Origin of the sequence: Streptomyces sp. NPDC094143 (assembly GCF_040303825.1) — a bacterium.
In the GTDB taxonomy this organism is placed as follows: domain Bacteria; phylum Actinomycetota; class Actinomycetes; order Streptomycetales; family Streptomycetaceae; genus Streptomyces.
In genome coordinates, this window is sequence record NZ_JBEOTZ010000015.1 from 1 (window position 1) to 112,459 (window position 112,459).

At 72.6% G+C, this 112,459-nt stretch carries 104 protein-coding genes and 4 pseudogenes (1 of these 108 cut by a window edge); 58 read left to right on the top strand and 50 right to left on the bottom strand.

Annotated elements, in window-relative coordinates:
* Nucleotides 1–134 precede the first annotated feature (134 nt).
* From ABTZ58_RS20000 to ABTZ58_RS20015, 4 genes are all read right to left on the bottom strand, one after another.
* Nucleotides 135–2,279, bottom strand: a complete 2,145-nt coding sequence (locus ABTZ58_RS20000; RefSeq protein WP_351358114.1) for a SpoIIE family protein phosphatase — start codon at nt 2,277–2,279, stop codon at nt 135–137.
* Nucleotides 2,280–2,580: 301 nt separating this feature from the next.
* Nucleotides 2,581–3,273, bottom strand: coding sequence for a cytidylyl-2-hydroxypropylphosphonate hydrolase (fomD, locus tag ABTZ58_RS20005; protein ID WP_351358117.1), 693 nt, complete (start codon nt 3,271–3,273; stop codon nt 2,581–2,583).
* Nucleotides 3,274–3,356: 83 nt separating this feature from the next.
* The gene (locus ABTZ58_RS20010; protein ID WP_351358120.1) at nt 3,357–4,760 is read right to left on the bottom strand and encodes a class II fumarate hydratase; all 1,404 of its coding nucleotides are present in this window, start codon (nt 4,758–4,760) and stop codon (nt 3,357–3,359) included.
* 77 nt (nt 4,761–4,837) lie between these two features.
* Nucleotides 4,838–6,508 (bottom strand): fumarate hydratase, encoded by a 1,671-nt coding sequence (locus ABTZ58_RS20015; RefSeq protein WP_351358123.1) that lies wholly within the window; start codon nt 6,506–6,508, stop codon nt 4,838–4,840.
* Nucleotides 6,509–6,688: 180 nt separating this feature from the next.
* Here ABTZ58_RS20015 and ABTZ58_RS20020 point away from each other — a divergent pair, with 180 nt between their 5' ends.
* A complete protein-coding gene (locus tag ABTZ58_RS20020; RefSeq protein WP_502996107.1) occupies nt 6,689–7,399 on the top strand; it encodes a DUF1707 SHOCT-like domain-containing protein in 711 nt (236 codons plus the stop codon).
* A gap of 114 nt (nt 7,400–7,513) precedes the next feature.
* A complete protein-coding gene (locus ABTZ58_RS20025; protein WP_311679755.1) occupies nt 7,514–7,891 on the top strand; it encodes a WhiB family transcriptional regulator in 378 nt (125 codons plus the stop codon).
* A gap of 166 nt (nt 7,892–8,057) precedes the next feature.
* Here ABTZ58_RS20025 and glpX read toward each other — a convergent pair whose 3' ends face one another.
* A complete protein-coding gene (glpX, locus tag ABTZ58_RS20030) occupies nt 8,058–9,092 on the bottom strand; it encodes a class II fructose-bisphosphatase (RefSeq protein ID WP_351358128.1) in 1,035 nt (344 codons plus the stop codon).
* Between the two features lie 127 nt (nt 9,093–9,219).
* Between glpX and ABTZ58_RS20035 the strand changes: the two genes are divergently transcribed.
* The gene (locus ABTZ58_RS20035; protein ID WP_351358131.1) at nt 9,220–9,744 is read left to right on the top strand and encodes a DUF4245 domain-containing protein; all 525 of its coding nucleotides are present in this window, start codon (nt 9,220–9,222) and stop codon (nt 9,742–9,744) included.
* A gap of 58 nt (nt 9,745–9,802) precedes the next feature.
* Here the strand turns inward: ABTZ58_RS20035 and ABTZ58_RS20040 are convergent, their stop codons facing one another.
* The 4 genes and pseudogenes from ABTZ58_RS20040 to ABTZ58_RS20055 all read right to left on the bottom strand — a co-directional run.
* A complete protein-coding gene (locus tag ABTZ58_RS20040) occupies nt 9,803–10,393 on the bottom strand; it encodes a malonic semialdehyde reductase (RefSeq protein WP_309096191.1) in 591 nt (196 codons plus the stop codon).
* 147 nt (nt 10,394–10,540) lie between these two features.
* Nucleotides 10,541–10,786 (bottom strand): exodeoxyribonuclease VII small subunit, encoded by a 246-nt coding sequence (locus ABTZ58_RS20045; RefSeq protein ID WP_351358134.1) that lies wholly within the window; start codon nt 10,784–10,786, stop codon nt 10,541–10,543.
* Nucleotides 10,787–10,795: 9 nt separating this feature from the next.
* The gene (xseA, locus tag ABTZ58_RS20050; protein WP_351358137.1) at nt 10,796–12,004 is read right to left on the bottom strand and encodes an exodeoxyribonuclease VII large subunit; all 1,209 of its coding nucleotides are present in this window, start codon (nt 12,002–12,004) and stop codon (nt 10,796–10,798) included.
* Nucleotides 12,005–12,449: 445 nt separating this feature from the next.
* Nucleotides 12,450–12,611: pseudogene (locus tag ABTZ58_RS20055) on the bottom strand (amino acid permease); the annotation flags it as partial.
* A gap of 101 nt (nt 12,612–12,712) precedes the next feature.
* Between ABTZ58_RS20055 and ABTZ58_RS20060 the strand changes: the two are divergent.
* Together ABTZ58_RS20060 and ppgK are read left to right on the top strand one after the other, a co-directional pair.
* The gene (locus ABTZ58_RS20060; protein ID WP_309097678.1) at nt 12,713–13,738 is read left to right on the top strand and encodes a 4-hydroxy-3-methylbut-2-enyl diphosphate reductase; all 1,026 of its coding nucleotides are present in this window, start codon (nt 12,713–12,715) and stop codon (nt 13,736–13,738) included.
* Nucleotides 13,739–13,849: 111 nt separating this feature from the next.
* Nucleotides 13,850–14,596 (top strand): polyphosphate--glucose phosphotransferase, encoded by a 747-nt coding sequence (gene ppgK / locus ABTZ58_RS20065; RefSeq protein WP_351358140.1) that lies wholly within the window; start codon nt 13,850–13,852, stop codon nt 14,594–14,596.
* A gap of 57 nt (nt 14,597–14,653) precedes the next feature.
* On the opposite strand, the gene ABTZ58_RS20070 is transcribed toward ppgK, so the two are convergent.
* Nucleotides 14,654–15,259 carry a DUF6542 domain-containing protein gene (locus ABTZ58_RS20070; protein ID WP_351358143.1) on the bottom strand — a complete coding sequence of 202 codons (606 nt, stop codon included), beginning with the start codon at nt 15,257–15,259 and terminating at the stop codon, nt 14,654–14,656.
* Between the two features lie 171 nt (nt 15,260–15,430).
* On the opposite strand from ABTZ58_RS20070, the gene ychF reads away from it, so the two are divergent.
* Nucleotides 15,431–16,519: a redox-regulated ATPase YchF gene (ychF, locus tag ABTZ58_RS20075; RefSeq protein ID WP_351358146.1), complete on the top strand. Its 1,089-nt coding sequence runs from the start codon at nt 15,431–15,433 to the stop codon at nt 16,517–16,519.
* A 263-nt stretch (nt 16,520–16,782) separates the two neighbouring features.
* On the opposite strand, the gene ABTZ58_RS20080 is transcribed toward ychF, so the two are convergent.
* Nucleotides 16,783–16,917: a hypothetical protein gene (locus ABTZ58_RS20080; RefSeq protein ID WP_351358149.1), complete on the bottom strand. Its 135-nt coding sequence runs from the start codon at nt 16,915–16,917 to the stop codon at nt 16,783–16,785.
* Here ABTZ58_RS20080 and ABTZ58_RS20085 point away from each other — a divergent pair.
* Nucleotides 16,904–17,068 (top strand): hypothetical protein, encoded by a 165-nt coding sequence (locus ABTZ58_RS20085; protein WP_351358152.1) that lies wholly within the window; start codon nt 16,904–16,906, stop codon nt 17,066–17,068. The two genes, ABTZ58_RS20080 and ABTZ58_RS20085, sit on opposite strands and share 14 nt — an antisense overlap.
* Nucleotides 17,069–17,244: 176 nt before the next feature.
* Here the strand turns inward: ABTZ58_RS20085 and ABTZ58_RS20090 are convergent, their stop codons facing one another.
* The 4 genes from ABTZ58_RS20090 to ABTZ58_RS20105 form a co-directional block, all read right to left on the bottom strand.
* Nucleotides 17,245–17,643, bottom strand: a complete 399-nt coding sequence (locus tag ABTZ58_RS20090; protein ID WP_351358155.1) for a hypothetical protein — start codon at nt 17,641–17,643, stop codon at nt 17,245–17,247.
* Entirely contained in the window at nt 17,640–18,263 is a 624-nt protein-coding gene (locus tag ABTZ58_RS20095) for a class F sortase (protein WP_351358158.1), read from the bottom strand. Before ABTZ58_RS20095 ends, ABTZ58_RS20090 begins: the two co-directional genes overlap by 4 nt.
* On the bottom strand, nt 18,256–19,083 hold the full coding sequence (locus ABTZ58_RS20100; RefSeq protein WP_351358161.1) for a DUF4397 domain-containing protein: 828 nt from the start codon (nt 19,081–19,083) through the stop codon (nt 18,256–18,258). Before ABTZ58_RS20100 ends, ABTZ58_RS20095 begins: the two co-directional genes overlap by 8 nt.
* Nucleotides 19,084–19,191: 108 nt before the next feature.
* Nucleotides 19,192–19,800, bottom strand: a complete 609-nt coding sequence (locus ABTZ58_RS20105) for an RNA polymerase sigma factor (RefSeq protein ID WP_351358164.1) — start codon at nt 19,798–19,800, stop codon at nt 19,192–19,194.
* A 160-nt stretch (nt 19,801–19,960) separates the two neighbouring features.
* Here ABTZ58_RS20105 and ABTZ58_RS20110 point away from each other — a divergent pair, with 160 nt between their 5' ends.
* The 4 genes from ABTZ58_RS20110 (at nt 19,961) to ABTZ58_RS20125 (ending at nt 24,907) form a co-directional block, all read left to right on the top strand.
* Nucleotides 19,961–21,079, top strand: a complete 1,119-nt coding sequence (locus tag ABTZ58_RS20110; protein ID WP_351358167.1) for a MerR family transcriptional regulator — start codon at nt 19,961–19,963, stop codon at nt 21,077–21,079.
* Between the two features lie 242 nt (nt 21,080–21,321).
* Nucleotides 21,322–22,626 (top strand): lycopene cyclase family protein, encoded by a 1,305-nt coding sequence (locus ABTZ58_RS20115; RefSeq protein ID WP_351358524.1) that lies wholly within the window; start codon nt 21,322–21,324, stop codon nt 22,624–22,626.
* A complete protein-coding gene (locus ABTZ58_RS20120; protein WP_351358170.1) occupies nt 22,623–23,354 on the top strand; it encodes a class I SAM-dependent methyltransferase in 732 nt (243 codons plus the stop codon). The genes ABTZ58_RS20115 and ABTZ58_RS20120 overlap by 4 nt, the downstream gene beginning before the upstream one ends.
* Entirely contained in the window at nt 23,351–24,907 is a 1,557-nt protein-coding gene (locus ABTZ58_RS20125; protein WP_351358173.1) for an FAD-dependent oxidoreductase, read from the top strand. Before ABTZ58_RS20120 ends, ABTZ58_RS20125 begins: the two co-directional genes overlap by 4 nt.
* Before the next feature lie 64 nt (nt 24,908–24,971).
* Here ABTZ58_RS20125 and ABTZ58_RS20130 read toward each other — a convergent pair whose 3' ends face one another.
* From ABTZ58_RS20130 to ABTZ58_RS20160, 7 genes are all read right to left on the bottom strand, one after another.
* The gene (locus ABTZ58_RS20130; protein WP_351358176.1) at nt 24,972–25,979 is read right to left on the bottom strand and encodes a Rieske (2Fe-2S) protein; all 1,008 of its coding nucleotides are present in this window, start codon (nt 25,977–25,979) and stop codon (nt 24,972–24,974) included.
* Nucleotides 25,972–26,970 carry a phytoene/squalene synthase family protein gene (locus tag ABTZ58_RS20135; RefSeq protein ID WP_351358179.1) on the bottom strand — a complete coding sequence of 333 codons (999 nt, stop codon included), beginning with the start codon at nt 26,968–26,970 and terminating at the stop codon, nt 25,972–25,974. The genes ABTZ58_RS20130 and ABTZ58_RS20135 overlap by 8 nt, the downstream gene beginning before the upstream one ends.
* Nucleotides 26,957–28,528 (bottom strand): phytoene desaturase family protein, encoded by a 1,572-nt coding sequence (gene crtI / locus ABTZ58_RS20140; protein WP_351358182.1) that lies wholly within the window; start codon nt 28,526–28,528, stop codon nt 26,957–26,959. Before crtI ends, ABTZ58_RS20135 begins: the two co-directional genes overlap by 14 nt.
* The gene (locus ABTZ58_RS20145) at nt 28,525–29,712 is read right to left on the bottom strand and encodes a polyprenyl synthetase family protein (RefSeq protein WP_351358185.1); all 1,188 of its coding nucleotides are present in this window, start codon (nt 29,710–29,712) and stop codon (nt 28,525–28,527) included. Before ABTZ58_RS20145 ends, crtI begins: the two co-directional genes overlap by 4 nt.
* 78 nt (nt 29,713–29,790) lie before the next feature.
* The gene (locus ABTZ58_RS20150; RefSeq protein WP_351358188.1) at nt 29,791–31,164 is read right to left on the bottom strand and encodes a cryptochrome/photolyase family protein; all 1,374 of its coding nucleotides are present in this window, start codon (nt 31,162–31,164) and stop codon (nt 29,791–29,793) included.
* A gap of 5 nt (nt 31,165–31,169) precedes the next feature.
* Nucleotides 31,170–32,762 (bottom strand): SDR family oxidoreductase, encoded by a 1,593-nt coding sequence (locus tag ABTZ58_RS20155; RefSeq protein WP_351358191.1) that lies wholly within the window; start codon nt 32,760–32,762, stop codon nt 31,170–31,172.
* A 100-nt stretch (nt 32,763–32,862) separates the two neighbouring features.
* Nucleotides 32,863–34,983, bottom strand: a complete 2,121-nt coding sequence (locus ABTZ58_RS20160) for an MMPL family transporter (RefSeq protein ID WP_351358194.1) — start codon at nt 34,981–34,983, stop codon at nt 32,863–32,865.
* Between the two features lie 83 nt (nt 34,984–35,066).
* On the opposite strand from ABTZ58_RS20160, the gene ABTZ58_RS20165 reads away from it, so the two are divergent.
* Nucleotides 35,067–35,576 carry a MarR family winged helix-turn-helix transcriptional regulator gene (locus tag ABTZ58_RS20165; RefSeq protein WP_351358197.1) on the top strand — a complete coding sequence of 170 codons (510 nt, stop codon included), beginning with the start codon at nt 35,067–35,069 and terminating at the stop codon, nt 35,574–35,576.
* A gap of 88 nt (nt 35,577–35,664) precedes the next feature.
* Here the strand turns inward: ABTZ58_RS20165 and ABTZ58_RS20170 are convergent, their stop codons facing one another.
* On the bottom strand, nt 35,665–37,245 hold the full coding sequence (locus ABTZ58_RS20170; RefSeq protein ID WP_351358200.1) for a S8 family peptidase: 1,581 nt from the start codon (nt 37,243–37,245) through the stop codon (nt 35,665–35,667).
* 179 nt (nt 37,246–37,424) lie between these two features.
* Complete coding sequence (locus ABTZ58_RS20175) at nt 37,425–38,255, bottom strand: oxidoreductase (protein WP_351358203.1); 831 nt, start codon at nt 38,253–38,255, stop codon at nt 37,425–37,427.
* Nucleotides 38,256–38,345: 90 nt separating this feature from the next.
* Between ABTZ58_RS20175 and ABTZ58_RS20180 the strand changes: the two genes are divergently transcribed.
* Nucleotides 38,346–39,251, top strand: a complete 906-nt coding sequence (locus ABTZ58_RS20180; RefSeq protein WP_351358206.1) for a LysR family transcriptional regulator — start codon at nt 38,346–38,348, stop codon at nt 39,249–39,251.
* Nucleotides 39,252–39,278: 27 nt separating this feature from the next.
* On the opposite strand, the gene ABTZ58_RS20185 is transcribed toward ABTZ58_RS20180, so the two are convergent.
* Entirely contained in the window at nt 39,279–39,500 is a 222-nt protein-coding gene (locus ABTZ58_RS20185) for a DUF2283 domain-containing protein (protein WP_351358209.1), read from the bottom strand.
* 121 nt (nt 39,501–39,621) lie between these two features.
* Between ABTZ58_RS20185 and ABTZ58_RS20190 the strand changes: the two genes are divergently transcribed.
* From ABTZ58_RS20190 to ABTZ58_RS20220, 7 genes are all read left to right on the top strand, one after another.
* Nucleotides 39,622–40,770, top strand: coding sequence for a DUF4190 domain-containing protein (locus ABTZ58_RS20190; protein ID WP_351358212.1), 1,149 nt, complete (start codon nt 39,622–39,624; stop codon nt 40,768–40,770).
* Between the two features lie 147 nt (nt 40,771–40,917).
* Complete coding sequence (locus ABTZ58_RS20195) at nt 40,918–41,670, top strand: GntR family transcriptional regulator (RefSeq protein ID WP_351358215.1); 753 nt, start codon at nt 40,918–40,920, stop codon at nt 41,668–41,670.
* 341 nt (nt 41,671–42,011) lie between these two features.
* A complete protein-coding gene (locus tag ABTZ58_RS20200) occupies nt 42,012–42,203 on the top strand; it encodes an SPOR domain-containing protein (RefSeq protein WP_309094565.1) in 192 nt (63 codons plus the stop codon).
* A 136-nt stretch (nt 42,204–42,339) separates the two neighbouring features.
* Nucleotides 42,340–42,774 (top strand): (deoxy)nucleoside triphosphate pyrophosphohydrolase, encoded by a 435-nt coding sequence (locus ABTZ58_RS20205; RefSeq protein ID WP_351358218.1) that lies wholly within the window; start codon nt 42,340–42,342, stop codon nt 42,772–42,774.
* Nucleotides 42,775–42,910: 136 nt separating this feature from the next.
* Nucleotides 42,911–43,342, top strand: coding sequence for an ATP-binding protein (locus ABTZ58_RS20210; RefSeq protein WP_351358221.1), 432 nt, complete (start codon nt 42,911–42,913; stop codon nt 43,340–43,342).
* A gap of 252 nt (nt 43,343–43,594) precedes the next feature.
* Nucleotides 43,595–46,231, top strand: coding sequence for a SpoIIE family protein phosphatase (locus ABTZ58_RS20215; RefSeq protein WP_351358224.1), 2,637 nt, complete (start codon nt 43,595–43,597; stop codon nt 46,229–46,231).
* Nucleotides 46,232–46,302: 71 nt separating this feature from the next.
* Nucleotides 46,303–47,400, top strand: coding sequence for a glycoside hydrolase family 18 protein (locus ABTZ58_RS20220; RefSeq protein WP_351358227.1), 1,098 nt, complete (start codon nt 46,303–46,305; stop codon nt 47,398–47,400).
* Nucleotides 47,401–47,495: 95 nt separating this feature from the next.
* Here ABTZ58_RS20220 and ABTZ58_RS20225 read toward each other — a convergent pair whose 3' ends face one another.
* The 4 genes from ABTZ58_RS20225 to ABTZ58_RS20240 are packed head-to-tail and all read right to left on the bottom strand — an operon-like array spanning nt 47,496 to nt 51,408.
* Complete coding sequence (locus tag ABTZ58_RS20225; protein ID WP_351358230.1) at nt 47,496–48,272, bottom strand: succinate dehydrogenase/fumarate reductase iron-sulfur subunit; 777 nt, start codon at nt 48,270–48,272, stop codon at nt 47,496–47,498.
* Nucleotides 48,269–50,209: a fumarate reductase/succinate dehydrogenase flavoprotein subunit gene (locus tag ABTZ58_RS20230; protein WP_351358233.1), complete on the bottom strand. Its 1,941-nt coding sequence runs from the start codon at nt 50,207–50,209 to the stop codon at nt 48,269–48,271. Before ABTZ58_RS20230 ends, ABTZ58_RS20225 begins: the two co-directional genes overlap by 4 nt.
* Nucleotides 50,210–50,225: 16 nt before the next feature.
* Nucleotides 50,226–51,062, bottom strand: coding sequence for a succinate dehydrogenase subunit SdhC (gene sdhC / locus ABTZ58_RS20235; protein WP_351358236.1), 837 nt, complete (start codon nt 51,060–51,062; stop codon nt 50,226–50,228).
* Nucleotides 51,063–51,117: 55 nt separating this feature from the next.
* Nucleotides 51,118–51,408, bottom strand: a complete 291-nt coding sequence (locus ABTZ58_RS20240; protein ID WP_309094558.1) for an Rv0250c family protein — start codon at nt 51,406–51,408, stop codon at nt 51,118–51,120.
* A gap of 288 nt (nt 51,409–51,696) precedes the next feature.
* On the opposite strand from ABTZ58_RS20240, the gene ABTZ58_RS20245 reads away from it, so the two are divergent.
* From ABTZ58_RS20245 to ABTZ58_RS20280, 8 genes are all read left to right on the top strand, one after another.
* The gene (locus tag ABTZ58_RS20245) at nt 51,697–53,856 is read left to right on the top strand and encodes an ABC transporter family substrate-binding protein (protein WP_351358239.1); all 2,160 of its coding nucleotides are present in this window, start codon (nt 51,697–51,699) and stop codon (nt 53,854–53,856) included.
* A gap of 643 nt (nt 53,857–54,499) precedes the next feature.
* Complete coding sequence (gene typA / locus ABTZ58_RS20250; protein ID WP_351358242.1) at nt 54,500–56,407, top strand: translational GTPase TypA; 1,908 nt, start codon at nt 54,500–54,502, stop codon at nt 56,405–56,407.
* Between the two features lie 603 nt (nt 56,408–57,010).
* Entirely contained in the window at nt 57,011–58,624 is a 1,614-nt protein-coding gene (locus ABTZ58_RS20255) for a peptide ABC transporter substrate-binding protein (protein ID WP_309094554.1), read from the top strand.
* Between the two features lie 132 nt (nt 58,625–58,756).
* The gene (locus ABTZ58_RS20260) at nt 58,757–59,686 is read left to right on the top strand and encodes an ABC transporter permease (protein ID WP_351358247.1); all 930 of its coding nucleotides are present in this window, start codon (nt 58,757–58,759) and stop codon (nt 59,684–59,686) included.
* On the top strand, nt 59,679–60,641 hold the full coding sequence (locus ABTZ58_RS20265) for an ABC transporter permease (RefSeq protein ID WP_502996108.1): 963 nt from the start codon (nt 59,679–59,681) through the stop codon (nt 60,639–60,641). The genes ABTZ58_RS20260 and ABTZ58_RS20265 overlap by 8 nt, the downstream gene beginning before the upstream one ends.
* A gap of 11 nt (nt 60,642–60,652) precedes the next feature.
* Entirely contained in the window at nt 60,653–61,711 is a 1,059-nt protein-coding gene (locus tag ABTZ58_RS20270; RefSeq protein WP_502996109.1) for an ABC transporter ATP-binding protein, read from the top strand.
* On the top strand, nt 61,704–62,852 hold the full coding sequence (locus tag ABTZ58_RS20275) for an ABC transporter ATP-binding protein (RefSeq protein WP_351358250.1): 1,149 nt from the start codon (nt 61,704–61,706) through the stop codon (nt 62,850–62,852). Before ABTZ58_RS20270 ends, ABTZ58_RS20275 begins: the two co-directional genes overlap by 8 nt.
* Before the next feature lie 67 nt (nt 62,853–62,919).
* Nucleotides 62,920–63,309 carry a VOC family protein gene (locus ABTZ58_RS20280; RefSeq protein WP_351358253.1) on the top strand — a complete coding sequence of 130 codons (390 nt, stop codon included), beginning with the start codon at nt 62,920–62,922 and terminating at the stop codon, nt 63,307–63,309.
* A gap of 151 nt (nt 63,310–63,460) precedes the next feature.
* Here ABTZ58_RS20280 and ABTZ58_RS20285 read toward each other — a convergent pair whose 3' ends face one another.
* Nucleotides 63,461–65,584 (bottom strand): S9 family peptidase, encoded by a 2,124-nt coding sequence (locus ABTZ58_RS20285; RefSeq protein WP_351358256.1) that lies wholly within the window; start codon nt 65,582–65,584, stop codon nt 63,461–63,463.
* Nucleotides 65,585–65,761: 177 nt separating this feature from the next.
* On the opposite strand from ABTZ58_RS20285, the gene ABTZ58_RS20290 reads away from it, so the two are divergent.
* The 9 genes and pseudogenes from ABTZ58_RS20290 to ABTZ58_RS20330 all read left to right on the top strand — a co-directional run bounded on the left by ABTZ58_RS20290 (nt 65,762) and on the right by ABTZ58_RS20330 (nt 73,284).
* Nucleotides 65,762–65,956, top strand: coding sequence for a hypothetical protein (locus tag ABTZ58_RS20290; protein WP_031103282.1), 195 nt, complete (start codon nt 65,762–65,764; stop codon nt 65,954–65,956).
* Between the two features lie 157 nt (nt 65,957–66,113).
* On the top strand, nt 66,114–66,497 hold the full coding sequence (locus ABTZ58_RS20295) for a hypothetical protein (RefSeq protein WP_351358259.1): 384 nt from the start codon (nt 66,114–66,116) through the stop codon (nt 66,495–66,497).
* A 190-nt stretch (nt 66,498–66,687) separates the two neighbouring features.
* Nucleotides 66,688–67,212 (top strand): annotated as a pseudogene (locus tag ABTZ58_RS20300) (N-6 DNA methylase); the annotation flags it as partial.
* Nucleotides 67,213–67,590: 378 nt separating this feature from the next.
* Nucleotides 67,591–68,029: pseudogene (locus ABTZ58_RS20305) on the top strand (helix-turn-helix domain-containing protein); the annotation flags it as partial.
* 52 nt (nt 68,030–68,081) lie between these two features.
* A complete protein-coding gene (locus ABTZ58_RS20310; protein ID WP_351358262.1) occupies nt 68,082–68,699 on the top strand; it encodes a Uma2 family endonuclease in 618 nt (205 codons plus the stop codon).
* 222 nt (nt 68,700–68,921) lie between these two features.
* Complete coding sequence (locus ABTZ58_RS20315; protein WP_351358265.1) at nt 68,922–69,062, top strand: hypothetical protein; 141 nt, start codon at nt 68,922–68,924, stop codon at nt 69,060–69,062.
* A 50-nt stretch (nt 69,063–69,112) separates the two neighbouring features.
* A complete protein-coding gene (gene mshB, locus ABTZ58_RS20320; RefSeq protein ID WP_351358267.1) occupies nt 69,113–69,973 on the top strand; it encodes an N-acetyl-1-D-myo-inositol-2-amino-2-deoxy-alpha-D-glucopyranoside deacetylase in 861 nt (286 codons plus the stop codon).
* Nucleotides 69,970–70,380, top strand: coding sequence for a DUF6113 family protein (locus ABTZ58_RS20325; protein WP_351358270.1), 411 nt, complete (start codon nt 69,970–69,972; stop codon nt 70,378–70,380). Before mshB ends, ABTZ58_RS20325 begins: the two co-directional genes overlap by 4 nt.
* 156 nt (nt 70,381–70,536) lie before the next feature.
* Complete coding sequence (locus ABTZ58_RS20330; RefSeq protein WP_351358273.1) at nt 70,537–73,284, top strand: hypothetical protein; 2,748 nt, start codon at nt 70,537–70,539, stop codon at nt 73,282–73,284.
* A gap of 299 nt (nt 73,285–73,583) precedes the next feature.
* Here ABTZ58_RS20330 and ABTZ58_RS20335 read toward each other — a convergent pair whose 3' ends face one another.
* Together ABTZ58_RS20335 and ABTZ58_RS20340 are read right to left on the bottom strand one after the other, a co-directional pair.
* Nucleotides 73,584–74,435, bottom strand: a complete 852-nt coding sequence (locus tag ABTZ58_RS20335) for a transglutaminase family protein (RefSeq protein WP_351358276.1) — start codon at nt 74,433–74,435, stop codon at nt 73,584–73,586.
* A 17-nt stretch (nt 74,436–74,452) separates the two neighbouring features.
* Entirely contained in the window at nt 74,453–75,475 is a 1,023-nt protein-coding gene (locus tag ABTZ58_RS20340) for a GNAT family N-acetyltransferase (RefSeq protein WP_351358279.1), read from the bottom strand.
* A gap of 140 nt (nt 75,476–75,615) precedes the next feature.
* Here ABTZ58_RS20340 and fdxA point away from each other — a divergent pair, with 140 nt between their 5' ends.
* Nucleotides 75,616–75,936 (top strand): ferredoxin, encoded by a 321-nt coding sequence (fdxA, locus tag ABTZ58_RS20345; RefSeq protein WP_003973842.1) that lies wholly within the window; start codon nt 75,616–75,618, stop codon nt 75,934–75,936.
* Nucleotides 75,937–76,057: 121 nt separating this feature from the next.
* A complete protein-coding gene (locus tag ABTZ58_RS20350) occupies nt 76,058–77,149 on the top strand; it encodes a bifunctional succinyldiaminopimelate transaminase/glutamate-prephenate aminotransferase (protein WP_351358283.1) in 1,092 nt (363 codons plus the stop codon).
* A gap of 70 nt (nt 77,150–77,219) precedes the next feature.
* Here ABTZ58_RS20350 and ABTZ58_RS20355 read toward each other — a convergent pair whose 3' ends face one another.
* Together ABTZ58_RS20355 and ABTZ58_RS20360 are read right to left on the bottom strand one after the other, a co-directional pair.
* Nucleotides 77,220–77,666, bottom strand: coding sequence for an ATP-binding protein (locus ABTZ58_RS20355; RefSeq protein ID WP_351358286.1), 447 nt, complete (start codon nt 77,664–77,666; stop codon nt 77,220–77,222).
* A 344-nt stretch (nt 77,667–78,010) separates the two neighbouring features.
* The gene (locus tag ABTZ58_RS20360) at nt 78,011–78,991 is read right to left on the bottom strand and encodes a VldE C-terminal domain-containing protein (RefSeq protein ID WP_351358289.1); all 981 of its coding nucleotides are present in this window, start codon (nt 78,989–78,991) and stop codon (nt 78,011–78,013) included.
* A gap of 85 nt (nt 78,992–79,076) precedes the next feature.
* Between ABTZ58_RS20360 and dapE the strand changes: the two genes are divergently transcribed.
* Entirely contained in the window at nt 79,077–80,156 is a 1,080-nt protein-coding gene (gene dapE, locus ABTZ58_RS20365; RefSeq protein WP_351358292.1) for a succinyl-diaminopimelate desuccinylase, read from the top strand.
* A gap of 119 nt (nt 80,157–80,275) precedes the next feature.
* Nucleotides 80,276–81,034 carry an LOG family protein gene (locus ABTZ58_RS20370; RefSeq protein WP_351358295.1) on the top strand — a complete coding sequence of 253 codons (759 nt, stop codon included), beginning with the start codon at nt 80,276–80,278 and terminating at the stop codon, nt 81,032–81,034.
* Between the two features lie 51 nt (nt 81,035–81,085).
* Here ABTZ58_RS20370 and folP read toward each other — a convergent pair whose 3' ends face one another.
* Complete coding sequence (gene folP / locus ABTZ58_RS20375) at nt 81,086–81,946, bottom strand: dihydropteroate synthase (protein ID WP_351358298.1); 861 nt, start codon at nt 81,944–81,946, stop codon at nt 81,086–81,088.
* A 141-nt stretch (nt 81,947–82,087) separates the two neighbouring features.
* Here folP and ABTZ58_RS20380 point away from each other — a divergent pair, with 141 nt between their 5' ends.
* Together ABTZ58_RS20380 and ABTZ58_RS20385 are read left to right on the top strand one after the other, a co-directional pair.
* A complete protein-coding gene (locus ABTZ58_RS20380) occupies nt 82,088–82,477 on the top strand; it encodes a DivIVA domain-containing protein (protein WP_351358301.1) in 390 nt (129 codons plus the stop codon).
* Nucleotides 82,474–83,061, top strand: a complete 588-nt coding sequence (locus tag ABTZ58_RS20385; protein WP_351358304.1) for a DNA-3-methyladenine glycosylase I — start codon at nt 82,474–82,476, stop codon at nt 83,059–83,061. Before ABTZ58_RS20380 ends, ABTZ58_RS20385 begins: the two co-directional genes overlap by 4 nt.
* 68 nt (nt 83,062–83,129) lie before the next feature.
* Here ABTZ58_RS20385 and chcB read toward each other — a convergent pair whose 3' ends face one another.
* Nucleotides 83,130–83,933 (bottom strand): 2-cyclohexenylcarbonyl CoA isomerase, encoded by an 804-nt coding sequence (gene chcB / locus ABTZ58_RS20390; protein WP_351358307.1) that lies wholly within the window; start codon nt 83,931–83,933, stop codon nt 83,130–83,132.
* 379 nt (nt 83,934–84,312) lie between these two features.
* On the opposite strand from chcB, the gene ABTZ58_RS20395 reads away from it, so the two are divergent.
* A complete protein-coding gene (locus ABTZ58_RS20395) occupies nt 84,313–84,480 on the top strand; it encodes a DUF3117 domain-containing protein (RefSeq protein ID WP_003966491.1) in 168 nt (55 codons plus the stop codon).
* 120 nt (nt 84,481–84,600) lie between these two features.
* Here the strand turns inward: ABTZ58_RS20395 and ABTZ58_RS20400 are convergent, their stop codons facing one another.
* Nucleotides 84,601–85,296, bottom strand: coding sequence for an O-methyltransferase (locus ABTZ58_RS20400; protein WP_351358533.1), 696 nt, complete (start codon nt 85,294–85,296; stop codon nt 84,601–84,603).
* 236 nt (nt 85,297–85,532) lie between these two features.
* On the opposite strand from ABTZ58_RS20400, the gene sigE reads away from it, so the two are divergent.
* From sigE to ABTZ58_RS20425, 5 genes are all read left to right on the top strand, one after another.
* Entirely contained in the window at nt 85,533–86,231 is a 699-nt protein-coding gene (gene sigE / locus ABTZ58_RS20405) for an RNA polymerase sigma factor SigE (protein WP_351358536.1), read from the top strand.
* Nucleotides 86,228–87,271, top strand: a complete 1,044-nt coding sequence (locus ABTZ58_RS20410; RefSeq protein ID WP_351358310.1) for an anti-sigma factor family protein — start codon at nt 86,228–86,230, stop codon at nt 87,269–87,271. Before sigE ends, ABTZ58_RS20410 begins: the two co-directional genes overlap by 4 nt.
* A gap of 137 nt (nt 87,272–87,408) precedes the next feature.
* Complete coding sequence (locus tag ABTZ58_RS20415; protein WP_351358313.1) at nt 87,409–89,472, top strand: S1C family serine protease; 2,064 nt, start codon at nt 87,409–87,411, stop codon at nt 89,470–89,472.
* Between the two features lie 220 nt (nt 89,473–89,692).
* On the top strand, nt 89,693–90,139 hold the full coding sequence (locus tag ABTZ58_RS20420; protein WP_351358316.1) for a sec-independent translocase: 447 nt from the start codon (nt 89,693–89,695) through the stop codon (nt 90,137–90,139).
* Nucleotides 90,140–90,363: 224 nt separating this feature from the next.
* The gene (locus tag ABTZ58_RS20425; RefSeq protein ID WP_351358319.1) at nt 90,364–91,035 is read left to right on the top strand and encodes a hypothetical protein; all 672 of its coding nucleotides are present in this window, start codon (nt 90,364–90,366) and stop codon (nt 91,033–91,035) included.
* A 125-nt stretch (nt 91,036–91,160) separates the two neighbouring features.
* Here ABTZ58_RS20425 and ABTZ58_RS20430 read toward each other — a convergent pair whose 3' ends face one another.
* From ABTZ58_RS20430 to ABTZ58_RS20440, 3 genes are read right to left on the bottom strand one after another with little or no spacing between them, the layout of a single operon-like run.
* Nucleotides 91,161–92,294 carry an Mrp/NBP35 family ATP-binding protein gene (locus ABTZ58_RS20430; RefSeq protein ID WP_351358322.1) on the bottom strand — a complete coding sequence of 378 codons (1,134 nt, stop codon included), beginning with the start codon at nt 92,292–92,294 and terminating at the stop codon, nt 91,161–91,163.
* A gap of 43 nt (nt 92,295–92,337) precedes the next feature.
* Nucleotides 92,338–92,937 carry a DUF1003 domain-containing protein gene (locus ABTZ58_RS20435; RefSeq protein ID WP_351358325.1) on the bottom strand — a complete coding sequence of 200 codons (600 nt, stop codon included), beginning with the start codon at nt 92,935–92,937 and terminating at the stop codon, nt 92,338–92,340.
* Nucleotides 92,927–94,213: a magnesium transporter MgtE N-terminal domain-containing protein gene (locus ABTZ58_RS20440; protein WP_351358328.1), complete on the bottom strand. Its 1,287-nt coding sequence runs from the start codon at nt 94,211–94,213 to the stop codon at nt 92,927–92,929. The genes ABTZ58_RS20435 and ABTZ58_RS20440 overlap by 11 nt, the downstream gene beginning before the upstream one ends.
* 237 nt (nt 94,214–94,450) lie before the next feature.
* Here ABTZ58_RS20440 and ABTZ58_RS20445 point away from each other — a divergent pair, with 237 nt between their 5' ends.
* The gene (locus tag ABTZ58_RS20445) at nt 94,451–95,203 is read left to right on the top strand and encodes a hypothetical protein (RefSeq protein WP_351358330.1); all 753 of its coding nucleotides are present in this window, start codon (nt 94,451–94,453) and stop codon (nt 95,201–95,203) included.
* Nucleotides 95,204–95,207: 4 nt separating this feature from the next.
* Here ABTZ58_RS20445 and ABTZ58_RS20450 read toward each other — a convergent pair whose 3' ends face one another.
* Entirely contained in the window at nt 95,208–95,723 is a 516-nt protein-coding gene (locus tag ABTZ58_RS20450) for a hypothetical protein (RefSeq protein WP_351358333.1), read from the bottom strand.
* A 23-nt stretch (nt 95,724–95,746) separates the two neighbouring features.
* A complete protein-coding gene (locus tag ABTZ58_RS20455; protein WP_351358336.1) occupies nt 95,747–96,862 on the bottom strand; it encodes a magnesium and cobalt transport protein CorA in 1,116 nt (371 codons plus the stop codon).
* A 461-nt stretch (nt 96,863–97,323) separates the two neighbouring features.
* On the opposite strand from ABTZ58_RS20455, the gene ABTZ58_RS20460 reads away from it, so the two are divergent.
* Nucleotides 97,324–97,908, top strand: coding sequence for a suppressor of fused domain protein (locus tag ABTZ58_RS20460; RefSeq protein ID WP_351358339.1), 585 nt, complete (start codon nt 97,324–97,326; stop codon nt 97,906–97,908).
* A 30-nt stretch (nt 97,909–97,938) separates the two neighbouring features.
* On the opposite strand, the pseudogene ABTZ58_RS20465 reads toward ABTZ58_RS20460, so the two are convergent.
* Nucleotides 97,939–98,691: pseudogene (locus ABTZ58_RS20465) on the bottom strand (MFS transporter).
* Between the two features lie 160 nt (nt 98,692–98,851).
* Here ABTZ58_RS20465 and ABTZ58_RS20470 point away from each other — a divergent pair.
* The 3 genes from ABTZ58_RS20470 to ABTZ58_RS20480 all read left to right on the top strand — a co-directional run bounded on the left by ABTZ58_RS20470 (nt 98,852) and on the right by ABTZ58_RS20480 (nt 101,209).
* Complete coding sequence (locus tag ABTZ58_RS20470; RefSeq protein ID WP_351358342.1) at nt 98,852–99,493, top strand: DUF6758 family protein; 642 nt, start codon at nt 98,852–98,854, stop codon at nt 99,491–99,493.
* Nucleotides 99,494–99,614: 121 nt separating this feature from the next.
* A complete protein-coding gene (locus ABTZ58_RS20475) occupies nt 99,615–100,475 on the top strand; it encodes a PHP domain-containing protein (protein ID WP_351358345.1) in 861 nt (286 codons plus the stop codon).
* A 128-nt stretch (nt 100,476–100,603) separates the two neighbouring features.
* Nucleotides 100,604–101,209, top strand: a complete 606-nt coding sequence (locus ABTZ58_RS20480) for a MarC family protein (RefSeq protein WP_094057443.1) — start codon at nt 100,604–100,606, stop codon at nt 101,207–101,209.
* Nucleotides 101,210–101,384: 175 nt separating this feature from the next.
* On the opposite strand, the gene ABTZ58_RS20485 is transcribed toward ABTZ58_RS20480, so the two are convergent.
* Entirely contained in the window at nt 101,385–101,537 is a 153-nt protein-coding gene (locus ABTZ58_RS20485; protein WP_309097190.1) for a DUF8834 family protein, read from the bottom strand.
* A gap of 227 nt (nt 101,538–101,764) precedes the next feature.
* Between ABTZ58_RS20485 and ABTZ58_RS20490 the strand changes: the two genes are divergently transcribed.
* Nucleotides 101,765–102,658, top strand: coding sequence for an NYN domain-containing protein (locus tag ABTZ58_RS20490; protein WP_351358350.1), 894 nt, complete (start codon nt 101,765–101,767; stop codon nt 102,656–102,658).
* Here ABTZ58_RS20490 and ABTZ58_RS20495 read toward each other — a convergent pair.
* Entirely contained in the window at nt 102,655–103,536 is an 882-nt protein-coding gene (locus tag ABTZ58_RS20495) for an alpha/beta fold hydrolase (protein WP_351358353.1), read from the bottom strand. The genes ABTZ58_RS20490 and ABTZ58_RS20495 overlap by 4 nt on opposite strands.
* Nucleotides 103,537–103,639: 103 nt before the next feature.
* Nucleotides 103,640–106,201, bottom strand: coding sequence for a DEAD/DEAH box helicase (locus tag ABTZ58_RS20500; protein WP_351358356.1), 2,562 nt, complete (start codon nt 106,199–106,201; stop codon nt 103,640–103,642).
* Nucleotides 106,202–106,678: 477 nt separating this feature from the next.
* Here ABTZ58_RS20500 and ABTZ58_RS20505 point away from each other — a divergent pair, with 477 nt between their 5' ends.
* Nucleotides 106,679–107,428, top strand: coding sequence for a ferritin-like fold-containing protein (locus tag ABTZ58_RS20505; protein WP_351358359.1), 750 nt, complete (start codon nt 106,679–106,681; stop codon nt 107,426–107,428).
* Between the two features lie 124 nt (nt 107,429–107,552).
* On the opposite strand, the gene ABTZ58_RS20510 is transcribed toward ABTZ58_RS20505, so the two are convergent.
* The 4 genes from ABTZ58_RS20510 to ABTZ58_RS20525 form a co-directional block, all read right to left on the bottom strand.
* Nucleotides 107,553–107,822 (bottom strand): hypothetical protein, encoded by a 270-nt coding sequence (locus ABTZ58_RS20510; RefSeq protein WP_351358362.1) that lies wholly within the window; start codon nt 107,820–107,822, stop codon nt 107,553–107,555.
* A gap of 226 nt (nt 107,823–108,048) precedes the next feature.
* Nucleotides 108,049–108,276, bottom strand: a complete 228-nt coding sequence (locus tag ABTZ58_RS20515; protein WP_309096965.1) for a DUF3107 domain-containing protein — start codon at nt 108,274–108,276, stop codon at nt 108,049–108,051.
* 135 nt (nt 108,277–108,411) lie between these two features.
* Nucleotides 108,412–109,059 carry a TetR/AcrR family transcriptional regulator gene (locus ABTZ58_RS20520; RefSeq protein WP_309096964.1) on the bottom strand — a complete coding sequence of 216 codons (648 nt, stop codon included), beginning with the start codon at nt 109,057–109,059 and terminating at the stop codon, nt 108,412–108,414.
* Nucleotides 109,060–109,266: 207 nt separating this feature from the next.
* The gene (locus ABTZ58_RS20525) at nt 109,267–109,491 is read right to left on the bottom strand and encodes an Rv3202a family protein (RefSeq protein ID WP_351358366.1); all 225 of its coding nucleotides are present in this window, start codon (nt 109,489–109,491) and stop codon (nt 109,267–109,269) included.
* Nucleotides 109,492–109,747: 256 nt separating this feature from the next.
* Between ABTZ58_RS20525 and ABTZ58_RS20530 the strand changes: the two genes are divergently transcribed.
* Complete coding sequence (locus tag ABTZ58_RS20530) at nt 109,748–110,815, top strand: alpha/beta fold hydrolase (protein ID WP_351358369.1); 1,068 nt, start codon at nt 109,748–109,750, stop codon at nt 110,813–110,815.
* 347 nt (nt 110,816–111,162) lie between these two features.
* Nucleotides 111,163–112,459, top strand: the 5' portion of a protein-coding gene (locus tag ABTZ58_RS20535) for a DUF3152 domain-containing protein (RefSeq protein ID WP_351358372.1). 65 nt of this gene lie beyond the right edge of the window; 1,297 of the gene's 1,362 nt are visible here — the first part of the coding sequence; the start codon lies at nt 111,163–111,165; its stop codon lies beyond the right edge, outside the window.

Here is a 112,459-nt window from a genome sequence, read left to right on the forward strand (position 1 = left end):
CGCCGAGCTGTGGCTGCGGGACGCGGGCGATCACCGCGAGGACGTGGCGGAGTACCAGGCGCGGTACGACGCGTGGCTCGACGAGTTCGACGCCCGGTGCACACCGGGCGCCCTTCGCGCGTTCCCGCGGCGGCTCAGCCGCGGTTGAGCTCGAACCACACCACCTTGCCCGTGCTGAGCCGGGTCGCACCCCAGCGCCGGGCCAGCCGGTTCACCAGGTACAGGCCCCGCCCGCCCTCGTCGGTGGCCCGGGCCTGCCGCAGCCGCGGCAACTGCGGGACGTCGTCCCCCACTTCACAGCGCAGCACGTCCGTGCGCAGCAGCCGCAGGGTCACCGGCCGGGACGCGTACCGCACGGCGTTGGTCACGACCTCGCTGACCAGCAGCTCCACCGAGTCGCTGAGCTCCTCCAGGCCCCAGCGCTGCAGCGCGCGCCGGGCCAGCCGGCGGGCCCGGCCGGGAGCGGCGTCCTCCGGCTCCAGGAACCAGTAGGCCACGTCGCTGGGCGCGATCCCGTCGAAGCGGGCGGCGAGCAGCGCGATGTCGTCGTCCCGGTCGCCCGGGCCGAGCATGTCGAGCACCTCGTCGCACAGCGCCTCCAGGGGCGGCGGATGGTCGGGACCGGTGAGCTGCGCGGTCGCGGCGAGCTTCTCCCGCAGCTGCTCGATGCCGGTCCACACGTCCCGCAGGCGCGACTCGACCAGGCCGTCGGTGTACAGCAGCAGCGTCGCCCCGGCGGGCGCGTCCAGCTCCACCGCCTCGAAGTCGACACCGCCGACCCCGATGGGGGCGCCGGCCGGCACGCGCAGCACCTCGGCACGGCCGCCCAGGTGGAGCAGGACGGGCGGCGGGTGACCGGCGTTGGCGATGGTGATGCGGTGCGCCACCGGGTCGTAGACCGCGTACAGGCAGGTCGCCATGCGGTCCACGCCGAGGCGCTGGGCCTGTTCGTCGAGGTGGTGCAGCACCTCTTGCGGCGGCAGGTCGAGGCCGGCGAGCGTCTGGGCCGTCGTGCGCAGCTGGCCCATGATGGCGGCCGACGTCATGGAGTGGCCCATGACGTCGCCGACGACCAGGGCGACGCGGCTGCCCGGCAGCGGGATCGCGTCGTACCAGTCGCCGCCGACCCGGGCGGTCTCCGCGGCCGGCAGGTAACGCGAGGCGAGCCGCACGCCCGTCGGGCGGGGCAGCGTCTCGGGCAGCATGGTGCGCTGCAGTTCGTCCGCGATGTAGGCCTCGCGGCCGTACAGCACGGCCTTGTCGATGCCGAGGGCGCTGTGCGTGGCGAGCTGGGCGGCCACCAGCAGGTCGTCCGGCTCGAAGGCGATGCGCTCGGGGCGGCGCAGGAACAGGGCGGCACCGATCACCCGGCGCCGGCCGCGCAGCGGCGCGAGGATCGCGCGCTGCCCGTCCGGCACGGCGAACTCGCCGCCCTCGCCGAGCAGCTCCGGCAGTGCGGCGCGGGCCGCGGGGGCGTCGGTGAACACCGGGCGCACCCCGCGCAGCACCTCGGCGAGCGCGCTGCCGGGCCGGACCTCGCACAGCTCGGCGCCGACCGAGTCCAGCTCGTTCGGCTCGGGCTGTGCGGCCGGCAGGAAGCCGTTGTCGGTGTCGCGCTCCACCGGTATCCGGTCGGTGCGGCGCAGCCGCAGCACCAGCGGGCCGGTGGGCCGCTCGTCGCCGACGGGCAGCGGGTCGCGCAGATAGACCAGGATCGCGTCGGAGAACGTCGGCACGGTGGCCCGGCACAGCCCCATCACGATCTCGTCGAGGTCGATGCCGCGGGCGATCCGCCGCGTGGCGGCCCCGACGAACCGCAGCCGGTCGCCGTCCCGCCGCATGGGCGTGGGCCGGCCGGGCGGCAGGCTCTGACCGGTGCGGCGCTCCTGCCCGTCGGCGCTCGCGCCCTGCCGGTCCTGTTCGTCGGCCGGCTGCAGCGGAATGCCCTCGGGGGCGGGGCGCGGCCGGGGGGTGTCGCGCTCGGCGGTCTGCTCGGCACCCGGCTGGGAGTGCTCGGAGGCGGGGTCGCTCACGGTGTCCTTGCCCTTGCCGAACGGCGTGGAGGTGCCCGGCTGAGACGTGCCCGGCGGAGTGTGGGCCGTCGTGACCGGAACGATGACGTCGCCGCCGGAGCGGCCCTGGACCGGTAAGGCGCCGGCGCCGGGCGCACGGGCCGGTGCCGGGGTGTGCACGAGCGCCCCGCGGGGGTCCGCGGGGTCGACGCCCGGCTGGGGGCGTTCGAAGGAGGTCGGCTGCTCCGTCACGCGTGTCGAATCCATCCGTCCGGGGCTGCACGCCAGGTGTGCAGCTTCTCCCGCCGAAACTCCGATACCCGGAATACGTGCCCCAGGAACGGAATTCCCGCGTGGTCAGAGGTTGTTCCTGTGCCACCGGCGGGCCGTCCGCGGCCCGTGGAGCCCGCGACGCAGGCCCTGCCGGTGTTGCCCTCGTACCCCTCGCTCACGTCCTGCCGCCCCTCGGTGACGATCGGTCAAGCTCAGCGCGTGCTTCGGTAGTTGCCGCCGTGCGCCCTTGCGGAGGACGATCCTACGTTTCTTGCCCGGGGGCGCATCAAGGGTCTCATGAGGACACGTGCGCGGGCGTACGATCCCAGTCCTCCGGCAGTGACGGTACCCCCCAGGACGGATCCGGGCGCCAGTGCTGCCAGCCTTCCGAGAACGGCGGCCCCCAGGCGCGGATCACCTCCACCGCGGCCCGCCCCGCCGCCCGTACCCTTTCCGCCTGCCGGTCGTCCATCAGCCCGTCGCGCAGCGCCTGGGCGAACTCGTCCTCGTCGCGCCAGTGCCAACTGCGGTCGGGGTGGACGGAGATGTCCAGGAAGTGGTCCTCCGAGTCGACGCCGCCCTCCCAACGGGCCAGCGGCTCCTCCAGGTTCACGTACCAGTTCTTGAACTGCCAGCCCGGCTCCCAGAACAGCCACACGGACCAGGGCTGGCCGGGCCGGGCCAGCTTGAGCACGCCCGTGCCCAGCCACCGGCCGCGCCGGACGGTCCGCGGCTTGGTGTAGCGCGACTCCAGCGGCTCCTGGTGCACCGGGGTGCCGTCGGCGAGCACCGGCTTCACGCACTCGGTGCCGGGCGCCAGCCACACGGCGAGCAGTTCCGCGTCGTCCCGGACGACGGTGACCGGACGCGCGATGTGGAGGTGCGGGCCGCCGTTCTCCCGGTACCGCCACAGGATCCGGCTCCCGGGTGCCCAGAAGTCCGTCGCACCGCCCTTTGCCACGCGTCTCACCGCTCCGCCCTCTGCCATGGACAGATATTAGGTGCCATGGGCATACGACGCTGCGGCGCGTGTCACGGTTCACGCGCCGGGCGTACGGTGCCGGAAAAACGTCACGGGTGCGTCATCCGCAGGACATCCAGCGCCTCGTCCAGCTGCTCCAGGGTCAGGTCCCCGCGCTCCACGTACCCGCTGTCCAGGACGACCTGACGGATCGTCCTGCGCTCGGCCAGGGCCTTCTTGGCGACCTTCGCGGCCTCCTCGTAGCCGATGTACTTGTTGAGCGGCGTGACGACCGAGGGGGAGGACTCGGCGTACTCGCGCGCCCGTTCACGGTCCGCGGTGATGCCGTCGACGGTCCGGTCGGCGAGCAGCCGCGTCACGTTGGCGAGCAGCCGGATCGACTCCAGCACGTTCTTCGCGATGACCGGCAGCATCACGTTGAGCTCGAAGTTCCCGGCGGCCCCGGCGGTGGCGACGGTGGCGTCGTTGCCCACGACCTGGGCGGCGACCATGAGCACGGCCTCCGGGATGACTGGGTTCACCTTGCCCGGCATGATCGAGGAGCCGGGCTGGAGGTCGGGCAGGGCGATCTCGGCGAGACCGGTGCGCGGCCCGGAGGCCATCCACCGCAGGTCGTTGGCGATCTTCGTCAGTCCGACCGCGATGGTCCGCAGCTGCCCGCTGGTCTCGACGATGCCGTCCCGGGCGCCCTGCGCCTCGAAGTGGTCCCGGGCCTCGGTCAGGGGCAGCCCGGTGGTGTGGGCGACCTCCTCGATGACGGCGGCGGAGAAGCCGGGCGGGGTGTTGATGCCGGTGCCGACGGCCGTACCGCCGAGAGGCAGTTCGGCGAGCCGGGGCAGGGACGCGTGCAGCCGCTCGACCCCGTAGCGCACCTGGGCGGCGTACCCGCCGAACTCCTGCCCCAGCGTCACGGGCGTGGCGTCCATCAGGTGGGTCCGCCCCGACTTCACGACGTCGGCGAACTCCTCGGCCTTGCGCTCCAGGGAGGCGGCGAGGTGCTCCAGCGCAGGGATCAGGTCGCGCGTCACCGCGGCGGTGGCGGCGATGTGGATGGAGGACGGGAAGACGTCGTTGGACGACTGGGAGGCGTTGACGTGGTCGTTCGGGTGCACGGGGCGCCCGAGCCGCTCACTGGCCAGGGTGGCGATGACCTCGTTGGTGTTCATGTTGGACGAGGTCCCGGACCCGGTCTGGAACACGTCGACGGGGAAGTGCTCGTCCCACCGGCCCTCGGCGACCTCCCCGGCCGCCTCCTGGATCGCCTGGGCGACGTCCTTGTCCAGGACCCCCAGCTCGGCGTTGACCTTGGCCGCGGCGCCCTTGATCCGGGCGAGGGCCTCGATGTGCGCGCGCTCGATGCGCTGCCCGGAGACGGGGAAGTTCTCCACCGCCCGCTGGGTCTGGGCCCGCCACTTGGCATGGGCGGGCACCCGCACCTCGCCCATGGAGTCGTGCTCGGTGCGGTACTCGGTCCTGTCCTGCTCGTCGGTCATCGACGATCACCTCCACGTGTCACAGCGTCAGCGCCGCGACCACTGTTCCCCGTGGAGGCGATTCGTCACCGCGCTTGTCAGGCGAGTCCGGGACCCCGTACCGGAATGGAGGTGAACGTCGGCTGCGGCGCCGGGTCCTGGAAGAAGTCGTTGCCCTTGTCGTCCACGACGACGAACGCGGGGAAGTCCTCGACCTCGATCTTCCAGACCGCCTCCATGCCGAGCTCCTCGTACTCGACGACCTCGACCTTCTTGATGCAGTCCTGGGCGAGGCGGGCGGCCGGGCCGCCGATGGAGCCGAGGTAGAAGCCGCCGTGGGCGTGGCACGCGTCGGTGACCTGCTTGCTGCGGTTGCCCTTGGCCAGCATCACCTTGGACCCGCCCGCGGCCTGGAACTGCTCCACGTAGGAGTCCATGCGGCCGGCCGTGGTCGGGCCGAAGGAGCCCGACGCGTAGCCCTCGGGCGTCTTGGCCGGACCGGCGTAGTACACCGGGTGGTCCTTCAGGTACTGCGGCATCTCCTCGCCCGCGTCCAGCCGCTCCTTGATCTTGGCGTGCGCGATGTCGCGCGCCACGACCAGCGGGCCGGTCAGCGACAGCCGGGTCTTCACCGGGTACTTGGTCAGCTCGGCCAGGATGTCGTCCATCGGCTGGTTGAGGTCGATCCTGACGACGTCACCGTCGGCGTCGAGCTGCTCGTCCGTCGTCTCCGGCAGGAACCGCGCCGGGTCCGTCTCCAGCTGCTCCAGGAAGACGCCCTCGGCGGTGATCTTCGCGACGGCCTGGCGGTCGGCGGAGCAGGACACCGCGATGGCGACCGGGCAGGAGGCGCCGTGCCGGGGCAGGCGCACCACGCGCACGTCGTGGCAGAAGTACTTGCCGCCGAACTGCGCGCCGATGCCGATCTTCTGCGTGAGCTCGAAGACCTTCTGCTCCAGCTCCTTGTCCCGGAAGCCGTGCCCCAGCTCCGAGCCCTCGGCCGGGATCTCGTCCAGGTAGTGCGCGGAGGCGTACTTCGCGGTCTTCAGGGCGTACTCGGCGGACGTGCCGCCGACCACGATCGCCAGGTGGTACGGCGGGCAGGCGGCCGTGCCCAGCGAGCGGATCTTCTCCTCCAGGAACTTCATCATGGAGGCCTCGTTCAGGACGGCCTTCGTCTCCTGGTACAGGAACGACTTGTTGGCCGAGCCGCCGCCCTTCGCCATGAACAGGAACTTGTAGGCGCCGCCGTCGGTCGCGTACAGCTCGATCTGCGCGGGGAGGTTGGAGCCGGTGTTCTTCTCCTCCCACATGGTGAGCGGAGCCATCTGCGAGTAGCGCAGGTTGAGGTTCCGGTACGCGTCGTAGATGCCGCGGCTGAGGGCCTCCTCGTCGCGGCCCCGCGTCAGCACGTGCTGCCCGCGCTTGCCCATCACGATGGCCGTGCCCGTGTCCTGGCACATGGGGAGCACGCCGGCCGCCGCGATGTTCGCGTTCTTCAGCAGGTCCAGCGCCACGAACTTGTCGTTGGCCGACGCCTCGGGGTCGTCGATGATCCGGCGCAGCTGCGCGAGGTGGGCCGGACGCAGGTAGTGCTGGATGTCGTGGATGGCCTCCTCGGCGAGCTTGCGCAGCGCCTCCGGCTCCACCTGGAGGAAGGTGCGCCCGTCCGGTCCCTCGACCGTGGAGACACCCTCGGAGGTCACCAGCCGGTACGGGGTGGTGTCCTCTCCCTGGGGGAGCAGATCGGTGTACGCGAACTCAGGCATCTCAGCCCATTCCTCACTCTGCGGACGGCGGCCCGCCTCCTTTGGCGAGCGCCAACCAGCGTAGAACCTGCCGCCGACGGCGAGCTTGTGAGGTAAGGCTCAGTTCGTCACCTCCGGGCCGGGTCGAACGGGTCCGGCCGGGGGGTGTCGCGATCTATCGTGTGTGGGTACGCTGCTGCCGTGGACCTTCAGAAGCCGGACCCTCACCCGCACAGCGGGACCGCGGCGCCCGGGCTCGACGCCTCCGGGCTGCGCGCCTCCGACGCCGAGCGCGACCGCATCGCCGACATCCTGCACGACGCCCTCGCCGAGGGCCGTCTCACCGCCGACGAGCACGCCGAGCGCGTCGAGGGGGTGCTGCGTGCCAAGACGGTGGGTGAACTGGAGGTCTTCATCCGGGACCTGCCCGCCGCGCACGCCCCACGCCCCGCCCACGCCCCGGCCCCGCACCGCCCCACGGCCGGCGCCATCCCGATCGAGCCGGACGACAACGTGGTCGCGGTCTTCAGCAGCGCCGTCCGCAAGGGCCGCTGGCGCGCCGGCCGCCGGATCCACGCCTACGCGATATTCGGCAGTGTCGAGATCGACCTCAGCGAGGCGCTCTACGACCACCAGCAGGTCGTCGTCAAGTCGTTCGCGATCTTCGGCAGCGTCGACATCCGCGTCCCGGAGAACGTGTCGCTGCGCGGCATGGGCGGCGGCGTCCTCGGCAGCTTCGAGGTGGCCACCCTCGACTCGGGCGACCCGGAGGCCCCCATCGTCTACGTCGACGGCTGGGCCGTCCTCGGCAGTGTCGAGGCGCGGGCCAGGCGCGGCAAGATCGTGGCGGACATCCTGGACCGGGTGCAGCGCAAGGTCGACCGGAGTCTGCGCAAGCACCTGGGTCATTGACAGTCGCGAATCGACCGGAAGCGGCGGTTCGGAACTCAGTGCATAGGCGCGCGCACAGCGGGTAGGCCTTGCTGCATCGTCTCTCGCTCGCGAAGCCGTCGTCAGGAGTAGACCGTGCTGCAACCGCCGCATTCGTCCCTGCAGGTAGCTGCCGTTCCGGCCCCGCGGGTGCCAGCGCGAGACAGGGACCAGGACGCCCCGTGGCACACCGAGGCGGTGTGCCGGCGCGACGAGGCGGGCCTGTTCTTCGCCCCCTCCAAGGAGCCCACCGCCGCCCGGCTCTCCCGTGAGGAGGCGGCCAAGCGGGTCTGCGCCCGCTGTCCGGTCATGGTCGAATGCCGCGAGCACGCCCTGCTCCAGCCAGAGCCCTACGGCGTCTGGGGCGGCCTCACCGCGGCCGAGCGCCGCGTGGTCCTGGCCCGGCGCCGCCGCCGCGACCTGGAGCTGAAGAAGGCGGCCCGCTCCGCGAACCAGATAGCGGCGGCGGGCTAGCGGCCGAGCGGCGCGAGAAAGGGGCGTCCCCACCGGGGGCGCCCTTCCTTTCGGCTCCACGCGGCCGACCCGCGAAGACGCGTCCTGAAGGGGCGCGGGGAACTGCGCGAGCGACCACGGCCGACCCGCACACGCCGGCGCCGCGCAGTCCCCACTCCCTCGCGCGCTACTTCCCCTTGTCGAAGTCGATCGCGCTGTACGCCCGGAGCTTGGACAGTCGGTGCTCCGAATCGATTCTGCGCACCGTGCCCGACCGCGAGCGCATCACGATCGAGTCGGTCGTCGCCGTCTCGGCCCGGTAGCGGACGCCCCGCAGCAGCTCACCGTCCGTGATGCCCGTCGCCACGAAGAACACGTTCTCCCCGGTCACCAGGTCCTCGGTGGTCAGCACCCGGTCGAGGTCGTGCCCCGCGTCGATCGCCCGCTGCCGCTCCTCGTCGTCCTTCGGCCACAGCTTGCCCTGGATGATGCCGCCCAGGCACTTCACCGCGCAGGCCGAGATGATGCCCTCGGGCGTGCCGCCGATGCCGAGCAGCAGATCGACGCCGGTGCCCTCCCGCAGCGCCAGGATCGAGCCGGCCACGTCACCGTCGGAGATCAGCTTGATGCGCGCCCCGGTGTCCCGGATCTCCTTGATGATGCCCTCGTGCCGCGGCCGGTCCAGGATCACCACCGTGACGTCCTCGGGCGCGGACCGCTTGGCCTTGGCGACCCGGCGGATGTTCACCGACACGGGCGCGTTGATGTCGACGAAGTCCGCCGCCTCGGGGCCGGTGACGAGCTTGTCCATGTAGAAGACCGCGGAGGGGTCGAACATCGACCCCCGCTCGGCGGCCGCCAGCACGGCGATCGCGTTCGTCATGCCCTTCGCGGTCAGCGTGGTGCCGTCGATCGGGTCCACGGCGATGTCGCACTCGGGCCCGGTCCCGTCGCCCACGCGCTCCCCGTTGAACAGCATGGGGGCCTCGTCCTTCTCGCCCTCGCCGATCACGACGACACCGTTCATCGAGACGGTGGAGACGAGGGTCCGCATGGCGCGGACCGCGGCACCGTCGGCGCCGTTCTTGTCACCGCGTCCGACCCAGCGGCCCGCGGCCATCGCCGCCGCCTCGGTCACCCGGACCAGTTCCAGGGCGAGGTTGCGGTCGGGGGCCTCGGAGGGCACATCGAGTTCGGACGGCAAGTGATGATGCTCGGTCATCGGAGCGCACCTTTCTGTACGACGACGGCCGGATGAGGGCTTTGTCGCCCGACTCTATCTCCGAGCCCACAGAATGAGCAGGGGCCCCCACGGATGAGCGCCGCGGAGACCTGCGACGATAGGGGGCGTGGCAGGCACGAACGGCAAGCAGAAGACGGCGCGGGACATGATCCTCTCCCTCGGGGTCATCGTCCTCGTGGCGGGCGTCATATACCTCTTCATCCCGCACGACGACAGCGCACCCGACCTCAAGCGCGTCGACTACCGGGTCGAGCTCCTCACGGCACGCCGCGCCGCCCCGTACCCCGTGGCCGCGCCCCAGGGGCTGCCCGACGCCTGGAAGGCCACCTCCGTCCGCTACCAGGCCGAGGACTTCGACACCTGGCACCTCGGGTTCCACGATCCCGAGGGGGAGTACGTGGCGGTCGAGCAGTCCACTCAGCGGCGGCCCGTCTTCCTCGACGAGGCGACACAGGGCGCGCGGGAGACCGGCACGACCGAGCGGATCGACGGCCGGACATGGACCCGCTGGGAGGGCGGCCGGTACGACGCGCTGGTCCTGGAGGGCACCGAGGGCTCGACGACGGTCGTCACGGGCACCGCGTCGTTCGGGCAGCTCACGAAGATGGCGGAGGCGCTGGAGACGAAGTGAGCGCGCACGAGTAAGGCCCCCGGCACGGCTGCCGGGGGCCTTCCTCGTGTTCGTGGGGTCAGACGGTCGTGACGACCTGATCGAACGCCAGGCGCGGGGAGCGCGGGTACCAGGCGTCCGGACCCGGGCGGCCGATGTTGACGACCATCAGCGGGGTGTGGTCGTCGTCCAGGAACTCCTTGCGCACGCCCTCGAAGTCGAAGCCGGTCATCGGGCCGGCGGCCAGACCGGCGGCCCGGACGCCGACGATGAAGTACGCGGCCTGGAGGGCGGCGTTCATCGCGGCGGAACCCTCGCGCACCGGGCGCTCGGCGAAGAAGGCGTCCTTGGCCTGCGGGAAGGCCGGGAACAGGTGCGGCAGCTCCTCGTGGAACTCGTTGTCCGCGGAGAGGATCGCGACCAGCGGGGCGGTCGCTGTCTTGGCCCGGTTGCCCTCGGCCATGTGGGCGACCAGGCGCTCGCGGGCCTCGGGGGAGCGGACCAGGGTGATGCGCAGCGGGGTCTGGTTGAAGGCGGTCGGGCCGTACTTGACCAGGTCGTAGATCGCCTGCACCTGCTCGTCCGTCACCGGCTCGTCGGTGAAGGTGTTGGCGGTGCGGGCCTCGCGGAACAGGAGGTCCTGGGCTGCGGGGTCAAGGACGAGAGACATGAACGAAAACCTTCTCGGGGTGTACGTCGGGTCCGGGGTGCCGGACCGGCTGACGTCTGCGACCGTACGCCAATGAAGTTCAACGTTCAATCAAATCTGGGATGCGGTGATCGACTTCACAGAGATCCCGCACCGGTTCCCGGAGGGCTACTCCGCGTCCTCGCTCTCCGCGGCCTCCTCCGCCAGCGCCGCGTCCAGCCGCGCCCGCGCCCCTTCCAGCCAGCGCCGGCACACCCTGGCCAGCTCCTCGCCCCGCTCCCAGAGCGCCAGGGACTCCTCCAGCGTCGTACCGCCCGCCTCCAGACGGCGGACGACCTCGATCAGCTCGTCCCGCGCCTGCTCGTACCCGAGCGCCTCGGCCGTACCCGGCGCCTGCTCCACCTCGCTGGTCATCCACCCACCCTATGTGTCGACTCGTACGGAGAACTCACCCTCGGAGACCCGCGCGCGCAGGGCCTCGCCGGCCTCCACCTCGCCCGGGTCGCGGACCGCGTGCCCGTCCGCCCTCTGCAGCACGGCGTACCCGCGCTTCAGGGTCGCGGCGGGGGAGAGGGCCACCACGCGCGCGTGCGTGTGCGCCAGCTCGGAGTCGGCGCGGTCCAGCTGGTGCCGCAGGCAGCGCCGGCCGCGGTCGAGCAGGTCCGCCACGTGGTCGGCCCGCTCGTCGATCATCCGGTGCGGGTCCTGTATCGACGGCCGTGCGAGCGCGTGCGCCAGGCCGCGCTCCTCCCGGTCCAGCAGCGCCGCCACACACCGCCGGGCCCGGTCCCGCAGCAGCCGCACGCGCTCGTACTCCTCGCCGACGTCCGGCACTACCTTCTTGGCGGCGTCGGTCGGGGTCGAGGCCCGCAGGTCCGCCACGTGGTCCAGCAGCGGGTTGTCCGGCTCGTGGCCGATGGCCGACACCACGGGCGTACGGCACTGCGCGACCGTGCGGATCAGCTGCTCGTCGGAGAACGGCAGCAGGTCCTCCACGCTGCCGCCACCCCGGGCGACGATGATCACGTCCACGTCGTCGAGCGCGTCGAGCTCCTTGACGGCCTGCACGACCTGCGGCACGGCGTGCACGCCCTGCACCGCGACGTTGCGCACCTCGAAGCGGACGGCGGGCCAGCGGTGCCGGGCGTTCTCCAGCACGTCCCGCTCCGCGGCCGAGGCCCGGCCGCAGACCAGCCCGATCAGCTGCGGCAGGAAGGGCAGCGGCTTCTTGCGCTCCGGCGCGAACAGCCCCTCGCGCGCCAGGGCCTTCTTCAGCTGCTCCAGCCGGGCCAGCAGCTCCCCGACGCCCACGGGCCGTATCTCGGCGGCCCGCAGCGACAGCTGCCCGCGCGGGGCGTACCACTCGGGCTTCGCCAGCACCACGACCCGGGCGCCCTCGCTCACCACGTCCGCGACGGTGTCGAACACCTGCCGGTAGCAGGTCACGCTGACGGAGATGTCGTACGACGGGTCCCGCAGCGTCAGGAACACCACACCGGCACCCGGCCGCCGCGACAACTGCGTGATCTGCCCCTCGACCCACACCGCCCCGAGCCGGTCGATCCACCCCCCGATGAGCCGCGACACCTCACCGACGGGCAGCGGGGATTCCGGAGTCGTGTTCACAGCCATGCCCGCGAGCGTAGTGGGCCCCGCCGACAATCCCGATCAGCCGGCTGGGGGACCGGATCGGCGGGGCTGGTCGACAGCAAGCCCGGGGGGAGGGGCGCGGGTCCGGTCCGTCGGCCACCGAGGGACCGGGGACCGGGGGCCGGGCAGGCCGGGTCCGCTCGGCCGCGCGGGCCTGGCCGGCCGGCCGCGCGGGCCCCGCTGCCCGGCCGAGTTGACACAGCGGCCGCGCAGCCGGCCGCCGCGCGTCAGACGCCCGGGTGCGGGGCCCGGCCGAAGGTATCGGCGTGCACAGTCGCCCGGCGGCGCGAGGCCCGGCCGGTCGGCCGGCCGGGCGCGGGGCGCTGTTGCGTTGCCGCCCGGCGGGCCCGGTCGTTCAGGCCGCCGGGGGCGGGGCCGTGACCCCGCGTCACTCCTGGATCACCAGCACCGGCCCGGCCGCCGGCCGCACCGCCCCGTGTGACCTGGCGTCCAGCGTGCCGAACACGCCGACCGGAGCCATCGGCGCGATGAACAGCAGCCCGTGGACCACCAGGTCCCGGAAGCCCAGACTGCGCCGCAGCGCGTGCTCCCCGTCGGCCGTGATGGCCCCCGTGCCCGTCTCCGCCATCGTGGCCCGCCTCCGCCTTTCGCCACACGCGCCGCGTTCGTTCAGTCTTCCCGGGCACTCCGCACGGACGCGATCTCCGACCCGCCGAACGCGGCCTTACGATGGGACGCATGTCTGCTTCGCCTGGCCGCCGTGTCCTGCTCGCCGCCCCCCGTGGCTACTGCGCGGGCGTGGACCGCGCCGTGATCGCCGTAGAGAAAGCGCTGGAGCAGTACGGCGCCCCGGTCTACGTCCGCCACGAGATCGTCCACAACAAGTACGTCGTGCAGACCCTGGAGAAGAAGGGCGCGATCTTCGTCGAGCAGACGGAAGAGGTGCCGCCGGGCAACATCGTGATGTTCTCGGCCCACGGCGTGGCCCCCGTCGTCCACGAGGAGGCCGAGCGCGGCAAGCTCGCCACCATCGACGCCACCTGCCCGCTGGTCACCAAGGTCCACAAGGAAGCGGTCCGCTTCGCCAAGGAGGACTACGACATCCTCCTGATCGGCCACGAGGGCCACGAGGAGGTCATCGGCACCTCCGGCGAGGCCCCCGACCACATCCAGCTCGTCGACGGCCCGGGCGACGTCGCCAAGGTCGAGGTCCGCGACCCGTCCAAGGTCGTCTGGCTCTCCCAGACCACGCTCTCCGTCGACGAGACCATGGAGACCGTCGACGCCCTGAAGGACAAGTTCCCGCAGCTCATCTCCCCGCCCAGCGACGACATCTGCTACGCCACGCAGAACCGCCAGCTGGCCGTGAAGCAGATGGGCGCCGAGTCGGACCTGGTGATCGTGGTCGGCTCGCGCAACTCCTCCAACTCCAAGCGCCTGGTCGAGGTCGCCAAGATCGCCGGGGCCCGCGCCGCCCACCTCGTGGACTTCGCCGACGAGATCGACGAGGCCTGGCTGGAGGGCGTCTCCACCGTCGGCGTCACCTCGGGCGCGTCCGTGCCGGAGGTCCTGGTCGAGCAGGTCCTGGAGTGGCTCTCCCAGCGCGGCTTCGAGGACGTCGAGATCGTCAAGGCGGCCGAGGAGTCCATCACGTTCTCCCTGCCCAAGGAGCTGCGCCGCGACCTGCGCGAGGAGGCGGCCGCACTGGTCGCCGGGCGGGGCGGCGCCGCTTCGGGTGAACGTTCCGCGGAGTGATCGCGGACGCTTCGCGAAGCAGGTGCGAAGTGATCGGGGAGCTGCCGGGGCGGGCCGGGCGGGATGACCGTCCGGCCTGTGACCGCCAGTCCCACGTCGTAACGTAGGGCCATGCAGATCTTCGGCGTGGACATCGGCGGTTCCGGGATCAAGGGTGCCCCGGTGGACCTGGACAAGGGCGACCTGGCGCAGGAGCGCCACAAGGTCCTCACCCCGCACCCGGCCACGCCCGACGGGGTGGCCGACGGCGTCAAGCAGGTCGTCGACCACTTCGGCTGGACGGGACCCGTCGGGGTCACGTTCCCGGGCGTGGTGACCGACGGGGCCACGATCCGTACGGCGGCCAACGTCGACGCCGGCTGGATCGACACGGACGCGCGTGCGCTGCTCGGCGAGCGGCTGGGCGGGCTGCCGGTGACGGTGGTGAACGACGCGGACGCGGCGGGCGTCGCCGAGATGCACTTCGGAGCCGGCCGCGGCCGGCAGGGCACGGTGATCCTGCTGACGTTCGGCACGGGCATCGGCAGCGCGCTCTTCGTCGACGGCGTCCTCGTCCCGAACACGGAACTGGGCCACCTGGAGCTGGACGGGCACGACGCGGAGAAGCGGGCCTCCAGCAAGGCCCGCGAGGACCACGACCTGTCGTGGGAGCACTGGGCGGAGCACCGGGTGCGCAAGTACCTGGCCCACGTCGAGATGCTGTTCTCGCCGGAGCTGTTCATCATCGGCGGCGGCGTCAGCCGCAAGGCCCACAAGTTCCTGCCCCACATCGAGGGCATCAAGGCGGAGATCGTCCCGGCGCAGCTGCAGAACAACGCGGGCATCGTGGGAGCGGCGATGCGGGCGGCGGGGCATTAGGCCGGACCCGGCCTCAGGGCCTGACGGGGCCCGGGAAGGCGGGCCGCCGGAGGTGGGTCACACCGCCGGACGGCCGCCCGCCGCCGCTGCCGTCCTCCTGCGGTGCACCAGCCGGATCCGCCGGACGATCACGATCAGGCCGGCGACGAGCGTCCCTCCGTACAGCCATCCGGCCTGGGTGGCGAGCGCGGTGACCAGCCCCATCAGCCTGCTCCCGCCGTCGCCCTCGGCCACCGGCAGCAGCCCCACGGCGAACGCGATGGGCACGACGACGGGCGCGGTCATCAGGTCGCCCGGGCGCACCCACACGGCGGTCAGCACGCACACCGGCAGGAACAGCACGCCGTACGCCGTCAGGGACGCCCCGAACAGCGCGGCGCACAGCGCGCCCAGCAGGAACATCACCACCGCGCAGAACAGCCCGCTGCCCAGCCCGGTCAGCCGCGGGTTCGGCAGCCGGCCCACGGCCGCCGGGGCGAGGGCCGGCCGCCGCCCCGGCGCGGGACGGCGCTGGGCCCCCGGCGGCCGCGCCGGGCGTGCGGGCCCGCCGCCCGCTCGCGCGGGAGCGCCACCCGCCCCCCGTTTCACCTGCGGCGGCAGGGGTGGCCTCGGCCGGTCACGTCGCGGTCCGTACTGGGCAGGTCGCGTCCTGTATTGCTCCACCGCACTAACTTAGGTCGTTCAATATGCCGAATAGCCCGAGAGACACGCCGAGGACCGAGGCTTGGCCAAGCGTTCGATACGCCTCCCGGGGCGGTTCCGGGCACGCCGTAGACTGGTGGATCGGCCGGTCTCCTGGCCGCCTGGCCCTCTCCACTCACGGGAAGTCGCAACGTGTCGCTCACGATCGGAATCGTCGGCCTGCCCAACGTCGGCAAGTCGACCCTGTTCAACGCCCTGACCAAGAACGACGTGCTGGCGGCCAACTACCCGTTCGCCACGATCGAGCCCAACGTCGGCGTGGTCGGCGTCCCCGACCCGCGCCTGACGAAACTGGCCGAGATCTTCTCCTCGCAGCGGGTCCTGCCGGCCACGGTCGACTTCGTCGACATCGCGGGCATCGTGCGCGGCGCGTCCGAGGGCGAGGGCCTGGGCAACAAGTTCCTGGCGAACATCCGCGAGTCCGACGCGATCTGCCAGGTCATCCGCGCCTTCAAGGACGAGAACGTCGTCCACGTCGACGGCAAGGTCTCGCCCAAGGACGACATCGAGACGATCAACACCGAGCTGATCCTCGCCGACCTGCAGACCATCGAGAAGGTCCTGCCGCGCCTGCAGAAGGAGTCGCGGATCAAGAAGGACGTCGCGCCGAAGGTCAAGGCCGTCGAGGAGGCCAAGGAGATCCTGGAGAAGGGCGACACCCTCTTCTCCCAGGGCATCGTCCAGGGCACCGAGCGCGCCGAACTCCTGCACGACCTGCACCTGCTCACCACCAAGCCGTTCCTCTACGTCTTCAACGTCGACGAGGACGAGCTGACCGACGAGGACTTCAAGAACGAGCAGCGCGCCCTGGTCGCCCCGGCCGAGGCGATCTTCCTCAACGCCAAGCTGGAGGCGGACCTCGCCGAGCTCGACGAGGACGAGGCCCTGGAACTCCTCCAGTCCGTCGGCCAGGAGGAGCCCGGCCTGGCGACCCTGGCCCACGTCGGCTTCCGCACGCTCGGCCTGCAGACGTACCTCACGGCCGGCCCCAAGGAATCCCGCGCCTGGACGATCAAGAAGGGCGCCACGGCCCCCGAGGCCGCCGGCGTGATCCACACGGACTTCCAGAAGGGCTTCATCAAGGCGGAGGTCATCTCCTTCGACGACCTGGTCGAGGCCGGCTCGGTCGCCGAGGCCCGCGCGAAGGGCAAGGCGCGCATGGAGGGCAAGGACTACGTCATGCAGGACGGGGACGTGGTGGAGTTCCGCTTCAACGTGTGACCGGGTGACCGGCACGCACCAGGATGGTTCATTTCTGCTGTCTGTGACCGGTGGCACCGGGCGGTACTTGCCCGGCGAAAGCGAGGTGGACTGTCGGGGGCAGTCAACAGGCGCCGCCAGTGGTCATTCGGCGCTCGGGACATGGCGTCGACTCTGCGGGCCCTCGCACAGGCCACGCCGTCAATGTGTCGAAACTCTGTCTGATTTCAGATGTGCCGCTCCGGCTTGACGCCATCCCACTGATCCGGCGAACGCGCAGGTCATCAAGGGCTCACCTCTTCGGAGGTGAGCCCTTGCCCGTTCCCCTCCACGAGGCGCAGATCAGCGGCCGTGGCGGTCAGGTGGATGTGCTCGAGCGCCGGATTGGCCGCGGCCATCGCGGACTTGACGACGAGCACCTTGCCAGAACTTGTCGCCCTTCTGAACGAACTCTTCTACGTCGTGGAGGACTTCGTGGCGGATGAGGCCGCGCGGGATCCCGGAGATGTGACGGAAGTCGAACTGCTGGCCGGAGTGAAGGCTTTCCTCGACGGGTGCTGGCGGCGGTGAAAACACTAGGTCGCTCTGAACATGTGGCCCTCTGTCGACGTCTCGCTCGAGTCGTCGGCAGGGGCCACTGCTGATGGGCCGCGTGGTGCCCTTTGTTGGAGACTTCTGCTCTCGATGGGCTGGTGGGCAAGCGGCAGTTCAGCCTTGGAGCGCAGACGTGTCGGGCTCACTCCGAGTTACTGGCCCGGAAGCCAGCGAGGCTCTTGAGAAGCGCCTTGTGTCAAACGTCGATGCCGAGAACAGCGCGCGGCGGTGACGGCGGCGACTGTCGCGAGGGCCGGCAGGGCGAGGAGGGCGTACTTCCGGTGGTCCGGGGTGCGCCGGAGGCGTTCGGGTGCCGTCGGTTCTGCGGACAGGTCCCGGGCGATCCGGCGCCAGACGTGTTCCGGGGGTTGTGCCGGCAGGTCGATCAGTTCCGCCGTGCGGGCCGCCTCGACCACGCGGGTCATCGTGAGGAGGTCGTCGCGGCAGCGGGCGCAGCGGTCGATGTGGTCGAGCGCCTCGGTGTCGGCGGGGGTGCGGGGGGCGCTGCCCAAGGCCAGTTCGACCAGGTGGGAGGGGTCCACGTGGGTCACTGCGGCCTCCCGGATGCGATGGGCTCCGCCGTGACGACGTGGTTGTTGAAGTAGCCGCCGCGCTCGGGGACGTACGGGGGCGCGCAGGTGATGAGGGTGAGGACGGGCGGGCCCGTGCGGCGGAACGCCGAGGGGGGCAGGTCGTCCTTGGGGACCGTGACGCGGGAGGCGATCCGGTAGTGCGCCGGGGCCGCCCCCGTGCGGCGTACCTCCACCCGGTGACCCCGGCGGACGTCGTGCAGCGCGGCGAATTCGCCCAGGTCGCCGGAGTCCGTGTCGACGTGGCCGACCAGCACGGCCGAGCCCTGGGCGCTGCCGGGGGCCGGGCCGTAGCGGTACCAGCCGGCCGTGGCCGGGTCGTCCGGGACGGTCATGTCGCCCTGGGCGGTCACGCCCACCGGTGTCACGCGTGCGTCGAGGTCCACCTCGGCCAGCAGGATCCGCCGGGGCGGGCGTTCGTCCGACGTGGCGGGTGGCCGCGGGGCCGGGGCCGAGGCGGCCGCCGCGAAGTCCCGTGATGGAGCGGGCTGTTCCGGCGGCGGGCCCGGGAGGCCGACGGCGGCTGCCAGTGCGGCAGCCGCCAGGATCGGGGCCGGGCGCCGTCGCCCGCCGTCACCCACGCCGGCCGGCGAAGCGGCGGGCCGTCAGGACGCCCGTCAGCGTCACCACACCGGCCGCGGCGGCCCACGCCGGCCATGTCTCGGAGGAGTTCGGGGTGACGGCGGCGCCGCTGCCGCCCGCGTGCACCGCTCGGGGAGCCGAGGCCATGCCGCTGAACGACTGGGTCGCCAGGGCCAGGTTCTTGTCGTTCGCGCTGCCCCAGGCGTAGACGACGTTGCTGGTGCCCTCCTTCAGGGGCAGGTCGGCCGGGCCTATGGCCACGGTGTTCGTGCCGGCCAGCACCACGTCGGCGTCGACCGTGCCCGCGTCGACCTCGGCGGTGTCCTGCTTCGGGTTGGTCAGGCCGGTGAAGACGGGCTGTCCGCCGGCCCGGACGTCCACGGCGGGCGCGGCCGCGACATGGCGGACCGTCACACGCGACTTGCCAGCGCCGACCTCGGAGACGTCCTCGGTGAAGGCCGTCAGCCGGGGCTTGCCGTCGGCGGTCAGGTGCGCGGCGACCGTGGCGTTGCCGCCCTCGGGCACCTCGACCTTCTTCTGCAGGGCCGGGGTGCCCGAAGGACCCTTGCCCGCTTCGAAGATCTTGATGTCGTAGGTACCGGCGTCGAGGGACTGCGGGTCCGTCACCGTGCCCGGCTTGAAGTCGCTGAGCAGTTCGTCGCCGTTGGCGTACACGTCCACGGTCAGTCCGGGGATGCCGTGGAAGACGGACACCATCGCCTTGTCCTGCTGGTCGGCCAGGGCCGGGGCGGCCGCTCCGAGGGCCAGGGCGCAGGCGCCGGCGGAGGCTGCGAGGGCGAGGGGGAATCGGGAGTTCATGGGGATCGTCCCTTCGAAAGGAGTCTCCGTACGGTGCGGAGTCTCGGTCCCGTTTCGGGGGTGGTGGCCGCCTTGGATGCGCGGCCGGGCGGGCTCGTGTGCCGTTTCTCACGCGCCCGGGCCGGGCGCCGCGGACTGCTCGATCACCACGCGCAGGCGGTGCAGGCCGCGGCGGGCGTGGCTCTTGACCGTGCCCAGGGGCAGGCCGGTCCGGTCCGCGATCTGTGCCTGCGTCAGGTCCTCGTAGAACGCCATGCAGAGCACCTCCCGCTGGGGGCGCGGCAGACGGGACAGGGCGTCGACGAGCAGCACCCGGTCCAGGACGCGGTCCGGTGCGGTGGCGCCGTGCCCCGCGTCGGGGTCGGTCCGGTGGGCCGCCGAGTCGATGAGCGTCAGGCGCCTGGTCCTGGCCGCCAGCGCGTCGACGATCTTGCGGCGGGTGATGCCGACCAGCCAGGCGCCGAGCGGTCCTCGTTCCGGGCGGAAGCCGGCCCGGCCGCGCCAGGCGCCGATGAAGACCTGCTGGGTGACGTCCTCCGCCTCGTGGGTGTCGCCGAGCAGCCGGGTGGCCATGGTGTGGACGAGCGAGCCCCAGCGGCGGTAGATCGCGGCGAACGCCTCCTCGTCGGCGGCGAGGAGGCCCCGGGCCAGTTCCTCCTCGTAGCGGGTCTCCTCGGTGAGCGGTGCCAGGTCCGTCAGTCGTGTGTGGGTGGTCATGGCCTGGTTCCTCCTGCCGGGCGTCGTGCGGACGGGAGGCCGTCCGCCGAACCGCACCGGTCGCGCTGTGGGAAGCGGCGACCCTGCGCTCGACGCCAGTGTTCGGCGCACAAACGACGCAGGACAACGTGCGTCGTTTGTGCGTCGTACAGTGGGTGGTATGGCTGCACAGGGACGGCGTGGAGAGGGCGTGCCGGCGGACGCCGCACAGGTCGGCGGCGGTCTGACCACCGGGGAGGTGGCCAGGCGGCTGGGGGTGGCGCCGACCACAGTCCGCACCTGGGACCGCCGCTACGGGCTCGGCCCCGACGCGCACACCGGCGGGCGGCACCGGCGGTGGACCGCCGGGGACGTGGCACGCCTTGAGCGGATGTGCGCCCTGACGGCTACCGGGATACCGCCCGCCGAAGCGGCGCGCATGGTGCGGGGCGATGTACGGCGGGAGGCGGACCCGGAGGCTCCAGCGGGCCCCGAAGCGGGTGTGGAGGCGGGTCCGGAAGCACCCATGGCAAGGGGCCCGGAAGGGAGCCCGGGCGGACGCCCCGCGAGGGCTTCGGCGCAGGCGGGCCCGCGCGCCACGGCCGCCGGCCGGGGCCGTGGCGGGTCCGGGAGCCGGGCCGGCAGCGGGCTGCGGCTGGGCGACGTGCGCCAGGAGTGCAAGGGCATCGCCCGTGCCGCCCTGCGCCTCGACGCCGCCGCGCTGGATCAACTGCTCCAGGCCGCGATCGACGAGCACGGGCTGGTCACCGCCTGGACGGAGGTGATCATGCCGACGCTCCAGGCCGTCGGCCGCAAGTGGGAGAGCTCCGGCGAGAAGTACGTCGAGGTCGAGCACTTCCTGTCCTGGCACGTCTCCGGCGCCCTGCGGCGCAGCGCCCCCGTCCCGGTCGCCGACCGCCCCGGCGCCCTCACGGTGCTCGCGTGCGTCCCGGGGGAGAGCCACACGCTTCCGCTGGAGGTGCTGGCCGCGGCGCTGGCCGAACGGGGGCTGCCGGTGCGGATGTTCGGCGCGGCCCTGCCCGTGGAGTCGCTCGTCACGGCCGTCCGCAGGACGGGACCGGCCGCGGTGGCGCTGTGGGCGCAGTCACGCGGCACGGCAAGTCGTCCGCTCGCGCAGCATGTCGCCGCGATGGAATGGGGGGTGCGCGGTGCCCGTCGCAAGCCGGTCGTCCTGACGATCGGGCCCGGCTGGTCCGGCGGCCGGGCGGTGCCGGGGCTGCCGCGTCCGACGGGCCTGGCCGAAGCGGTCGCGGTCCTGGAGTCGGTCGTGTCGCGGTAGTGCGGAGGCGGTGGTGCGGAGGTGGTGACGGAGGCGACGGTGCCGAGCCGCGATGCGGAGTGCCGGGCGCGAGCGGCGGCGCGGGCTGCGGCACGGTGCCGGTGCATCCAGCCCCGCCCCCCGGCCCGAAGCGGTGAAGGAGCGAAGCGGAGCGCAGTGGTGTCGTCGGCCCGGTGGTGGGAGCGGAGAGTGGACGTGATCGGCGCGCGGGCCGCGGTCGGCGCACAGCGAGGGGCCCGGTGATCCGCGCCGCCGACGACAGCTCGGACGAGGACCTCACCTCGGACGGGGACCTCACCTCGGACGTGGTGGTCGTCGGGGGCGGCGCCGCCGGTCTCGGTCTCGCGCACCGTTTGACCGGGACCGGCGACACGACCGTCACCGTGGTCGAACCGCCGGACGGCCCCCTCCGGCCGGCGGAACGGACCTGGTGCTACTGGGACGAGGGCCCCGGCGACTTCGAGGAGGCCGTCACCGCCACCTGGCCCCTCCTGCGCGTGCACGGCCCCGACGGCGACGCGCTCACCCTCGACCCGGCCCCGGCGCGCTACCGCATGGTGCGCTCCACGGCGTTCGAACGGCTGGTGCACGCGCGGCTCGCGCAGGCGCCCGGCGGACGGCTGCTGCGGGCGACGGCGGACACCGTGCGCGACGTACCCGGTGGCGCCGAGGTGCGCTGCACGGACCCCGACGGCCGGACCCTGACCCTGCGCGCCCGCCACGTGTTCGACTCGCGGCCCCTGCCCGCCCTCCCCCCGGCCAGGACACAGCTGCTGCAGCACTTCCGCGGCTGGTTCGTCCGTACCGCCGCCGACCGGTTCGAGACCGGGGTCGCCGACCTCATGGACTTCCGCGTGCCCCAGCCCCGGCACGGCCTCGCCTTCGGCTACGTCCTCCCGCTCGCTCCCGACCGGGCGCTCGTGGAGTACACCGAGTTCTCCCGGACACCGCTGACCACCGAGGCGTACGAGGCCGCCCTCGGGCACTACGCCCGCGAGGTGCTCGCTCTCGGCGCGTTCGGCGTGGAGGCGGCGGAACAGGGCGTCATCCCCATGACCGACGCGCGCTTCCCCCGGCGGGCCGGCAAGGCCGTCTTCCGGATCGGGACCGCGGGCGGCGCGACCCGCCCCGCCACCGGCTACACCTTCGCCCCCGCACAGCGGCACAGCCGGGCCATCGCCGCCGCCCTGCGCGACGGCCGCGGCACCGTGCCACCCCCGCACGGACGCCGGGCGCTCGCCATGGACGCGGTGCTGCTGCGGGCCCTGGACACCGGGCGCGTCGACGGCCCCGCGTTCTTCACCGGCCTGTTCCGCCGGACACCGACGCACCGCCTGCTGCGCTTCCTCGACGGCACCACCTCGTTGCGGGAGGAGTGGGGCATCGGACTGCGAACCCCGGTGGGCCCGATGCTCCGCACCGCGGCCGAACTGCCCTTCCTGCCCCGCCGGACCCACCCCGCCCCCGGAAGCCCCGGAAGCCGAACCCACCCCGCCCCCCGAAGCCGACCCCACCCCGCCCCAGGAACCGGAGAGAGCCCCCGATGACCCTGCTGCGCGACCACGACCTGGCACGCGCCTTCGACCACGCGTCCCACACCTACGACCGGCTCACCGCCCTCAGCCCCGGCTACCGCACCGACCTGCTCCGCTCGGCCCGCCGGCTGCGGCTGCCCCGGGACGGGGCCGGGCTGCACGTCCTGGACCTCGGGTGCGGCACCGGCGCCTCCACCCGGGCCCTGCTGCGGGCCGCGCCCCGGGCGCGGATCACCGCCGTCGACGCCTCCGCCGGCATGCTGCGGCGAGCCCTGGCCAAACCGTGGCCCCCTCAGGTGCGCTTCCTGCACCTGAGCGCCGAGGAGCTGACGACGGCGGAGGAAGGCCCGTTCGACGCGGTCTTCGCCGCCTACCTGTTCCGCAACGTCTCCGACCCGGACGTGGTGCTGCGCTCGGTGCGGGGTCTGCTGCGGCCGGGCGGGCGCCTGGCCGTCCACGAGTACAGCCTCGGCGGCTCGCCGGCGCACCGGGCCCTGTGGACGGCCGTGTGCGGGGCGGTGATCGTCCCGGCGGGCACGCTCACCGGCGACCGTGCCCTGTACCGGCACCTGTACCGCAGCGTCCTCGCCTTCGACACCGCGCCCGCCTTCACCGCCCGGCTGACCCGCGCCGGGTTCACCCATGCGCGCGCCCTGCCCCTGGCCGGCTGGCAGACCGGCATCACCCACACCTTCGTCGCCCGCACCGCCCCGGCCGTGGCAGAGGAGGCCGCCCGATGACGCCCGCCGCCGCCCGCCGCGGCCGGGACCGCAAGGCCGAGGTGCTGATGCCCGCGCCCGGGCGCGACCGGTTCGACCCCGCCGACGCGCCGTCGGTCGCCGTGGTCGGCGGCGGGATCGCCGGTCTCGCCGCCGCCACCGGACTGGCCGAACGCGGCGCCCGGGTCACCCTCTACGAACGCGAGGAGTCCCTGGGCGGCCGCCTCGCCGGTCACCGGACCCGGCTGGCCGACGGCTCCGAGGCCACCATGAGCCGCGGCTTCCACGCCTTCTTCCGCCAGTACTACAACCTGCGCGGCCTGCTGCGGCGCACCGACCCCGACCTCGACCGCCTCACCCCGCTGCCCGACTACCCCCTGCGGCACAGCGGCGGACTGACCGACAGCTTCGCCCGCGTCCCGCGCACCCCGCCCCTGAGCGCCCTCGGCTTCGTCGCGCTCAGCCCCACCTTCGGCCTGCGCGACCTGGCCGCGATGGACGCCCGGGCGGCGCTGCCGCTGCTGGACGTGCGCGTGCCGGAGGTGTACGAGCGCTTCGACGGGGTCGGCGCGACCGCCTTCCTCGACCGCGTCCACTTCCCCGAGGCCGCGCACCACCTGGCCTTCGAGGTGTTCTCGCGCAGCTTCTTCGCCGACCCGCGCGAACTGTCCGCCGCCGAGCTGATGCTGATGTTCCACATCTACTTCCTGGGCTCGGCGGAAGGGCTCCTCTTCGACGTGCCGGACGAGCCCTTCCCGCAGGCCCTGTGGGAGCCGCTCGGGGAGTACCTCCGGCGCCTGGGCACCGACCTGCGCACCGGCACCCCCGTCCACGGCGTGGACCCGGCCGGCAGCGGCGGAGCGGAGGTGCGCAGCGGCACCGGCGCCGACCGGTACGACGCGGTGGTGCTCGCCCTCGACACCGTGGGACTGCGGCAGCTCGTCGCCGCCTCGCCGGGCCTGGGCACCGGCCCCTGGCGCGAGGACGTCGCCGCCCTGCGCACCGCCCCGCCGTTCCTCGTCTCCCGGTACTGGCTCGACCGGCCGGTCCACGCCGACCGCCCCGGCTTCCTCGGTACCAGCGGCTACGGCGGCCTGGACAACATCAGCGTCCTGGACCGCTACGAGGGCGAGGCCGCCCGCTGGGCCGAGAAGAACGGTGGTTCGGTCGTGGAACTGCACGCCTACGCCGTCGCCGCCGGCGCGGACCCGCAGACCGTGCAGGACGACCTGCTCGGGCAACTGCGGCGGGTGTACCCGGAGACCCGTCAGGCGCGTGTCGTCGACGCCCGGCACGAGTGGCGCGAGGACTGTCCGCTGTTCCGGGCCGGCACCCACGGGAGCAGGCCCACCGTGCGCTCCCCGCACCCCTGGCTGACACTGGCCGGCGACGGGATCCGCTGCGACCTGCCCGTGGCCCTGATGGAACGTGCCGCCACCACCGGGTTCCTGGCCTCCAACGCCCTGCTCGCCGGGTGGGGCGTGCGCGGCCAGGTGCTGTGGACCGTGCCCCGGGCGGGCCGTTCCCCGGTGCTGCGGGCCCTCAACGCGCTCGCGGGACGCCCGGCCCGCTGACCCGAACCGCCGGACGGGCCCGGGGCGCCCCCCCCGCAGGCCCGTCCGGCCCGGGTACGCCGGATCATCCGGGGAAGCGCCCGGTGCTGCGCAGTGCCCAGCGCCGCTCGGCGTAGGCCAGGTCGTCACGCCACAGGCGCCCGGCGGTGCGCCGCATCAGGGGGCGCAGGACGGGCGCGGCGGCCCGGGCCAGCGCGAAGCCGCGGCGGTCCGAGGCGGCGACCACCGCCTCGATCACCGCCGTGCGCGGGCGCGGGTCGCCCTCGGCGGTCAGCGGCGTGGCATGGGTCTCCACCACGGACGTGGCGCCCTCGCCGTCGACGATGCGCATGACGACCGTGCGCGGCTCCGGCGCGGTGAACTCCGCCCGCACCGGCACGACCAGACGGCCCGCCACGCGGAAGGAGACGTCCACGGCGAAGGCGTCGTCCTCCTCGCCCCGCGGCTCCCGGGCGACCCTCAGGTCGACGAACGAGTACGGGTGGAACCAGGAGCCGTGCCACGGGTCGAGCCGGTTGGCCACCACGTCCTGCGGCTCGCACCGCCCGGACGCGGAGAACACCGCGTCCACCCCGCTGCCCGCCGCGGGCCGCGCCGGAACCACGGGCAGCTCCGTCGGCTCCTCACCGCCGACCGCGTCCAGCCGCACCCACACCAGCACCCCGTCGTCGTGCACCGGGTACGGCTGCCAGCCCGCGAACGGGGAGCCGTCCAGGGCCAGTCCGTGCCAGTGGCACACCAGCGTGCCGCACACCACCCGGCTCTTCCGCAACGGGGCCCCCAGGTGCGGGCAGACACCGGAGCCGCCGCGCAGCTCACCCTCCGGCGAACGCCACAGCACCACCTCCACCCCGCCGACGGTCCTGCCGTACGGGCCGCCTCCCGGGCGCACGTCCCGGGAGGCGCCCACCACGAACCAGTTGCCGGAGGGCCGGGCGGAGGCCCGCTCGAGCGCGCCGGCGATCAGCGCCGGGCGGGCCGCGCGCCAGGTCGGCGCCTGCTCCGCCCAGCCGGGGCCGCGGCGCCGCCGCAGCGGTGAGGTCCAGCGTGTCTTCCCGCGTCGGTCAGCCACGGCCCGTCTCCTTCCCTTCCGGCAGCGTGAAGCCCGGCACGGGCGCCGCGTGCGGCAGCCGGGCGCGCCACCGCGCGCCGGCCACCCGCAGGACACCGGCCGCGGCGGTGGCCGCCCGCCGGCGGCGGGGCACCACCGCGCGGCGGTGCAGCACGGTGTAGTCCTGCCGCGCGATCGCGTCGAGGATGCCGCCGTACAGCGTGAACGCGGCGCGGATACAGGGCCGTACCCGCGGGTCGAGCATGGCGATGCCCGGCTCCGCCGTCCGGTACACGTCCCTGGTCAGGTCCTCGGCCGCGACGAGCGCCGCCCGGATCCGCGGATCGGGGCGCCCGCTGCGCCTGCTCCACTCCAGAAGGGCCCGGTCGACCCCGTGCGCGGCGAGCAGGTCGGCGGGCAGATAGACCCGGCCCCGGTCCAGGTCCTCGCCCACGTCCCGCAGGAAGTTGGTCAGCTGGAACGCCACGCCGAGGGCCGCCGCGTGCGGTGCGGCCTCCTCGCGCGGCACGACCGTGCCGAGGACGGGCAGCATCTGCAGGCCGATCACCGCGGCCGAGCCGTGCATGTAGGCCCGCAGGTCGGCGTAGGTCGGGTAGTCCGTGACGGTCAGGTCGGCCCGCATGGAGGCCAGGAAGTCGGCGAACAGCGCGACGTCGATGCCGTAGCGGTCGGCGGTGTCGGCCACGGCCCGCACGACCGGTTCCGTGCCGCCGCCGGTGCGCAGCGCGTGGGCGAGGTCGCCCTCCAGCCGCTTCAGCAGCAGGTCGCGCTCGTCGGGGGTGCTGTTGTGGTCCAGGTCGTCGACGATGTCGTCGGCCCAGCGGGCGAAGCCGTACAGCGCGTGCACGGCCGAGCGGCGTTCCAGCGGCAGCAACCGCGTGGCCAGGAAGTACGTCCGGCCGTGCCGGGCGTTGAGCCGCCGGCACCGCGTGTAGGCGGCGCGCAGGCGGGGGCCGGTGATCCCGGCGGCGTCCAGTTCACGACGGGTCATGGGCACCTGCGCTGCTCGGGGCGGTCGGGAGGGGGTCCGCGGCACGGGCCGCCCGGGTCGTCCGGGCGGGCCGTCCGGGGACACCGGTGACGCGGGCGGCGGCGAGTTTCCCGCTGATCAGCACGGTCGGTACGCCCACGCCGGGCGTGGTCCCACAACCGGCCAGCACGACGTTGTCCAGCCCGCGCACGAGGTTGCGCGGCCGGAACGGGCCGGTCTGGGCGAAGGTGTGGGAGACGGAGAACGGCGTGCCCGCCGCGTGGCCCTGGGCCGTCCAATCGAGCGGGGTCACCAGGGCCTCCTCCTCGACGCTGTCCCCGAACCCGTCCAGGCCGCGCCGCTCCAGTTCGGCGACCAGGCTGTCGCGGTAGCGCGGGCCCAGCTCCCGCCAGGCGTCGGCGGAGGGGCCGACGGCCGTGTTGGGGCAGGGCGCCAGGACGTAGTGGAGGTGGCGGCCCGGCGGCGCCAGGGAGGCGTCGTGTGCCGTCGGGCGGGTGATCAGCAGCGACGGGTCGCTCATCAGCGTCCCCGAGCGGGTCAGTTCGTCGAAGGTCCGCTCCCAGGCGGCGCCGAACGACAGCGTGTGGTGGGCGAGGTGAGACCAGGTCCGGTCGGTGCCCGCGTGCAGGATCACCGCGGACGGCGAGTGCCGCAGCGGCACCGGGCGCACCGGGGCCCGGCCCACGAGCCGGTGCGCGGTGGACAGTTCACAGGTGAGCACCACCGCGTCGCACGCGATGCGCTCACCCGAGGCCAGGCGCACGGCCCGCACCCGGCCCGCCGAGCGTTCCAGCGCGCTCACCTCGGCCGACCAGCGCAGCTCGGCACCGGCGCCGGCCGCCGCGTCGGCCATCGCGCGCGGCAGCGCGTGCATGCCGCCCTTGGGGAAGAAGACGCCGGCCACGGTGTCCATGTAGGCGATCACCGCGTAGGCCGCCAGCGCCCGGGCCGGGGCGACTCCGGCGTACAGGGCCTGGAAGGAGAAGACCCGGCGCAGACGGTCGTCGGACAGGAAGCGGCCGATGCGGCCGTCCAGCCGCCCGAAGCCGCCGAGCGCCGCGAGCCGGGCCAGGTCCGGGTGCGCGAGCTGGAACGGCGAGTCGAAGTTGGTGTCGATGAACCGGCGCATCTGCGCCCGGTAGAGCCGCTCCAGCCAGTGCCGCAGCCTGCGGTAGCCCGCCGCCTCGGCCGGCCCGGCGAAGCGCCGCACCTCCGACTCCATGGCCTCGCCGTCGGTGTGCACGTCCAGCGCGGTCCCGTCCGCGAAGCCGGCGCGGTAGGCCGGGTGCAGGGGCACCAGCTCGACGCGGCGGGCCAGGCTGTCGCCGACGGCCGCGAACGCCTCGTCGGCCAGGTGCGGCATCGTCAGCACGGTGGGCCCGGTGTCCACCAGGTAGTCGCCGAGCCGCAGCCGGCCGGCCCGGCCGCCGGGACCCGCGTCCCGTTCGACGAGGGTGACCCGGCGCCCGGCGCCCAGCAGATGCAGGGCACACGCCAGTCCGGACAGGCCGGCGCCCACCACCACGACGTGGTCGGTCGGCCCGGTCACCGTCCTCATACGAGCTCCCCGGCGGGGCGCGGGGCGATGCCCGCGGCCCGCTCCACCAGGGCGGCGAACTCCCGGCGGACGCCGGCTTCCGCGCCGGTCGCCTCGAAGTGCCGCAGGGCGGCGGCCGCCAGCTCCGCGGTCCTGGCCTCCACCTCGGCCCGGGCGCCCGTCCGCTCCAGCGCCGTCCGCATCTTCCGCACGATGTGCTCCGGGCGGTCGTGCGCACCCGGGGCGAGCACGCGCTCGGCCTCGCGGTCGCCGGTGGCGCCGGCGAGGCGGACGGCGGCGGCGAGCAGCGGGGTGAGCTTGCGGGAGCGCAGGTCGTCGTCGGCCGGCTTCCCGGTCAGCGCCGGGTCGCCGAAGGCGCCGAGGAGATCGTCGCGCAGCTGGAAGGCCAGCCCCGCGCAGTGGCCGGCGGACCGCAGTGTCTCCGTCGTGCGGGTGTCGGCACCGGCCAGGGCCGCGCCCAGGGCGAGGGGCCGTGCCACCGTGTAGCGGGCGCTCTTGAGGGCGGCGATGGCCAGCGCCTCCTCGTCCCCGGAGGCCCCGCTCGCCTGGGCGCGCAGGTCGCGGTACTGCCCGGCGACCATCTCGGTGCGCATCGCCCGCCACTCCTGGTGCAGCCGGGCGCCGTGCGGCGACCCGAGCGCCGTCTCGGTCAGCAGGTCGTCCGCCCACGCCAGCGCCAGATCGCCCGCGAGCACGGCGGCCGACGCGCCGAACGACCCGGCGGCCGACGCGCCGAACGACCCGGCGGTCACCGTCTCCGGCGCGTCCGGCGTCGTGCCGGGCCCGGCCGGGTGCCGCCCGGCGAACTCCACGTGCAGCGCCGGGCCTCCCCGGCGGACGGGCGATCCGTCCATCACGTCGTCGTGGACGAGGGCGCAGGCCTGGAGCAGTTCGAGGGCCGCTCCCGTGCGCAGCACCGCCGTGGCGTCACCGGAGCCGCCCGCGGCCCGCCAGCCGCACCAGGCGAACGCCGTCCGCAGCCGCTTGCCGCCCCGCAGGGCGAAGGTGGCGACGCGCTCGGCCATGTCGCGGGCGAACACCGTGTCGACGCCACGGGCCTGGCGCAGCCGCGCGTCGAGCACGTGCTCCAGGACGGTCTCCACGGCGCTCGTGGCCCAGGGGGCGGTCAGCGTCGCGTCGTCTCCTTCCGCCGGTCCGGCCACCGTCGGCCGCGGTCCAGGCATGCGCAACCCCTTCTCGTCCGATCATTCGCACAGCAGTGCTTCCGGCGGCGGCCGTGCCGTGGATGCGCCGGCCGGTTCTCATCCGCGCCCGCGGGCGTGCCGGAAACGGGCCAGTCCGTCCCCGAGGCCGACGACCGGCTCCGGGTATCCCAGAACCGCGCGTCGCTCCGCCGGGAGCAGCCAGGGTTCGTGCACCGCGCCGGCGCCGACGTCCGCCAGTTCCGGCACCCAGCGCCGTACGTACGTGCCGTCCGGGTCGTAACGCCTGCCCTGGCGCACCGGGTTGAGGACGCGGTGCGGGCGGGAGTCGGTGCCGGTGCCGGCGACCCACTGCCAGTTCAGCTGGTTGTTGACGATGTCGCCGTCCACCAGCAGGTCCAGGAAGTGCCGGGCGCCGATCCGCCAGTCCACGTACAGCGTCTTGGTCAGGAAGCTCGCCGTCAGCAGCCGGGCGCGGTTGTGCATCCAGCCCTCGGTGCGCAGTTGCCGCATGCCCGCGTCGACCACCGGGTAGCCGGTACGGCCCTCCCGCCACGCGGCGATGTCCCCGGCCGCCTCCTCCTCGCCGCGCCACCGGTCGTGCCGGGTGCGGTAGTCCCGGACCGACGCGTCGGGCCGGGCGGCGAGGACCTGGTGGTGGAAGTCGCGCCAGCACAGCTGGCGTTCGAACGCCTCGGCCCCGGCGCCGCCCAGCGCACGGGCCCGGTGGATCAGCTCCACCGGCGACAGCGCCCCGAAGTGGAGGTAGGGGGACAGGCGCGAGGTCGCGTCCCCGGCCAGGTCGTCGTGCCGTTCCGCGTAGCGGGACAGGTCCGTGCGGGCCCACCGTGCGAACCGGGCCCGCCCCGCCGTCTCCCCGCCCTCGGGAATCTCCGGCGACAGGCCCGCCGTCCCGGCGCGGGACGGCGGCTCCTCACCGCGTACGTCCGCGGGGACGCGCACGGCGCCCGGCGCGGGCAGGGGCCGGCGCAGCGCCTGCCCGGACCAGCGGCGGAAGTAGGGGGTGAAAACGGCGAAGTGGTCGGAGGCCGCCGGGGCCACGGCACCCGGCGCGACGGCGGTCACCACCGCGTCGTGCACGCGCAGCCGCACCCCGTCGGCGCCGAGTGCCCGGCGCAGCCGCTCCTCGCGCCGCTGGGCGTGGCCGGAGACGCCCGCGGCCAGGTGCACCTCCGTGGCGCCGCAGGCGGCGGCGACCGCGCGGACCTCCCGGGCGACCGGGCCCGAGCGCACGACCAGCCGCCCGCCGCGGCGGCGCAGCGAGGAGTCCAGGTCGGCCAGGCAGTCGGCCAGGAAGGCGGCCCGGTTCGGCGCGTCGAAACCGGCCGCGTGGACGGCGGGGTCGCGGACGAACAGCGGCACCACCTCGTCCGCCGCCCGCAGTGCGGCACACAGCGGCGGATGGTCGTGCAGACGCAGGTCCGCGGTGAACAGGACGACCGCGACGGTCATGGGTGTCACTCCTGGTGCGGTGGTGCGGAGGGCGTCCGGCGCCGCCGGGCTCCCCGCCCGGCGAGGGCCCGCCGGACGCGCGGGGCGTGCGCGGCGGTACGGCCCCCGCCCGGGCCGCCCGCGGCGGCCCGGGCGATGTTGCGGGCCATGCCGCCGAAGACCACGGAGTGGAACGGGGCGACGCTCCACCAGTAGGCGTGGCCCAGCAGCCCGCGCGGGTGGAACAGGGCACGCTGCCGGTAGACGGTGCCGCCCCGGTCGCCGGTCTCGGCGCACATCTCCAGCCAGGCCAGGCCGGGCAGCCGCATCTCGGCGCGCAGCCGCAGCAGACGGCCGGGCTCGATCTCCTCCACGCGCCAGAAGTCCAGCGAGTCGCCGACCCGCAGGCGCTCGGTGTCCCGCCGCCCCCGGCGCAGCCCGACCCCGCCGGCGAACCGGTCGAGCCAGCCCCGGAGCGCCCAGGCCAGGGGTGAGGAGTACCAGCCGTTCTCGCCCCCGATGCCCTCGATCACCCGCCACAGCGCCTCCCGGGACGCCGCTACGGGACGCTCCCGCTCGTCCTGGTAGAGGCTGCCGCCCGCCCAGTCCGGGTCCGTGGGCAGCGGGTCGCTGGGGGCGCCGGGCACCGAGGCGGAGGACCAGCGCGTGGCGACCTGCGCCTGGCGCACCCTGCGCAGCGCCAGGGCCAGCGCCTCGTCGAACGGCAGCGGCCGGCCCGGGCCGTCGGGCACGTACCGGGCGATGTCGTGCTCGTGGCAGACGACCTCGTGGCGCAGCGACTCGGTCAGCGGCCGGGCGAGGGCGGCGGGCACCGGCGTGACCAGGCCGACCCAGTGGCTGGAGAGCCGGGGGGTGAGGATGGGGACCGGCACGATGAACCGCCGTCGCAGCCCGGCGACGGCGGCGTACCGGAGCATCATGTCCCGGTAGGTGAGGATGTCGGGACCGCCGATGTCGAAGGCCCGGTCGACGTCGTCGGGCATGGTCGCCGAGCCGACGAGGTAGCGCAGCACGTCCCGGACGCCGATGGGCTGGGTGCGGGTGTGCACCCAGCTGGGGGTGACCATGACGGGCAGGCGCTCGGTGAGGTAGCGCAGCATCTCGAAGGACGCCGAGCCCGAGCCGATGACGACGGCCGCCCGCAGCACCGTGGCGGGCACGGGAGAGGCGAGGAAGATCTCCCCCACCTCCGCCCGCGACCGCAGGTGCGGCGAGAGGGACTCCTCGGGCACGCGCCGCGGGGTGAGCCCGCCGAGGTACACGATCCGCTTCACCCCGGCGAGCCGCGCCTGCTCGGCGAAGACGCGGGCGGCCCGCCGGTCGGTCTCCTCGAACCCGGCGCCCGAGGTGAGGGCGTGCACCAGGTAGTAGGCGACGTCGATCCCGCGCATCGCGGCGGCGACCGACGCCGGGTCCGTGACGTCACCCCGGACCGTCTCGGCGTCGCGCGCCCAGGGGTGGTCGCGGAGTTTGCCCGGTGACCGGGCCAGGCACCGGACGCGGTGCCCGGCCTGGAGCAGCTCCGGCACCAGGCGCCCGCCGATGTACCCGGACGCCCCGGTGACGAGGCAGTGCAGCCGCCGCCCGTCCTCCGTCATGCTCCAGCCTCCCGTCTCCGGCCGCGCTCACGGCCGGCCCCTACAGGAGACTTCGCCACGGGCCTCCGCGGCGGATGCACGGCACGGTGCCCGCGGCCGTTCAGCCGGACGGAGCATCGGCCCCGGCCGCCCGCCGCACCGCCGCGCCCCGCCGGGCCAGGACGCTCGGCCACCAGGCGCGCGACCCGACGTCGATCACCAGCGCGGGCACCAGCAGCGAACGCACCACCAGCGTGTCCAGCAGCACCCCGAAGGCGACGATGAACGCGATCTGCACCAGGAACGCCAGGGGGATCACCAGCAGGGCCGCGAACGTCGCGGCGAGCACCACGCCCGCCGAGGTGATGACACCGCCGGTGGTGGTCAGCCCGCGCAGCACGCCCCGCCGGTCGCCGTGCGCGAGCGCCTCCTCCCGCACCCGGGACATCAGGAAGATGTTGTAGTCGACGCCCAGCGCCACCAGGAACACGAAGCCGTACAGCGGCACCGACGCGTCCGTGCCGCTGAAGCCGAGCAGATGCTCGAAGACGAGCGCCGAGACCCCGAGCGTCGCCAGGAAGTTGAGCCCGACGGTCGCGACCAGCAGCACCGGCACGAGCAGGGAGCGCAGCAGCGCCATCAGGATCAGCAGGATGACGGCGAGCACGATCGGCACGATGACCGTCCGGTCCCGGGCGGCGGTCCGCTGGGTGTCGTACTGCTGCGCCGTGTAGCCGCCGACCAGCGCGTCGGCCCCGGGGACCGCGTGCACCCGGGTGCGCAGCCGCTCGACCGTGGCCTTGGCCGCGTCGCTGTCGGCGGCGGCCTCCAGGGTGGCGTCGATGCGCACCCGCCCGTCCACCACGAGAGGCTTGCCGGCACCGGGCCGTCCGGAGGCGGAGACGGCACCGGCGGACGCCACGCCCTCGGTGGCGCGGGCGGCGGCCGTCACCTCGGCGGTGCGGTCGGCGTCGGCGATGATGACGGCCGGGTTGCCGGAGCCGCCGGGAAAGTGCTCCCCGAGCGTGCGCTGCGCGGCGACCGAGGGCGCGTCGTCGACGAAGATCTCGTCCAGCGGCACGCCCCGGGAGGACAGGGAGGGCGCGAACGCCGCGCAGGCGGCCAGCACGAGGGCCGTCACCACCCAGGTCCGCCGGGGCCGGCCGTCCACCGTCGCCGCGACCCGCCGCCACACCCCGCTGCCCTCGGCCGGCTCCGCCGGCGGCTTCGGCCTGGACGGCCAGTAGGCGGTGCGGCCCAGCAGGGCCAGCGCGGCCGGCAGGAACGTCAGCGTGGTGAGCACGGCGCAGGCGATGCCGATGGCGCCGACCGGTCCGAGGGCGCGGTTGTTGGTGAGGTCGCTCGCGAGCAGGGCCAGCAGCCCGAGGGCCACGGTCGCGGCGCTGGCGGTGATCGCCCCGGACGACCGGCGCACCGCGGCCACCGCCGCTGTGAAGCGGTCCCCGCGCACGGCGAGTTCCTCCCGGAAGCGCGCGGCCAGCAGCAGGGCGTAGTCGGTGGCGGCGCCGATCACCAGGATGGACAGGATGCCCTGCACCTGCCCGTCGACCCGGACCACGTCCCGCTCCGCCAGCGCGTAGACCACGGCACAGGCGACGCCCAGGGCGAAGACGGACCCCACGATGATCAGGAACGGCAGCAGCACACTGCGGTAGACCAGCAGCAGGATCACCAGCACGGCGCCGAGCGCCACGCCCAGCAGCAGTCCGTCGATGCCCGCGAAGGCGTCCGACAGATCGGCCTGGCCGGCCGCCGGACCGGCGATCCGCGCCGAGGTGCCCGGCACGCCCCGGGCGGCCTCGCGCACCGTGCCGAGGACGGCGGGCAGTTCGTCGCCCAGGTCGGGCTCCAGCTGGACGACGGCCTGCAGCGCCTGCCGGTCGTCGGAGAGCAGGGCGGGGGAGGGGCGGCCCACGACCCCGGGCCGCCCGGCGAGCGCGGCGACGGCACGGGTGGCCTCGGCCTGCCGGTCCGCCGTGAGCCGCTGTCCGTCCGCCGTCCAGACCACGATGGCCGGCACGGTCTCGGACCGGTCGAACGCCGCGCGGGCGTCGAGGACGCGGGTGGACTCGGCGCTGCGCGGCAGGAAGGCCGCCTGGTCGTTGGTGGCGACCTCGCCGAGCCTGCCCGCGTAGGGGCCGAGCGTCCCGCCCACCCCCAGCCACACGAACAGCAGGACGAGCGGGACGAGCCACCGGGCCCGTCGCGGTGCGGTACTCATGCGCATCCCCAACCTGGAAGGCAACACTCAAATTAACTCACTCATAAAGTATCTCAATCATTGAGAGATACTAGGGTGGGGGGATGAGCGGTTCCGGCGTGCCCACGGCATCTCTTCCGGCGGACGACCCCATCGGGTTGCAGACCTTCGCCGTCCTGCTGCGCCGGATGACCAGCGAGTTCAACCGCATCGCCCAGGAGTTCGCCCAGGCGCAGGGCCTGCACCTCACCGACATGCAGGCGCTGATCGCGATCCTGGACGCCGACGCGGATCCCGAGGCGGAGGGCGAGCCCATGACGCCCGGACGGCTGCGCAAGCAGCTCAACCTCACGTCCGGCGCGGTGACCGCCTGCCTCGACCGGCTGGAACGGGCCGGGCACATCCGCCGGGTCCGGGACGCGGGCGACCGCCGCGTGGTCCACCTGCACTACGCCGCCGCGGCCCGGGGCCTGGCCAGGGAGTACTTCCGGCCCCTGGCCCGGAGCACCGAAGCGGCCCGCGGCCGGTTCAGCGCCGGGGAACTGGCGGTGGTCGTCCGGTTCCTGACCGAGATGAACACCGAGCTCGCCCTGCTGCGGCGGGGCCCGGACTGACGGCGCCGGTGGACGGGCACGCGCCGGGGGCCGGGCACGCGCCGGGGGCCGGGCTCTGGTGAGCCCGGCCCCCTTGTCGCGGGACGGGTCAGAACTGGAGCGCCCAGGCGTCGATCCGCCCGGTGTCGAAGTTCGCGTTGTCGCTGACCCGGAGCTTCCACGTGCCGTTCGCGGTCTCCGAGGAGGCGTTGACGGTGTACGTGGTGTCGATGTTGTCGGCGCTGCCGCCGGTGCCGTACCCCTTCAGCGTGTACGCGGTGCCGTCGGGGGCGATCAGCTGGACCTGGAGGTCACCGATGTAGGTGTGGACGATGTGCACCTCGACGGCCAGGGCCGACGGGGCGTTGCCCGGGACGCCGGAGACCGTCACCGGGGACTCGGCGGTGGCGTTGTCGGCGATGGCCTGGTCGGTGGTGTTCTCGAAGCGCGGTCCGGGCGGGGTGGTCGTGCCGCCGCCCACGTGCAGCAGACCGTTGGGTGAACCGGTGCCGGGGCTGGTGACGACGCCGGTGGTGGCGGCGGAGGTCAGCGCGGCGGAGACCTGCGCGGGCGTGGCCGCGGGGTTGGCGGCCAGGTGCAGGGCGGCGGCCCCGGCGACGTGCGGGCTCGCCATCGACGTACCGGAGATGGTGTTGGTCGCCGAGTCGCTCGTGCTCCACGCCGAGGTGATCGACGAGCCGGGCGCGAACAGGTCGAGCACCGAACCGTAGTTGGAGTAGCTCGCCTTGGCGTCGCCCGACGTCGTGGCACCCACCGTGACGGCCTCGGTGACCCGTGCGGGCGACCGGGTGGAGGCGTTGGTGGACTCGTTGCCGGCGGCGACCACGAAGGTGACGCCGGAGGCGATGGCGTTGCGCACGGCCGTGTCGATGGCCGTGTCACCCGGGCCGCCCAGGGACATGTTCGCCACGGCCGGCTTGACCGCGTTGCGGGCGACCCAGTCGATGCCGGCGACGACCTGAGCGGTGGTGCCCTGGCCGGAGTTGTTCAGCACCCGGACCCCGACGACCCCGGCCTTCTTGGCCACGCCGTAGGCGTTCCCGGCGACCGTGCCGGCGACGTGCGTGCCGTGGCCGTGGCCGTCCTGGGCGGTGTTGTCGTTGTCGACGGCGTCGTAGCCGTAGGAGGCCCGGCCGCCGAAGTCGCCGTGCGTGATGCGGACGCCGGTGTCGATGACGTACGCCGTGACGCCCTCACCCGCCGTGTCCGGGTAGGTGTACGAGCTGTTCAGCGGCAGGTTGCGCTGGTCGATGCGGTCCAGGCCCCAGGAGGGCGGGCCGGGCTGCGTCGCGGTGATGGAGAACGTCCGGTTCTGCACCACGGAAGCCACGGCCGGGTCGGCGGCGAGACGTTTCGCCTCGGACGCGGAGGCCTCGACCTCCCAGCCGTTGAGGGCCTTGGTGTAGGTCCGCTCGATGGCGGCGCCGTACTTGTGCGCGAGGGCGCGGCCCTCGGCGGAACCGGCCTTGCCGGTCCTCAGCGTGACGATGTAGCTGTCGGCGACGGCGTTCGCGGCGCCCTCGTACTGCACGCGCCCCTCGGCGGCGACCGGGGCCGCGCCGGCGGGGAGGGCGGAGACCAGGCTCGCGACGAGCGCCGCGGTGGCCGTCGCACCGAGCGCGGCCAGTCTTCGCCGGGTGGATCTGTGGGGAGTACGCGTCACTGCCATCTGAGGGGTCCTCCTCATCGGTGGTGCGCTGTGGGGTGTGGTGCACGCCCGTTGGAGCGCCCGGAAGTCATGGTCATGTCAACCAGGCGGTGACTCCTGTGCGTCAGCCGAAAGATTGAGGCCTCCACAGGAATTGCACAAGGGCCCTGCACACACCGGCAGGACCCCTGTGACGGCCGTCAGTCGTCGAACGCCGTGCTCCGGCTCCGCTTCTCCCAGGCCAACACCTCGTCCCGCACCCGGTCCAGATGACCGAGCACCGCGCTGACCCCGTCGTCGCCGAGCGGCAGGCGCAGGGGCGTGGGGTCGGCCTCCAGCGCGGCGAGGATCAGGGCGGCGGCCTTGGCCGGGTCGCCCGGCTGGGTGCCGTCGCCGCCGGAGACCAGGCCGCGCGTCCGGCTCACCTTGCCGTACACACCGCTGTCCGCGCTGGTACCGGCCCGGCCCGTCTGGAACAGGCCGGTGCGGAAGGCGCCCGGCTCGACGATCAGTACCTTGACGCCGAACTCGGCGACCTCGTCCGCGAGCCCCTCGGACATGCCCTCCAGGGCGAACTTCGTCGCGCTGTACGCCGAGAAGCCCGCGAAGGACAGCTGCCCGCCCATGCTGCTCATCTGCACGATCGCGCCCGAGCGCCGCTCACGCATGTGCGGCAGCACGGCCCGGGTGAGGGCGGCCGGGCCGAAGACGTGCACCTCGAACAGCGCCCGCAGCTCCGCCTCGGTGGTCTCCTCGAACGCCCCGACGTGGGTCCGGCCCGCGTTGTTGACCAGGACGTCGATCCGGCCGTGCCGTGCCACGACGTCCCGCACGGCGGCCTCGGCGGCGCCGGTGTCGGCGACGTCCAGGCGCAGGGCCTCCACCCGGTCGGGGTGGGCGGCGACCAGATCGTCCAGCGCCTCGGGGCGCCGGGCCGCGCCGACCACCACGTCGCCCGCCGCGAGGGCGGCCTCGGCGATCGCCCGCCCGAACCCGCTGCTCGCGCCCGTGATGAGCCACACCCTGTTCATGGCCACTCCTCGTCTCGTCCGGCCCTTGCGTAACCACCCTTCCGTGTGCGGCAGTTGTTCGTCCAAGACATTCGGTGATAACCGAAGGGCATGACGAAGGACGTCCATGTACGGGACCTGCGCTACTTCCTGGCGGTGGCCGAGGACCTGCACTTCACCCGCGCCGCCGAGCGGCTCTATGTGTCCCAGCCCGCCCTGAGCAAGCAGATCCGTGCCCTGGAGCGGCAGTTGGGCGTCACGCTGTTCCGGCGCGACCGGCACGGCGTGGCCCTCACCGACGCCGGTACGGCGCTGCTGCCGCACGCGCGCCAGGTGATCGACGCGTGGCGGGAGGCGGCGGCCGCGGTGGACACCGTCCGCACGGCCCGGCGCGGCACGCTCGTCGTGGGCATGAGCACCAGCCCGGTCCGCGGCGGCCTGCTGCCCGCCGTCCGCTCCCGCTTCACGGCGGCACACCCCGAAGCCGCCCTCCGGCTCCGGCAGGTCACCTGGCAGGACCCGACGGCGGGGCTGGCCGACGGCTCCGCCGACGTCGCGTTCGTCTGGCTGCCGCTGCCCGCCCAGGACCGCTACGCCTGGACGGTCGTCGCGGAGGAGCCGCTCATGGTGGCCCTCCCCGGCACCCACCCGCTCGCCGGCCGCGCCGGGATCGACTTCACGGACCTGCTCGACGAGCCGTTCCTCGCGCTGCCCGAGAGCACGGGCCCGCTGCGCGACTTCTGGCTCGCCCTGGACTTCCGCGACGGCCGCCCACCCCGCATCGGCGCCGAGATCGCGAGCACGGAGGAGACGTACGAGGCCCTGTCCGCCGGCCTCGGCGTCTGCCTGGTCGCCACGGGCAACGTCCCGCTGCTCACCCTGGGCGGCGTGACGGTCCGCCCGGTACGGGGCCTGCCCCCCAGCCGATACGTCCTGGCCTGGCGCCGCGAGGACGGGGACCGGGCATGGGTGCGGGCGTACGCGGACGCGTGCCGGGCGGTGGCGGGACGGACGTAGCGCCACCCCGCCACCGCCCGCGGACCCTCAGGCCGGGGAGGACTGCTCCAGCAGTTCCGCGGGCGGCGCGCCGACGGCACCGATCACCTCGATGCCGAGCAACCGTCCCCGAGGCGTCCACGTCGAGGAACACCTCGGCGTCCGCCCGACTGCCTCGACGGGGATCCGCCGGACGGCGGCGCCGTCCGCGACGTGTGCGACGAGCGAGGCGTACGCGGTGTCGTTCTCGCGGTCGTGTGCGATGTGCATGCTCGCCTCTCGCAGCGGACTCGGCCGCGGCCGTCGGACCCGGCGTCGGCCCGGCCGCTTACGATGCGCCCAGCCGTTCGACGAGACCCCGGCCCGCCGCCTCAGCCAGGAGCACGTACCCGTGTCGATACCCCCGCCCCCCGGGGCCCCGCAGCCCCAGGACCCGTACGGGCCGCCCCCTGCCGACCGGTCACGGGCCCATGGTCCGTACGGTCCGTACGGCACCGCCGGGCGCCCGTACGGCACGCCGGTCTCCGTCAACGCCCTGGCCGTCGCCGCCCTCGTGCTCGGCCTCCTGTGCTTCGTCCCCGCACTGGGACTGGTGCTGGGGCTGATCGCGCTGCGGCAGATCAGGAGGTCCGGGCAGAGCGGGCGGGGACTGGCGATCGCCGGGGCGGTGCTGTCCTGTGTCGGGGTCGTGCTGTGGACGGTGGTGCTGTCCACGGGGGCCGCGTCCAAGGCGTGGGAGGGGTTCGAGGACGGCGCGCGGGGCAACGAGGCCCTGCGGCTGGACAAGGGCGACTGCTTCGACGCGCCCGGCGGCATGGAGGGCGACACGTACGACGTCGACCCGGTCTCCTGCGCGGGCCGGCACGACGGCGAGGTCTTCGGGGTCGTGACGCTGCCGGGCGGTGCCTTCCCGGGCGACGCCGAGCTCACCGACATCGCCGACGAGCGGTGCTGGGCGCTCCAGGACCAGTACGCCATGGACTCCTGGGCGATGCCCGCCGACGTCGACGTGTACTACCTGATGCCCTCCCGGGCGAGCTGGCGCTTCGGCGACCGCGCGATCACCTGCCTCTTCGGCCACGCCGAGGCCGGGTCCCGGCTGACCGGCTCGCTGCGCGGCGACCCCACCACGCTCGGCACCGACCAGGTCGTCTTCCTGTCCACGGCCAACGCCTTGGACGCGGCGCTGTACGAGGAGCCCGAGGACACCCCGGAGGACGACCTCGCCGGCCACCGCGCCTGGGCCACGCAGGTGCACGACGTGCTCGGCGAGCAGATCGAGGCCCTGCGCGGTCACTCCTGGCCCTCCGGGGCCCGGCAGCCGGTCGCCGACCTGGTCGCGGACCTCGAGGACGCGCGGGACGAGTGGGCCCGGGCGAGCGAGGCGGCCGACGCCGACACCTACTTCACGCACTACGACAGGGCGTACGCCTACGTCGACGGCCCGTCGACCGTCACGGCGCGCAAAGCCCTCGCACTGGCCTCGACCCCGCCGGCCTACGACGAGGACGAGGGCGGTTCCGCCGAAGCGCGGGTGTGACGGCGGCTATAGCGGGGAGAAAGTGCCTGCGTAAAGCCCCCAGGGCCGCCATGTCATCACATCGAGTGATTCTCTGGCCTTTGCTTGCACGGCACAACCTACGGTTGCCACGCTGTTGCTGTCTGTACAACCTGATGGGAGCGGCCAGTGACATTCGGTGAGCAGCCGGCGTACTTGCGTGTCGCGGGTGATCTCCGCAGGAAGATCGTCGACGGTCGGCTCCCCCCGCACACCCGGCTCCCCTCCCAGGCCAGAATCCGCCAGGAGTACGGCGTCTCGGACACCGTCGCCCTGGAGGCCCGCAAGGTGCTGATGGCCGAGGGGCTGGTCGAGGGCCGCTCCGGTTCGGGGACGTACGTGCGTGAGCGGCCCGTGCCCCGGCGCATCTCCCGCTCCGGCTACCGCCCGAGCGGCGGGGCGACGCCGTTCCGCCAGGAGCAGGCCGACGGCGAGGGGCGCGGCACCTGGGAGTCCAGCAGCGAGCAGTCCGAGGCGAGCGTCGCTGTCGCCGAGCGGCTGGGCATCGAGCCGGGCGACCGCGTGATGTGCACGAAGTACCTGTACCGCGAGAGCGGCGAGCCGATGATGCTCTCCACGTCCTGGGAGCCGCTCGCGGTGACGGGCCGTACGCCCGTGATGCTGCCGGAGGAGGGCCCGCTCGGCGGCATGGGGGTCGTCGAGCGCATGCGCGCGATCGACGTGATCGTGGACAACGTCACGGAGGAGGTCGGCGCCCGCCCCGGCCTCGCCGAGGAACTGCTCGTGCTGGGGGGCGTCCCCGGCCATGTGGTCCTGGTGGTCCAGCGCACGTTCTACGCCTCCGGCCGCCCCGTCGAGACGGCCGACGTGGTCATCCCGGCCGATCGCTACCGGGTCGCCTACCACCTTCCGGTCAAGTAGCGAGCGCTCACATCCGCCCCGCGGCGCGCTCCCCGCGCGCCCCGTTCACACCCTCACCGTCACGGACGACGCCACCGCGAGTCGTGCCCGACCCGGGGCCCGTCGCCGTCTGCGCAGGTCGACCACCGTGTATGCGGTATGCCCGCGAACGGGTGCGCCGAGGTACTCGGACGGCGCGTTCGCCGACGTGCGCCCCCTGAGTGCTGGCCGGTTGCGTACCTCTTGGTGAAAAGCCGTATTCGCTGCGTGAAGGTTAGGCGTACGCTCGGGCATATGCGCATTGCGGTTTCCTTAGCGGGTGGGGCTCGGCACAGGCCGCGGGCGGGAAGTGGAGGGGCGCGATGAACGACAGCACGGTCACTCTTCCCTGGCTCGTGATACGTCAGGACGACAACGGCAATCGCTACCGCGTCGGGCGGTACGCGACCCGGGCCGAGGCCCAGAAGATCGCCGACAGCCTCGACGGCCGCGGCCACAAGCAGCTGTACTGGGTCGAGCGACTGGGCCAGAGCGGACCGGCCCTGCACGACTGACTCCCGTGCCCGGCGGTCCGTGCCGGGCTGACCGCGCGCCGGGCCGGCCTCGCCGGGTCGGCCGCGCCGCGCCGGCCTGCGGTACCTGCCGCGCCTGCCCGGCCGGAGTTCCGCCGTGCTCCCGTAGGCTCCCCGCATGACTGAGCACATCGTCGTCGTGGGTGCCGCGCTCGTCGACGACGGGCGGCTGCTGGCCGCCCGGCGCAGCGCGCCCGCCGAGCTGGCCGGGCGCTGGGAACTGCCCGGGGGCAAGGTGGAGCCCGGGGAGACGGCCGACGCGGCGCTCGTACGCGAACTGCGCGAGGAACTCGGCGTCGACGCCGAGACCGGCGAGCGGATCCCGGGCGAGTGGCCCCTGCGGCCGCCGTACGTCCTGCACGTGTGGACCGCGCGGCTGCGGCCCGGCTCGCCCGCCCCCGAACCCCTGCAGGACCACGACGGGCTGCGCTGGCTCGGCCCCGCCGAGATCTGGGACGTCGACTGGCTCGACCAGGACGTCCCGGCCGTCCGGCAGGCCCTCGCGTACCTGGGAGACCTCCGCGCCGGCGTGTGCGAAGGGCCCGGCGCCTGAGGTCGGCCGGGGGCGGGCGACGCGGGCCGACTGGTGTACGGGCGCCCCGTACGCCTTTCGTGCGACAGTGCGCCGCGCCGCGCGGTACTCCGCCCCGGATATCGGGTATGTGCCCATTAACCCCACGAAACCGGACATGGGTGGGCCTGCCGGCAGGGAAGTGAGCGGCGTGATCGACACCGAGGGTGACTGCGCCGCGTGGACCTTCCCCGCCGAGCCGGACGCCGTGCGCACCGCCCGCCAGGCCGTCCGCGGCCGGCTCCGCGGCTGGGGCCTGGACCGCCTCGCCGACCTCACGGCCCTGCTGGTCAGCGAGCTGGTCACCAACGCCCTGCGGCACGCCACCGGCCCCATCGGGGTCCGCCTGGTGCGCCCCTGCGGACTGGACGGCGTCCTGCTGGTCGAGGTATCCGACCCACTGCCCGACCCGCCCCGCGAGCGGACCGCCCGCCCCGAGGACGAGGGCGGCCGCGGACTGCAGCTGGTGGCCTCCGCCTCCCGCCGCTGGGGCACCCGGCCCGGCGGCGCGGGCAAGACCGTGTGGTTCGAACTCGCGGTGTCGGAGTGAAAGAACGGTGTACGTACCCCGTACCGCTGTAGAGCGATTGGTTCAGGCCAGTGGCGGTTGTCGGCGGACGGGGTTCGACGACGTGTCCCCTGGTTAGAAGACTGGAAGTGTTCTCACGGTCCGGACCGAAAACCATCGGGACCGTGCTGTGATCGTGAACACCGTGTTGTGCGGCACCGTAGTGCTGGATACTGCGGGCAGCCGCCCCTGGTGACCGGTGCCGGGCGCGGTGAGCTGGAGGGGACGGTTCGCGTGAGCGAGATACCAGCGAAGGCCACGGAGTCCGAGGACCCGTCGGAGGGCGCGAGGGCGAGGTCCGTCGACGGCCTGGCCGCCGCGGTCTCAGGTGCGCTCGCGCCCGACGGGGTGCCGCCCGGGGACGCCATGTGGCAGAGCAGTCCCCCCGGATCCATCTACGACTACATCAAGGTCGCGTCCTTCTCCATCGGCCCCGACGGGCTGGTCGACCAGTGGAGCCTGCGCGCCGAGCACCTCTTCGGGATCCCCGCCGGACGCGCGGTCGGCATGGACCCGATCGAGGCGTTCATCGACCCGCGCCACCGCGAGCGCGGCATGCGCAAGATGGCCGAGATCCTCGACGGCCGCGAGTGGACCGGCGTGGTCCCCTTCCGGATGCCGAAGGGCTACGAGGGGGAGTGCGGTCACGAGGGACTCGCCGAGGTGTACGTCATGCCGACACGCACCGAGGACGGCGAGAAGGCCGCCGTGTGCATCGTCGTCGACGTGCGCACGCTGCGCAGCATCGAGACCGATCTCGCCGCCTCGCAGGCCATTTTCAGTCAATCCCCCTTCGGGTTCCTGCTGATCGACCCCGACCTGCGGGTCCGCCGCGTCAACCAGCGGTTCGCGTCCATCTTCGGCGGCGCGCCCGACGACCACCGCGGCAAGGGCGTTCACGACTACCTGCAGCGCGGGGAGGCCGAACGGGTCGCCGCCACGCTGCGCCGGGTGCTGGAGACCGGCAGCTCCATCACCGACATGCACGTCACGGGTTTCGTGCCGGGCTCCGACGAGCGCCGCCACTGGTCCGTCAACCTCTACCGCGTGCACAGCGGTTCGGGCCGTCCCATCGGGGTCGCCTGGCTCGGGATCGACATCACCGCACGCCGCGCCGCCGCCCGCGAGGCCGCCGCCGCCCGGCGCAACCTGGCCCTGCTGAACGAGGCGGGCGCCCGCATCGGCAATTCCCTCGACCTGGAGACCACGGCACGTCAGCTCCTCGACGTCGTCGTCCCCGGCTTCTGCGACCTGGCCACCGTCGACCTCTACCAGGGGCTGCTGGCCGGTGACGAGACCCCGCCCGGACTCGCCGACGGCAGCGCCGAACTGCGCCGCGTGGCCTTCGCGAGCGCCGTGTCCGACGCGCCGTTCGCCGGTACGGGCGTGCCCGTCCCGGTCGGCGCCGTCCACCACTACCCGTTCAGCTCGCCCTGTGCGGACGCCCTGCGCACGGCCCGCCCGCAGATCGTGCCCCCCGAGGACGGCGGGCTCGTGCAGTCCACGCTCGCCGTGCCGATGGTCGCCCACGACACCGTCGTCGGACTGGTGCAGTTCGCCCGGGCCAAGGGCAGCGAGCCGTTCGGCGACCGCGACCGGGACCTGGCCGTCGAACTCGCCGCGCGCGCCGCCGTCTGCATCGACAACGCCCGCCTCTACCGGCGCGAGCACGAACGCGCGTTGATACTGCAACGGTCCCTGCTCCCGCCCGGCGACCCGGAGGCCTCCGGCCTCGACATCGCCTGCCGCTACCTGCCCGGCAACGTCAACACCGGCCGGCCCAGCGAGGTCGGCGGCGACTGGTTCGACGTCATCGAACTGCCCGGGCACCGCACCGCCCTGGTCGTCGGCGACGTCATGGGCCGCGGCCTGCGCGCCGCCGTCGCCATGGGCGAACTGCGCACCGCCGTCAGGACACTGGCCCAGCTCGACCTCGAACCGGCCGAGGTGCTCTCCCAGCTGGACGAGATCGCCCGCGGCCTCGGCGCACCCGGGGGCGTGCAGCAGGCCACCCGGGCGGCCCGCCGGCCCCGGGAGGCGGACCTGTCGGAGGTCTACCTCGCCACCTGCGTGTACGCCGTCTACGACTCCGTCACCCGGCGCTGTACGTTCGCCAACGCCGGCCATCTGCCGCCCGTCCTGGTCGAACCTGGCGAGCCGGCCCTGATGCTGGACGTGCCGCCGGGCATGCCGCTCGGCGTGGGCGGCGAGCCCTTCGAGGAGGTCGAGGTCGAACTGCCCGAGGGCGCCCTGCTCGCGCTCTACACGGACGGACTGGTCGAGAGCCGCGACCATCCCCTGGACGAGGGCCTCCAGGCCTTCGTCAGCGCCCTCGCCGACCCCACCCAGCCGCTGGAGGACGTCTGCGACCACGTCCTCAACACCCTCGACACCCATCACGGCGAGGACGACATCGCGCTGCTGATGGCACGTGTCCAGGGCCTGCCCACCGAGTCCGTCGGCGACTGGACCCTGCCGCGCGAGCCGCGCAGCGTGGGCCGGGCCCGTGAGTACGCGCGCGCCCAGCTGCTCAGCTGGGACATGGAGCCGCTCGTCGACACCACGGAGCTGCTCGTCAGCGAACTGGTCACCAACGCCCTGCGCTACGGCGAGGGCGAGATCCGGCTCCGCCTGCTGCTGGACCGCACCCTGGTCTGCGAGGTGTGGGACTCCGGTCTGGTCCAGCCCCGCCGCCGCCGGGCCCGCGACACGGACGAGGGCGGCCGCGGGCTCCAGCTCGTCGGCCTCCTCAGCGCCGCCTGGGGCTCGCGCCGCACGCCCCGGGGCAAGACCGTCTGGTTCGAACTCCCGCTCCCGGACGGCGGACCCGGCCTGCCGGACCCGGCGGAGGCACTGCTGAGCCTGTTCTGACCGCAACCGAACGCCCGTACGGGCCGTCCTCCCCGGCAACACCGCTCACACGCACCCCGGGGAGAGACGGCATGGACCGCACGGAGGAGACCGCACCGGCCGGGGCGCCCGCCGCCGACGACATCCCGGAGGACGCTCCCGCCTCCGACGGCGGCAGGAAAGGACGGCGGCGCCGCCGTCTCGTACGCGGGGCGCTCGTGGCGGTCCTGGTCCCGCTGGTCTCCCTCCTGGCCGTGCTGACGGCCCTGGGGATCAACTACACGGGCGACCCGGCGGACGGCACGTACACCCGCGACCGCGACGCCCTCTGGCTGGGCCACGCCTGGGTGGACGGCCGCAAGAAGGACGCCGACGTCACCGCCCTGGCCCGCCGCCTGCAAGACACCGGCATCCGCGACCTGTACGTCCACTCGGGCCCCCTGGAGCACGACGGCACCCTGCCCAAGTCCCTCTATCCGAGGGCCCGATGGTTCATCGACGCCGTGCACGAGGAACTGCCCGGCATCCGCGTCCAGGCCTTCCTGGGCGACGTCCTCGCCTCCGAGAGCGGCGGGGGCATGGTCCTGGCGGACCCGGACACCCGCGCGGCCGTCGTCCGCTCCGCCCGCCAGGTCCTGGACACCGGCTACGAGGGCGTCCACCTCGACCTGGAACCCATGCCGTCCGGCGACCGCGACTTCCTCGCCCTGCTCGACGCCCTGCGCAGCGAGACCCGCTCCCGCGACGCCCGGCTCTCCGTCGCCGCCCACCAGATCGACCCGCTCCCCAAGCTGCACACCGTGTTCGGCCTGTTCACCGAGAACCCCAAGTGGTGGTCCCAGGAGTTCTTCGGCCAGGTCGCCCGCCGCGTCGACCAGATCGCCATGATGTCGTACGACACCGCGCAGCCCCTGGAGAGCACCTACGGCGGTTACGTCGCCCAGCAGACCTCCCTCGCCCTGGAGGTCACCCCGCCCGCCACCGACCTGCTGATGGGCCTGCCCTTCTACCGGGAGAGCAACTTCGACCACTGGGGTCATGCCGAGACCGTCCGCGCGGCGGTCCGGGGCGTCCGTCTGGGCCTGTCCCGCACGGACGCGGACCGGGCCCGGTTCGGCGTCGCGCTGTACATCGACTTCGCCGCGACGGAGGCGGACTGGCGCGCCTACAGGGAAGACTGGGTGCGGTGACTCCGCCCCCGCGCACCGACCGCCGGACCCCCCGCCCCCGACGCCCTCTCACCCGCACCGACCTGGCTCCCCTCGCCCGTGCGGCACGCAGGCTCTCAGCCTGCTGACGAACGCCTCCTGATCTTCGAACCCAGCCAGACCAGGGGGTCGTACTTGCGGTCGATCGCCCGTTCCTTCAGGGGGATCAGGGCGTTGTCCGTGATCTTGATGCCCTCGGGGCAGACCTCCGTGCAGCACTTGGTGATGTTGCAGTAGCCCAGGCCGTGTTCGTCCTGGGCGGTGGTCTTGCGGTCCAGGCCCGACTCCGCCGCCGCGTCGAGCGGGTGCATGTCCAGCTCGGCGACCCGCATGAGGAACCGGGGCCCGGCGAACGCCTGTTTGTTCTCCTCGTGGTCGCGGACCACGTGGCAGGTGTCCTGGCACAGGAAGCACTCGATGCACTTGCGGAACTCCTGCGGCCGGTCCACGTCCTCCTGCATCATGCGGTACTCGCCCGGGGCGAGCCCGGCCGGCGGGACGAAGGCCGGGACCTCCCTGGCCTTCTGGTAGTTGAAGCCGACGTCGGTGACCAGGTCGCGGATCACCGGGAAGGCCCGCAGCGGGGTGATCGTGACGGTCTCCTCCCGGCCGAACACCGACATGCGCGTCATGCACATCAGCCGCGGACGGCCGTTGATCTCCGCCGAGCAGGAACCGCACTTGCCCGCCTTGCAGTTCCAGCGCACGGCGAGATCGGGCGTCTGGGTGGCCTGGAGCCGGTGGACGATGTCGAGCACCACCTCGCCCTCGTTGACCTCGACCTCGAAGTCCTCAAGGCCGCCCCCGCTCACGTCCCCGCGCCACACCTTGAAGTGGGCCGTGTAGCCGCTCATTCGTACAGCTCCTCTTCGGCGAGGTACTTGACCAGCTCCTCCTTGTCGAACAGGGCGAGCAGGTCGGCACGGACGGGTTCGGTGGTCTCTCGGGTGAGCGTGATCTGGCCGCGGACCGGGTCCGTCGCCGCCGGCCCGCCCGCCGGGTCGGTGAGCGCGCACAGCAGGTTGATCCGCCGCCACTTGCGGTCCATCGACGGGTGATCCTCCCGGGTGTGCCCGCCGCGCGACTCGGTGCGCTCCAGGGCGGCCCGCGCCACGCACTCGCTGACCAGCAGCATGTTCCGCAGGTCCAGGGCGAGGTGCCAGCCCGGGTTGAACTGCCGGTGCCCCTCGACCCCGGCCCGGCGCGAGCGCACCCGCAGCTCGGCCAGCTTCTCCAGGGCCTGCTTCATCTCCGTCTCGCGGCGGATGATGCCGACCAGGTCGTTCATGGTCTGCTGGAGTTCCTGGTGCAGCGTGTACGGGTTCTCCGGCGGGCCACCGGCCGGCTCCTCGGTCTCGGCCTCGGCCGAGAAGGGCCGCAGGGCCTCCGCGGCGGCGGCGTCGACCAGCGCATCGTCCACGGCGGGCCGCGCCCCGGCCAGCCCGGTCGCGTACTCGGCCGCGTGCCAGCCCGCCCTGCGGCCGAACACCAGCAGGTCGGACAGCGAGTTGCCGCCGAGCCGGTTGGAGCCGTGCATGCCGCCGGCGACCTCACCGGCCGCGTACAGCCCGGGCACCCCGCGGGCCGCCGCCGTGTCGGAGTCGACCGCGATCCCGCCCATCACGTAGTGACAGGTGGGCCCGACCTCCATCGCCTCGGCGGTGATGTCGACGTCCGCCAGCTCCTTGAACTGGTGGTACATCGACGGCAGCCGGCGCTTGATGACCTCGGCGGGCATCCGCGTCGACACGTCGAGGAACACGCCCCCGTGCGGGGAGCCGCGCCCCTCCTTCACCTCGGCGTTGATCGCCCGGGCGACCTCGTCGCGGGGGAGCAGCTCGGGAGGACGGCGGTTGTGGTCCGGGTCGTCGTACCAGCGGTCGGCCTCCTCCTCCGTCTCGGCGTACTTGTCCTTGAAGACGTCGGGGACGTAGTCGAACATGAACCGCTTGCCGTCGGAGTTGCGCAGCACCCCGCCGTCGCCGCGCACCGACTCGGTGACGAGGATGCCCTTCACCGACGGCGGCCAGACCATGCCGGTCGGGTGGAACTGCACGAACTCCATGTTCAGCAGGGGAGCGCCCGCGAGCAGGGCCAGCGCGTGGCCGTCGCCGGTGTACTCCCAGGAGTTCGAGGTCACCTTGAAGGACTTGCCGATGCCGCCCGTCGCGATGACGACCGAGGGCGCCTCCAGGACGAAGAAGCGGCCGGACTCGCGCTCGTAGCCGAAGACGCCGGAGACACGATCGTCCTGTTTCAGCACCCGGGTGACCGTGCACTCCTGGAAGACCTTCAGCCGGGACTCGTAGTCGCCGGTCTCCTTGAAGTCCTCCTGCTGCAGGGAGACGATCTTCTGCTGGAGGGTGCGGATCAGCTCCAGGCCGGTGCGGTCGCCCACGTGGGCGAGCCGCGGGTACTCGTGCCCGCCGAAGTTGCGCTGGGAGATCCGGCCGTCCTTGGTGCGGTCGAACAGCGCCCCCCAGGTCTCCAGCTCCCACACCCGCTGCGGTGCCTCCTGCGCGTGCAGCTCGGCCATCCGCCACTGGTTGAGGAACTTGCCGCCGCGCATGGTGTCGCGGAAGTGAACCTGCCAGCTGTCGTTCTCGTTGGCGTTGGCCATCGCCGCGGCGATGCCGCCCTCGGCCATCACCGTGTGCGCCTTGCCGAACAGCGACTTGCAGATCACGGCCGTACGCGCGCCCCGCTCGCGGGCCTCGATGGCGGCGCGCAGCCCGGCCCCGCCCGCGCCCACCACGACGACGTCCCACTCCTGCCGGTCGACCACGGACATCAGAACGCCTCACTCATCAGAAGAATCGCGGATCGTCGAAGGCACCGGACGCGACCAGATAGACGTAGAGGTCGGCGAGCGCCACGCTGACCAGCGACGCCCAGGCCAGCTGCATGTGCCGGGCGTTGAGCCTGCCCGCCCACTGCCACATCCGGTAGCGCACGGGATGCCTGGAGAAGTGCTTGAGCTTGCCGCCGACGATGTGCCGGCAGGAGTGGCAGGAGATCGTGTACGCCCAGATCAGCACGATGTTGACCAGGAACACGAGGGTGCCCAGGCCCATGTGTCCCCACGCGTAGTTCTCGTCGCGGAAGGCGAGCACGGTGTCGTAGGTGAGGATCCCGGCGACGAGGAGCGCCGCGTAGAAGAAGTAGCGGTGGATGTTCTGCAGGATCAGCGGGAAGCGGGTCTCGCCGGTGTACTTCCTGTGCGGCTCGGCCACCGCGCAGGCCGGCGGGGACGCCCAGAAGCCCCGGTAGTAGGCCTTGCGGTAGTAGTAGCAGGTCAGCCGGAAGCCGAGCGGGAAGATCAGGATGATGATCGCGGGCGAGATGCCCCACCAGCTGCCGAAGATCTCCCAGTTGGGGCCGGCCCTCATCGGCTCGCACCGCTCCGCCAGGCACGGGGAGTAGAAGGGCGAGACGTACGGCGCCGCGTAGTAGTCGGCGTCGGCGAAGGCCCGCCAGGTCGAGTAGACGATGAAGGCCAGCAGGCCGGCGACCGTGCCGGCCGGGGCCAGCCACCAGCGGTCGGTGCGCAGGTGCGGCGCGGCGATCGCGGCGCGCGTACCCGCCCTGACGCCGCCGCTGCTGGGAAGGGGTTCGGTGGCGGGAGGTTCCGTACCAGTGGCCACGTGACGACTCCGGTCGGGTTCAGGGGGAGGTGCCGGTCGCTCGACGCCCTCCCGGTCAGGGAGCGCGCCGGTCCCGGGCGCCCAGCCCCTCGTCGTCCGAGTCGACCCACAGCGACGGGTCGTACGGCGCGTCCGAGATGGTGACGAGCTCGGGGCGCATCGGTGCGGTCGGCGACGCGGCGGCTTCACGCAGCAGGGCGAGGCTCTCGCGCAGGTGGTTGGCGTCGGCCCGGACGCGGCGCATCTCCAGACCGCCGGTGCCGACCTGCTTCTCCAGCCGCCCCAGCGACCGCAGCAGGTCGTCGAGAGAGCGCTGGACTGACGTCAGTTCGTCGTGAACGGACATGACTTGCCCTCACTTCCACGGGTCCTTCACGGCCCAAGGCGGCAACGTTCATGCGCCTGCGAGTGTTGCGCGTCACACCTTGTGCTGTGAAGGGATGTGCATCGATTGGCCGAGGCGTGCGGGTGCACCGCGCGGTGCGCTGGGCCGCATGGGTGACTTCACCTCCGTGACCGCCGTGTCGCCCTGTGTTGCCGAACCCTTTCCTCTTCAGTGGCGGCATACATCAGATGAACTCCAAATACCGCCAAAAGTGATCATAACGCCCGCGGCTTCCCGGAGGTAGCACAGATGTCCCAGCACGGCGTCGGCCCGCGTGCGGTCACGCGCTCGGTCGCCTTCCTCACCGCGGGCGTGCTCGCGGTGCCCGCGCTCGCCGGGTGCGGTTCCGAGGACCCGGCCGGCAAGCCGCTCGCCGCCCCGGACATCCAGCCCGCCGCCCGGGACGAGGTCGCCGACGGCGGCACCCTGCGCTGGGCCGTCGACTCCGTGCCGGACACGCTGAACACCTTCCAGTCGGACGCCGACGCCACCACCACCCGCGTCGCCCAGGCCGTCCTGCCGTCGATGTTCCGGATGGACGCCTCCGGCCGCCCCGAGCGCAACCCCGCCTACCTGGAGTCCGCGAAGGTCGTCGAGACCGAGCCCAAACAGGTCGTCCTGTACAAGCTCAACCAGCAGGCCGTCTGGAGCGACGGCCGGGAGATCGGCGCCGCCGACTTCGCCGCCCAGTGGCGCGCCCTGTCCGGCAAGGACACCGCCTACTGGACCGCCCGCAACGCCGGCTACGACCGCGTCCAGAAAATCGAGCGCGGCGACAGCGCCCTGGAGGTCCGGGTCACCTTCAGCCGCCCCTACGCCGACTGGCGCTCCCTGTTCTCCCCGCTGTACCCGAAGGAGGTCATGGGCACCCCGGACTCCTTCAACGACGGCGCCCGCAAGAAGCTCGAGGTCACCGCCGGCCCCTTCACGGTGAAGAAGGTCGACACCGAGGACGAGAGGATCACCCTCACCCGCAACCCGCGCTGGTGGGGCGAGCCCGCCAAGCTCTCCGCGATCGAGCTGCGCACCGTGCCGCGCGACAAGCGGGCCGCCGAGCTGGCCGCCGGCACCCTCGACCTGGCCGAGATCGATTCCGCGGCGGCCCGCCGCATCACCCTGGCCGCCCGCCCGCACAGCTCCAGCAGCCCCCTGATGGGACCCGGCGCCGACCGGACCGCCGCGGACGCCCTGCGCTCCTGGGCCAGAGCCAACGGCACCGACGACGACGCGGCCGACGAGGAGACCGTCGCCCGCAAGAAGCTGCGCAAGGCGGCCGCCAAGTACGCCCGGCAGCTGCAGGCCCTGCGCGGGTTCGAGGTGCGCAAGTCCCTGGAGCCGGCCTTCACCCAGCTCGCCCTGAACGGCGCCGAGGGCCCTCTGGCCGACGAGCGGGTCCGCCGGGCCGTCGCCCGCGCCCTGGACCGCGAGGAACTGGCCGAGGCCGTCCTCAAGCCCCTGGGCCTGCCCGCCGTCCCGGTCGGCAGCCACCTGGCCCTGTCCGGCCAGGCCGCCTACGCCGACAACAGCGGCGCCCTCGGCGACCAGGACACCGAGGAGGCACAGGCCCTGCTCGCCGACGCCGGCTGGGTACGCGGCGGCCCCGTCAAGGACCAGAAGAAGGAGAAGGAGGAGAAGGCGGCCGGCGGCGAGGGCGAGCGGGCCGACGGCTCCTCCGGCGCGGACGAGGACAACAAGGTCCAGGACCAGGACCCGGCCGGCCACCTCGCTCAGGACGGCAAGCAGTACAAGCACCCGCACCCGGGCGGTGCACCCGGCGCGTACGCCCCGCGCGGCACCGCCGCCCCGGCGAACCAGGAGGCCGCGCCGTTCGCCAAGAACGGCAAGCCCCTCACGCTCCGGTTCGTGCTCCCCTCCGGGCCCGGCTCCCGGACGCTGCGCACGGTCGCCGACCGCATCACGCGCATGCTGCAGCGCGTCGGCATCGGCACGGAGATCTCCAAGGTCTCCGACGAGTCCTACTTCAAGGACCACATCGCCTCCGGCCAGTACGACCTGGCCCTCTACTCCTGGCCCGCCACCGCCTACCCCGCCACCGACGCCCGCCCCGTCTACGCCAAGCCGGTCGCGGCCGCCGACGGCTCCCTGAGCGTCGAGCAGAACTACACCCGCGTCGGCACCGACCAGGTCGACCAGCTCTTCGACGAGGCCGTGGCCACGCTCGACGAGGGCAAGTCCCGCTCCCTCATCCGCAAGGCCGACTCCCGCATCTGGGCGGCGGCCGGCTCCATCCCCCTCTTCCAGCGCCCCCAGCTCCTCGCGGCCCGCAAGAACCTGGCCAACACCGGCGCCTTCGGCTTCGCCACACCGGTCTACGAGGACATGGGCTTCCTGAAGAAGGGCCCGAAGCCGGCATCCGGCCCGTCGCGGAAGGGTCCGGCCGCCCCGTAGCTCTCCGCCCGGCGTCCCCATCATGAGGTGAGCAGTGATCATGGTGCGGACGCCGGGTCTCGCGCGTACGGGGGCTGGGGACGTGGGCCGGCACATGCACGGCGCGATGCGGCGGCGGTGTGCGAAGGCACCTTCATTGGTCCCGGCTCACCACGCGCGAGCGGTTGACGGGCGTCTGGCGACCGAAGCGGCTCGGTGCGCGAAGAGGGTCTCCGCGCCACCGGATACGGCGCGTGCACACCCTTCGGTGCGCGCCGACGGACCGCCTCCGTCCGCCGCGGAGATCCTCTTCTCGCTCGGCCGGAGCACCGGCGAGATCGACACCGACGCGCCCACCTCGGTCGGAGGCGCACGGGGCGAGCCGGGCGTTCACCGACGTCCGGCAGTGGGCCCCGAGGCTCGACGAGGGCCGCGTCACACGGCGCTCGGCCCGCGAGGCCGCCCGGCATGCCTGCGTACCGGCCGAAACCGATGCCGAACACCCCTCGGCAGGCCCCTGACCTGGGCCGACGCATCCCGGCTCACCCCAACGGTGGCGGACCCGTACCATGGGGTGAGGCCGTGGCATGTTGAGCCCGGCAGGGCCCGCGCACCACCGACGTACGCGCAGGGCATTCCTCACCACTCCGGGAGTACGCCTTTTATGGCCACGCGCCACGACATCCGCAACGTCGCCATCGTCGCCCACGTCGACCACGGCAAGACCACCATCGTCGACGGCATGCTGAAGCAGGCCGGTGCCTTCGCCGCCCACCAGCTCGACTCGGTCGACGACCGCATGATGGACTCGAACGACCTGGAGCGTGAGAAGGGCATCACGATCCTCGCCAAGAACACGGCGGTGAAGTACCACCCCAAGGACGGCGGGGAGCCCATCACCATCAACATCATCGACACCCCCGGCCACGCCGACTTCGGCGGTGAGGTCGAGCGCGGTCTGTCGATGGTCGACGGCGTCGTCCTGCTCGTGGACGCCTCCGAGGGCCCGCTGCCCCAGACCCGCTTCGTGCTGCGCAAGGCGCTCCAGCAGCGGCTGCCCGTCATCCTGTGCATCAACAAGACGGACCGCCCCGACTCCCGGATCGACGAGGTCGTCAACGAGACGTACGACCTCTTCCTCGACCTGGACGCCGACGAGGACCAGATCGAGTTCCCGATCGTCTACGCCTGCGGCCGTGACGGCATCGCCTCCCTCACCAAGCCGGAGGACGGCACGGTCCCGGGCGACTCCGACAGCCTGGAGCCGTTCTTCTCGACGATCCTGGAGCACATCCCGGCCCCGACCTACGACGAGGCCGCCCCGCTTCAGGCGCATGTGACGAACCTGGACGCCGACAACTTCCTCGGCCGTATCGCGCTGCTGCGCGTGCAGCAGGGCGAGCTGAAGAAGGGCCAGACGGTCGCGTGGATGAAGCGTGACGGGTCTGTCCAGAACGTGCGCATCTCCGAGCTGATGATGACCGAGGCGCTCACCCGCAAGCCCGCCGAGAAGGCCGGCCCCGGTGACATCTGCGCGGTCGCCGGCATCCCGGACATCATGATCGGCGAGACCCTGGCCGACCCGGAGAACCCGGTCGCGCTGCCGCTGATCACCGTCGACGAGCCGGCGATCTCCATGGTCATCGGCACCAACACCTCCCCGCTGGTCGGCCGCGGCGCCACCGGCAAGGGCGCCGACAACAAGGCGGCCGTCAAGGACCGCAAGGTCACCGCCCGCCAGGTCAAGGACCGCCTCGACCGCGAGCTGATCGGCAACGTGTCGCTGCGCGTCCTGGAGACCGAGCGCCCGGACGCCTGGGAGGTGCAGGGCCGAGGCGAGCTGGCGCTGGCCATCCTCGTCGAGACCATGCGCCGCGAGGGCTACGAGCTGACCGTCGGCAAGCCGCAGGTGGTCACCCGGGAGATCGACGGCAAGACGTACGAGCCCGTCGAGCGCATGACCGTCGACGTGCCCGAGGAGCACATGGGCGCCGTCACGCAGCTCATGGGCGTCCGCAAGGGCCGGATGGACAACATGTCCAACCACGGCTCCGGCTGGGTCCGCATGGAGTTCGTCGTGCCCTCCCGCGGCCTGATCGGCTTCCGGACCGAGTTCCTGACCCAGACCCGCGGCACGGGCATCGCCCACTCCATCCACGAGGGCTTCGAGCCCTGGTTCGGCACGCTCCAGACCCGCAACAACGGCTCCCTGGTCGCCGACCGCTCCGGCGCGGTCACCGCCTTCGCGATGACCAACCTGCAGGAGCGCGGCGTGCTCTTCGTGGAGCCGGGCACCGAGGTGTACGAGGGCATGATCGTCGGCGAGAACTCCCGCGCCGACGACATGGACGTCAACATCACCAAGGAGAAGAAGCTCACGAACATGCGGTCCTCGACGGCCGATGTGACCGAGTCGATCGTCCCGCCCCGCAAGCTGTCGCTGGAGCAGTCCCTGGAGTTCTGCCGGGACGACGAGTGCGTCGAGGTCACCCCGGAGGCCGTGCGCATCCGCAAGGTGAACCTGGACGCCCGCGAGCGCGCCCGCGCCGCCAGCCGCGCCAAGCACGGCTGACGCCCCCCGTACACACGGCACCGGGCACCCCGCCCCGCGGGGTGCCCGGTGCCGTGTGTCAAAGGGGAACAACGCGAAGGAAAGGGTAAGGGAAAACCCTCGATTTGCCCGGCGCGGCCGTCCGGAACAGCCCGCTCCCACTACCCTGCTGCGGAACGCCTCGCTCTGCCCTGTCTCGAAGCCGGGCAACGGCCTTACGGCGACTGCCTGTTGAGCCCGCGACGGCCCCCGTCGGCACCCTGCACGGATGCCACGGAGACCGCAAGCGGTTTTTCTCACCCTCGCGTCCGGAATACGGACAGCCACCACCGATAGATGTGTAACAAGTCCGTTTCGCAGGGATCTTTCACCAAACCCTTTGTCCGGATTTTGGAAGATGTATACGCGAGCTGTGATCGAACCGAGACCTCGAGAGTGTGGTTCGGTCCTGGTGTTTGGCAGATAGTTAGGCGCGTAGAGCTCGGATGAAGGGTCACTCGCCGGCAGCGGCGCCGACTCACGAGCGCGGGGGCACCTGACGATTTCCGGCACCGGCGACGGGCGGTGGCGGTGGTTTGTCTGTGCTCTCTTTGCGGTGAACCAATGACTTCTTAGGAGGAACCCATGCGCGGTGCCAAGAGCGCCAAGTGGGTCGCGGGCGCGATAGTCGTCGCCCTGTCCGCCACCGCCTGCGGCGGCGACGGTGATGGTGAGAGCAAGAGCAAGGGTTCCGGACCTGCCGGTTACGTCTCGATCGACGTCGGCGAGCCGCAGAAGCCGCTGATCCCGGCCGACACGAACGAGAGCAACGGCTCGTACGTCATCCAGTCGCTCTTCACCCAGCTGCTGGACTTCGACTCCAAGGGTGAGATCGTCTACACGAACGCCGAGTCGGTCACCTCCGAGGACTCGAAGACGTGGACGGTCAAGCTCAAGAAGGGCTGGAAGTTCCACAACGGCGAAGAAGTCACCTCCAAGTCGTACATCGACGCTTGGAACTGGTACGCCAACATCAAGAACAACCAGCAGAACTCGTTCTGGTTCCAGGACATCAAGGGCTACGACGACGTCCACCCGGAGAAGGGTGAGCCGAAGTCGCAGACCATGTCCGGTCTGAAGGCCGTGGACGACCACACCTTCACGATCGAGCTGAAGTACACGATGCCGTACTTCAACTACAAGCTCGGCTACACCACCTGGGCCCCGCTGCCCAAGGTCTTCTACGACGACCCGAAGGCCTTCGGCCAGAAGCCGGTCGGCAACGGTCCCTACAAGTTCGAGAAGTGGGACCACAAGAAGCTCATCCAGGTCAAGGCCTGGGACGGGTACCAGGGCCCGAACAAGGCCAAGAACAAGGGCGTCCAGTTCAAGGCGTACACGACCCTCGAGGCCGCGTACAAGGACGTCGTCTCCGGCAACCTGGACATGATCCGCCAGGTCGGCCCGACGGACCTGCCGAAGTACAAGCAGGACCTGGGCGACGGCGCCATCGAGCAGCCGTACGCGGCCATCCAGACGCTGACCCCGGCGTTCTACTCCAAGACCTTCAAGGACATCGACCCGAAGGTCCTGCAGGGTCTGTCGATGGCGATCGACCGCGACACGATCACCAAGACGGTTCTGAACAACACCCGCACGCCGGCCAAGGGCTTCACGCCGCCCGGTGTCAAGGGCTACCAGAACCTGGACACGGACGTGTTCACGTACAACCCGGCGAAGGCCAAGCAGCTCATCAAGGAGGGCGGTGGCGTTCCGGGCAACAAGTTCACCGTCCAGTACAACACCGACGGTGGGCACAAGGAGTGGGTGACCGCGGTCTGCGAGTCCATCCGCAAGGCCACCGGCGTCGACTGCGTCGGCGACCCGAAGCCGGACTTCGCCACGGACCTCGAGGCCCGTGACAACGACCAGGTGAAGGGCATGTACCGCGGTGGCTGGGTCGCCGACTACCCGGTCAACGCCAACTTCATGAAGGAGCTGTACCACACCACCGCCGAGGCCAACAACGGTCGCTTCTCCAACAAGGAGATCGACGGCCTGATGAACAAGGCCGACAACGCCAAGTCCCTCGACGAGTCGGTGAAGGCCTTCCAGGAGGTCGAGAAGAAGCTGGTCGAGCACATGCCGGCCATCCCGCTCTGGTACTACCGCATCAACGGCGGCCACGGTAAGAACGTCGACAACGTCAACGTCGACTTCCACGGTGACCTCGAAGTGTGGGCCGTCACCACCAAGTAAGAGGAGCCGTCCTGGCTCTTCCCACTCGGCCGTAGACCCGCCGCCGCTCCGGCGGCGGTGGGAGGTACGGGGGGCCGTCTCGCCGACCGGAGACGGCCCCCGCACCTGCGTTAACCCCTCACGGAGGCACCTATGGGGCGCTATGTCGCACGACGACTGCTCCAGATGATCCCGGTCTTCATCGGGTCAACCCTGCTCATCTTCTGCATGATGTACGCCCTGCCCGGCGATCCCGTCCGGGCGATGATGGGGGATCAGGCGTACGACCCGACGGTGGTCGCGGGCATCAAGAAGGAACTCGGCCTCGACCAGCCGCTGTTGCAGCAGTACGTGAACTACATGACCAACCTGTTGCAGGGTGACTTCGGTACGCAGATCGCCAGTCAGCGGCCCATCGCGGACATCATCACCGACGCGTTCCCGGTGACCATCAGGCTGACGATCTTCGCCTTCACCTTCGTCACGCTCGTGGGCATCGGCCTCGGTGTCGTCGCCGGTCTGCGCCCCGACACGCTGCGCGACCGCGGACTGCTGACGCTGACCCTGGTCCTCGTGTCCATGCCGTCCTTCGTGCTGGGCTTCCTGCTGCAGTACCTGTTCGCGTTCAAGTGGTCGGTCACCACCCCCACCGTGACCGACTCGACGGACTTCGCGCAGCTCGCGCTTCCCGCCACCGTGCTGGCGTCGCTGTCGCTCGCCTACGTCGCCCGGCTGACCCGTACGTCGATCGCGGAGAACCTGCGGTCCGACTACATGCGCACCGCCGTGGCCAAGGGCCTGCCGCGCCGCCGCGTGATCGGTGTCCACCTGATGCGCAACTCGCTGATCCCCGTGGTCACCTTCCTCGGCATCGAGGTCGGCAACCTGATGACCGGCGCCATCGTGACCGAGGGCATCTTCAACGTGCGGGGTATCGGTGTCGAGATCTACGAGGCGCTCAGCCGGCGCGAGGGCGCCACGGTCGTGGGAATCGCCTCGCTGATGGTGCTCATCTACCTCGCTGCCAGCTTGATCGTCGACCTGCTCTACGCGGTCCTGGACCCGAGGATCCGGTATGCCTGACAAGACCGTCGAAAAGAAGGTCGAAGCCCTTCCCGGTGACACCGTGAGCACCGCGGGCGTCATGGTGGCCGACGCCGGCCCCGCTCCGGACAAGCCGCGCAGCCTGTGGTCCGACGCCTGGCACGACCTGCGGCGCAACCCGCTCTTCGTGATCTCGGCCGTGCTGATCGTGTTCCTGCTCGTGATGTCGCTGTGGCCGGGGCTGTTCACCAGCGCCTCGCCGCGCGACGCCGACCTGGCCAAGCACTACCTGGGCAAGCCGAACTGGGGGCACTTCTTCGCCCCGGACTGGCTCGGCTACGACGTCCAGGGCCGTTCCATCTACGCCCGGGTCGTCTACGGTGCCCGCGCCTCGATCACCGTCGGTGTGGGTGTCACCCTCGCCGTCACCGTCCTGGGCACGCTCATCGGCATGATCGCCGGCTACTTCGGCGGCTGGACCGACACCCTGCTGTCGCGGGTGACCGACATCTTCCTCGGCATCCCGTTCCTGCTGGGCGCCCTGGTCGTGCTCAACTCCTTCGACGACCGCACGGTCTGGGTCGTCATCATGGCCCTCGCCTTCCTGGGCTGGACCCAGATAGCCCGGGTCGCCCGCGGTGCCGTCATCACCATCAAGCAGGCGGACTACGTGGTGGCCGCCAAGGCGCTCGGTGCCTCGACGTCCCGGATCCTGCTCCGGCACATCCTGCCCAACGCGCTCGCGCCCATCATCGTCGTCGCGACCATCGCGCTCGGCGGCTACATCGCGGCCGAAGCCACCCTGTCCTTCCTGGGCGTGGGTCTCGGTGACACGGCGGTGTCCTGGGGCGGCGACGTGGCCCGAGGACGCGAGCAGCTGCGGATCGCCCCCCACACCCTGATCATTCCGTCGGTGATGGTCTCGATCACGGTGCTCTCGTTCCTGATGTTCGGCGATGCGGTACGCAACGCCCTCGACCCCAAGCTGCGCTGAGGGAGGCGTACGTGACCATCATCGATGAAGTGGCCGGCAGTCCCGCGGCCGACGGTTCCGGGGACACGGGCCGCCCGCTGCTCGAAGTCCGCGACCTGCACGTGGAGTTCCGCACCCGCGACGGTGTCGCCAAGGCCGTCAACGGCGTCAACTACTCCGTCGCCGCCGGTGAGACGCTGGCCGTGCTCGGCGAGTCCGGCTCCGGCAAGTCCGTCACCGCGCAGGCGGTCATGGGCATCCTCGACATGCCGCCCGGGAGCATCCCCAAGGGGGAGATCCTCTTCCGCGGCCAGGACATGCTGAAGATGTCCGACGAGGAGCGCCGGAAGATCCGCGGCCGCAAGATCGCGATGATCTTCCAGGACGCCCTGTCCTCGCTGAACCCGGTGCTCTCCGTGGGCTACCAGCTCGGCGAGATGTTCCGGGTGCACCAGGGCATGTCCAAGAAGGACGCCAAGGTCAAGGCGATCGAGCTGATGGACCGGGTGAAGATCCCGGCCGCGTCCGCCCGGGTCAACGACTACCCGCACCAGTTCTCGGGCGGTATGCGCCAGCGCATCATGATCGCCATGGCGCTCGCCCTGGAGCCGGACCTGATCATCGCCGACGAGCCGACCACGGCCCTCGACGTGACGGTCCAGGCCCAGGTCATGGACCTGCTCGCGGAGTTGCAGCGCGAGTACAACATGGGCCTCATCCTGATCACGCATGACCTCGGCGTGGTCGCCGACGTCGCGGACAAGATCGCCGTGATGTACGCCGGGCGCATCGTCGAGCGCGCCCCGGTCCACGAGCTGTACAAGCGCCCCGCGCACCCCTACACGAAGGGGTTGCTGGACTCGATCCCGCGCCTGGACCAGAAGGGCCAGGACCTGTACGCGATCAAGGGTCTGCCGCCCAACCTGACGCGCATCCCCTCCGGCTGCGCCTTCAACCCGCGGTGCCCCATGGCGCAGGACATCTGCCGTACGGACGTCCCGCCGCTGCACCCCGTCACCGAGCGGGACGGCGGCGAGCTGGTCGGCCGCGGCAGCGCGTGCCACTTCTGGAAGGAGACGATCCATGGCTGAGCTCGGCAAGACCGACGAGCCGCAGGACGCCACGCCGAACGTCTCCGAGGTCGAGGTCGTCGACGCGTCCTCCGAGTCGGAGGCGGTCGCCGCCATCGAGGCGCCGGTCGAGCGGGGCGAGCCGATCCTCCAGGTGCGCAACCTGGTGAAGCACTTCCCGCTCACCCAGGGCATCCTGTTCAAGAAGCAGGTCGGCGCGGTCAAGGCCGTCGACGGTGTCTCCTTCGACCTCTACCAGGGCGAGACGCTCGGCATCGTGGGCGAGTCCGGCTGCGGCAAGTCCACGGTCGCCAAGCTGCTGATGATGCTGGAGAAGGCGACCGCGGGCGAGGTCTTCTACAAGGGCCAGGACATCACCAAGCTGTCCGGGCGTGCGCTGAAGGCGGTCCGCCGGAACATCCAGATGGTGTTCCAGGACCCGTACACGTCGCTCAACCCCCGTATGACGGTGGGCGACATCATCGGGGAGCCGTTCGACATCCACCCCGAGGTGGCCCCGAAGGGCGACCGGCGCCGCAAGGTGCAGGAACTCCTCGACGTGGTCGGCCTCAACCCCGAGTACATCAACCGCTACCCGCACCAGTTCTCCGGCGGTCAGCGCCAGCGCATCGGCATCGCCCGCGGCCTGGCCCTGAACCCCGAGATCATCATCTGCGACGAGCCGGTCTCGGCCCTGGACGTGTCGGTCCAGGCACAGGTCATCAACCTGATGGAGCGCCTGCAGGACGAGTTCAACCTCTCCTACATCTTCATCGCGCACGACCTGTCGATCGTCCGGCACATCTCGGACCGGGTCGGCGTGATGTACCTCGGCAAGATGGCCGAGATCGGCACCGACGAGCAGATCTACGACCACCCGACGCACCCCTACACCCAGGCGCTGCTGTCGGCGGTCCCGGTCCCCGACCCGGACGCCCGCGCGCACCGCGAGCGGATCATCCTCACCGGCGACGTCCCGTCCCCGGCCAACCCGCCCTCGGGCTGCCGCTTCCGCACCCGTTGCTGGAAGGCGCAGGACAAGTGCGCCGAGGAGGTCCCGCTGCTGGCGGTCCCGGAGCGCTTCAAGGGCGCGGACACCCCGGCGGCCCACGAGTCGGCGTGCCACTTCGCGGAGGAGAAGGACGTGGTCCACGCGGCCTGAGCCTCGGCTCCCGGTTCCCGGCATCCCCCCAGGGGTGCCGGGAACCGGCGTCTCGGAGGATCCCGGCGTGCTGCATCACATCGAACTGTGGGTGCCCGACCTGTCCCGGGCCGTCCGCGAGTGGGGCTGGCTGCTCGGCCGTCTCGGCTGGCGCCCGTACCAGGAGTGGGAACACGGCCGCAGCTGGCGGCTCGGCCCGGCGTACCTCGTCGTCGAGCGGTCGCCGGCGATGAGCGCCCCCGAGCACGACCGCATGCGGCCCGGGCTCAATCACCTCGCGTTCCACGCGGGCTCTCCGGGGCGGGTCGACGCGCTGTCCGCCGAGGCGCCGGGCCACGGCTGGACGCCCCTCTTCGCCGACCGCTACCCGTACGCCGGCGGCCCCGGGCACCACGCGGCCTACCTCGCGAACACGGACGGCTTCGAGGTGGAACTCGTGGCGTCGGACGTCGCATAGCCCCGCAAACCCCCGCAACTGCGTTAACACGCAGGCAACTTCGCCGACCCGGTCCCGATATACGGACGCGTCAGGCTGGTCGGCGTACGGCCGTGCGGGTGCCGTAGACGGGCCGGGGCGCGCCATGTCGCCCCGGCCCGTCGCCGTGCGCTCAGGGGGCCGTGAGGCCGAGGGAGCGCTTCAGGAAGTCGACCTGGAGCAGGAGCAGGTTCTCCGCGACCTGTTCCTGCGGGGTCATGTGCGTGACGCCGGACAGCGGCAGCACCTCGTGGGGGCGGCCGGCGGCCAGCAGGGCCGAGGACAGGCGCAGGGCGTGGGCGACCACCACGTTGTCGTCGGCGAGGCCGTGCACGACCATCAGGGGGCGGTGCGGCGCGGCCGGGGCGGAGAGGCCGTCCTCGGTGACCAGGGAGCTGTGCGCGTAGGCGTCCGGCTGCTCCTGCGGGGTGCCGAGGTAGCGCTCCGTGTAATGCGTGTCGTACAGGCGCCAGTCCGTCACCGGCGCGCCCGCGATCCCCGCGTGGAAGACGTCCGGGCGGCGCAGCACCGCCAGGCCCGCCAGCCAGCCGCCGTAGGACCAGCCGCGGATCGCCACCCGGGACAGGTCCAGCGGGTACCGCTTCGCGAGGTCCTCCAGCGCCTCCACCTGGTCGTCCAGCGAGACGGTGAAGTCGTGGTGGATCGCCTTTTCCCAGGCGGGGGAGCGGCCCGGTGTACCGCGCCCGTCCGCGACGACCACCGCGAAGCCCTGGTCCGCGAACCACTGCGAGGTGAGGTGCGCGTTGTGGGCCGCGACCACCCGCTGCCCGTGCGGGCCCCCGTACGGGTCCATGAGCACCGGCAGGGGGGTGTCACCGGCGTAGTCCCGAGGCATAAGCACGGCGCACGGGATGCGGCGTGCGCCCCCCTCGGTGAGCGTCACGCGGGGGGACATACCGGGGTCTTCTGCGTACGAACGGACAGCCAGCGTCGGTTTTCCGTCGCGCAGTACCTGTGCCCGCGCCCCCGGGCGGTCGAGCACCGCCGACACCAGCACGGTCACGCCCCCGGCGCGCACCGCCGCGTGCACGCCCGGCTCCTGCGACACCCGCTCCATGCCGAGTTCGTTCACCCGGTACACGTGCACCTGGCCCGTCTCCGCATCCGCCGCCTCCTCGCCGGCCGACGCCGAGACCAGCACGTCGTCGTCCGAGACGTCCAGCACGGCCCTGACGTGCAACTGCGCCCCCGTCAGCGGCCGTTCCCCGACCGCCAGCACCCGAGCACCGCCCTCGTCCGCGATCCGGACCAGATGCCCGGACGGGCTCCAGCACGGCACCCCGGGGAAAAGATCAAGCCATGTTCGATCTTCGTCGGCGTGCACCATCCGGGTCGCGCCCGACTCCGGGTCCACGGCCAGGATCAGCTGGCTGCGCTGGTCGCGCGCCTGGACCAGCAGCAGCGGCGCACCCGCCGCTGACCAGTGCACATGCGCCAGATACGGATAGCGCGCCCGGTCCCAGGCGACCTCCGTGCGCACCCCGTCCAGGCCGATCACGAACAGCCGGACGTCCGCGTTGCCGGTGCCCGCAGCCGGGTACGGCACCCGCTGCGGCTCCCGTTCCGGATGCGCCGGGTCGGAGATCCACCACCGCCGCACCGGCGTGTCGTCCACGCGCGCCACGAGCAGGCGATCCGACTCCGGAGCCCACCAGAACCCCCGCGAACGCCCCATCTCCTCGGCCGCGATGAACTCCGCCAGACCGAACGAGACATTCTCCGACTCCGGTTCGGCGAGCGCCCGGTCGCCCTCACCCTCGGCGCCCACCACGCGCAGGGCGCCCCGGGCGACGTAGGCCAGGTACCGCCCGTCGGGCGAGGGACGCGGGTCGATCACCGGCCCGGGGACGGCCACCTCGCGCGCCGTCCCGGCCCGCAGTTCCGCCGTGAAAAGCCGCCCTGACAAGGCGAAAGACGCCAGCTCGACGGCCGTGTCCGTGGCGTACCCGACGATGCCGGCGCCACCCTCGCGGCTGCGCTCGCGCCGCGCCCGCTCCTCGGCGGACAGGTCCTCCGAGGAGCCGCCCAGCAGAGCGCGCGGGTCGGCGGCCACGCGCTCGGCGCCCTCGTCCGTGTCGAGGACCCACAGCGAACTCGCCCGGTCCGTACCGGAACCGGAGCGCAGGAACACGACACGCGAACCGTCGGGTGCCACGGTGAACGAACGCGGCGCGCCGAGCGTGAAGCGCTGGGTACGGGCGTGCCGGCGGGGGAAGGAGTCAGGCTCGGTCGTCATGCCCTGACCATATTGGCCATGCGCCCCCTTGTGCGGCCGTGCGCCGATCGATGCGCACGGACGGATAGTTATGATCAATGTCGCATAGTGGGTATGAACCTGCTGGCTGCTGTACGGATTTAATGCCCCCATAGTCCGACCCCCCGCGCCCTTGTGGATCTTTGGAGGTGAGCCGCCGTGGCACTCTCGATTTCGGCGGTGGTGCTGCTGGCGATCATCGTCTTCCTGCTGGTGAAGAAGTCGGGGTTGAAGGCGGGGCATGCGATCGTCTGCATGCTGCTGGGCTTCTACCTCGCCTCCTCGACCGTCGCTCCCACGATCAACGAGCTGACGACGAACATCGCGGGGATGATCGGCAGCATCAAGTTCTGACCGCCGCGCGTCCGGTCAGGGCCTCCTCCCTGACCGGTCCGCGCCTCGGCTGCCGATGCCCGGCGTCCTCGTGTCCGTGTCCGTACGCTTGGCGGCCGGACACGTACGAGGGTCCAGGGGCGGCACGTGGGCGACGACAGCGTGGACAGACGGCCACGTGGAGGGGACGAACCAAGTCGACCGCATCAACGCGCTCACTCGGGCCGGTGTTCTCGTCGGCTGGAGTCGCGACACCTTCCACAAGCTGCGCCGGGGTCGTGATGACGCCGCGCACGACCACCTCTTCGACACCACCAAGGCCCTGGAAGCCCTGAAGCTGTGCTGGCAGCTGGGCGATCTCTTCGACCGGGCCACGGGCGGCACCCGCGCGGTGACCGCGTTCGTTCCGCCTGTCCTCCCCGATGAGACGCCGGAGGCCGGCCCCCGGGAGATCGCGGAGTTGCGCAAGGCGCTCGAGGGGCACCGGCGTGTCCGAGCTCGTTACGAGCACCGCCCGTCTCGCGGCGATGAACATGCTCCTCCACGGCATCAGCAAAAGTGACGGTCCGAGTCTGATCACCGTCGGGGACGCCCTCGCTGACAGCTCAGCGGCAAGCACGCCACCCTGGTCCTCGCGAACCCGCCCTTCGGCCGCAAGTCCGCGATCACCGTGATCGGCCAGGACGGCGAGACCGAGAAGCAGGACACCGAGTACGACCGCGACGACAACGTCCTCTTCGAGGGCGGCGCGGGCGAGAAGGGTCCGCCGCAAGCTGCTCGACGAGTTCGACCTGCACACCATCCTGAGGCTGGCCACTGGCATCTTCTACGCGGGCGGCGTCAAGGCCAACGTTCTGTTCTTCGAGAAGAAGCCCCCACGCGCCGACGGCAAGCGCCATACGACCGAAACGTGGGTCTATGACTTCCGCACGGACCAGCACTTCACGCTCAAGCAGCGCCCGCTCACCCGCGCCCACCTGGACGACTTCGTGACGGCCTACCGTTCGGGCGAACCCCGCTCATCACGCGTCGAGTCCGAGGACGAGAACGGGCCGTTGAAGAAGTTCACCTACGAGGAACTGATCGCTCGTGACAAGGTGAACCTCGACATCACGTGGATGAAGGACCCCGCCCTCGACGACGCCGACAGCGGCCTGCCGCCCGAGGTGATCGCCGAGGAGATCGTCCGCGACCTCCAGTCCGCCCTGAACGAGTTCACTGCCATCGCCCGCTCCCTGGGCGGCGACGTGGACGTACCGGAGGTCGAGGTCGAGTAGGAGCCGCCGGGTCAGCCCCCGACCGCGTCGGCGGAGGCGTTGCGGATCATGTTTCTCCCAGCAATCGCTCGATGAGGGCCAGTGTCTCCCCGGGCGGAAGGGCCTGCGCCCGGATCTGTCCCGTCCTCAACGGTGCTTCCCGCGAAAGACCGTCTGGGCCGAACTGAGCTTCACGCCACCGGAACCCGCATCCTCACGCTCCGGTGCCGTCGGCGGCTGAAGGACAAAGAACTCAGGGGAAAAGCACCCCACCGAACCCACCCCTCCCACCCGGGGCCCACGCTCACTCGGGCGGGTGAACATCCGCGGACCCGAGCGGCAAAGGCACCGCAGAGGCGGGAGGTGTGCGAGGAGAGCACGTCGCACAGGCCGCCGCGCGAGGAACGAGCGCCCCGCAAGCCCCTCCCCGCCGTGCCGAGCCCCGCGTATCCCGCCCCCGCGCTCCTCCAGGCCGCCACCGGCCTCCTCGCGGACCTCCACCGCCACGACCCCCGGCTGCTCCTCTCCGCCTGCGACACGGCCCACCTGGCCCCCGGCGTCGCCGCGTGGGCTGGAGCGAGACGTCGCCCCCGCCGCCGTACGCCGCGCCCTGACCGCCGACCTGCCGCCCGAGGGTGTACGCCGCCCCGCCGCCTTCCTGGCGCACCGCCTCGCCGTCCAGCTTCCGCCCTCACCCCCGTTCCGGGCACCGGCCGACGCCCGGCCGCTCGCACGGCACCCGATGCGGAACTGCGACGGCTGCGACCGGGCCTTTCGCTCACCCGACCCTGGAACCCGCTGCCGCGACTGCCGATCCGATCTTCAGGAGGCCGCCTAGCATGAAAGCGACGATCCTTACCCCTGGGCACAGACGACGAGGAGCGAGCGCCATGACCATCGCACCTGATGACGCGCACCAGGGCGCCTCCCACCTGTACCGGGCCATGCGCGACTTCGTTCAGTCCACGGACGACACGTTGCCGGGCAAGTTCGAGATCACCAAGGAAGGGATCGTCCACGACATGATGTTGCCCAGCGGTCGGCACGAGCTGACCACACTGCGACTCCGGAAGCGCCTGGAGAAGGTGATGCCGGAAGAGATCGTGGCCCACACGGGCGAGCCCGACGTGGAGGACGAACCCGAGGGCGTCATGCGCCGCCCCGACATCATGGTGATCGCCGAAGAGGACATGGACATCGAGGGGTCCTTCGACGCCCGTACGCTCATCGCGGCGATCGAGGTCGTCTCCCGGTCCAACCCGCGCAACGACTGGGTGGGCAAGATGCGCGACTACCCGCTGCTCGGCATCCCCGTCTACGCGATTTTCGACCCCCGCACCGGCACCGGCGCGGTTCTCACCGACATCCACCCCACGCCCGACGGACCGCGGTACGCCACCCGCAAGGACTTCGTCTACGGCGAGGACGTCACCATCGGCGAGTGGACCATTCCGACGAGCGGTCTGCCGCTCTATCAAGGCGAATACGGTCAAGAGCCCGAGTCCTGAGGGGGCCGATCCGGAAACGAGGGAACCGGTTTCGGTCGCCTTCGTCCAAACCGCGCTCTCCGGCTCGACCGGCCCCCCGGCGGCTCCGCGATCGTGCTCGTGAAGATCGTGGCGAAGAGTGATCGCGGGGATGCACATGGCTGTTTCCAGACCGCGGACGCGTCAGTTCGAGGCGTTCATGACGAACCTCTCGTACGCCCGGGCACGGTGAAGGAAGGGCGGATGCTCACACCCTTCCGGTCGCCCACGATCGACATCGACGACTTCTACCGGGCGGCGGCCTCGGAAGATCGCCGAAGTCCTCAAGCTCGTCACGAGCGGATCGCCCTGGGCATCGCCCACGTGCTGGACGACCAAGGCTGAGAAGCCGGGGCGCGACACACAACATCGCGGTGCCTCGTAGGGTGGGGTCCATGACGGAACAGCCCGGCCGTCGTCTGCTGCTGGTGCACGCGCACCCGGACGACGAGTCGATCAACAACGGCGCGACCATGGCCCGGTACGCGGCCGAGGGTGCCCACGTCACCCTGGTCACCTGCACCCTCGGCGAACGCGGCGAGGTCATCCCGCCGGAGCTGGCGCACCTGTCCGGCGCCGCCCTGGGCCAGCACCGCCGCAGCGAGCTGGCCGCCGCCATGTCCCTGCTCGGCGTCCGCGACGTCCGCCTGCTCGGCGGCGCCGGGCGCTACAGCGACTCCGGGATGATGGGCCTGCCCGACAACGACGACCCCGCCTGCTTCTGGCAGGCCGACGTCGACGAGGCCGCCGCCCACCTCGTCGAGGTGATCCACGAGGTACGCCCCCAGGTCCTCGTCACCTACGACGACGACGGCGGCTACGGCCACCCCGACCACATCCAGGCCCACCGCGTGGCCATGCGCGCCGCCGAACTGGCCGCCGAGACCGGCTGGCGCATCCCGAAGGTCTACTGGAACCGCGTTCCCCGGCCCGTCGTGGAGGAGGCCTTCGACCGGCTCCGGGAGGACCTGCCCGGCACGCCCTTCGCCAAGGCGGCCGCCGTCGACGACGTCCCGGGCGTGGTGCCCGAGGAGCGGATCACCGCCGTGATCGACGGCACCGCCCACGCCGCCGCCAAGGCCGCCGCGATGCGCGCCCACGCCACCCAGATCACCGTGGCCGAGCCCTACTTCGTGCTCTCCAACGAACTCGCCCAGCCGATCCTCACGACCGAGTACTACGAGCTGGTGCGCGGCGAGCGGGGTGCCGGGGAGCGGGAGACGGACCTGTTCGCCGGGATCGAGGAGGCGTCATGAGCGACCGCGGCCCGATGCTCGCCCAGCCGATGCGGCCCCCGTCCGCCGGACGGGCCGCCGCCCTCCTGGGATTCCTCGTGCTCGGGGCCGTCACCGGCACGGCCGGGGCGCTCGTGCAGCCCGGATGGTTCCCGGGCGGCCTGATCCTCGCGCTCGCCGGCGAGGCCGGGCTGGTCCTGGGCGCCGCCCGCCTCATCCACAGCCGCTCCGGGGGCGTCGCGGCCGCCGCCGGCTGGATGCTCTCCGTCGTGCTGCTCACCGCCAGCCGCCCCGAGGGCGACTTCCTCTTCGCCGCGGGGAGCGGCTCCTATCTCTTCCTCCTCGGCGGCATCCTCGTGGCTGTGATCTGCGCCACCGTCGGACCGGGACGGCAACCGGACGACGACCACGTCCGACTTGGCAAGTGACGTACCACTTCGCCGCGACGCGCCCGTGGGGGTCCGGTGTGACTTTCCCCAGCGGTCCTGAGATACGGGTCAGAAGTGGCCAGTATGGTGGTGCGCGCCGCCGAGCCGCCCGCGTGAGGTCGTGACGGGCGGCGGAGCCAACCGGGAGAACCTGCCTTGAGTCGTGAAACTGACACTCCGTCCTCCGGGCCCAACGGGCGCGGCGGAGCCGCCTACCCGTCGGGCACGCCGCCCTACGGCACCCCGACGGTCTCCAGTGACGGCACGGACGCGGGCCGTTCGGCCACGCGGCCGGAGGAACGCAAGACCGAGACCACGCTGACGACCCGGATCCGGATCAACATCCCCGGATCGCGGCCCATTCCGCCGGTCGTCGTGCGCAAGCCCGTCACCGAGGCGGAGAGCCCCGCCGACACCGACACGCACGGTGAGACGCCGTCCGCGCCGGGCGCCGCGGCGCCCCGGAGCACGGCTGCGGGGGCGGGCACGGGCGAGTCTCCCGCCGAGGACAAGCCGACCAGTGACTGGTTCGCGCCCCGCAAGTCCGGCACGGGCCCGGGCGGTCAGGGCAGCGGCCCCGGCAACGGGGCAGGTGTGCCCGGCGGTTCCGCCCCGGCGTCCGGTGGTTCCGCTACGGGCGGCCCCGTTTCGGGCGCGTCCGGTGGGACGCGTCCCGGTGCCGGGCGGCCCGGCGGCGTGGTCGGCTCCATGAGCGCGCCGGGCGGCTCCCGGCCCGGCGGCACGAACGGCGCGGGGCTCCCGGGCGGCGCGACCGGCGGCCCGATCGCACCCGGACACGGCGGCGGCACGGGCTCCTTCGACGTCACCGAGGCGCTGGCGGCGGGCCCCCGGGGCAACGGCCCGCGATCCACCCCGGGCGGCGGTGGCGAACCGCACCGTGACGACCTGCCCTACTTCACGGAGAACGGCAGCGGCGGCCCGAACGCGGCCGACGGCTTCCACGAGACCGGCACGCCCGGCGGCGCCGGAGCCCGGGGCCCGGCCGGTCCTACGGGCGGGCCGGTGACCGGAGACGGACCGATGGTGCCACCGGCCGGCGGCCCCGGAGTGCCCGGAGCCTTCACCGAGTCCGGTGGCCGGGGCGGCCCCGGCGGCGTGGGCGGTCCCGGCGGTCACGGCCCCGCCGGACCGGGCGGGTTCGCAGGTGAGCAGGGCGTTCCCGGCGGACCGAGCGGCCCTGGTGCGTTCCAGGAGCCGGGCGGCCCTGGCAGCCCTGGCGGCTTCGACGCGCCGGGTGGTCCGGGTGCCTCCGGCGGTCCTGGCGGCTTCGACGCGCCGGGTGGTCCCGGTGGCCCGGGCGGTCCTGGCGGCTTCGACGCGCCCGGTGGCCCTGGTGCCCAGGGCGGCCCCGGCGCCTTCGGCGGGCCAGGCGGCCCGGGCGGTCCCGCTGGCCCCGGCTCCCCCAACGGCTTCGGCGACCCGGGCAGGCCCGGCGCCCCCGAGGCGTTCAACGACCCCGGTCGTGGGCTGAGCGGCCCCGAGGCGTTCAACGACCCCGGTCGTGAGCCCAGCGGCCCCGAGGCGTTCAACGACCCCGGGCGACCCGGCGGCCCTCATGTCCCCGGCGCCCCGGCCGCCCCGGGCGCCATAGGCGGCGGCCCTGGCGGCCCCGCCGGTCCCGGAGCGCCCGCAACCCCCGGCGGCACCGCCGCGCAAGGCGGCCCGGGTGCCGCGGGCCCGGGGGGTGGCATGAGTGACGACACCGCCGTCCTCACCCCGCAGAAGCCGGCCCCCGAGCCCCCGGGCGGCCAGGGCTACGGTCCCCGGCACGACAACGTCTCCGGCCACACCGTCACCAGCGGCATGCCCGTCGTACAGCCCGGCGCGGCCTCGCCGTTCGGCCCCGGTGCGCCCGGCGACGGCCCCGTGCCGCACACGGCCCCGAAGCTGCCCGAGCCGGTCTCGCCGCCCCCGGCGAGCTCCGCCAAGGCGCCCAGGAAGAAGGGCCGCAACAAGCTGGTGCTGCTCGTTGCGGCGGTGGTCGTCGCCGCCGGCGGCCTCTACGGCGCCGGCCTGCTGATGAACCGCACCGACGTGCCCAAGGGCACCACCGTGCTCGGCGTCGACATCGGCGGCACCACCCGCGACGGCGCGGTCAAGAAGCTCGACGAGGCCTTCGACGACCGCGTCGGCAAGGAACTGAAGCTGTCGGTGGGCGGCAAGACCGTCACCCTGGACCCGGACAACGCGGGTCTGCAGTTCGACATGGACGCCACGGCCGACGCGGCGGCCACGAGCGACTACAACCCGGTCTCCGTTATCGGCTCGCTGTTCGGCAACCACCGGGTCGTCGCCCCCGAGATGCCCGTCGACGAGGAGAAGCTGCACGCCGCCCTTCAGAGCGCGGCCGGCAGGTCCGGCTCGGTCACCGAGGGCACGATCAAGTTCGAGAACGGCAAGGCCGTCCCCGTCTACGGCAAGGCGGGCCGGGGTATCGACCTCGCCAAGTCCACCGCGGCGGTGGAGCAGGCATACCGCACCCAGGTGGAGACCGGATCGGCCGGCACGGTCGACGTCCCGACCACCACTCGGCAGCCGACCATCTCCGACGCCGAGGTCGACCGGGTGCTGAAGGACTTCGCGCAGCCCGCGATGTCGGCCAAGGCCATCGTGCAGACCGACGCGGCGCACAGCATCCCGTTCGGCTCGCTGTCGCTGCCGAAGATCCTCGGGTTCAAAGCCGTCGACGGAAAGCTCGTCGAGACGTACGACCTGAAGGCGCTCAAGGAGGCGTACGGCACGACCTTCGACGGTGTGCAGATCGAGACCGCCACCGGGAAGCGGGACGTCCTGCCGCAGGACGTCGTCTCCGCGCTGCGCAAGGCGTTGCGCGGCAAGACGACGGCGGAGCGCACCGCGGTCATCGACACCACCCCGAACTGATCGCCGCACGCACGACGGAGCCCCGGCCCGCGACCGGGCAGGGGCTCCGTCGTGCGCGGACGTGCGGCTGTCAGGGACGCGTGATGCGGTACAGGGCCACGTAGCCCTTGACACCGAGGTGGTGTCCGAGGTCGCCGCCTGCGCCGGTGCGGCGAAGGCGAGTCAGGCGCGGGCGATGGCGCCGGTGACGGTAGTGACTTTGGCGCGCTCATGCCACAACATCCCGGTGGTCCGGGTCCGGGTCCGGGTCCGGCCCGGTCGCAGGCGCCCCACACCTCCCGACAAGACGGCGACAGGCGTCAGTTCAGCATCGCCCGAGCCACCGAAGCCTCCCCCCGCACCCGCTCCGCAGCCCCCTCGTCCACCGCCGAGACAACCTCCGCGTAGGCCTCCAACTCCGCGGCCCCGCCCAGGAAATCCCCCCGCCGCACCAGCAACTGCGCCCGCTCGTACCGCAGCCGCGCCGGATGCGACGGCAGCAGCAGCGACAACTCCACCGCCCACAACGCCACGTCCGACCGCTCGGGCCGGGCCGCCGCCCATGCCCGCACGTTGTTGAGGATCCGCATCACCACGTCCAGCGGATCGGCCGGCCGCAGCATCGACGCGTCCAGCCGCGCCCCCGTCGCCCCGGCCACCAGCGTCTCCGCGTCCGTCCCGCTCAGCACCCGCCCCCCGTCGAACGGATCGGCCAGCACCTGCCCCTCCTCGGGCCCGAACCCGACGACGAAGTGCCCCGGCAGAGCCACCCCGTACACCGGCGCCCCGGCCCGCCGCGCCACCTCCATCCACACCACGGACAGCAGGATCGGCAGCCCTCTGCGCCGCTGGAGCACCTCGTGCAGCAGGGAGGACTCCAGGCGCTGGTAGTCCGCCGGAGTGCCGTGGAACCCCAGCCGCTCACCGAGCAGCTCCCGCAGCGCCACCGCCCAGGCCCGGGGCCCTCCGGGGCGGAACGGCAGCAGCCCGGCCAGCTGGTCCAGCTCGACCTGCGCGGCGTCCAGGCCCGCCTCGTCCAGCTCCCGGTCCGCCTCCGCCCCCACCAGCAGGCACAGCGTCGACAGATCGGGCCGTTCGGACCGGGCCTCTTCGGCGAACCGCCGCCGCAGCTCTGCGGAGCGCTCCGGGGACGGGGGATACGGGGGACGCATGGCTGACTCGTGCCCTCTCACGACGATCGGCCACCGGCCGGTGCGCCGCCGGTGTCCGGCGCCCGGTAGTGGTGGTAGGCGTGGTGCGGGGCGAACCCCATCCCGGCGTACAGCGCCCGCGCTGCCGCGTTGTCGGCCTCGACCTGGAGCCAGGCGGCCGAGGCGCCCTCGTCGAGCGCCTGCCGGGCCAGCGCGGCCATGACGGCCGTGCCGAGCCCTCGACGCCGCAGCGCCGGGTCGACCTCGACGGCGGCGAACCCGGCCCACCGCCCGTCGACCACGCACCGCCCGATGGCGGCAGGCTCCGCAGGCCCCGGCACGGTCGCGAACCACACCGAAGGGCCGCTCCCCAGCACCCGCAGCGCCACCTCGCTCACCCCCTTGCGTCGGTACCGGGCCAGCCACGCCTCGTCGGCCTCCCGGGACAGCGCCACGCCCGCCGGGTCGCCCAGGTCGGCGACCGGCGCCAGCGGCCCCACCCACAGCTCGGCGGTCACCTCCCGCACCCAGCCCCGCTCCTCCAGCTCGGCGCAGAGCAGCTCCTGGGTGCCCTCGGCGCCGGTCGCGGTCTGGACGTAGGCGGGCAGCCCGCGCTCGCCGTACCAGCGCCGTACGGCGTCGAGCGCCTCGTCGAGCGGCAGGCCCGGCCGGCCCAGCGGCAGCACCGAGTTGGCCCGCCGCGTGAACCCGGAGGCGGCCCGCAGCTCCCAGTCCCCGAGCCGCTCGCTCTCCACGGGCCGCCAGGCCCGCGCGGCGACCCGGGCCAGCTCCTCGTAGGAGGCGGCCGGACCGCGGCGACGCGCCGGGGCGGCGGGCACGACCTTGCCCGCGACCAGGGCGGATTCCGCGATACGGACACCCTCGCCGCTCTTCCGTGTGATCAGCAGCACACCGTTGTCCCATGATGTGAGAACACCGACCGTATCGGTGAACCTCTCACCCGGAGTGTCATGTTCGGTCAGGCTCCGGACGGAGACCCGTTTGCCCACGTCAGCAGCGGTGACACGGACCTCGAGTCGCCCGGCGGCAGAGATTTCCACAGGTCAGTTCACCCCTCCTGTTCGGATCATGCCCAGGAACGGAGATACTAGGGGCGGGCATCGACGACGCCGCGCTCCCGCGCGCCAGGCGGCGGAGCCTGAGGAGGCCCGCCAGCGCCCTATCGAGGAGGAACGACAGCGTGACCTACGTCATCGCGCAGCCTTGTGTCGACGTCAAGGACAAGGCGTGCATCGAGGAGTGCCCGGTCGACTGCATCTACGAGGGCCAGCGGTCCTTGTACATCCACCCGGACGAATGCGTCGACTGCGGGGCCTGTGAGCCGGTCTGCCCGGTGGAGGCCATCTTCTACGAGGACGACACTCCCGAGGAGTGGAAGGACTACTACAAGGCGAACGTCGAGTTCTTCGACGAGCTCGGTTCGCCCGGCGGCGCCAGCAAGCTGGGGCTGATCGAGCGCGACCACCCCTTCGTCGCCGCGCTGCCGCCGCAGAACCAGTAAGAGCGGCCCGCACCAGCGCCGCCTCGGTCCCGTACGGCCCGATCAGCCCGCTGATCGCCGTAGGGGGCCGAGGCGTTTGCCGTAGCCCGGCTCGTACCGGCCAGAAAGTGAGCCAGCACCCGTGTCCGCAGTCTCCGACCGCCTCCCCACCTTCCCCTGGGACAAGCTGACGCCGTACAAGGCCACGGCCGCCGCCCACCCGGACGGCATCGTGGACCTGTCCGTCGGCACCCCGGTCGACCCGGTCCCCGAGCTGATCCAAAAAGCGCTGGTCGCGGCGGCGGACTCGCCGGGCTATCCGACCGTCTGGGGCACGGCCGAGCTGCGCGACGCGATCACCGGCTGGGTCGAGCGGCGCCTCGGCGCCCGGGACGTCACCCATCACCACGTCCTGCCGATCGTCGGCTCCAAGGAACTCGTCGCCTGGCTCCCGACCCAGCTGGGCCTCGGCCCCGGCGACCGGGTGGCCTTCCCGCGCCTGGCCTACCCGACGTACGAGGTCGGCGCCCGGCTGGCCCGCGCCGCGTACGAGGCCTACGACGACCCGACCGAGCTCGACCCCGAGGGACTGAAGCTCCTCTGGCTCAACTCGCCGTCGAACCCCACGGGCAAGGTCCTGTCCAAGGAGGAGCTGACCCGGATCGTCGCCTGGGCCCGTGCGCACGGCGTCCTGGTCTTCTCCGACGAGTGCTACCTGGAGCTGGGCTGGGAGGCCGACCCGGTCTCCGTGCTGCACCCGGACGTCAACGGCGGCTCCTACGACGGCATCGTCTCCGTCCACAGCCTGTCCAAGCGTTCGAACCTCGCCGGCTACCGCGCCGCCTTCCTGGCCGGTGACCCGGCGGTGCTCGGCCCGCTGCTGGAGATCCGCAAGCACGGCGGCATGATGACGTCCGCGCCGACCCAGGCCGCGGTCGTGGCGGCCCTCGGCGACGACGAGCACGTCCGCGTCCAGCGCGAGCGCTACGCCGCCCGCCGCACCCTGCTGCGCGAGGCCCTGCTGGCCCACGGCCTGCGCATCGAGCACAGCGAGGCGAGCCTGTACCTGTGGGCGACGCGCGGCGAGTCCTGCTGGGACACGGTGGCCCACCTCGCCGAGCGGGGCATCCTCGTCGCTCCGGGCGACTTCTACGGCCCGGCGGGCGCGCGGTTCGTCCGCGTGGCCCTGACGGCGACGGACGAGCGGGTGGCGGCGGCCGTACGGCGCCTGTGACCGCCCCGGCGCGCGCCGAAGGGGTCCAGGGAAGCTCCCTGGACCCCTTCGGCGTTCGCGGCGCGCGGCGTCAGCCGACCGGCAGGCCCTTCACCGGCAGCGAGTCCGCGGACGGCACGCCGCCCTTGGTGAGGGAGTCCGTCGGCAGACCGCCCTTGGCCGAACCGGCGGCGTCACCGACCAGCTCGCCGGCGGAGCCCGCCGCGTCACCGGCCGCCTTCTGCGCCACCGGCGTGGCCTTCTTGACCGCCTTGCCGCCGGTCCTGCCCGCGGCCGGCACCGCCTTCTTCACGGTCTTGCCGCCGGTCTCACCCGCGGTCTCGGTGAGGTTCTGCGCCGCGCCGTCGACGGTGTCGCCGACGTTCGCCCCGTCCAGGGCGGTCAGCCCACCGAGGTTCGGGGTGGCCGGCAGCTCGGGCGCCGCGCTGGCGGAGCCGGCCGCACCGACCCCGGCAGCCGCTCCCGCAGCGACGATCAGCGCGGCACGGGCGATCCGGCGGGTCAGGGGGAGGGACATGGTGCTCCTTCGACGGAGAGAACAGTGAGGTTCGTGAGCGTCCGACCGGGTCCGGGAGTTGATCGACTGGCTGTTGATCGCCCCGGCTCGGACGCAGTGACTACCGCTCGAGGCCCGCGAAGGTTGCGGCACCGCAGCGTAAAGAGTTGGCAATGTGTCGCATTATCGGCTGCGGATAAAGACGGGCAAAGGGTCTTCCGCGGGAAAGCCTGCGGAATCCTTCCCGCCCTTTGTTCCCAAGGGATTTGCCGGGTGCGGGGGTGAGGGTGCGAAAGCCTGCGCACACCGTCGCCGCGCGGCGCGCGGCCAACCCGTCGGGGTGAGGTCCCGTACCCCTGCGCGATCTAACGCATCGTGACGATCCGGACCGCGTCCGCGGTCCGCTCCGCCCCCGCCGTGCCCTTCGGCGCGGCCGGCCGCCACTGGCTGGCGGTGTTCCCGGCGACCCACTCCCGGCCCGCGTACGTCACGCGCGCGATGTGCAGCTCGGAGGCGTTGGCCACGGCCCAGTGCGCCAGCTGCCAGCCGCGCTGCCGCAGGTTCCGCCCGCCCGCGGCGCTCGTGTCGGCCGCCACCGGCAATGTCACCGTCCGCCCGCCGGACCCGCCCGGGGCGCTCGGGGAGGGCGTGGGCGAGGCCGCCGAGGAGCCGTCCACCTGCGCGCCGGCCGGCTCCAGCACATCACGCCCGAAGTCGCGCACCAGCGCGGCACGCACCCCGCCCGGGCCCGACGCCCGGGTCGCGGCCGGCCGGCCCTCGCAGGTCAGCGTGGCCGCCGACTGCCCGGTCAGGGCCGCGGCCAGCAGCGCGGCGTCCGGCTCGTGCTTGGCGTACGCCTGCGGGAAGCCGCTGCGCTGCACGCGCTGCGCGGCGACGGTGAGCGGCAGCCGCGTGTACCCGGGCACCTTGACCAAGTGGTCGTAGAACTCGCCGGCCGAGTACGTCGGGTCCATGATCTCCTTCGGCGTGCCCCAGCCCTGCGAGGGCCGCTGCTGGAACAGGCCGAGCGAGTCCCGGTCGCCGTAACTGATGTTGCGCAGGGCGGACTCCTGCAGCGCGGTCGCCAGGGCGATGGTCACGGCCCGCTCGGGCAGGCCGCGCGCGGTCCCCACGGCGGTGATCGTCGCCGCGTTGACGGCCTGCTCGGGCGTGAACTCGTACGACGCCCCGTCGCCCTTGCCGGAGACGACCTTGCAGCCCGGCCCGCCGGTACCCCCGGTGACGTACTGCACGACGAGGTAACCGGCGACCGCGAGCAGGGCCACGAAGGCGGCACCGCATCGGAAGAGGCGGCCACGACGCTTGGGAGGAGACGGCTCTGGCACGCCGTACAAGGTACTGGAGAGTACGGAGTGGCATGAGCCGGGTGTGGACAGTGAGGCGGCGGCCTGGCGCGTTAGGGTCGACGGCATGGCCGACACCTCGCTTGACCTCACGCTGGACGCCGCGGAGCTCACCGCCCGGCTCGTCGACTTCCGCTCCGAGAGCGGCACCGAGAAGCCGCTGGCGGACGCGATCGAGACCGCGCTGCGCGCGCTGCCCCACCTGACGGTCGACCGGTACGGCAACAACGTCGTCGCCCGCACGAACCTGGGCCGCGCCGAGCGGGTCGTCCTGGCCGGCCACATCGACACGGTCCCGATCGCGGACAACGTCCCCTCCCGGCTCGACGAGGACGGCGTCCTGTGGGGCTGCGGCACCTGCGACATGAAGTCGGGCGTCGCGGTGCAGCTGCGCATCGCGGCCACGGTCCCGGCGCCCAACCGCGACCTGACCTTCGTCTTCTACGACAACGAGGAGGTCGCCGCGGAGCTCAACGGCCTCAAGCACGTCGCCGAGGCGCACCCCGAGTGGCTGGCGGGCGACTTCGCGGTCCTGCTGGAGCCGTCCGACGGCCAGGTCGAGGGCGGCTGCCAGGGCACGCTGCGGGTGCTGCTGAGGACCACGGGTGAGCGGGCCCACTCGGCGCGCGGCTGGATGGGCTCCAACGCCATCCACGCCGCCGCCCCGATCCTCGCCCGCCTCGCCTCCTACGAGCCCCGGTGGCCCGTCATCGACGGTCTGGAGTACCGCGAGGGGCTGAACGCGGTCGGCATCGGCGGGGGAGTGGCCGGCAACGTCATCCCCGACGAGTGCGTCGTCACCGTCAACTTCCGCTACGCCCCCGACCGCACGCCCGAGGAGGCCGTCGCGCACGTCCGGGAGGTCTTCGCGGACTGCGCGCTCAGCGGGTTCGAGGTCGTCGACCACAGCCCGGCCGCGATGCCCGGACTGTCCCACCCGGCGGCGAAGGCGTTCATCGAGGCGGTCGGCGGCACCCCGATGCCGAAGTACGGCTGGACCGACGTCTCCCGTTTCTCGGCCCTGGGTGTCCCGGCGGTGAACTACGGCCCCGGCAACCCCCACTTGGCGCACAAGCGGGACGAGCGCGTGGAGGTCGCGAAGATCCTCGCGGGCGAGGAGCGCCTGCGGAACTGGCTGACCGCCTGACCCCACCGGAAGCTTCCCGTGTTTACGGCGCTCCATCGCGGACATGCTCACGTCCCTCGTTCGTAACCCGCGTAGATCTACGCTGAGGTGGAAAGACAGGCACGACGGAGGGAGCGCACATGGCGACCGGCAACCCCGAGGGGAAGAAGCAGCCGCCGGAGGAGAAGCGCCTGGGCCCGGTCCTCCAGCGGCGGGACCAGGTGCAGGCCAGCACGACCGACCAGCGGCTGCTGGACGAGCGGGCCCCCTCCGACTGGGTGCACACCGATCCCTGGCGCGTGCTGCGCATCCAGTCGGAGTTCATCGAGGGCTTCGGCACGCTCGCCGAACTCCCGCCCGCGATCAGTGTGTTCGGCTCGGCCCGGACGCCGGCGGACTCGCCCGAGTACGAGGCGGGCGTCCGGCTCGGCCGGGGCCTGGTGGAGGCCGGCTTCGCGGTCATCACGGGCGGCGGCCCGGGCGCGATGGAGGCGGCCAACAAGGGCGCCCTGGAGGCCAAGGGCATCTCGGTCGGCCTCGGCATCGAGCTGCCGTTCGAACAGGGCCTGAACCCGTACGTCGACATCGGCCTGAACTTCCGCTACTTCTTCGTGCGGAAGATGATGTTCGTCAAGTACGCGCAGGGCTTCGTCGTCCTGCCCGGCGGCCTGGGCACCCTCGACGAGCTCTTCGAGGCCCTCACCCTCGTCCAGACCCAGAAGGTCACCCGCTTCCCGATCGTGCTCTTCGGCACCGAGTACTGGGGCGGCCTGGTGAACTGGCTGCGGGACACGGTGATCGCGCAGGGGAAGGCGGCGGAGAAGGACCTGCTGCTGTTCCACGTGACGGACGACGTGGAGGAGGCGGTGGCGCTGGTGTCGAAGGAGGCGGGCCGGTAGCGGCGGCGGGCCGGGGACGATGGGGGGGGGCGCCGGCCCCCGGTGCTCCGGCTAGGCCAGCCCGCGCCGCGCAACGGCAGGACGCCGGTGCCCCGCGATCGCCGCGACCATGTCCAGCACCTGCCGTGTCTCGGCGACCTCGTGCACCCGGTACACCTGCGCGCCGAGCCACGCGGACACGGCCGTCGTCGCCAGCGTCCCGACCAGCCGCTCCTTCACCGGCCGGTCCAGCGTCTCCCCGACGAAGTCCTTGTTGGACAGCGACACCAGCACCGGCCACCCCGTGGCGACCATCTCGTCCAGCCGCCGCGTCGCCTCCAGACTGTGCCGGGTGTTCTTCCCGAAGTCGTGCCCGGGGTCGATCATGATCGACTCGCGCGGCACGCCCAGGGCAAGCGCCCGCTCGGCCAGCCCGACCGTCACGTCCAGGATGTCGGCCATGACGTCGTCGTACTCGACCCGGTGCGGGCGGGTCCGCGGCTGTGCGCCCCCGGCGTGGGTGCACACGAGCCCGGCCCCGTAGCGCGCGGCGACCTCCGCGAGCCCCGGGTCGACCCCGCCCCACGCGTCGTTCAGCAGGTCCGCCCCGGCCTCGCACACCGCCTCGCCGACCTCGGCCCGCCAGGTGTCCACGCTGATGACCACGTCCGGGAAGCGGCGCCGCACCTCCGCCACGAACCCGACCGTGCGCCGGGCCTCCTCCTCGGCCGTGACCTCCTCGCCCGGCCCGGCCTTGACCCCGCCGATGTCGATGATCGCGGCCCCTTCGGCCACCGCCCGCTCCACGCGTTCGAGGGCCGGCTCGTCGCGGAAGGTGGCGCCCTGGTCGTAGAAGGAGTCCGGGGTCCGGTTCACGATCGCCATGATCACCGGCTCGTGCGGCCCGAATTCCCGCTTGCCCAGCCTGAGCATCCGCTGTGACCTTTCCTGGTACGTCCGTCTTCCGCCGCCTGCGACCCTAACTGTCGTAGGCGCATGGCACGATCGGAGCCTGACAACATCCGACTCGGAGCACTACGCGACTCCGATCCGTCCGACCGTGGGGGCCCCGCGATGGTTATGTTCCTGTTCCTGGTCGTCGCGCTCGCCGTCGTGGTCGGCGCGGTGACCCTCGCGGTGGTGGGCGGCGGTGAGAACGGCCCGCTGCCCGAGGCCGCCCCCGAGCGGCTGCGGGACCCGCTGCCCCCGGACCGCCCGGTCAGCCGCGCCGACGTGGAGGACCTCCGCTTCCCGCTCGCCGCCCGCGGCTACCGCATGGCCGACGTCGACGACGCCCTCAGCCGCCTGGGCGCCGAGCTCGCCGAACGCGACGCCCGGATCGCCGACCTGGAGTCGGCCCTGGCGGGCGCCCGCGCGGCGTCGTCCCACGGCCCGCTGCACCCGTCGGGCGGGCACCGGGTGTCCACCGACAAGCCCGCCCCGCGGCAGGAGGACCGGCCGTGAGCGACAGCGCCGCCCTCGCGGGCCCGGACGGCCGGCTGCGCTGCCCCTGGGCCCTGTCCGCCCCGGAGTACGTGGCGTACCACGACGAGGAGTGGGGCCGCGTGGTCCACGGCGACGACGCGCTGTTCGAGCGGCTCAGCCTGGAGGCCTTCCAGTCCGGCCTGTCCTGGATCACGATCCTGCGCCGCCGCCCGGGCTTCCGTGCCGCCTTCGCCGACTTCAAGATCGCGGCGGTGGCCGCCTTCACCGACGAGGACCGCGAGCGGCTCCTGGCCGACACCGGCATCATCCGCAACCGCGCCAAGATCGACGCGACCCTCGCCAACGCGCGCGTGCTCGCCGACTGGTCCCCGGGCGACCTGGACGCCCTGATCTGGTCCCACGCCCCGGACCCGGCCGGCCGCCCGGCCCCGAAGACCCTCTCGGACGTCCCGCCGGTCACCCCGGAGTCCACCGCCCTGTCCAAGGCCCTCAAGAGGCGCGGCCTCCGCTTCGTCGGCCCGACGACGGCGTACGCGCTGATGCAGGCCTGCGGCCTGGTCGATGACCACCTGGAGGAGTGCCTGGCGAGGAACGCCCGGTGAGGGGCGCGGGGACCGCGCGAGCGACCACGTAGCACCCGCAGCCCCCGGCGGCGCCACCGCTCCCGAGCTCACCGGCCCAGGTACTTCGGCTTCTCCTTGTTGACGAAGGCCTGCACCGCGATCGCGTGGTCCTCGGAGGACCCGGCCCGCGTCTGCAGCTCGTCCTCCTTCTCCAGCGTCTCCTCCAGCGAGTGCGTCAGCGCGAAGGCCACCGACTCCTTCAGCGCCGCGTAGGCCACCGTCGGCCCCTCGGCCAGCGCCCGCGCCACCTTCTCGGCCTCCGCGCGCAGCTCCCCGGCCGGCACCAGCCGGTTCGCGACACCGAGCTCGTACGCCTCCTGCGCGCTGATGTTGCGCGGGAAGAGCAGCAGGTCGGCGGCGCGCCCCGGTCCGACGACCCGCGGCAGCGTCCAGGAGATCCCCGAGTCCGCGGTCAGGGCGACCCCCGCGAACGACGTGTTGAAGGCCGCCGTGTCCGCCACGATCCGGTAGTCCGCCGCGAGCGCGAACCCGAAGCCCGCCCCCGCCGCCACCCCGTTCACCGCGGCGACCACCGGCTTCGCCGCGCCGGCCAGCGCCCGCACGATCGGGTTGTAGTGCTCCCGCACCGTGCTCATCGTCTGGCCCGAGCCGGACTCACGGTCCCGCACCAGCAGCCCGATGTGCTCCTTGAGGTCCTGCCCGACGCAGAACGCCCGGTCACCGGCGGCGGTCAGCAGCACCGCCCGCACCGCGGCGTCGCCCGCCGCGGACTCGACCGCCTCCCGCAGGGCGACCTTGGTCGCCACGTTCAGCGCGTTCATCGCCTCCGGGCGGTTCAGCGTGATCGTCGCGAGTCCGTCGCTCACCTCGTAGAGCACGGTGTCGGCCATGGCGTATCCCCTCCGTGTCGCCGCCCGGGGCGTACCGGCCGGTACGCCCCGTCTGCAGGACAGCATGACGGAGATCGCCGACGGCCGACCGGAGCGGACGTGTGACCTGCGTCAAAGAATTCTCACCCGGATCCGTTCGCCGGACGTGTGTGCGGGGGCGGAGTATCGCAGTCTCATCGCCGAATTGAGTGGTTTTGCTCGCGTGCGTTGCCCAAGCGATGCCGACCGATGTTGGTCATCGGGTCCTGAGATGCGGGATAATGGCTGGGAAGCAATGTGTTCGATGCCGGTGTCGCGTGTCCTGCCAAAAGGAACCGCACGTGTGCCCTTCTAGGGCCGTCGGCTTTGACTGAGCTGGGTTTCAGGAAGGGGTACGAGCATGGCGGCCATGAAGCCGCGGACGGGTGATGGCCCGCTCGAGGTGACCAAGGAGGGGCGGGGCATCGTCATGCGCGTTCCGCTCGAAGGCGGCGGTCGGCTCGTCGTCGAGCTGACCCCGGACGAGGCCGACGCCCTGGGCGACGCCCTCAAGAAGGTCGTCGGCTGACGCGCAAGCGACCATACCCTTTCAGCTGCCCCGGCATCACATGAGGTGCCGGGGCGGTTGTTTTCTCACCGATGACCCTCGCCTGCCCCGGCTCGCGCCCGGCTAACGTGCCGACAGGCCCTAGCGTTTCACCGCGCACAGCAGACCGTCGCCCACCGGCAGCAGGGACGTCACCAGCTCCTGGCTCTCGCGCACCGCGCGCAGCAGCTCCCGCAGTCGCAGCACCTCGGTGGGCTGCGGACCGGAATCCACCGTGCGGCCGTTGGCGAAGGCGCCCTCGAAGACGACGAGCCCGCCGGGCCGCAGCAGACGCAACGATTCAGCGAGGTAGTCCATGACCTCCAGCCGGTCGCCGTCGCAGAACACCAGGTCGTAGCCGGCGTCCGCGAGGCGGGGCAGCACGTCCAGGGCGCGGCCCGGGATGAAGCGCGCCCGGTTGCTGGCGAAGCCGGAGGCGCGGAAGGCCTGGCGGGCGAACTGCTGGTGCTCCGGCTCGGGGTCCACGGTCGTCAGGACACCGTCGGGCCGCATGCCGTGCAGCAGGTGGATCCCGGAGACACCGCAGCCGGTGCCGATCTCGGCGACGGCCTTCGCGTCGACGGAGGCGGCCAGCAGCCGCAGCGCGGCGCCCGTGCCGGGCGACACCGAGCGCAGCCCTGCCTCGCGGGCCCGGTCACGGGCCCAGCGCAGCGCTTCGTCCTCGGCGACATAGGCGTCGGCGAACGCCCAGCTCGTCTGCCGGTTGCCGGTAATGACCCTCTCCTGTCCCGTGAATGCCTGGGCGTGACTGTATCCGTTGGGCTCGGGAACCCGCAGATGGGACCGGTCGTTTAAAGGGACGAGCGAGCGGCGGGGGCCGGGACGGGGGGCAGGCAGTGGAACAGGGCGCCGAGCAAGTGCCGACGCAGCAGTACGAGGCGTATCAGCCCAGATCAAATTCTCGTAAAACCGCTTATCCGGTCCTAACGGGCGAGGTGGCTATGGTAGGGGCTCCACTGGACACCACCAGAGCTGACAGGGGAGGTGCGGCTGCACCTGTGGATCGCGGGGGAGTGTTCCGGCGCTTCCTCGGATCGACGGGCAGGCCGACATCTGTGAACGACAACGCTGACCACAGCCACGCCGCTGGATCCGCCCAGACCGCGACCTTCACCACCGACGCGGACGGGCAGGCGTGGACTCCGCCCACGTGGGAGGAGATCGTCAGCACGCACAGCGGCCGGGTCTACCGGCTCGCCTACCGCCTCACCGGAAACCAGCACGACGCGGAGGACCTCACGCAGGAGGTCTTCGTCCGGGTCTTCCGTTCCCTGTCGACGTACACGCCGGGCACCTTCGAGGGCTGGCTGCACCGCATCACCACGAACCTGTTCCTGGACATGGTCCGCCGCAAGCAGCGCATCCGCTTCGACGCGCTCGGCGAGGACGCGGCCGAGCGGCTGCCCAGCAAGGAGCCGAGCCCCCAGCAGGTCTTCAACGACGCGCACTTCGACGCGGACGTCCAGCAGGCCCTCGACACCCTCGCCCCCGAGTTCCGCGCCGCGGTCGTCCTGTGCGACATCGAAGGACTGTCGTACGAGGAGATCGCCGCGACCCTCGGAGTCAAGCTCGGCACGGTCCGCTCGCGGATCCACCGCGGCCGTTCCCAGCTGCGCAAGGCCCTCGCGCACCGCTCCCCGGAGGCGCGCGCCGAGCGCCGCTCCTTCGTGCCCCGCGTTCCCGCCCTGGGAGGAGGGGGCGCGAGCGCGTGAGCGGATCACGGCCTTCCGAGGGACACCTCGCAGAGCAGCATCTGGGAGACCGGCTCTCCGCCCTGGTGGACGGCGAGCTCGGTCATGACGCGCGTGAGCGCGTACTGGCGCACGTGGCCACCTGCCCGAAGTGCAAGGCGGAGGTGGACGCCCAGCGCCGGCTGAAGAACGTCTTCGCGGAGGCGGCCCCGCCGCCTCCCTCCGAGAGCTTCCTGGCCCGCCTGCAGGGACTACCCGCGGGCGGCGGCCCGGACGGTGACCTGCTGCCGGACGGGCCGGGGCTGCCCGGCGGGCTGTCCGGGCGGTCCGGCTCGTCCGGGGCGTTCACGACGAAGCGCGGCGAGCGGTTCGAGTTCGATTACGCCCCCTCCCGCCCGCACCTCCCGCCGGCCCCGCCGCCCTCCGCGGGGCGCGGGCTCGCCGCGGGTGAGCGCGGCGTTCCCTCCGGCCGGAGCGGTCTTCCCTCGGGCAGCCGCGGCTTCCGCATCCACGACGTCGGCCGGCACGACCCGGACCGTTCCTCCTCGCGGCTGCGGTTCGCCTTCGTGGCGGCCGGAGCGGTGTCCCTGGCCGCGATCGCGCTGGGCGGTGTCACCGCGGGCACCCCGACCGACACGGAGGCCCGCGGCGGCCCGGGCACGGGAAGCAACGTCACTCCGATGCGCACCCAGGGCACGGGCGCCGCGACCGCTCCCGAGTCCCAGCGCCGCCGCGGAGCAGGACCGCTGCTCGGGCAGGTGCACGGGCAGAACCTGATCGGTCACACCCCGGTCGCCCCGACCGAGGTGTCCGCGCCGCTGCTGCCAGGTGTACCGCCGCCCTCCTCCGCCCGGCACGGCGCCGTGCACGCGCTGACCGCGCCGGTGGTGGCCGGTGCCGCCGCCATGTCCCCCCTGATACGCCCGCTCCAGGCGGCCCCGCCGGCCGCTCTGACGTCCTGGTCGGCGCTCCCCGGGCTCACGGCGCCCCTGCTCGCCGTGCCGTTGCCGGAGATCTCCTCGTCCCCTTCGCCCACCGCTTCCTCGGGCACGGCCCGCTGACCGGCCTCTGCGCACCGGCCCGGCGAACCTGATTGAATCCGGGGGTGGTGTCCGCGGCCGAGGTGGGCCGGGGCGCCGATTCGACGAACTGCGGCCACCGCTGACGAGCCGTGCCGCGGCTGTGCTGTGGGGAGAGCATGAACGAGGGGAAGCCCACGAAGGCGAAGTGGTGGGGTCGTCCACGGCCGCAGGACCCCGCGGCGGCGGATGAGGCGCAGGGCCCGGTCACGGCCCCGGCCGGTTCCGCGGACACCGAGGGAGACTTCGAGCTGGCGCGGCCCGAGGCCCGGCGGGACGAGCACGCGGGCGACTACGAGCTGCGGCGCCCGGACGCCCCGGCGCAGGACGGGCCCGGTGCAGCGTCCGCCGGGAGTGTGGTGTCCGCCGGTAGTGCGGTGTCCGCCGCGAGTGCGGTGGAGTCTCCCGAGGCGGCCTCCACCGGTGCGGAGACCGGGGGCGGCGCCCCTGCCGTGCCGACCGTCCCCCCGGCCGTGCCGACCGTCCCCCCGGCTGTGCCTGCCGTGCCCGCCCAGGACGCTCCGAAGCCCCTGCACGACCCCGACCCCTACAGCACCCCGCCCTATGGCGAACCGGGCCCCTGGGCGCCCGCGCCGCCCGTCCAGCATCCGGCGGCGACACCGGCTCACGGCGTGGCGACACCGTCTCCGGCCATGCCGGGCACGCCGGGGGCTCCGGCAGCGCACGGCACGTCGATGACGCCGCCGTCGGGCGTTCCGGCACCAGGGGCCCTCCCCGGGCCAGGCGTTCCGGCACCGGCCGTTCCCGCGTCAGCCGTTCCGGCGCCAGAGGTCCCGGCGTCGGCCGTTGCGGCGCCGGGAACTCCTGGGTCCGCCCTTCGGGCAGCAGACGTCCCGGCAGCGGACGCCCCCGCGTCGGCCGTCCCGTCGTCCGTCCCGTACGTGCCGTCCCCCAGCGGCCCGGCGCCGATTCCGGCGCAGGCGTCGCAACCTCGGGGCATCCCCGAGCCCGCCCCGGCCCCCGGGCCCGACCCCTGGCGGCGCTACGACCCCTGGGCCGCCCCCGGGCCCCTGCAGCAGACCAGGGCGCCGATCCCGGGTACCGAGCAGCGGCGCAGGCGGGGCAGGAAGACGCTGGTGCTCGGCGCCGTCGTGCTCGCGCTCGTGTCCGGCGGCATCGGCGGACTCGTGGGGACGTATCTGGAGCGCAACGGCGGCGTCGGGACCGTCGAGTTGCCGCAGGCCGGGAAGGAGGCCGCCGGGCGGGACGCGGACAGTGTCGCCGGGATCGCCGGACGAGCCCTGCCCAGCGTGGTCACGCTGCATGTCAGCGGCTCCGGCGAGCAGGGCACCGGCACCGGCTTCGTGCTCGACACCCGCGGCCACATCCTCACCAACAACCACGTCGTGAGGCCGGCCGGAACCTCCGGCGAGATCACCGTCACCTTCAACGGCGGGGAGACCGCCAAGGCCGAGCTCGTCGGCCGGGACAGCGGCTACGACCTGGCCGTCGTGAAGGTGAAGGGCGTCAGCGGCCTCACCCCGCTGCCCCTCGGCAACTCGGACAACGTGCAGGTCGGTGACCCGGTCGTGGCCATCGGCGCGCCGTTCGACCTGGCCGGCACGGTCACCTCCGGCATCATCAGCGCCAAGCAGCGGCCCATCACGGCCGGTGGCGAGAAGGGCGACGGCAGCGACGTGTCGTACGTCGACGCGCTGCAGACCGACGCGCCCATCAACCCCGGCAACTCCGGCGGCCCCCTGCTCGACTCCAAGGCCCGGGTCATCGGCATCAACTCGGCCATCCGGTCGGCGGACAGCGGCTCCGACCTGGACAGCGGCCAGTCGGGGTCGATAGGCCTCGGGTTCGCCATACCCATCAACCAGGGCAAGCGCGTCGCCGAGGAGCTGATCAACACCGGGAAGGCGACCCACCCGGTCATCGGCATCACGCTCGACATGGACTACACCGGCGACGGCGCCCGCGTCGGCACGGAGGGCAGCGAGGGCGGACCGCCGGTCACCGCGGGCGGCCCGGGAGCCCGGGCCGGCATCAAGGCGGGCGACGTCATCACGGAGGTCGACGGGCGGCGGATCCACTCGGGCGAGGAGCTCATCGTCAAGACCCGGGCGCACCGCCCCGGCGACCGGCTGGAGCTGACCGTGGAGCGCGGCGGCAGGGAGCGGACCGTCTCGCTCGTCCTCGGATCCTCCGGCGGCTGAGGCACATGAGGTCCGGCACGTACGAGGACGTCCCATCAAGCCCTACCCGGGACCCATCAGGCGAACAATGGGGAAAGCGCTCCCACTCCCCGTACTCAGAGGTCTCGGGACAGTACCGGTCGGACAGGATCGCCGGGTACCGTGGAGCCGGCCCGGACCACGGCAAGACCCGCACCGACCACCGAGGGCCGAGGACCGAGGACATCGCAAGGAGCTTCAGGTGTTCAATGACATAGGACCGCTCGAGCTGGTGACGCTCATCGTGCTTGCCGTGCTCGTCTTCGGTCCGGACAAGCTCCCCAAGGTCATCCAGGACGTGACCCGCACGATCCGGAAGATCCGTGAGTTCTCGGAGAGCGCGAAGAACGACATCCGCGAGGAACTGGGCCCCGAGTTCAAGGACTTCGAGTTCGAGGATCTGAACCCCAAGACGTTCATCCGCAAGCAGCTGGACAACGAGGACCTGGGGCTCAAGGAGATCCGCAACGGCTTCGACCTGAAGAAGGAGATGGCCGAGGTCACCGACGCCGTCCACAGCCGTGACGCCGACTCGTCGTCCTCGTCGTCCTCCGGCGCCGGTTCGTCCGGTGGCCGTATCGACATGACGAAGAAGCCCGAGACGCCCGACCGGGACGACCGTCCGCCCTTCGACGCGGACGCCACCTGAGCGACCGCGCCGGGGCGCTGCGCCCCTGCGCGCGTGACGCGTTTCATACTCCGGTCGGGCTGCGTACGGCCTGAACGAGGCGCCCGTGCGGCCCATGCGCCGGGCGGTTTCCCTGCTGCTCGCGGCGGTGTGGCTATGCTGCCGAGTTGTTGTGCGGACCGGTCGAGTACGCCCGAAGGGGGGCGGGCCGGCCGGTCCGACTAGAGCGAGGAGGGCTCGGGCACATGGAGACGACGAGTGGGGCAGTCGCGCAGGCGCCGGCCGCGGAGGACGGACAGCAGGTCCCCTCCGCCCGGCGTACGGTCGACGGCTACCTGCGCGCGCCCTTCCCGTGGTACGGCCTCGACGAGGCCTTCACGGGGCCGCGCTGGCTGATGCAGGTCGGCACGACGGCCGACGGGACCGTCGAGCACGGGTCGATCGGGCACGGCGACGAGCCCACGGTGCGCAACGAGTATGCCGCCGGGGGCGACCAGGATTCCAAGGAGAAGTTCGCGGTCGTGGTGACCGTGGCGGCGAACCCCTCACGGCGCAGCGCCGACGGCACGGGGCTGCTGGAGGCCACGTCGGTGTCGTCGGCGGCATGGCTCGCCGGTGTGGGGCTGCTGTCCTTCACCTGGCCCGGGCAGATGGACCACTCGCTGCGGGACGACTGGCTGGAGCAGCAGACCGAGACGGCGTGGGTCCTGGCCGACGACCTCGACGGGCCCGACTGGTCGACGCTGTCGCTTCCCGTGGACGGGGTGCCGACGGCGTTCCACTACCGGGAGTCGGAGTTCGGCTGGGTGCTCGCCGGGTCCACGGCGGCCGGCGTTCATGTCGGGGCGTACGGCAGGGGCATGAGTGCGTACGGGCTCGGCTTCGCCGTGGTGAAGGACATCGCCTCGTACGCGTGAGGCTTCCGGGGCGCCGGTTCTCGGCGCCCCTTCGCCGTGCGGAGCTTCGCTTCGCGGGCGGCTGCGATGGGCCGCTCGCGCAGTTCCCCGCGCCCCTGCGGGCGCTGCCCCGGAGGGCGTTCGAGCTAGAACTTGTTCCGCGGGGTGATCCCCAGGGACAGGCCCGACAGGCCACGCTGGCGCCCGCCCAGCTTGCCCGCGATCGCGCGCAGGGCGGAGCCCGCCGGGGAGTCCGGGTCCGTCAGGACGACCGGCTTGCCCTCGTCGCCGCCCTCGCGCAGACGGACGTCGATCGGGATGTTGCCCAGGACCGGGACGTTGGCGCCGGTCGTGCGGGTCAGGCCGTCGGCGACGACCTGTCCGCCGCCCGTGCCGAAGACGTCGACCATCTCGCCGCAGTGCGGGCAGGGCAGCCCCGACATGTTCTCGACCACGCCGACGATCTTCTGGTGGGTCTGCACGGCGATGGAGCCCGCGCGCTCGGCGACCTCGGCCGCCGCCTGCTGCGGCGTCGTGACGACCAGGATCTCGGCGTTCGGCACGAGCTGGGCGACGGAGATCGCGATGTCGCCGGTGCCGGGCGGCAGGTCCAGCAGCAGGACGTCCAGGTCGCCCCAGTACACGTCCGCCAGGAACTGCTGCAGGGCGCGGTGGAGCATCGGGCCGCGCCACACCACCGGGGCGTTGCCCGGCGTGAACATGCCGATGGAGATGACCTTCACGCCGTGCGCCGACGGCGGCATGATCATGTTCTCGACCTGGGTGGGACGGCCGTCGGCGCCCAGCATGCGCGGCACGGAGTGGCCGTAGATGTCGGCGTCCACGACACCGACCTTCAGCCCGTCGGCCGCCATCGCCGCCGCCAGGTTGACCGTCACCGAGGACTTGCCCACGCCGCCCTTGCCGGAGGCCACCGCGTACACCCGGGTCAGGCTGCCCGGCTTGGCGAAGGGGACCTCACGCTCGGTCTGGCCGCCGCGCAGCGCGCTCGCCAGCTCCTTGCGCTGCTCGTCGCTCATGACGTCGAGCGTCACGTCGACGCGGGTGACGCCCTCGACCCGCGAGACGGCGTCGGTCACGCGCTGCGTGATCGTGTCGCGCATGGGGCAGCCGGAGACCGTCAGGTACACGGTGACCGCGACCGCCCCGTCCGCGCCGATCTCCACCGACTTGACCATCCCGAGCTCCGTGATGGGCCGGTTGATCTCGGGGTCGTTCACCGTCGCCAGTGCTTCGCGCACCGCGTCTTCCGTAGCCATAAGGACGATGGTACGGCGCCGTACCGGGGCGTAGGAAAGGCCGTCAGCGGTCGTCTGCGTCACGTCCCCCTGACCGTTCCGCCGGGAATACGACCGTGTCCCGGCGGTGGCCGTTCTGGCGTTCCTCCAGCTCCTTGATCATGTCCTGGAGCTCGGAGCGGATCCAGTCGCGGGTGGCGACCTCGCCCAGGCCGATGCGCAGGGCGGCGACCTCGCGGGTCAGGTACTCGGTGTCGGCGATCGACCGCTCGTTCTGCTTGCGGTCCTGCTCCAGGTTGACCCGGTCGCGGTCGTCCTGCCGGTTCTGCGCGAGCAGGATCAGCGGGGCGGCGTAGGAGGCCTGGAGCGACAGCATCAGGGTCAGGAAGATGAACGGGTACTCGTCGAAGCGCAGATCGCGCGGGGCGAGGGTGTTCCAGGCGACCCACAGGATGACGGCGGCCGTCATCCAGACCAGGAACCGTCCGGTGCCCAGGAAGCGCGCGATGCGTTCCGACAGCCGCCCGAAGGCGTCCGGGTCGTACTCGGGCAGGATGCGGCGCCTGGGCACGCCCGGCTGGTCGAGGCGGGTGGCGCGCGGCCGTGAGGCGGCGGTGGCACCGGTGGGCGTGCGCTCACGGGGGCTCTCGCGCTCAGGAACCATCGGTGGCCACCTCCTCCTCGGCCAGGTGGAACTCCGTCTCCCGCCAGTCGTCCGGGAGCATGTGGTCGAGGACGTCGTCCACGGTCACCGCGCCCAGCAGCGACCCGGCCTCGTCGACGACCGGCGCCGCGACCATGTCGTACGTGGCGAAGAAGCCCGCGATGGCCGGCAGATCGGCCTCCGGGTCGAGCGGCTGCAGGTCGCTGTCCACGATCGAGCTGACCAGCGCAGGCGGTGGCTCGCGCAGCAGGCGCTGGAAGTGGACCGTGCCGAGGTACTTGCCGGTCGGGGTCTCGTCGGGCGGCCGGCACACGTAGACCTGGGCGGCGAGCGCCGGGGACAGGTCGGGGTTGCGGACGCGGGCGAGGGCGTCGGCGACGGTGGCGTCCGGGCGCAGCACGATCGGCTCGGTCGTCATCAGACCGCCCGCCGTGCGCTCCTCGTACGACATCAGGCGCCGCATGTCGGCCGCGTCGCCCGGTTGCATCAGGGCCAGCAGCCGTTCCTGCTCGTCCGTGGGCAGCTCGCCCAGCAGGTCGGCGGCGTCGTCCGGGTCCATGGCCTCCAGGACGTCGGCGGCGCGCTCCTGCTTCAGCTTGCCGAGGATCTCGATCTGGTCGTCCTCCGGCAGCTCCTCCAGGACGTCGGCCAGCCGGTCGTCGTCCAGGGCGGCGGCGACCTCGGCACGGCGCTTGGGGGAGAGGTGGTGCAGGACGTTGGCGAGGTCGGCCGCGCGCAGCTGCTCGAACGTGGCCAGCAGGTTCTCGGCGCCCTGCCCCTGCTCCTCCAGGGAGAAGCCGCTGACGGCGGTCCACTCCACGGTCAGCGCCTCGCCCTTGGCGCGCCGGAACGCACCGCCCTTCCTGCCCTTGCGGACGAAGACGCGGTCGATCTCCCACTCCCGCCGGGCCGGCAGCTGATGCACCGACAGGTCGAGGACGGTGACCTCCTCGCCGGTCTCGGTGAGCGTCACCCGCCGGTCCAGCAGCTCCCCGAAGACCAGCCGCTCGGTGGGCCGCTGCTCGAACCGGCGGACGTTGAGGACTCCGGTGGTGATGACCTGGCCGGACTGGATGGCCGTGACCCGGGTCATGGGCAGGAAGATGCGGCGGCGGGTGGCGAGTTCGACGACGAGACCGAGCAGCCTCGGCGGCCGCTGCCCCACCCGCAGCATGACGACGAGATCGCGGACCCGGCCCACCTGATCGCCGGCGGGGTCGAAGACGGCGACACCGGAGAGGTGCGAGACGAAGATCCGGGGGGCGCCCGCTGCCATGGCCGCGGCTCCTTTGCGTACGGGGTGGTTCCTGATGCCTGTGGGACTGCCTGACGTCGTGCCTGTCTTTGTAGCTGTCTCTTCCGAATTGCCCGCTCGGATGGGCTTCAGGCTAGCCCGTCCCGATCGGGGCCGCGTCGGCGGGCGGTCCGGGCGGACTGGCTCCGGCCGGCCCGCACGTCCCCGGTACCCTGCGGTACGCCGTTCAGGTCTCCCGTCAGAGAGGCAGCCCCACCTGTGACTCCGATTCGCCAGAGCCGTAGCCGCGGTGCCGCACTCGCGACCGCGACGTGCGCACTGCTCGTGACGGGAACGGTGCTGACGGGCTGCGCGGAGGATCCGAACGAGGGCACCAACGGGGTGGGCAGACTGCCCGCTGCCAAGATCCAGAGCAAGACCCGCGCGGCCGCCGAGAACGCCGGGGCGGTCCGGGTCCACGGCAGCGTCGTCAGCGGCGGACGGACCTACGCGCTCGACATGCGCCTGAAGGACGACGGCGGCGACGGCTCGGTCACCACCAAGGGCACGACCTTCGAGCTGCTGCGGGTCGGCGAGGAGCTCTTCGTCAAGGCCGACGCGGACTTCTGGAGTCACGGCGGTGGCCAGGGCGAGGGCAGGGCGGACGCCGCGGCGGCCGCCAAGCTCGGCGGCAAGTTCGTGAAGGTGCCGCAGGGCGACCCCTCGTACAAGAAGTTCAGCGGTTTCACGGACAAGGCTCTCCTCCTCGACGGTCTGCTGACCCTGCACGGCACGCTCGCCACGGACGGGCACGACGAGCAGGCGGGGGTGCGCACCATCCGCATCACCGGCGACAAGGGCTCCGGCGGCACCCTGGAGGTCTCCCTGGAGGGCAAGCCGTATCCGCTGCGCCTGGAACGGGCGGGCGGGGCGGGCACGCTCACCTTCTCCGCCTGGGGGGAGGACTTCGCCCTCCGGCAGCCGGAGAAGAACGAGACGGTCGACTACGGCAAGCAGCTGCCGGCGTCCTAGGCGGTCAGGCCCGTTTGCGCTTCTTCTTCAGCAGCAGGCGGGGCAGGCCCGCCGGGACCGGGCGGCGGGTGAGCGCCGGGGACGGCAGCGGGGGCTCGGCCAGGGAGCCGTCGGGCAGGGGCGCCGTCGCCCCGGTCGGCTCCAGGCGCAGTACCCGGCACTCGCGGGCCCAGCGGTCGGTCATGGCCTCGCCGTCGGGCGCGTTCAGCCGCTTGCCCTTGAGGTCGCCGACCGCCGCGTCCCAGGCCTCGGAACCCGGCGTGAGCTGCACGACCCGCGCCGACCAGGAGACCAGCCGGCCTCCCTTGTCCTTGCTGCGGACCGTCACCCGGGCCTCGGATCCGTCGGTGAGACCCGGCAGCGGCTGCTCGCCGGGCCCGTCGCCGACCAGGCAGGCGGCCCCCTCGTGCCACACGTGCCACAACGCGCGCGCCGGGCCGTCGGGGCCCTGCACCCAGATGAGGCCGGACTTCTTCGTGGCCTCCTCGACGAGGGCCTGGCCGAGCAGCTCGCTTGTCATGGGGGCCAGCCTAGCCACGCCGCTCACAGCCAGCCGTTCCGCTTGAGCGTGCGGTGGATGCCCAGGCAGATGACCACCGTGATGCCCATGATCGTCGGGTAGCCGTACCGCCAGTGCAGCTCCGGCATGTGGTCGAAGTTCATGCCGTACACCCCGCACACCATGGTCGGCACGGCGATGATCGCGGCCCAGGAGGTGATCTTCCGCATGTCCTCGTTCTGCGCCACGGAGGCCTGGGCGAGGTTGGCCTGGAGGATGGAGTTGAGCAGCTCGTCGAAGCCGAGGACCTGCTCCTGGACGCGGGCCAGGTGGTCGGCGACGTCCCGGAAGTACTTCTGGATGTCGGGGTCGATCAGCCGCATCGGCCGCTCGCTCAGCAGCTGCATGGGCCGCATCAGCGGCGACACGGCCCGCTTGAACTCCAGTACCTCGCGCTTGAGTTGGTAGATCCGGCCGGCGTCCGAACCGCGCGGCGAGCCCTTGCGGCCGGGGGAGAAGACGTCGGTCTCCACCTCGTCGATGTCGTCCTGCACCGCGTCGGCGACCGCGATGTAGCCGTCGACGACATGGTCGGCGATGGCGTGCAGCACGGCCGAGGGGCCCTTGGCCAGCAGCTCCGGGTCGTCCTGCAGGCGGTGCCGCAGGGTCCGCAGCGAGCCCTTGCCGCCGTGCCGGACGGTGATGAAGAAGTCCCGGCCGGTGAAGCACATGACCTCGCCGGACTCGACGACCTCGCTGTTGGCGTCGAGCCGGTCGTGCTCCACGTAGTGGATGGTCTTGAAGACCGTGAAGAGCGAGTCGTCGTAGCGCTCCAGCTTGGGCCGCTGGTGGGCCTGGACGGCGTCCTCCACGGCCAGCGGGTGCAGCCCGAACTCGCTGGCGATACCGGCGAATTCGGCCTCCGTCGGCTCGTGCAGGCCGATCCACACGAAGCCCCCGTCGCGGCGTGCCACGCGCACCGCCTCGTGCGGGCTCAGCGGGGCGTCGGTCTCGATGCGGCGGCCGTCGCGGTAGACGGCGCAGTCGACGACGGCGGAGGTCGTCGCGGGGTTGCGGGTGGCGTCGTACGGACCGCCGTCCTTGCGCAGCGACACGCGGGACGGACGGACGACGGCGCGCAGGTCGCGGATCATCGACATGGCGGGCTCCTTCGCGACAGGCAACGAAAAGGCGCCGGACCCGACAGGTGGAACTACCCGGAATGAGGACGTCGGTACTGAGGATGTTTGGCACGTCCACAAAGCGGGGAGCACCGCACCGTCGCGGTGGCGAGTCTCGTTACTGATTCAGCTACTGAGGCAGATCAGGCAAAAGCGAAACGAAGCGCTCTTCCGCGTGAAGCGAGTGCGAGAGGTGGCGACCAGCCAGAGCCAGAACAGCTACGTCAGCGGCGGGAAGAGCGTGGTGCTACTGCACGGTCGACTTCGATCCATTGCAGTCCCACCTCCTCCGGCCGGTCCCTCGTAAGGGAGTTCCTTCGGCGTCGGGGCTTGATCGCGACGCTTCTGCGTGCTGCCCCGAACCACCGGGCAAGAGTAGCAGCCGCCCAACGTGTCAAGGCGCTTGTTTGCCCGCTACTGACGAGTTCTATGCTCGCCGCATGGCAGATGTTCTTCCTCTGGTCGAGGCCCGGTTGTGTACGGCGCTGGGCGAGCCGGACGCGCGGGCGGCCGTCACCTTCCTGGGCACGGACCGCATCGAGGTGCTCCGCTTCCAGGAGGGCGACATCGTCCGCTACGCCACGCTCGGCATGTCCGCGCACCCCATGACGGACCCGACGGCGGTGGTCGCCGACCCGGTGAAGGGCCCGCGCGCGGAGCTGGTCCTCTCGGTCCGCGCCGGCCGCGCCGACACCGACAAGGTGCTCCGGCCGCTCGCCGTGCTCGCGGCGTCCCCGCAGGTGGAGGGGTTGGTCGTGGCGCCCGGCGCCTCGCTCGACGTCGGTGAGCCGCTGTGGCCCGGCGCCGCCTTCACCTCGGTCCTGGTCGCGGAGCCGGGCGGCCTGGTCGAGGACCTGGAACTCGACGAGCCCCTCGACCCGGTGCGGTTCCTGCCGCTGCTGCCGATGACGCCGAACGAGGCCGCCTGGAAGCGGGTGCACGGCGCGCAGGCGCTGCGGGAGCGGTGGCTGAACCAGGGCACGGACCTCCGGGACCCGTCCCGGAAGTCCGTCCCGCTGGAGTGAGCAACCTCACCAAACCCACCACCGGGGGCGTCAGTTGGCGAAGACGCCGACCCCGTCCCCGGTCGCGTGCCGGGGCTCCGGCTCCTCGGCCTCGTGCGTGAGCGCCCTGCGCCGTACGACGACCACGAGCGCGCCCGCGACCGCGGTGACGGCCGCCACCACGAACGGGACGTGCACGTCGGTCCACTCCTCGATCTTCGGCGCGAAGTACGGGGCGGCCGCCGCCGCGAACCAGCGGAAGAAGTTGTACCCGGCGCTCGCCACCGGCCGGGGCGCGTCCGACACCCCGAGGGCCAACTCGGTGTAGACGGTGTTGTTCACGCCGATGAAGGCGCCGGACAGGACGGTGCAGACCAGAACGGGTAGCGCCAGCTGGCGTCGCCGAGCAGGGCGCCCAGCAGCGGGCGGCACGCCATGCCGAGGCCGAGGGCCGACTCGTAGAGCAGGATCGCCGCGGCGCTGCCGCCGGCCGCCGCGCCGACGATCACGGCGAGGGCGGTGGAGGCGAAGAGGGCGTTGCCGAGGCCCCTAGCCCGCCCGGAAGGCGACCAGTTCGCAGACCGACCCGGAGGTGCCGGAGAGTCCGGCGAAGACGACCACGAACGCCAGTCCGAGCAGCAGGGAGACCTGGTCGGCCGTGGCGTCCAGACCCCGGGCGATGGACGGCAGGACCGGGTCGACGAGCCCGATGCCCATGAAGGCGACGACCGAGGCCCCCGCGGTCGCCCACACGGACTTGGGCTGCTTCAGGAGGCCGACCGCTCCGGCGTCGAAGGGGTCCATGCGTGCTCCCTTTCCCGAGACGAAGTCAGTTGGTGTATACACATAGCAAGTTAGCCGCTCTAATTAATGCAAATTACATCTAATTTGACCGGTGAAGGGTTCCGCCCGGATGGGTGATCGTCCTTGACGCGACGGGGTGAGGGTAGGACCGTGGGGCCCTATGAGGGGCGAACCCAGTTGCCCGAAGTGCGGTGGCCGGGTCAGGGCTCCCGGCCTCTTCTCCGACTCGTGGCAGTGCGATGCGCACGGCACCGTTCATCCGGTGCAGCCCGTGATACCGCCGAGCGTCGACGCCCTCAACGTCGTGGTGCACCGGACCAAGGTGCCCGTGTGGATGCCGTGGCCGCTGCCGGTCGGGTGGCTGTTCACGGGGGTGGCCTGCGCGGGGGACGACCGCACGGGCGGTCGTGCGACGGCCGTCGCCTGCACGGGGCCGGGGCCGCTCGGCGGGATGGGCGAGCTGATCCTCGTCGCCGAGGAACTCGGCGTCGGACTCGGGGCACGGTACGCGGGCATGGACGGGCCGGACCCGGGGCCGTACATGGACGTCGGAAAACCGGCTCAGGCGAAGGTGCTGGCGGCGGGGCGGCCGACGCCGCTCTGGCATGTCTCCGGGGCGCCCGGCGACCGGGCCGTGTTCGCCGGTGAGGCGCTGGGCCTGTGGCTGTGGGCCGTGGTGTGGCCGGAGCAGTCGGGGCTGCTGATGTACGACGAGCTCGTGCTGGCGGACCTGCGGGACGCCGGAGCCGAGGTCGAGCTGGTGCCCTGCGGTGCTCTGTCGCCACGGCTGCTGGGACCGTAGAAAGGCGGTACGGGGTGGGGTGTAGGGGGCGCTGGGCGGTTTCGGGTGTGACAGTGGGCGTCGAAAGTGCGGTTATCCTTGAGCAGCCCTGTCCGTGCCGTCCGTGTCTGGAGTCCGTGTCGTGCGTATCGACCTGCACACCCACTCCACCGCCTCCGACGGTACGGACTCGCCGGCCGAGCTGGTGCGCAAGGCCGCGGCGGCCGGGCTGGACGTCGTCGCTCTCACCGACCACGACACCACCCGCGGACACGCCGAGGCGATCGCCGCGGTGCCGTCCGGGCTGACGCTGGTCACCGGGGCCGAGCTCTCCTGCCGGCTGGACGGCATCAGCATGCACATGCTGGCCTACCTCTTCGACGCGCAGGAGCCGGAGCTGCTCGCCGAGCGGGAGCTGGTACGCGACGACCGGGTGCCCCGGGCGCAGGGCATGATCGCCAAACTCCAGGAGCTGGGCGTGCCCGTGACCTGGGAGCAGGTGGCGCGGATCGCCGGCGACGGGTCCGTCGGGCGGCCGCACGTGGCGAGCGCGCTCGTGGAGCTGGGTGTCGTGCCGACCGTGAACGACGCCTTCACACAGGACTGGCTGGCCGACGGCGGCCGGGTCTTCGTCGAGAAGCACGAGACCGATCCGTTCGAGGCGATCCGGCTGATCAAGGGCGCGGGCGGGGTCGCCGTGTTCGCACACCCCGGGGCCAGCAAGCGGGGGCGGACCGTGCCGGAGACCGCGATCGCCGAGATGGCGGCGGCCGGTCTTGACGGCATCGAGGTCGATCACATGGATCACGACGCGCAGACGCGGGCGCGACTGCGCGGGCTGGCCGAGGAGCTCGGGCTGCTCGTGACCGGCTCCTCGGACTACCACGGCAGCCGCAAGAGCTGTGTGCTCGGGGAGTACACGACGGATCCCGAGGTGTACGGGGAGATCACGCGGAGGGCGTTCGGGGCGTTTCCCGTGCCGGGGGCCGGCGGAGCCGCCTGAGCCTTTCCTCGTTCCCGCTTCCTCTCCGGCACGGGGCGCTGTGCCCTGTGCCCATCCGTTCCGATGCGCGGACGCCTGCCCACGGCAGGGTCGGCGCCTCCCCCTCGACACGCGCAAGGCCATCACTCATGTTCGACCTCGCCGTCTTCGGCTCCCTCTTCCTGACCCTCTTCGTGATCATGGACCCGCCGGGGATCACCCCGATCTTCCTCGCCCTCACCGCCGGGCGGCCCGGGAAGGTGCAGAAGCGGATGGCCTTCCAGGCCGTCTGTGTCGCCGGTGGTGTGATCACCGTGTTCGGGCTGCTCGGGCACCAGATCCTGAACTATCTGCACGTCTCCGTGCCCGCGCTGATGATCGCGGGCGGGCTGCTGCTCCTGCTGATCGCGCTGGACCTGCTCACCGGGAAGACCGACGAGCCGAAGCAGACCAAGGACGTCAACGTCGCGCTGGTGCCGCTGGGCATGCCGCTGCTGGCCGGGCCGGGCGCCATCGTGTCGGTCATCCTCGCCGTGCAGAAGGCCCACACCGTCACCGCGCAGGTGTCCGTGTGGACGGCGATCCTCGCCATCCACGTCGTGCTGTGGCTGGTGATGCGCTACTCGCTGGTGATCATCCGGATCATCAAGGACGGCGGCGTGGTCCTGGTGACGCGGCTCGCCGGCATGATGCTCTCCGCGATCGCCGTGCAGCAGATCATCAACGGTGTCACGCAGGTCGTCCAGGGGAGCTGAGATCACCCCCGGCCGGTGAGGACCGAGCTGATCGCGCCGGCCGGTGCGGGCCGCGGGCCACCGTCCCGATCTCGCTCTCGGCCGGTACGCCCCCGGTCATGACGGCCCGCAACGGCGCGGCCCCCGCTCGGCCGGTGCCGGGCGGGGGCCGCGAAGTGGGGGAGAGCCGCGCGTGTTATGAGGCCGTGGTCTCGGCCGGGCGGATCCACAGGCGCTGCCCGATGGCGGCGGCCTGCTGCACGATGTGATTGACGGAGGCGGCATCCACGACGGTCGTGTCCACAGGCGTGCCGTCCACGTCGTCGAGTCGCATGATTTCGAAGCGCAAGGGCTTCTCCCTTCGTCTGGTCATCCTCCTGAGGAGAACTACTTGAGTGGCGGCCCACCGGCTGCGGTGCTCGGTGTTCCGTATGGGTCAACAGAGATGCACGCGTCAAACATTCCCTACGCTAAGGAAATTTTTCGAACTGCTAATTACTGAGCTGTAAGAGTGTCGTTACGGGACCGCCCGGGACCGGTTGTGTTCGCAGCGTGACCGCCGGGACAATGGAGGTGATGAACGACGACCTCGCGGCCCTCAGCGCCCGCATCGACCGCACCAACGAGCTGCTCCAGCGCATGCTCGCCGAGGTGGCGAAGACGCCCTCGACCCACGCGATCTTCGTCGACGCGGGGTACCTGTACGCGGCCGCGGGGCGCCTGGTGGCCGGGACGGAGGACCGTCGCGCCTTCGACCTGGACGGCGAGGGCCTGATCGACGCGCTCATCGACCGGGCCCGCACGGTCTTCGCGGACAGCCGGCTCCTGCGGGTCTACTGGTACGACGGCGCCCGCCGCCGGATCCACACCGCGGAGCAGCAGTCCATCGCGGAGCTGCCCGACGTGAAGGTACGGCTGGGCAACCTCAACGCCAACAACCAGCAGAAGGGCGTCGACTCCCTCATCCGCTCCGACCTGGAGTCGCTCGCCCGCCACCGTGCCATCAGCGACGCGGCCCTGCTCGGCGGCGACGAGGACCTGGTCTCGGCGGTGGAGGCGGCCCAAGGCTACGGCGCCCGCGTCCACCTCTGGGGCATCGAGGCGCCGGAGGGCCGCAACCAGGCCGAGCCGCTGCTGTGGGAGGTCGACAGCCAGCGCACACTCGACCTGGACTTCTTCAAGCCGTACGTCTCCCGCCGCACTTCCCCGGTCCACGAGACGGCCGCGGGGCGGCCCAGCCGCGAGGACGTGCGGTTCGTCGGCGCGCAGATCTCCGCGAAGTGGCTGGCGGCGCGCGGCCGGGACTCACTGGTGGAACTGCTGCCCGGGCATCCCTATCTGCCGGGCTCGGTCGACCAGGACCTGCTCGTGGAGGCGGAGGGCCTGCTGCAGTACTCGCTGCGCGGACAGGCGGATCTGCGGCGGGCCCTGCGCGACGGGTTCTGGGAGCACCTGCAGACGCAGTACTAGGAGCCGCCGACCGCGCCGGCACCGTCCCAGAAGCCGGCGAGGGCCCGGGCCGTCGGCAGGGGCTGGTCGGCGTTGGGGGAGTGCTCCGCCCCCGCGACGACCGTGCGGTGCGCGCCCAGCCGTACGGCCATGTCGTCCAGGAGCGCAACCGGCCAGGTGTCGTCGCGCTCGCCCGACAGGACGTGGAACGGCAGCGGCACCGCGGCGAGCTCGGCGACACGGTCCGGCTCGGTGCACAACTGGCGTCCCGTCGCCAGCAGTTGGGCCGGTCGGTTGCCCAGCCAGCGGCGGCGCAACTGGTCCTGGCCACCGAGGCCGCGGGCCGGCCCGCCGACCTCCTCGGGCGCTCCCATCGCCCGGATGGCCTCCCACACCTCCTCCATCGACAGCACGGCGAGCGCGTCCCTGAGCAGCTTCACCCGCTGCTGCTGGGAGACGGAGATCTCCGCCGGACCGGACGACATCAGGGTGAGGGACAGGAAGGGGGTGTGGTCGAGCAGCACGGCGGCACGGGCGATCTGCCCGCCGAGCGAGTGCCCGACGAGATGCAGGGGCACGCCGAGCGCCTCGGCCTGCGCGAGCACGTCCCGCGCCAACTCCGGTTGGGCGTAGGCGGATTCGTCATCCGCGGGCCCGTCCGACTCGTGCTGTCCGCGGCCGTCCACGGCGACGACCCGGTACCCGCGCGCCGCGAGCGGCCCGTGCAGCAGCCGGAAGTCCTCCTTGCTCCCGGTGAACCCGGGCAGCATCAGGACGACACCCCTGACCTCCGTCCCCGGCTCCGGCGACGAGTCGACGACGGCGAAGTCGCCCCGGGCCGTGCGCAGCTTGTACGCGCGGGCGCCCGGGGGTGGAGGAAAGGCGGGGTGGCTGGTCACGGGGGTGAGGGTAGCCGGTGGGGAGCCGGCACCGGCTGAGCACCCGGGAGAACGCCGACGGCCCGGTCCCCTGTGCGGGACCGGGCCGTCGAACGGGGGTGTGTCAGCCCTCCGTGGACTCCGCGGCGGCCGTGGCCTTGCGGGTACGGCGGACCTTGGGCCTGGCCTCCACCACGCCTTCCGAGGCGTCGGCCTTGGTGGCCGTGGCCTTGCGGGTGCGGCGGGGCTTGGCCTCGGCGGTCTCGGGCTCCTGTGCCGTCTGGGCCGGGATCTCGGCGGCCTGGGCGGGGTCAGTGGGCTCGGTGGCCTTGCGGGTGCGGCGGCGGGGCTTGGCCTCCGTGCCTTCGGCGGTGTCGACGGCGGCGTCGGCCTTGGCGGCCGTCGTCTTGCGCGTCCGTTTGGGCTTGGCCTCGGTGGTCTCCGTGGCCGTCTCCGCGGCGGCGGTCTTCCGCGTCCGGCGCGGCTTGGCCTCGGTCGCCTCCGCCGTGTCCACAGCGGTCTCGGCCTTGGTGGCCGTGGCCTTGCGGGTGCGGCGGGGCTTGGCCTCGGCGGTCTCGGGCTCCTGTGCCGTCTGGGCCGGGATCTCGGCGGCCTGGGCGGGATCGGTGGGCTCGGTGGCCTTGCGGGTGCGGCGGCGGGGCTTGGCCTCCGTGCCTTCGGCGGTGTCGACGGCGGCGTCGGCCTTGGCGGCCGTCGTCTTGCGCGTCCGCCTGGGCTCGGCCTCGGTGGTCTCCGTGGCCGTCTCCGTGGCCGCGGTCTTCCGCGTCCGGCGCGGCTTGGCCTCGGTGGCTTCGGCGTTGTCGACAGCGGCCTCGGCCGCGGCGGCGGTCTTGCGCGTGCGGCGCGGCTTGGCCTCTGTCGCCTCCGCCGTGTCGACGGCGGCCTCGGCCGCGGGCGCCGTGGCCTTGCGGGTGCGGCGGCGCGGCGTGGCGGCGGCCTCGGGCTCCGAGGCCACCGGAGCGGCCTCGGCGACGACCGTGGGCTCCGCGGCCGGCGGCGTCACCGCGGCCTCGGGCTCGACCGCCGAGGTGTCCGTGGCGGGCGTCTCCACGACCGCCGTCTCCGACCTGCGCGTACGGCGCCGACGCGGCTTCGCGGCCGCCTCGGAGGCCTCCGCGGTCGTGCCCTCGGCCGTGTCGACGGCGTGCTCCGCCGGTGCGGACGCGGACGTCTCGACGGCCGTGACCGGCGCCGCCTCGGCCGACGCACCGCCGCGCGTCCGGCGACGGCGACGCGGCGTGCGCGGAGCCGTGACGGCCTCCGCCTCGGCCGTACCGCCGGCGGCGGCAGCCGTGGCCTCCGTCTCGGGTGCGGTGGCGCCGGCGGAACCGGGCGCGTCCAGCGGAGTCCCGCCGCGCGTCCGGCGACGGCGGCGCGGCGTACGCGGGGAACGCTCGCGGTCGGCCGAGCGGGACTCGTCCCGGTCGTCGCCGCGGCCACCCCGGCCGCCGCGCCCGCGCGGCCCGCGGCCGCCCGTCTCGCCCAGGTCCTCGAGCTCCTCCGCGTCCAGCCCGGCGCGCGTGCGCTCCGAGCGCGGCAGGAGACCCTTCGTGCCCTCGGGGATGCCGAGGTCGGAGAAGAGGTGCGGGGACGTGGAGTACGTCTCCGGCGGGTCGTTGAAGCCCAGGTCCAGCGCCTTGTTGATCAGCTGCCAGCGCGGGATGTCGTCCCAGTCGACGAGGGTGATCGCCGTACCCTTCGCGCCCGCGCGGCCGGTACGGCCGATGCGGTGCAGGTACGTCTTCTCCTCTTCCGGCGACTGGTAGTTGATGACGTGCGTGACGCCCTCGACGTCGATACCGCGGGCCGCGACGTCGGTGCAGACGAGCACGTCCACCTTGCCGTTGCGGAAGGCCCGCAGGGCCTGCTCGCGCGCGCCCTGGCCGAGGTCGCCGTGGACCGCGCCGGAGGCGAAGCCGCGCTGCTTGAGCTGGTCGGCGAGGTCGGCCGCCGTGCGCTTGGTGCGGCAGAAGACCATGGCCAGCCCGCGGCCGTCGGCCTGGAGGATGCGCGCGACCATCTCGGGCTTGTCCATGTTGTGCGCGCGGTAGACGAACTGCTTGGTGTTCGCGACCGTCGCGCCCGCGTCGTCCGGCGAGGTCGCGCTGATGTGCGTGGGCTGCGACATGTAGCGGCGGGCCAGTCCGATGACCGCGCCCGGCATGGTGGCCGAGAACAGCATGGTCTGGCGGCGCACCGGCAGCATGTTGATGATCCTCTCGACGTCGGGCAGGAAGCCCAGGTCGAGCATCTCGTCGGCCTCGTCGAGGACCAGGCACCTGACGTGCTTCAGGTTCAGCTTCTTCTGCCCGGCGAGGTCGAGCAGCCGGCCCGGGGTGCCGACGACCACGTCGACGCCCTTCTTGAGGGCCTCGACCTGGGGCTCGTAGGCGCGGCCGCCGTAGATCGCGAGGACGCGCACGTTGCGCACCTTGCCCGCGGTCAGCAGGTCGTTGGTGACCTGCGTGCACAGCTCGCGCGTGGGGACGACGACGAGCGCCTGCGGGGCGTCGGTGAGGTCCTCGGGCTTGGCGCGTCCGGCCTCCACGTCGGCGGGGACCGTGACGCGCTCGAGGAGCGGGAGGCCGAAGCCCAGCGTCTTGCCGGTGCCGGTCTTGGCCTGGCCGATGACGTCCGAGCCCGACAGGGCCACGGGAAGCGTCATCTCCTGGATGGGGAAGGCGGTGGTGATGCCGACGGCCTCCAGGGCCTCGGCCGTCTCGGGAAGAATTCCGAGCTCTCGGAACGTCGTAGTCAGGGTGCTGCCTCTTCTGTGTGGGCGGCGCGAGGCGAGCGCGGGGGTCGTGTCGGACCGTGCCGGGGACGTCGGCTGCCTACGGGCGGGCCGTGGAGCACGGGACCGCGCCGACGCTCGAGCGCTCATGCCGCTGAGGGTGTCCCCTCCGGGACTCGTACGCGTGGTGCCGTACGCCGGGGAGGGCTGTCGGGTCGGAGCCGATCGGGCCACCGACCGGGCATCCTCATACGTGCGGCCTGTCGAGGTACGGCGACGTACCAGCAGGCGCATTACCACCATACCCCGGAATCGCGCACATGCGATGGCCGATCCGGTCACGTAGTCGTCGTCACAGTGATTGACCAGGGCCTTACGCCCCCGGGCGAGCGGGCTATTGTGCGCTTCATGACGAGCTCTGACAAGCCTGGCAACGCCTCGGACACCGCCCCCGCCGCCCACACCGGGGTCGCCGCCCTGGACTGGGCGACGGCCTCCGCCGACCCGCAGTACCGCGCCGCGGTCGTGGACCTGCTCGGTGCGCTGGCCTACGGGGAGCTGGCGGCGTTCGAGCGGCTCGCGGAGGACGCCAAGCTGGCGCCGACGCTGGAGGACAAGGCGGAGCTGGCGAAGATGGCGTCGGCCGAGTTCCACCACTTCGAGCGGCTGCGCGGCCGGCTCGCCGAGATCGGGCAGGAGCCCACCTCCGCGATGGAGCCGTTCGTCGCGGCGTACGACGGCTTCCACAAGCAGACGGCGCCCTCGGACTGGCTGGAGGGGCTCGTCAAGGCCTACGTCGGCGACTCCATCGCCAGCGACTTCTACCGGGAGGTCGCGGCCCGGCTGGACTCCGACACCCGTTCCCTGGTGCTGGCCGTGCTCGACGACACCGGGCACGGTGGCTTCGCCGTGGAGAAGGTGCGCGCGGCGATCGACGCCGACCCGCGGGTCGGCGGGCGGCTCGCGCTGTGGGCGCGGCGGCTGATGGGCGAGGCCCTGTCGCAGTCCCAGCGGGTGGTCGCCGACCGGGACGCGCTGTCGACCATGCTCGTCGGCGGTGTCGCGGACGGCTTCGACCTCGCCGAGGTCGGCAGGATGTTCTCCCGGATCACCGAGGCCCACACCAAGCGGATGGCCGCGCTGGGGCTGGCCGCCTAGTCAGGAGCGCCGGCCGTGCCAGGGTCCGGCCCCGGTCAGGCTCGGGGGCCGGGCCCCGGTCAGTCTCCGGGACCGGACCGGGGGCCCCGGCTCCGTCGTCGTGAGCGCCACCACCGGCGACCCGTCAGGCGGTCGCCGATCGGCGGCGCAGTCTTCCCGCGGGGCGCAGCAGCAGCGACAGCGAGGCCACCGAGACGATCACCGCGCCGAGCAGCACCACCAGCAGGTGCCCGGCGTCCAGCGCGCTGTGCATGACGAAGGCCCCGAACAGAGCGCCGGCCACACCGGTCGACAGCACCAGGTGGCGGGACGGCAGGCGGTGCGCCAGCCGCTGCGTGGCCGCCCAGGCCAGAGTCAGGCCGAGGATCGCGGAACTCAGCGCTTCCAGGAGCATGTCGGGGGTCCCTCCCACATGGCCGGCCTGCCCAAATCGGTCGTAGCCCGTCTTACCCCTGACCTGCGGAATCCAATCCACCCCTGTGGGCGACTTGTGCTCCATCCGTGGAGGAACCCCGGTGCCGCAAGGGGCGTGCGGACGCCGAGGGGGCGGGCGGCAAGCGCTGGGAAACGCCGAGGGGGCGGGACGGCCGCAGCCGTCCCGCCCCCTCGCGCACTAGCGCCTACAGCGCGCCGAAGCCCACCTTGCGCGGGGCCGGCTCGCCGATCTCGACGTAGGCGAGGCGGTCGGCCGGGACGAGGACCTTGCGGCCGTGCTCGTCCACGAGGCTCAGCAGCGGCGACTTCCCGGCCAGCGCCTCGGACACCGCCCGCTCGACCTCATCGGCACTCTGACCGCTCTCCAGAACGATCTCGCGGGGCGCGTGCTGCACGCCGATCTTGACCTCCACGGCTATGTCCCTCCGACGGTCAGTGATGTGCGCGAACTTCCGCGCCGTACGCAGCACACATTAGCCCGGTGAGGGGACGTACACGCTCCGCCCGAGAACGCCACGAGCGAACACCGGACGGGAACAACGCGCCCGTCAGTGGTGCTGCTGGTCCGTCCCGTGCAGCGGGAAGCCCGCGATGCCGCGCCATGCCAGCGAGGTCAGCAGCTGCACCGCCTGGTCGCGGGGCACGCTGCGGTCGCTGTGCAGCCAGGAGCGCGCCACCACCTGGGCGAGCCCGCCCAGGCCCGAGGCGAGCAGCATCGACTCCGCGCGCGACAGACCCGTGTCCTCCGCGATCACGTCGCAGATCGCCTCGGCGCACTCGTTGGTGACCTTGTCGACGCGCTCGCGCACCGCCGGCTCGTTGGTCAGGTCCGACTCGAAGACCAGCCGGAAGGCGCCGCCGTCGTCCTCGACGTACGCGAAGTAGGCGTCCATCGTCGCCCGGACGCGCTGCTTGTTGTCGGTCGTCGACGCGAGCGCGTGCCGTACGGCCTGGATGAGCGACTCGCAGTGCTGGTCCAGCAGGGCGAGGTAGAGGTCGAGCTTGCCCGGGAAGTGCTGGTAGAGCACCGGCTTGCTGACGCCGGCGCGCTCCGCGATGTCGTCCATCGCGGCCGCGTGGTAGCCCTGGGCCACGAAGACTTCCTGGGCGGCGCCCAGAAGCTGGTTGCGTCGGGCACGGCGCGGCAGGCGTGTGCCCCGCGGGCGAACCGCCTCTGTCTGCTCGATGGCTGTCACGCCGCCTCCCATAGTCGTCCACGTGCGGATCTGGCCGCGTCGCCATCGTACTTTTCGGTAACCGTGGTGTGCGCGGTGAGAGCGCAGAATTTCACGGACCGGACGGTTACGAAAGCGGTCGAGTAGGTTTCAAACAGGGTCAGAGCGGGCAAAATGCGACTCCTTTCCTGCTCGGTGGCGCGATCTGTGGCCCGCCGGTGGCGAGCGTCACCGGTAGTCGTCCTCGTCGAGCGAGACGATCCGGGCCTGTTCCATCAGGTCGGCCTCGCTGGCGCGGTCCGGGTCGACGGCGGTCAGCGGGTCGTCGCGCTCCGGCGCGAGGTCCGCCCGCTGCTCGGCCGCGTCGACCTCGGGCGCCTCGACACCGAACTCCGGCGTCTCCGGCGCGTCCTCGGCCTCGAACGTCTCCGGGTCGGTGGGGTCTACGGCCATGCTGGGCTCCCTTTCTACGAACGTCCCTGGGAATGCAGGGGCCACATGCGGGTGCCCTCTGTCCGAGCCTAGGAGACACCCGATCCGGACGCTATGCGATCCGCGTCCGGGGCGTGACGCGATGCGTATCCCTTCGACTGCTGTCCATGGTGCTCCCGAGTGCCTCCTCCGTTCCCTGATCAACGGGCTTGATCCTGTGACGGCGAACACAGGCGAACACATGAGTCACTGCGTGATCGTCTCGTAACATTGCCGCATGTCTTCGACCGAGCTGCCGTTCGTGCCGCCCGCCAATGTGCTGCCGAAGGTGGGGACCGTCCGGGTCGCGGAGGGGGAGCGGCTGAGGTCGGTCGAGCTGCCCGGGGTCACGCTGACGGTGCGGTCGAGGCCGCCCGCGCGAGAGGGACTGCCTCCCGCCCTGTGCGTGCACGGGCTCGGGGGCTCCTCGCAGAACTGGTCGGCGCTGATGTCGCTGCTGGAGGACGTCGTCGACCCCGAGGCCCTCGACCTGCCGGGCTTCGGCGACTCGCCGCCCCCGGACGACGGCGACTACTCCGTCACGGGCCACGCGCGCGCGGTCATCCGCTACCTCGACGCCTCCGGTCGCGGGCCCGTGCACCTGTTCGGAAACTCGCTCGGCGGCGCCATCACCACCCGTGTCGCCGCGGTCCGGCCCGATCTCGTCCGTACGCTCACACTTGTGTCACCCGCCCTGCCGGAAATCCGAGTGCAGCGCTCCGCCGTGCCGACGGGGCTGCTCGCCGTGCCCGGGATCGCCCCGCTCTTCACGCGCCTCACGCGCGAGTGGACAGCGGAACAGCGCGTCCGCGGCGTGATGGCGCTGTGCTACGGGGACCCGGGGCGGGTCACGCCGGAGGGATTCCGCAACGCGGTCGAGGAGATGGAGCGGCGGCTGCGGCTGCCGTACTTCTGGGACGCGATGGCGCGCTCCGCGCGCGGGATCGTCAACGCGTACACCCTCGGTGGCCAGCACGGACTGTGGCGCCAGGCCGAGCGCGTCCTCGCGCCGACCCTGCTCGTCTACGGCGGCCGCGATCAGCTCGTCGGCTTCCGCATGGCCCAGAAGGCGGCCCGGGCTTTTCGCGACTCGCGGCTTGTGACGTTGCCGGACGCCGGGCACGTGGCCATGATGGAGTACCCGGAGACGGTCGCCATGGCGTTCCGTGAACTGCTGGACGACTCCGGAGAGTTGGGTACGCAGCGCGCGCGGCGGGCGCGGAGCGCGGCGGACAGTGGTGACTCGCGTGCCCGCGCGGACGACGCCGTCGACCGGGACACCACCGACGAGAGCATGGGGGGCTGAGGCGCGACGTGGGACGCCACAGCCGCCGAGGGCCCGTCGCCAAGGGCGACACCTCGGACACCACCGCAGTACGGGACGGCCGGGACGGGCCGGCGCAGGGGCCGGGGACCGCGCCGGGCCGGACACCGGACGAGGGCCGGGGTGCCCGGCCGGCCTCGCCCGGGGCCGGGCAGGGCGGCTGGCCGCCGCCGGGCGCGGGCGCTCGCCGCGTGCCGGGGCCACGGCCCGCACCGGGACCGGCCGCACCGCAACGCGGGGTGCCTCCGTATGTGACGCCCCAGAACCTGACTTCCCGGAACGTGACGGCTCCGCATGTGACGCGTCCTCAGGGGACGCCGCCGCACGGGATGCCGCGTCTGCCGGAGGGGTGGCTGCCGGAGGGGACGCCGGGGCACGGTGCGCCGCGGCTGCCGGACGGGACGCCCGCGCACGGTGCGCCCAGGCTGCCGGACGGGACCCCGGCGCGTGGTGTGCCCCGGCCCGCCGACGGGACTCCGGCGCACGGTGTGGCCAGGCTGCCGGACGGTACGCCCGCGCCGGGGGTTCGCCGGTCGCCCGACGGGACGCCCGCGCAGGGCTTTCCGCGGGCTCGGGGCGGGCATCCCGAGCAGCGGGAGGCCGGGGGCGGCTGGGGCGAGCTGAGGGGCGGCGGCGCTGGGCGTGCGGGAGCCGGTGCCGCCATACCCCGGCAGCGCCGGGCCTCCGTGCCCGGGCCGCGGCAGGACTATCTCGACGCATTCGACGAGGAGGACGACGTCTTCGCGCCCCGTACGCCCGCTTCCGCGCACGCGGCGGACGCCTACGCCTCCGTCGCGGACCGGAACGCGGGCACCCTGGCCGACAGCCGCTCCGGCGACCCCGGTGGAGCGGCTCCCCCCGGTGCGCCCGGGCCCGGCAGGGGAGGCAAGGGCCGTGCCTTCACCGGCATCGCGGCCGCCGCCGTCACCACCGTGCTGGCCGTGATCGTCGCCGGTCAGGTCGCCGACGACCAAGGCGGCGCCGACGTGCAGTCGCAGTCCGCCGCCGACCGGGCCCGGGACGTCCGCGACCCGGCGTCCCGTGCGGCCGGCCGGGCCACCCCGGCCCCGGGCGCCCGGCTGGCGCCACTGACGTACGAGGCGAAGATGGAGCGGACGTACCCGCTCGGTGCCACGCTCAAGGGCTCGGGCCGGTTCGACGCCGTCCCCGGCATCGCCAAGGCGCGCGGCGCGGGACAGAAGTTCACCTACCGCGTGGACGTGGAACAGGGGCTGGGGCTCGACGCCGAGCTGTTCGCCGAGGCCGTGCAGAAGACGCTCAACGACCAGCGCAGCTGGGCCCACAACGGCGCGCGCACCTTCGAGCGCATCCACTCCGGCCGGCCCGACTTCGTGATCACCCTCGCCAGCCCGGGCACGACCGCCGACTGGTGCGCCAAGTCCGGCCTGGACACCACCGTGGACAACGTCTCCTGCGACTCGGCCGCGACCGAACGCGTGATGATCAATGCCTACCGGTGGGCGCAGGGCTCCGAGACGTACGGCGACGGCGAGATCCACGCCTACCGGCAGATGCTGATCAACCACGAGGTCGGGCACCGCCTCGGCTACGGGCACGTCACCTGCGACAAGGACGGCGACCTCGCCCCGGTCATGCAGCAGCAGA

Bases quoted from the DNA above. Each gene is read 5' to 3' on its own strand.
- ABTZ58_RS20000 (WP_351358114.1), bottom strand. From the start codon at position 2,279: ATGGATTCGACACGCGTGACGGAGCAGCCGACCTCCTTCGAACGCCCC.
- ABTZ58_RS20310 (WP_351358262.1), top strand. From the start codon at position 68,082: ATGACCATCGCACCTGATGACGCGCACCAGGGCGCCTCCCACCTGTAC.
- ABTZ58_RS20185 (WP_351358209.1), bottom strand. From the start codon at position 39,500: ATGCACATCGCACACGACCGCGAGAACGACACCGCGTACGCCTCGCTC.
- ABTZ58_RS20470 (WP_351358342.1), top strand. From the start codon at position 98,852: ATGAGGGGCGAACCCAGTTGCCCGAAGTGCGGTGGCCGGGTCAGGGCT.
- ABTZ58_RS20255 (WP_309094554.1), top strand. From the start codon at position 57,011: ATGCGCGGTGCCAAGAGCGCCAAGTGGGTCGCGGGCGCGATAGTCGTC.
- ABTZ58_RS20100 (WP_351358161.1), bottom strand. From the start codon at position 19,083: ATGAACTCCCGATTCCCCCTCGCCCTCGCAGCCTCCGCCGGCGCCTGC.
- ABTZ58_RS20060 (WP_309097678.1), top strand. From the start codon at position 12,713: ATGGGACGCATGTCTGCTTCGCCTGGCCGCCGTGTCCTGCTCGCCGCC.
- ABTZ58_RS20460 (WP_351358339.1), top strand. From the start codon at position 97,324: ATGGCAGATGTTCTTCCTCTGGTCGAGGCCCGGTTGTGTACGGCGCTG.
- ABTZ58_RS20370 (WP_351358295.1), top strand. From the start codon at position 80,276: ATGGCGACCGGCAACCCCGAGGGGAAGAAGCAGCCGCCGGAGGAGAAG.
- fomD (WP_351358117.1), bottom strand. From the start codon at position 3,273: ATGGCAGAGGGCGGAGCGGTGAGACGCGTGGCAAAGGGCGGTGCGACG.
- ABTZ58_RS20230 (WP_351358233.1), bottom strand. From the start codon at position 50,209: ATGTCCGTGGTCGACCGGCAGGAGTGGGACGTCGTCGTGGTGGGCGCG.
- ABTZ58_RS20415 (WP_351358313.1), top strand. From the start codon at position 87,409: ATGAACGAGGGGAAGCCCACGAAGGCGAAGTGGTGGGGTCGTCCACGG.
- ABTZ58_RS20490 (WP_351358350.1), top strand. From the start codon at position 101,765: ATGAACGACGACCTCGCGGCCCTCAGCGCCCGCATCGACCGCACCAAC.
- dapE (WP_351358292.1), top strand. From the start codon at position 79,077: ATGGCCGACACCTCGCTTGACCTCACGCTGGACGCCGCGGAGCTCACC.
- ABTZ58_RS20220 (WP_351358227.1), top strand. From the start codon at position 46,303: ATGGACCGCACGGAGGAGACCGCACCGGCCGGGGCGCCCGCCGCCGAC.
- ABTZ58_RS20180 (WP_351358206.1), top strand. From the start codon at position 38,346: ATGACGAAGGACGTCCATGTACGGGACCTGCGCTACTTCCTGGCGGTG.
- ABTZ58_RS20275 (WP_351358250.1), top strand. From the start codon at position 61,704: ATGGCTGAGCTCGGCAAGACCGACGAGCCGCAGGACGCCACGCCGAAC.
- ABTZ58_RS20510 (WP_351358362.1), bottom strand. From the start codon at position 107,822: ATGCTCCTGGAAGCGCTGAGTTCCGCGATCCTCGGCCTGACTCTGGCC.
- ABTZ58_RS20155 (WP_351358191.1), bottom strand. From the start codon at position 32,762: ATGACGGAGGACGGGCGGCGGCTGCACTGCCTCGTCACCGGGGCGTCC.
- ABTZ58_RS20505 (WP_351358359.1), top strand. From the start codon at position 106,679: ATGACGAGCTCTGACAAGCCTGGCAACGCCTCGGACACCGCCCCCGCC.
- glpX (WP_351358128.1), bottom strand. From the start codon at position 9,092: ATGACCGAGCATCATCACTTGCCGTCCGAACTCGATGTGCCCTCCGAG.
- ABTZ58_RS20110 (WP_351358167.1), top strand. From the start codon at position 19,961: ATGGCTGCACAGGGACGGCGTGGAGAGGGCGTGCCGGCGGACGCCGCA.
- ABTZ58_RS20440 (WP_351358328.1), bottom strand. From the start codon at position 94,213: ATGGCAGCGGGCGCCCCCCGGATCTTCGTCTCGCACCTCTCCGGTGTC.
- ABTZ58_RS20425 (WP_351358319.1), top strand. From the start codon at position 90,364: ATGGAGACGACGAGTGGGGCAGTCGCGCAGGCGCCGGCCGCGGAGGAC.
- ABTZ58_RS20200 (WP_309094565.1), top strand. From the start codon at position 42,012: ATGAACGACAGCACGGTCACTCTTCCCTGGCTCGTGATACGTCAGGAC.
- ABTZ58_RS20170 (WP_351358200.1), bottom strand. From the start codon at position 37,245: ATGGCAGTGACGCGTACTCCCCACAGATCCACCCGGCGAAGACTGGCC.
- ABTZ58_RS20450 (WP_351358333.1), bottom strand. From the start codon at position 95,723: ATGACAAGCGAGCTGCTCGGCCAGGCCCTCGTCGAGGAGGCCACGAAG.
- xseA (WP_351358137.1), bottom strand. From the start codon at position 12,004: ATGGCTGTGAACACGACTCCGGAATCCCCGCTGCCCGTCGGTGAGGTG.
- ABTZ58_RS20010 (WP_351358120.1), bottom strand. From the start codon at position 4,760: ATGACCGACGAGCAGGACAGGACCGAGTACCGCACCGAGCACGACTCC.
- ABTZ58_RS20125 (WP_351358173.1), top strand. From the start codon at position 23,351: ATGACGCCCGCCGCCGCCCGCCGCGGCCGGGACCGCAAGGCCGAGGTG.
- ABTZ58_RS20285 (WP_351358256.1), bottom strand. From the start codon at position 65,584: ATGACGACCGAGCCTGACTCCTTCCCCCGCCGGCACGCCCGTACCCAG.
- folP (WP_351358298.1), bottom strand. From the start codon at position 81,946: ATGCTCAGGCTGGGCAAGCGGGAATTCGGGCCGCACGAGCCGGTGATC.
- ABTZ58_RS20335 (WP_351358276.1), bottom strand. From the start codon at position 74,435: ATGCGTCCCCCGTATCCCCCGTCCCCGGAGCGCTCCGCAGAGCTGCGG.
- ABTZ58_RS20145 (WP_351358185.1), bottom strand. From the start codon at position 29,712: ATGCCTGGACCGCGGCCGACGGTGGCCGGACCGGCGGAAGGAGACGAC.
- ABTZ58_RS20325 (WP_351358270.1), top strand. From the start codon at position 69,970: ATGAGCGACCGCGGCCCGATGCTCGCCCAGCCGATGCGGCCCCCGTCC.
- ABTZ58_RS20015 (WP_351358123.1), bottom strand. From the start codon at position 6,508: ATGCCTGAGTTCGCGTACACCGATCTGCTCCCCCAGGGAGAGGACACC.
- ABTZ58_RS20245 (WP_351358239.1), top strand. From the start codon at position 51,697: ATGTCCCAGCACGGCGTCGGCCCGCGTGCGGTCACGCGCTCGGTCGCC.
- ABTZ58_RS20225 (WP_351358230.1), bottom strand. From the start codon at position 48,272: ATGAGCGGCTACACGGCCCACTTCAAGGTGTGGCGCGGGGACGTGAGC.
- ABTZ58_RS20135 (WP_351358179.1), bottom strand. From the start codon at position 26,970: ATGACCCGTCGTGAACTGGACGCCGCCGGGATCACCGGCCCCCGCCTG.
- ABTZ58_RS20355 (WP_351358286.1), bottom strand. From the start codon at position 77,666: ATGTCCCTCCCCCTGACCCGCCGGATCGCCCGTGCCGCGCTGATCGTC.
- ABTZ58_RS20455 (WP_351358336.1), bottom strand. From the start codon at position 96,862: ATGTCGATGATCCGCGACCTGCGCGCCGTCGTCCGTCCGTCCCGCGTG.
- ABTZ58_RS20315 (WP_351358265.1), top strand. From the start codon at position 68,922: ATGCTCACACCCTTCCGGTCGCCCACGATCGACATCGACGACTTCTAC.
- crtI (WP_351358182.1), bottom strand. From the start codon at position 28,528: ATGAGGACGGTGACCGGGCCGACCGACCACGTCGTGGTGGTGGGCGCC.
- ABTZ58_RS20205 (WP_351358218.1), top strand. From the start codon at position 42,340: ATGACTGAGCACATCGTCGTCGTGGGTGCCGCGCTCGTCGACGACGGG.
- ABTZ58_RS20260 (WP_351358247.1), top strand. From the start codon at position 58,757: ATGGGGCGCTATGTCGCACGACGACTGCTCCAGATGATCCCGGTCTTC.
- ABTZ58_RS20175 (WP_351358203.1), bottom strand. From the start codon at position 38,255: ATGAACAGGGTGTGGCTCATCACGGGCGCGAGCAGCGGGTTCGGGCGG.
- ABTZ58_RS20500 (WP_351358356.1), bottom strand. From the start codon at position 106,201: ATGACGCTTCCCGTGGCCCTGTCGGGCTCGGACGTCATCGGCCAGGCC.
- ABTZ58_RS20210 (WP_351358221.1), top strand. From the start codon at position 42,911: ATGGGTGGGCCTGCCGGCAGGGAAGTGAGCGGCGTGATCGACACCGAG.
- ABTZ58_RS20120 (WP_351358170.1), top strand. From the start codon at position 22,623: ATGACCCTGCTGCGCGACCACGACCTGGCACGCGCCTTCGACCACGCG.
- ABTZ58_RS20040 (WP_309096191.1), bottom strand. From the start codon at position 10,393: ATGTCTCTCGTCCTTGACCCCGCAGCCCAGGACCTCCTGTTCCGCGAG.
- ppgK (WP_351358140.1), top strand. From the start codon at position 13,850: ATGCAGATCTTCGGCGTGGACATCGGCGGTTCCGGGATCAAGGGTGCC.
- ABTZ58_RS20430 (WP_351358322.1), bottom strand. From the start codon at position 92,294: ATGGCTACGGAAGACGCGGTGCGCGAAGCACTGGCGACGGTGAACGAC.
- ABTZ58_RS20435 (WP_351358325.1), bottom strand. From the start codon at position 92,937: ATGGTTCCTGAGCGCGAGAGCCCCCGTGAGCGCACGCCCACCGGTGCC.
- ABTZ58_RS20165 (WP_351358197.1), top strand. From the start codon at position 35,067: ATGAGCGGTTCCGGCGTGCCCACGGCATCTCTTCCGGCGGACGACCCC.
- chcB (WP_351358307.1), bottom strand. From the start codon at position 83,933: ATGGCCGACACCGTGCTCTACGAGGTGAGCGACGGACTCGCGACGATC.
- ABTZ58_RS20380 (WP_351358301.1), top strand. From the start codon at position 82,088: ATGGTTATGTTCCTGTTCCTGGTCGTCGCGCTCGCCGTCGTGGTCGGC.
- ABTZ58_RS20105 (WP_351358164.1), bottom strand. From the start codon at position 19,800: ATGACCACCCACACACGACTGACGGACCTGGCACCGCTCACCGAGGAG.
- ABTZ58_RS20530 (WP_351358369.1), top strand. From the start codon at position 109,748: ATGTCTTCGACCGAGCTGCCGTTCGTGCCGCCCGCCAATGTGCTGCCG.
- ABTZ58_RS20525 (WP_351358366.1), bottom strand. From the start codon at position 109,491: ATGGCCGTAGACCCCACCGACCCGGAGACGTTCGAGGCCGAGGACGCG.
- ABTZ58_RS20265 (WP_502996108.1), top strand. From the start codon at position 59,679: ATGCCTGACAAGACCGTCGAAAAGAAGGTCGAAGCCCTTCCCGGTGAC.
- ABTZ58_RS20045 (WP_351358134.1), bottom strand. From the start codon at position 10,786: ATGACCAGCGAGGTGGAGCAGGCGCCGGGTACGGCCGAGGCGCTCGGG.
- ABTZ58_RS20150 (WP_351358188.1), bottom strand. From the start codon at position 31,164: ATGACCGTCGCGGTCGTCCTGTTCACCGCGGACCTGCGTCTGCACGAC.
- ABTZ58_RS20240 (WP_309094558.1), bottom strand. From the start codon at position 51,408: ATGTCCGTTCACGACGAACTGACGTCAGTCCAGCGCTCTCTCGACGAC.
- ABTZ58_RS20480 (WP_094057443.1), top strand. From the start codon at position 100,604: ATGTTCGACCTCGCCGTCTTCGGCTCCCTCTTCCTGACCCTCTTCGTG.
- typA (WP_351358242.1), top strand. From the start codon at position 54,500: ATGGCCACGCGCCACGACATCCGCAACGTCGCCATCGTCGCCCACGTC.
- mshB (WP_351358267.1), top strand. From the start codon at position 69,113: ATGACGGAACAGCCCGGCCGTCGTCTGCTGCTGGTGCACGCGCACCCG.
- ABTZ58_RS20395 (WP_003966491.1), top strand. From the start codon at position 84,313: ATGGCGGCCATGAAGCCGCGGACGGGTGATGGCCCGCTCGAGGTGACC.
- ABTZ58_RS20160 (WP_351358194.1), bottom strand. From the start codon at position 34,983: ATGAGTACCGCACCGCGACGGGCCCGGTGGCTCGTCCCGCTCGTCCTG.